General features: G+C 69.0%; 91 protein-coding genes (1 of these 91 running past the window's edge). 43 read left to right on the top strand and 48 right to left on the bottom strand.

Annotation, left to right across the window (positions count from 1 at the left end):
• The 8 genes from QHF85_RS22500 to QHF85_RS22535 form a co-directional block, all read right to left on the bottom strand.
• Nucleotides 1-1,406: DUF2169 domain-containing protein (locus QHF85_RS22500; RefSeq protein ID WP_281329326.1), on the bottom strand; the 1,406-nt coding region annotated here is incomplete at its 3' end.
• 59 nt (nucleotides 1,407-1,465) lie between these two features.
• Nucleotides 1,466-2,113, bottom strand: coding sequence for a TetR/AcrR family transcriptional regulator (locus QHF85_RS22505; RefSeq protein ID WP_281329327.1), 648 nt, complete (start codon nucleotides 2,111-2,113; stop codon nucleotides 1,466-1,468).
• Nucleotides 2,113-2,946, bottom strand: a complete 834-nt coding sequence (locus QHF85_RS22510; protein WP_281329328.1) for an SDR family NAD(P)-dependent oxidoreductase — start codon at nucleotides 2,944-2,946, stop codon at nucleotides 2,113-2,115. Before QHF85_RS22510 ends, QHF85_RS22505 begins: the two co-directional genes overlap by 1 nt.
• A gap of 418 nt (nucleotides 2,947-3,364) precedes the next feature.
• Nucleotides 3,365-4,012 (bottom strand): hypothetical protein, encoded by a 648-nt coding sequence (locus QHF85_RS22515; RefSeq protein ID WP_281329329.1) that lies wholly within the window; start codon nucleotides 4,010-4,012, stop codon nucleotides 3,365-3,367.
• On the bottom strand, nucleotides 4,009-5,412 hold the full coding sequence (locus tag QHF85_RS22520) for a selenium-binding protein SBP56-related protein (protein ID WP_281329330.1): 1,404 nt from the start codon (nucleotides 5,410-5,412) through the stop codon (nucleotides 4,009-4,011). Before QHF85_RS22520 ends, QHF85_RS22515 begins: the two co-directional genes overlap by 4 nt.
• A 133-nt stretch (nucleotides 5,413-5,545) precedes the next feature.
• Nucleotides 5,546-6,649: a hypothetical protein gene (locus QHF85_RS22525; protein WP_281329331.1), complete on the bottom strand. Its 1,104-nt coding sequence runs from the start codon at nucleotides 6,647-6,649 to the stop codon at nucleotides 5,546-5,548.
• A gap of 12 nt (nucleotides 6,650-6,661) precedes the next feature.
• The gene (locus QHF85_RS22530; protein ID WP_281329332.1) at nucleotides 6,662-11,053 is read right to left on the bottom strand and encodes a sigma 54-interacting transcriptional regulator; all 4,392 of its coding nucleotides are present in this window, start codon (nucleotides 11,051-11,053) and stop codon (nucleotides 6,662-6,664) included.
• 19 nt (nucleotides 11,054-11,072) lie between these two features.
• A complete protein-coding gene (locus QHF85_RS22535) occupies nucleotides 11,073-12,470 on the bottom strand; it encodes a hypothetical protein (RefSeq protein WP_281329333.1) in 1,398 nt (465 codons plus the stop codon).
• Between the two features lie 253 nt (nucleotides 12,471-12,723).
• Here QHF85_RS22535 and QHF85_RS22540 point away from each other — a divergent pair, with 253 nt between their 5' ends.
• Nucleotides 12,724-15,891 (top strand): GAF domain-containing protein, encoded by a 3,168-nt coding sequence (locus QHF85_RS22540; RefSeq protein ID WP_281329334.1) that lies wholly within the window; start codon nucleotides 12,724-12,726, stop codon nucleotides 15,889-15,891.
• Between the two features lie 33 nt (nucleotides 15,892-15,924).
• On the opposite strand, the gene QHF85_RS22545 is transcribed toward QHF85_RS22540, so the two are convergent.
• Nucleotides 15,925-16,380 carry a hypothetical protein gene (locus tag QHF85_RS22545; RefSeq protein WP_281329335.1) on the bottom strand — a complete coding sequence of 152 codons (456 nt, stop codon included), beginning with the start codon at nucleotides 16,378-16,380 and terminating at the stop codon, nucleotides 15,925-15,927.
• A 137-nt stretch (nucleotides 16,381-16,517) separates the two neighbouring features.
• Here QHF85_RS22545 and QHF85_RS22550 point away from each other — a divergent pair, with 137 nt between their 5' ends.
• Nucleotides 16,518-16,775: a hypothetical protein gene (locus QHF85_RS22550; protein WP_281329336.1), complete on the top strand. Its 258-nt coding sequence runs from the start codon at nucleotides 16,518-16,520 to the stop codon at nucleotides 16,773-16,775.
• 52 nt (nucleotides 16,776-16,827) lie between these two features.
• The gene (locus tag QHF85_RS22555; protein WP_281329337.1) at nucleotides 16,828-17,484 is read left to right on the top strand and encodes a 2-hydroxychromene-2-carboxylate isomerase; all 657 of its coding nucleotides are present in this window, start codon (nucleotides 16,828-16,830) and stop codon (nucleotides 17,482-17,484) included.
• Nucleotides 17,485-17,486: 2 nt separating this feature from the next.
• Here the strand turns inward: QHF85_RS22555 and QHF85_RS22560 are convergent, their stop codons facing one another.
• Nucleotides 17,487-18,416, bottom strand: a complete 930-nt coding sequence (locus tag QHF85_RS22560) for an STAS domain-containing protein (RefSeq protein WP_281329338.1) — start codon at nucleotides 18,414-18,416, stop codon at nucleotides 17,487-17,489.
• Between the two features lie 537 nt (nucleotides 18,417-18,953).
• On the opposite strand from QHF85_RS22560, the gene QHF85_RS22565 reads away from it, so the two are divergent.
• Complete coding sequence (locus tag QHF85_RS22565; protein WP_281329339.1) at nucleotides 18,954-19,730, top strand: VOC family protein; 777 nt, start codon at nucleotides 18,954-18,956, stop codon at nucleotides 19,728-19,730.
• A gap of 359 nt (nucleotides 19,731-20,089) precedes the next feature.
• Here QHF85_RS22565 and QHF85_RS22570 read toward each other — a convergent pair whose 3' ends face one another.
• The 3 genes from QHF85_RS22570 to QHF85_RS22580 all read right to left on the bottom strand — a co-directional run bounded on the left by QHF85_RS22570 (nucleotide 20,090) and on the right by QHF85_RS22580 (nucleotide 24,443).
• Nucleotides 20,090-20,929: an SDR family oxidoreductase gene (locus QHF85_RS22570; protein WP_281329340.1), complete on the bottom strand. Its 840-nt coding sequence runs from the start codon at nucleotides 20,927-20,929 to the stop codon at nucleotides 20,090-20,092.
• Nucleotides 20,930-21,185: 256 nt separating this feature from the next.
• A complete protein-coding gene (locus QHF85_RS22575; protein ID WP_281329341.1) occupies nucleotides 21,186-22,256 on the bottom strand; it encodes an endonuclease/exonuclease/phosphatase family protein in 1,071 nt (356 codons plus the stop codon).
• A gap of 12 nt (nucleotides 22,257-22,268) precedes the next feature.
• On the bottom strand, nucleotides 22,269-24,443 hold the full coding sequence (locus tag QHF85_RS22580) for a hypothetical protein (protein ID WP_281329342.1): 2,175 nt from the start codon (nucleotides 24,441-24,443) through the stop codon (nucleotides 22,269-22,271).
• 454 nt (nucleotides 24,444-24,897) lie between these two features.
• Here QHF85_RS22580 and kdpF point away from each other — a divergent pair, with 454 nt between their 5' ends.
• The 5 genes from kdpF to QHF85_RS22605 all read left to right on the top strand — a co-directional run bounded on the left by kdpF (nucleotide 24,898) and on the right by QHF85_RS22605 (nucleotide 30,749).
• The gene (kdpF, locus tag QHF85_RS22585; protein WP_281329343.1) at nucleotides 24,898-24,987 is read left to right on the top strand and encodes a K(+)-transporting ATPase subunit F; all 90 of its coding nucleotides are present in this window, start codon (nucleotides 24,898-24,900) and stop codon (nucleotides 24,985-24,987) included.
• On the top strand, nucleotides 24,987-26,732 hold the full coding sequence (gene kdpA, locus QHF85_RS22590; RefSeq protein ID WP_281329344.1) for a potassium-transporting ATPase subunit KdpA: 1,746 nt from the start codon (nucleotides 24,987-24,989) through the stop codon (nucleotides 26,730-26,732). Before kdpF ends, kdpA begins: the two co-directional genes overlap by 1 nt.
• A gap of 12 nt (nucleotides 26,733-26,744) precedes the next feature.
• A complete protein-coding gene (kdpB, locus tag QHF85_RS22595) occupies nucleotides 26,745-28,820 on the top strand; it encodes a potassium-transporting ATPase subunit KdpB (RefSeq protein ID WP_281329345.1) in 2,076 nt (691 codons plus the stop codon).
• A 24-nt stretch (nucleotides 28,821-28,844) separates the two neighbouring features.
• Nucleotides 28,845-29,429, top strand: a complete 585-nt coding sequence (gene kdpC / locus QHF85_RS22600) for a potassium-transporting ATPase subunit KdpC (protein ID WP_281329346.1) — start codon at nucleotides 28,845-28,847, stop codon at nucleotides 29,427-29,429.
• Between the two features lie 78 nt (nucleotides 29,430-29,507).
• A complete protein-coding gene (locus tag QHF85_RS22605; protein WP_281329347.1) occupies nucleotides 29,508-30,749 on the top strand; it encodes a cytochrome P450 in 1,242 nt (413 codons plus the stop codon).
• On the opposite strand, the gene QHF85_RS22610 is transcribed toward QHF85_RS22605, so the two are convergent.
• The 4 genes from QHF85_RS22610 to QHF85_RS22625 form a co-directional block, all read right to left on the bottom strand.
• Nucleotides 30,743-31,522, bottom strand: a complete 780-nt coding sequence (locus QHF85_RS22610; protein WP_281329348.1) for a MerR family transcriptional regulator — start codon at nucleotides 31,520-31,522, stop codon at nucleotides 30,743-30,745. The two genes, QHF85_RS22605 and QHF85_RS22610, sit on opposite strands and share 7 nt — an antisense overlap.
• A 114-nt stretch (nucleotides 31,523-31,636) precedes the next feature.
• Nucleotides 31,637-32,914, bottom strand: coding sequence for a zinc metallochaperone GTPase ZigA (gene zigA / locus QHF85_RS22615; protein WP_281329349.1), 1,278 nt, complete (start codon nucleotides 32,912-32,914; stop codon nucleotides 31,637-31,639).
• Complete coding sequence (gene rpmG / locus QHF85_RS22620; protein ID WP_281313294.1) at nucleotides 32,911-33,081, bottom strand: 50S ribosomal protein L33; 171 nt, start codon at nucleotides 33,079-33,081, stop codon at nucleotides 32,911-32,913. Before rpmG ends, zigA begins: the two co-directional genes overlap by 4 nt.
• A 56-nt stretch (nucleotides 33,082-33,137) precedes the next feature.
• Entirely contained in the window at nucleotides 33,138-33,587 is a 450-nt protein-coding gene (locus QHF85_RS22625) for a hypothetical protein (RefSeq protein WP_281329350.1), read from the bottom strand.
• A 51-nt stretch (nucleotides 33,588-33,638) separates the two neighbouring features.
• Between QHF85_RS22625 and QHF85_RS22630 the strand changes: the two genes are divergently transcribed.
• Nucleotides 33,639-34,106 (top strand): hypothetical protein, encoded by a 468-nt coding sequence (locus tag QHF85_RS22630; RefSeq protein WP_281329351.1) that lies wholly within the window; start codon nucleotides 33,639-33,641, stop codon nucleotides 34,104-34,106.
• Between the two features lie 30 nt (nucleotides 34,107-34,136).
• On the opposite strand, the gene QHF85_RS22635 is transcribed toward QHF85_RS22630, so the two are convergent.
• Nucleotides 34,137-34,517, bottom strand: coding sequence for a hypothetical protein (locus QHF85_RS22635; protein WP_281329352.1), 381 nt, complete (start codon nucleotides 34,515-34,517; stop codon nucleotides 34,137-34,139).
• A 234-nt stretch (nucleotides 34,518-34,751) separates the two neighbouring features.
• Between QHF85_RS22635 and QHF85_RS22640 the strand changes: the two genes are divergently transcribed.
• A complete protein-coding gene (locus tag QHF85_RS22640) occupies nucleotides 34,752-35,315 on the top strand; it encodes a hypothetical protein (RefSeq protein WP_281329353.1) in 564 nt (187 codons plus the stop codon).
• Nucleotides 35,316-35,321: 6 nt separating this feature from the next.
• Here QHF85_RS22640 and QHF85_RS22645 read toward each other — a convergent pair whose 3' ends face one another.
• On the bottom strand, nucleotides 35,322-35,708 hold the full coding sequence (locus QHF85_RS22645; protein ID WP_281329354.1) for a hypothetical protein: 387 nt from the start codon (nucleotides 35,706-35,708) through the stop codon (nucleotides 35,322-35,324).
• Between the two features lie 190 nt (nucleotides 35,709-35,898).
• Between QHF85_RS22645 and QHF85_RS22650 the strand changes: the two genes are divergently transcribed.
• The 12 genes from QHF85_RS22650 (at nucleotide 35,899) to QHF85_RS22705 (ending at nucleotide 55,788) form a co-directional block, all read left to right on the top strand.
• Nucleotides 35,899-36,699 (top strand): DUF6585 family protein, encoded by an 801-nt coding sequence (locus tag QHF85_RS22650; RefSeq protein ID WP_348652755.1) that lies wholly within the window; start codon nucleotides 35,899-35,901, stop codon nucleotides 36,697-36,699.
• Nucleotides 36,700-36,754: 55 nt separating this feature from the next.
• Nucleotides 36,755-38,332: a hypothetical protein gene (locus QHF85_RS22655; protein WP_281329356.1), complete on the top strand. Its 1,578-nt coding sequence runs from the start codon at nucleotides 36,755-36,757 to the stop codon at nucleotides 38,330-38,332.
• A 133-nt stretch (nucleotides 38,333-38,465) separates the two neighbouring features.
• Complete coding sequence (locus tag QHF85_RS22660; RefSeq protein ID WP_281329357.1) at nucleotides 38,466-41,093, top strand: hypothetical protein; 2,628 nt, start codon at nucleotides 38,466-38,468, stop codon at nucleotides 41,091-41,093.
• Between the two features lie 60 nt (nucleotides 41,094-41,153).
• The gene (locus QHF85_RS22665; RefSeq protein ID WP_281329358.1) at nucleotides 41,154-42,242 is read left to right on the top strand and encodes a DUF2169 domain-containing protein; all 1,089 of its coding nucleotides are present in this window, start codon (nucleotides 41,154-41,156) and stop codon (nucleotides 42,240-42,242) included.
• A 3-nt stretch (nucleotides 42,243-42,245) separates the two neighbouring features.
• Nucleotides 42,246-44,459, top strand: coding sequence for a type VI secretion system tip protein TssI/VgrG (gene tssI / locus QHF85_RS22670; RefSeq protein WP_281329359.1), 2,214 nt, complete (start codon nucleotides 42,246-42,248; stop codon nucleotides 44,457-44,459).
• A gap of 12 nt (nucleotides 44,460-44,471) precedes the next feature.
• The gene (tssI, locus tag QHF85_RS22675; RefSeq protein ID WP_281329360.1) at nucleotides 44,472-46,652 is read left to right on the top strand and encodes a type VI secretion system tip protein TssI/VgrG; all 2,181 of its coding nucleotides are present in this window, start codon (nucleotides 44,472-44,474) and stop codon (nucleotides 46,650-46,652) included.
• A gap of 11 nt (nucleotides 46,653-46,663) precedes the next feature.
• Nucleotides 46,664-48,874 (top strand): type VI secretion system tip protein TssI/VgrG, encoded by a 2,211-nt coding sequence (gene tssI / locus QHF85_RS22680; RefSeq protein ID WP_281329361.1) that lies wholly within the window; start codon nucleotides 46,664-46,666, stop codon nucleotides 48,872-48,874.
• A gap of 9 nt (nucleotides 48,875-48,883) precedes the next feature.
• The gene (locus tag QHF85_RS22685; RefSeq protein WP_281329362.1) at nucleotides 48,884-49,657 is read left to right on the top strand and encodes a hypothetical protein; all 774 of its coding nucleotides are present in this window, start codon (nucleotides 48,884-48,886) and stop codon (nucleotides 49,655-49,657) included.
• Nucleotides 49,658-49,683: 26 nt separating this feature from the next.
• Entirely contained in the window at nucleotides 49,684-51,468 is a 1,785-nt protein-coding gene (locus tag QHF85_RS22690; RefSeq protein WP_281329363.1) for a PAAR-like domain-containing protein, read from the top strand.
• Nucleotides 51,468-52,988, top strand: a complete 1,521-nt coding sequence (locus QHF85_RS22695; protein ID WP_281329364.1) for a hypothetical protein — start codon at nucleotides 51,468-51,470, stop codon at nucleotides 52,986-52,988. The genes QHF85_RS22690 and QHF85_RS22695 overlap by 1 nt, the downstream gene beginning before the upstream one ends.
• The gene (locus QHF85_RS22700; RefSeq protein ID WP_281329365.1) at nucleotides 52,985-54,016 is read left to right on the top strand and encodes a hypothetical protein; all 1,032 of its coding nucleotides are present in this window, start codon (nucleotides 52,985-52,987) and stop codon (nucleotides 54,014-54,016) included. Before QHF85_RS22695 ends, QHF85_RS22700 begins: the two co-directional genes overlap by 4 nt.
• On the top strand, nucleotides 54,013-55,788 hold the full coding sequence (locus tag QHF85_RS22705; protein ID WP_281329366.1) for a hypothetical protein: 1,776 nt from the start codon (nucleotides 54,013-54,015) through the stop codon (nucleotides 55,786-55,788). Before QHF85_RS22700 ends, QHF85_RS22705 begins: the two co-directional genes overlap by 4 nt.
• 9 nt (nucleotides 55,789-55,797) lie before the next feature.
• On the opposite strand, the gene QHF85_RS22710 is transcribed toward QHF85_RS22705, so the two are convergent.
• A complete protein-coding gene (locus QHF85_RS22710; RefSeq protein ID WP_281329367.1) occupies nucleotides 55,798-56,295 on the bottom strand; it encodes a hypothetical protein in 498 nt (165 codons plus the stop codon).
• 72 nt (nucleotides 56,296-56,367) lie between these two features.
• Nucleotides 56,368-58,713, bottom strand: coding sequence for a DUF2169 domain-containing protein (locus QHF85_RS22715; protein WP_281329368.1), 2,346 nt, complete (start codon nucleotides 58,711-58,713; stop codon nucleotides 56,368-56,370).
• A gap of 121 nt (nucleotides 58,714-58,834) precedes the next feature.
• On the opposite strand from QHF85_RS22715, the gene QHF85_RS22720 reads away from it, so the two are divergent.
• The 3 genes from QHF85_RS22720 (at nucleotide 58,835) to QHF85_RS22730 (ending at nucleotide 62,402) form a co-directional block, all read left to right on the top strand.
• Nucleotides 58,835-60,385, top strand: coding sequence for a lysine 5,6-aminomutase subunit alpha (locus tag QHF85_RS22720; RefSeq protein WP_281329369.1), 1,551 nt, complete (start codon nucleotides 58,835-58,837; stop codon nucleotides 60,383-60,385).
• A gap of 2 nt (nucleotides 60,386-60,387) precedes the next feature.
• Complete coding sequence (locus tag QHF85_RS22725) at nucleotides 60,388-61,143, top strand: OAM dimerization domain-containing protein (RefSeq protein WP_281329370.1); 756 nt, start codon at nucleotides 60,388-60,390, stop codon at nucleotides 61,141-61,143.
• Nucleotides 61,144-61,388: 245 nt separating this feature from the next.
• A complete protein-coding gene (locus QHF85_RS22730) occupies nucleotides 61,389-62,402 on the top strand; it encodes a hypothetical protein (RefSeq protein WP_281329371.1) in 1,014 nt (337 codons plus the stop codon).
• Nucleotides 62,403-62,414: 12 nt separating this feature from the next.
• On the opposite strand, the gene fghA is transcribed toward QHF85_RS22730, so the two are convergent.
• The 3 genes from fghA to QHF85_RS22745 form a co-directional block, all read right to left on the bottom strand.
• Nucleotides 62,415-63,257 carry an S-formylglutathione hydrolase gene (fghA, locus tag QHF85_RS22735; protein WP_281329372.1) on the bottom strand — a complete coding sequence of 281 codons (843 nt, stop codon included), beginning with the start codon at nucleotides 63,255-63,257 and terminating at the stop codon, nucleotides 62,415-62,417.
• Nucleotides 63,258-63,298: 41 nt separating this feature from the next.
• Entirely contained in the window at nucleotides 63,299-64,390 is a 1,092-nt protein-coding gene (locus QHF85_RS22740; protein WP_281329373.1) for an aldo/keto reductase, read from the bottom strand.
• 80 nt (nucleotides 64,391-64,470) lie between these two features.
• Nucleotides 64,471-65,109 (bottom strand): class I SAM-dependent methyltransferase, encoded by a 639-nt coding sequence (locus QHF85_RS22745; RefSeq protein WP_281329374.1) that lies wholly within the window; start codon nucleotides 65,107-65,109, stop codon nucleotides 64,471-64,473.
• Nucleotides 65,110-65,288: 179 nt separating this feature from the next.
• Between QHF85_RS22745 and QHF85_RS22750 the strand changes: the two genes are divergently transcribed.
• The 7 genes from QHF85_RS22750 to QHF85_RS22780 all read left to right on the top strand — a co-directional run bounded on the left by QHF85_RS22750 (nucleotide 65,289) and on the right by QHF85_RS22780 (nucleotide 75,815).
• Entirely contained in the window at nucleotides 65,289-66,218 is a 930-nt protein-coding gene (locus tag QHF85_RS22750; protein WP_281329375.1) for a hypothetical protein, read from the top strand.
• 92 nt (nucleotides 66,219-66,310) lie between these two features.
• Nucleotides 66,311-67,588 carry a DUF1552 domain-containing protein gene (locus QHF85_RS22755; RefSeq protein WP_281329376.1) on the top strand — a complete coding sequence of 426 codons (1,278 nt, stop codon included), beginning with the start codon at nucleotides 66,311-66,313 and terminating at the stop codon, nucleotides 67,586-67,588.
• Between the two features lie 26 nt (nucleotides 67,589-67,614).
• On the top strand, nucleotides 67,615-69,990 hold the full coding sequence (locus tag QHF85_RS22760) for a DUF1592 domain-containing protein (protein WP_281329377.1): 2,376 nt from the start codon (nucleotides 67,615-67,617) through the stop codon (nucleotides 69,988-69,990).
• Between the two features lie 56 nt (nucleotides 69,991-70,046).
• Nucleotides 70,047-71,600, top strand: coding sequence for a hypothetical protein (locus tag QHF85_RS22765; RefSeq protein ID WP_281329378.1), 1,554 nt, complete (start codon nucleotides 70,047-70,049; stop codon nucleotides 71,598-71,600).
• Nucleotides 71,601-71,622: 22 nt separating this feature from the next.
• On the top strand, nucleotides 71,623-72,417 hold the full coding sequence (locus tag QHF85_RS22770; RefSeq protein WP_281329379.1) for a PhzF family phenazine biosynthesis protein: 795 nt from the start codon (nucleotides 71,623-71,625) through the stop codon (nucleotides 72,415-72,417).
• A gap of 46 nt (nucleotides 72,418-72,463) precedes the next feature.
• Nucleotides 72,464-74,590, top strand: a complete 2,127-nt coding sequence (locus tag QHF85_RS22775) for a protein kinase (protein WP_281329380.1) — start codon at nucleotides 72,464-72,466, stop codon at nucleotides 74,588-74,590.
• Nucleotides 74,591-74,870: 280 nt separating this feature from the next.
• Nucleotides 74,871-75,815 (top strand): PAS domain S-box protein, encoded by a 945-nt coding sequence (locus tag QHF85_RS22780; RefSeq protein ID WP_281329381.1) that lies wholly within the window; start codon nucleotides 74,871-74,873, stop codon nucleotides 75,813-75,815.
• A 98-nt stretch (nucleotides 75,816-75,913) separates the two neighbouring features.
• On the opposite strand, the gene QHF85_RS22785 is transcribed toward QHF85_RS22780, so the two are convergent.
• Together QHF85_RS22785 and QHF85_RS22790 are read right to left on the bottom strand one after the other, a co-directional pair.
• Nucleotides 75,914-76,822 carry a GNAT family N-acetyltransferase gene (locus tag QHF85_RS22785; RefSeq protein ID WP_281329382.1) on the bottom strand — a complete coding sequence of 303 codons (909 nt, stop codon included), beginning with the start codon at nucleotides 76,820-76,822 and terminating at the stop codon, nucleotides 75,914-75,916.
• A gap of 79 nt (nucleotides 76,823-76,901) precedes the next feature.
• Complete coding sequence (locus QHF85_RS22790; RefSeq protein ID WP_281329383.1) at nucleotides 76,902-78,491, bottom strand: delta-60 repeat domain-containing protein; 1,590 nt, start codon at nucleotides 78,489-78,491, stop codon at nucleotides 76,902-76,904.
• Between the two features lie 427 nt (nucleotides 78,492-78,918).
• Here QHF85_RS22790 and QHF85_RS22795 point away from each other — a divergent pair, with 427 nt between their 5' ends.
• The 4 genes from QHF85_RS22795 to QHF85_RS22810 all read left to right on the top strand — a co-directional run bounded on the left by QHF85_RS22795 (nucleotide 78,919) and on the right by QHF85_RS22810 (nucleotide 85,030).
• Nucleotides 78,919-80,226 (top strand): imelysin family protein, encoded by a 1,308-nt coding sequence (locus QHF85_RS22795; protein ID WP_281329384.1) that lies wholly within the window; start codon nucleotides 78,919-78,921, stop codon nucleotides 80,224-80,226.
• On the top strand, nucleotides 80,219-81,643 hold the full coding sequence (locus QHF85_RS22800) for an HTTM domain-containing protein (protein WP_281329385.1): 1,425 nt from the start codon (nucleotides 80,219-80,221) through the stop codon (nucleotides 81,641-81,643). The genes QHF85_RS22795 and QHF85_RS22800 overlap by 8 nt, the downstream gene beginning before the upstream one ends.
• On the top strand, nucleotides 81,628-83,892 hold the full coding sequence (locus QHF85_RS22805) for a TonB-dependent receptor (protein WP_281329386.1): 2,265 nt from the start codon (nucleotides 81,628-81,630) through the stop codon (nucleotides 83,890-83,892). The genes QHF85_RS22800 and QHF85_RS22805 overlap by 16 nt, the downstream gene beginning before the upstream one ends.
• A 61-nt stretch (nucleotides 83,893-83,953) precedes the next feature.
• Nucleotides 83,954-85,030 carry a site-specific DNA-methyltransferase gene (locus tag QHF85_RS22810; protein WP_281329387.1) on the top strand — a complete coding sequence of 359 codons (1,077 nt, stop codon included), beginning with the start codon at nucleotides 83,954-83,956 and terminating at the stop codon, nucleotides 85,028-85,030.
• 26 nt (nucleotides 85,031-85,056) lie between these two features.
• On the opposite strand, the gene QHF85_RS22815 is transcribed toward QHF85_RS22810, so the two are convergent.
• Nucleotides 85,057-85,662 carry a hypothetical protein gene (locus QHF85_RS22815; RefSeq protein ID WP_281329388.1) on the bottom strand — a complete coding sequence of 202 codons (606 nt, stop codon included), beginning with the start codon at nucleotides 85,660-85,662 and terminating at the stop codon, nucleotides 85,057-85,059.
• Between the two features lie 110 nt (nucleotides 85,663-85,772).
• On the opposite strand from QHF85_RS22815, the gene QHF85_RS22820 reads away from it, so the two are divergent.
• On the top strand, nucleotides 85,773-87,563 hold the full coding sequence (locus QHF85_RS22820; RefSeq protein ID WP_281329389.1) for a hypothetical protein: 1,791 nt from the start codon (nucleotides 85,773-85,775) through the stop codon (nucleotides 87,561-87,563).
• Between the two features lie 83 nt (nucleotides 87,564-87,646).
• On the top strand, nucleotides 87,647-88,387 hold the full coding sequence (locus tag QHF85_RS22825; protein ID WP_281329390.1) for an arginyltransferase: 741 nt from the start codon (nucleotides 87,647-87,649) through the stop codon (nucleotides 88,385-88,387).
• 10 nt (nucleotides 88,388-88,397) lie between these two features.
• Here the strand turns inward: QHF85_RS22825 and QHF85_RS22830 are convergent, their stop codons facing one another.
• The 14 genes from QHF85_RS22830 to QHF85_RS22895 all read right to left on the bottom strand — a co-directional run bounded on the left by QHF85_RS22830 (nucleotide 88,398) and on the right by QHF85_RS22895 (nucleotide 103,371).
• On the bottom strand, nucleotides 88,398-88,718 hold the full coding sequence (locus QHF85_RS22830) for a cytochrome C oxidase subunit IV family protein (protein WP_281329391.1): 321 nt from the start codon (nucleotides 88,716-88,718) through the stop codon (nucleotides 88,398-88,400).
• 6 nt (nucleotides 88,719-88,724) lie between these two features.
• Complete coding sequence (locus QHF85_RS22835; protein WP_281329392.1) at nucleotides 88,725-89,357, bottom strand: cytochrome c oxidase subunit 3 family protein; 633 nt, start codon at nucleotides 89,355-89,357, stop codon at nucleotides 88,725-88,727.
• Nucleotides 89,335-91,002: a cbb3-type cytochrome c oxidase subunit I gene (locus QHF85_RS22840; protein WP_281329393.1), complete on the bottom strand. Its 1,668-nt coding sequence runs from the start codon at nucleotides 91,000-91,002 to the stop codon at nucleotides 89,335-89,337. The genes QHF85_RS22835 and QHF85_RS22840 overlap by 23 nt, the downstream gene beginning before the upstream one ends.
• Nucleotides 90,999-92,090 (bottom strand): cytochrome c oxidase subunit II, encoded by a 1,092-nt coding sequence (coxB, locus tag QHF85_RS22845; RefSeq protein WP_281329394.1) that lies wholly within the window; start codon nucleotides 92,088-92,090, stop codon nucleotides 90,999-91,001. Before coxB ends, QHF85_RS22840 begins: the two co-directional genes overlap by 4 nt.
• Nucleotides 92,087-92,905, bottom strand: a complete 819-nt coding sequence (locus QHF85_RS22850; RefSeq protein ID WP_281329395.1) for an SCO family protein — start codon at nucleotides 92,903-92,905, stop codon at nucleotides 92,087-92,089. The genes coxB and QHF85_RS22850 overlap by 4 nt, the downstream gene beginning before the upstream one ends.
• Nucleotides 92,906-92,958: 53 nt before the next feature.
• Entirely contained in the window at nucleotides 92,959-93,339 is a 381-nt protein-coding gene (locus QHF85_RS22855; RefSeq protein ID WP_281329396.1) for a hypothetical protein, read from the bottom strand.
• Nucleotide 93,340: 1 nt separating this feature from the next.
• Nucleotides 93,341-94,522 (bottom strand): hypothetical protein, encoded by a 1,182-nt coding sequence (locus tag QHF85_RS22860; protein WP_281329397.1) that lies wholly within the window; start codon nucleotides 94,520-94,522, stop codon nucleotides 93,341-93,343.
• Nucleotides 94,519-95,133: a cytochrome c gene (locus tag QHF85_RS22865; RefSeq protein ID WP_281329398.1), complete on the bottom strand. Its 615-nt coding sequence runs from the start codon at nucleotides 95,131-95,133 to the stop codon at nucleotides 94,519-94,521. Before QHF85_RS22865 ends, QHF85_RS22860 begins: the two co-directional genes overlap by 4 nt.
• Nucleotides 95,130-95,726, bottom strand: coding sequence for a DUF3341 domain-containing protein (locus QHF85_RS22870; protein WP_281329399.1), 597 nt, complete (start codon nucleotides 95,724-95,726; stop codon nucleotides 95,130-95,132). Before QHF85_RS22870 ends, QHF85_RS22865 begins: the two co-directional genes overlap by 4 nt.
• 1 nt (nucleotide 95,727) lies before the next feature.
• Nucleotides 95,728-97,077: an NrfD/PsrC family molybdoenzyme membrane anchor subunit gene (gene nrfD, locus QHF85_RS22875; RefSeq protein ID WP_281329400.1), complete on the bottom strand. Its 1,350-nt coding sequence runs from the start codon at nucleotides 97,075-97,077 to the stop codon at nucleotides 95,728-95,730.
• A gap of 1 nt (nucleotide 97,078) precedes the next feature.
• Nucleotides 97,079-100,126 carry a TAT-variant-translocated molybdopterin oxidoreductase gene (locus QHF85_RS22880; protein ID WP_281329401.1) on the bottom strand — a complete coding sequence of 1,016 codons (3,048 nt, stop codon included), beginning with the start codon at nucleotides 100,124-100,126 and terminating at the stop codon, nucleotides 97,079-97,081.
• Between the two features lie 9 nt (nucleotides 100,127-100,135).
• A complete protein-coding gene (locus QHF85_RS22885) occupies nucleotides 100,136-100,783 on the bottom strand; it encodes a cytochrome c3 family protein (protein WP_281329402.1) in 648 nt (215 codons plus the stop codon).
• 207 nt (nucleotides 100,784-100,990) lie between these two features.
• Nucleotides 100,991-102,424, bottom strand: a complete 1,434-nt coding sequence (gndA, locus tag QHF85_RS22890) for an NADP-dependent phosphogluconate dehydrogenase (RefSeq protein ID WP_281329403.1) — start codon at nucleotides 102,422-102,424, stop codon at nucleotides 100,991-100,993.
• A gap of 101 nt (nucleotides 102,425-102,525) precedes the next feature.
• Nucleotides 102,526-103,371, bottom strand: coding sequence for a hypothetical protein (locus QHF85_RS22895; protein WP_281329404.1), 846 nt, complete (start codon nucleotides 103,369-103,371; stop codon nucleotides 102,526-102,528).
• Between the two features lie 118 nt (nucleotides 103,372-103,489).
• On the opposite strand from QHF85_RS22895, the gene QHF85_RS22900 reads away from it, so the two are divergent.
• Nucleotides 103,490-104,197 (top strand): hypothetical protein, encoded by a 708-nt coding sequence (locus tag QHF85_RS22900; RefSeq protein WP_281329405.1) that lies wholly within the window; start codon nucleotides 103,490-103,492, stop codon nucleotides 104,195-104,197.
• A gap of 12 nt (nucleotides 104,198-104,209) precedes the next feature.
• Here the strand turns inward: QHF85_RS22900 and QHF85_RS22905 are convergent, their stop codons facing one another.
• From QHF85_RS22905 to QHF85_RS22915, 3 genes are all read right to left on the bottom strand, one after another.
• Nucleotides 104,210-104,860 (bottom strand): hypothetical protein, encoded by a 651-nt coding sequence (locus QHF85_RS22905; protein WP_281329406.1) that lies wholly within the window; start codon nucleotides 104,858-104,860, stop codon nucleotides 104,210-104,212.
• Nucleotides 104,857-106,119: a hypothetical protein gene (locus QHF85_RS22910; protein ID WP_281329407.1), complete on the bottom strand. Its 1,263-nt coding sequence runs from the start codon at nucleotides 106,117-106,119 to the stop codon at nucleotides 104,857-104,859. The genes QHF85_RS22905 and QHF85_RS22910 overlap by 4 nt, the downstream gene beginning before the upstream one ends.
• Before the next feature lie 152 nt (nucleotides 106,120-106,271).
• Nucleotides 106,272-106,694, bottom strand: coding sequence for an STAS/SEC14 domain-containing protein (locus QHF85_RS22915; protein ID WP_281329408.1), 423 nt, complete (start codon nucleotides 106,692-106,694; stop codon nucleotides 106,272-106,274).
• 283 nt (nucleotides 106,695-106,977) lie between these two features.
• Here QHF85_RS22915 and QHF85_RS22920 point away from each other — a divergent pair, with 283 nt between their 5' ends.
• The 3 genes from QHF85_RS22920 (at nucleotide 106,978) to QHF85_RS22930 (ending at nucleotide 108,886) form a co-directional block, all read left to right on the top strand.
• A complete protein-coding gene (locus QHF85_RS22920; protein WP_281329409.1) occupies nucleotides 106,978-107,322 on the top strand; it encodes a helix-turn-helix transcriptional regulator in 345 nt (114 codons plus the stop codon).
• Nucleotides 107,323-107,560: 238 nt separating this feature from the next.
• The gene (locus QHF85_RS22925) at nucleotides 107,561-107,902 is read left to right on the top strand and encodes a helix-turn-helix domain-containing protein (protein ID WP_281329410.1); all 342 of its coding nucleotides are present in this window, start codon (nucleotides 107,561-107,563) and stop codon (nucleotides 107,900-107,902) included.
• 69 nt (nucleotides 107,903-107,971) lie between these two features.
• Nucleotides 107,972-108,886 (top strand): hypothetical protein, encoded by a 915-nt coding sequence (locus tag QHF85_RS22930; protein ID WP_281329411.1) that lies wholly within the window; start codon nucleotides 107,972-107,974, stop codon nucleotides 108,884-108,886.
• A gap of 40 nt (nucleotides 108,887-108,926) precedes the next feature.
• Here QHF85_RS22930 and QHF85_RS22935 read toward each other — a convergent pair whose 3' ends face one another.
• The 4 genes from QHF85_RS22935 to QHF85_RS22950 all read right to left on the bottom strand — a co-directional run.
• Complete coding sequence (locus QHF85_RS22935; RefSeq protein WP_281329412.1) at nucleotides 108,927-110,186, bottom strand: MFS transporter; 1,260 nt, start codon at nucleotides 110,184-110,186, stop codon at nucleotides 108,927-108,929.
• Between the two features lie 80 nt (nucleotides 110,187-110,266).
• Entirely contained in the window at nucleotides 110,267-112,843 is a 2,577-nt protein-coding gene (gene glgP, locus QHF85_RS22940) for an alpha-glucan family phosphorylase (RefSeq protein ID WP_281329413.1), read from the bottom strand.
• Nucleotides 112,844-112,885: 42 nt separating this feature from the next.
• Entirely contained in the window at nucleotides 112,886-113,515 is a 630-nt protein-coding gene (locus tag QHF85_RS22945; protein ID WP_281329414.1) for a DsbA family protein, read from the bottom strand.
• Nucleotides 113,508-115,343, bottom strand: partial view of a L,D-transpeptidase gene (locus QHF85_RS22950; protein WP_281329415.1) — the 3' portion only. The gene runs 126 nt beyond the window's last position; 1,836 of the gene's 1,962 nt are visible here — the last part of the coding sequence; the start codon falls outside the window, past its right edge; the stop codon is at nucleotides 113,508-113,510. The genes QHF85_RS22945 and QHF85_RS22950 overlap by 8 nt, the downstream gene beginning before the upstream one ends.

Raw genomic sequence — 115,343 nt, forward strand, 5'->3', positions numbered from 1 at the left:
GGCGCGGCAGCGGGCGCAGGCGCGGCAGCGGGCGCAGGCGCGGCAGCGGGCACAGCAACGGGCGCGGCGACCTTTCCCGGACGCGGCGGCGAAGGCCGCGGGGCCGCGAGCGGGCTCCCCGCGCTCGCTCCCGCCGGTTTGGCGAGGCGCGGCGCGAGGGGCGCGGGCGGCTTGATCGGCGGCTTGCTCGCCGGCGTGGCGGGCTTGCCGGTCGAAGGCGGAGGCGGCGGCGCGGGCGCGTTCGGGAGCGGATCGACCCGGCGTCCGATCTCGCGCGAAGGCGGCGGCGCTGCGGCCTTCGGCATGTCGAGCGTCGTGTCCTCGGTGAGCGGCTCCGCGATGGGCTTCGGCGACGGCGCCATGGGCGGCGGCGGGAGCGGCGGCGCCGCGATCGCATCCTCGGGAGCGCGGAACGGCAACGCAGGCGTGGCGCTCGGCAGGCCGAGCTCGCTCCGGTCCGTGGGCATCGGCAACGTGCGCGAGCGCTGCCGCTTCGAGGACTCGGGCGGCGAGGGATCCACGAACGTGATCGCCGGCGCCTCCGCCTGCTCCGGCAGCACCATCGTGTCGCCGCTCTTCGGGGCGATGAGCACCGCGTCGTGCCGCATCTCCAGCAAGCTCAGGCCCGCCTCGACGTCCTCCTCCAGCGACTCGCCGAGGCGCAGGAACCGATCGATCCGCTCTGCGCGGATGCGCTTGCCCTCCGGATGCGCGGCGACGACGATCTTGCCCAGGTCGGCCTCCGCGCCGCTCTTCAGATCGGCCACGCCGCGGAACGTGAGGACCATCGACTTCTCTGCGGCGTCGATGCAGAGCGTGTCGCAACGGAGCACGATCTCGGTCACGCGCCCGCCCTTCGGATCGACGCGGAAGGCGTGGGGACGGCGCTGCGGCAGGCGCGTCTCGATCCGGCCGGACGTGGGCAGGACGCGGTCCATGCCGATGGAGGCGGCGCTGCGGAGCAGGTCGATCCGCTGGTCGCGCGGCGCGCTCTGGAAGAACGAGAAGTCGAAGCCCTCGGGCGGCGGGCCCGCAGTCCGCGCCTCTCCGGCGAGCACCGCCTGCGCCCAGGCATACGCCTCGTCGCCGAGGAGCAGCCGGCGCGAGGGGGCCTGCGGGAGCATCGGGCCACCGGCGGGCAGGACGGCGCCTTCGACGGTGACGCGCGCCTCGGGATCGGTCGCGCCGAGGACGAGGACGTCCACGCGGGGCTTGAGTGGCGAGAGATCCTCGGCGCCGCCCTCGGCGAGCGTCGTCACGGGCACCTGCGTCTCGGCGACGGTCGCCTCGCCGCCGGGCACGAGGGTGAACGTCGCCTTGACGATCACCGTGAGCGAATAGGCGCCAGGCGCAGCCTGCCAGATCAAGGCCCCGGCGCGAAAGGGGCAGAGCGAAAGGACCTCCACGCGGCGCGCAGTGTACGAAGAGCGAGCGGAGTCTGCGAGAGCTTCTTCGTGGATCCCCGTCAACGATCCTTCCGCCGAGCCCGTCGCCGGAGGCCCGGGGGCCGCCGCCGGGGCGCGCGGCGGAGCGCTTGCCAGATGCGTTCGGGCAGCTCCCGCGCCGCCTCGTCGAGGTCGATCTCGGGGGCGCCGGCGAGCCAGCGCCGGGCCGTCTCCGCGACCGGGCCGATGACGAGCATCTCGATCAAGGGCTCGGGCAGGGCCACGATGCGGCCGGCCTTCACGTGGGGCCGGAGCCACGCGGAGATGGCGGCGATGCGGCCCTGCTTGGAGGCGGCGATCGTGGCTGCATGGGCGGGCAGGAAGCTCGCATACGCCGAGGCATGCACGAAGCGCGCGGACGCCGGCTGCGCGGCGGTGTGTCGCAAGTAGGCCTGCACCAGGGCTGCGACACCGGCCCGGGCGCCGCGTACGCCTTCGAGCGAGGCCACGAGGTCATCGAGCAGCGCGCCCATGCAGCGGGCATACAGCGCGGCGGCGAGGCCGTCCGCATTGCCGAAATGATGATACAGGCTGCCGAGGCTCACCCCGCTCGCAGCCACGACGGCGTGCACGGTGAATGCCTCGTGCCCGCCTTTCGCGAAGACGTCGAGCGCCGCGTCCAGCAAGCGCTTCGTCGTATCCTCGCCGCGCTTCTGCTTCGGCGCCATCAGCCCGCCTCGAGGACTTCGGAGAGTTTTTCCGCCTGCGACCAGAGCTTTGCAGCGAGCGCCTCGTCTCGCGCGATGGGGAGAAGCTCCGTCTCCACGTCGAGGTGGTAATACCTGCCCGTCACGCCGTCGAGCGCCGGATCGAGCGCGAGCCTCACGACGGGCCGCGCGCCCTCCTCGGGGGATTTCCACAGCCGCTTCACCACGCGCAGCAATCGTCCGAGCATCCCTTTCCGATCCCCGAGCCCCGTGCGAATGACGCCGGGGTGCAGCGCGAGGATCGTCGGCCCGCGCTCCTTCCACCGCGCCGCGAACCGCGGCACGAGGAGCAAATTGCAGAGCTTCGTCGTGGGATAGGTCCCGAGCGGCTGGAAGTCTTCCCCCGTGGGCGTCTTTTCGAGGTCGGGGCGGCCCTTCACGTAAAGGCCCGCGCTCACCTGCACGACGCGGCTCCGGCTCTCGACGAGCCGCGCTTCGAGCAGATGATTGAGCATGAAGGGCGCGAGGTGATTCACCACGAACGCCATCTCGAGCCCGTCCTCGTTCAGGATCCGCTCGCTCGGCCAGAGCCCCGCATTGTGGATCAACACGTCGATCCGCGGGCAGGCCGCGAGGATCGCGTCCGCCGTTTCTCGAATGCCGCGTTTCGTGGAGAGATCCCCCGTCACGAGCGTGACCTCCCCGGGACCCGCGCCGCGCAGCTCTTCGAGCGCTCGCTCCCCGCGCGCGCGGTCCCTCGCATGCAGCACCACGCGGCACCCGCGCGTGATGAGCTCCCGCGCCACGGCCCGCCCGATGCCCCGGTTTCCCCCCGTGACGACGACGGTCTTCATGCGCCAAGCGTACCCCGGGACTGGAACAACGTTCTAGAACATTGTTCCAGTTCCGGGACGCCTGGGCGGAGCATTGGTCTCATCGAGGAGCCGCCGCGCCGGGGCGCTGCCCCGGGCCCCGCGAGGGCTATCCGCCCCTCGACCCGGACCAGGGCCAGCCCTGGACCTTTTTGGGAAGAACTGCGCGATGCGCAGTTCTTCCCACAGGCCGGTGGTACCGCCTTGCCAGCGAAACCGTCAGCGCTGCTGTCTTGGTTGGCAGGGTCGCCCGCTGGTCTTGACCCGGCTGTTCGATGAACTGCGCATCGCGCAGTTCATCGACCCCGAGTCCAGCGCTTGCGCTGGTCCAGGTCCAGGAGCGGACAGCTCCTGGTGGGGCCTGGGGCAAAGCCCCAGCGAAGCGCCAGGGTGAGCCCGTTCAAAGCAAGAGCCCGAGCACCCCCGCGAGGATCAAGGCTCCCGCCCAGACGCGATCGAGGTCGAACCACGCGCGCCGGAGCATCGCGAGCCCGACCTTGTAGTAGACGACGAGCGCCACGATCGCCGAGACCGCCAGCATCGCCAGCGTGTGCAGCGCGATCGCGGCCAGGTATCCGCCGGGGCTCGACAGCGAGATCCCCGCGGCGTCGTGGCAAGACGGCCCGTGGCAAGGCGCGGGGTTGTCCTCGCCGAGCACGAAGACCGGCAGGAGCATGAGCCCCGCGCCGTGCGCCGTGGCCATCAGGAACGACCACACCACGAGGTCACGCGCATTGACGCGCATGCCCACCCAGCGCGGGTGCCGCGGGCGCACGAGCTTGAAGATGCCGAACGTCACGAGCACGCCGCCGGTGATCCACGGCAGGATGCCCGTCGGAATGCTCGCCTTGCCCGCCGCGAGCAGCCCCACCGCGAGCCCGACGCTCGCGGCGTGACCGATCGCGATGGGCAAGAGCGCGCGCAGCACCGCTTTGCCGCTCTTCTCTTGCAGACCGAGCGCCACCGCGAAGAGCCAGCCCATGCCGGGGCTCAAGCCGTGGTAGGCGCCGAGGGCCGCGAGCGTGATCCAGGGCCAGATGCTCGTCACGGGTAACAGAATGAATCCGAGGAAGCGTCGCCGCCTTCGAGCCGGACCTGGTGGGCGCGGCGCGGCCCGAAGTCCACGAAGAAGTCAGGATCCAGCGAGATCCCGCCGCCTTCCTTGACGTCGACCTTGACCATCCAGCCCTTGAGCCCGTCCGGATAGAACTGCTCGTCCCAGGTCGTGTAGAGGCCGCTCGTGAAATAGATGCGCTTGCCGTCGCGGCTCACCTCGACCATCTGCGGCGCGCCCGTGAGCGGACCGCCCGAACGCGGGTGCGGCGTGCGCCGCGCGATGCCGCCGATGTGCACCGAACCCACGTGCTTCGGCTCGTGCGGGTTCGACACGTCGTATTGCCTGAGCTCGCCCGTGCCCCAGCAGGACACATAAAGATACTTGTCGTCGAGCGAGAGGTTGATGTCCGTCACGAGCGGCGGCACCGCGCCGAAGCCCTTGAGCAGCGGCGGCAAGAGGTCCGCCGAGGCGGGCTCGGCCGGGATCGTGATCACCTTCTTGATCGCCCAGCGCTCCCCGTCGCGGTACCAGAGCCAGACCGAGGCCGAGAGGTCCGCGACGCTGATGACGACGCCCATGAAGCCCCAGGCCTTCGTGGGATCGTGCGCGGGGCGCAGCTCCAGGGCCATCTGGTTTTCGTCGCCAATGTCGAGCGCCTGGACGTGCTTGCGGCGCCGGAGATCCCAGACGTGCAGCCGGTGGCCGTACTTCTTGCCGAGGAGCAGCTCGGGCACCACGCCGTCCTCGATCATCTTCGGCGTGCCCCACTCGCTCGAAATCAACGTGTCGTGGCCGAGGTGCCACCAGAAATCGTAGTGCAGGTGCTGCGGGCCGCGGTCGATCTCCCAGCGGCCGAGCACGTCGAAGCTCTCGCAGTCGAGGAGGAAGATGCCGCCGGGGCCCTCGCCCTCGGGGTTGCCGAGCGCCGAGACGTAAATCCCGTCGGGCCCGCAGTGCAGCGTGTGCGGGCGCGAGTAGCCGGTGCGCGAGGCGATCTCCTCGGCCTCGATCGTGCGCACGAGCTTCGGCTTGCGCGGATCGAGCTTCGTGTCGAAGACGTAGATGCGCGACGAACGCAGGGCCGGCAGCATCAGGTAGCGGCGCTCGACGTGGGGGTGCGGCGCGTACGGGCAGAGCGCGGCGCTGCACGCGTTCCAGCCGGAATGGTGCAGCTCGTCGCCGAAGTTCGGCACCTCGGCGAGCGCGATGATCTGGCCGTACGTCGGCGACCGGGGATCGAGGTCGACCGTGGCGAGGCCGTCACGGAGCGGGTTCGGTCGTCCGAGCACGGCGTTCGCGTCCGGGGCGGCGACGTAAGCGAGGCGCTCGCGCGGCGCGTCCATGGCCATACGCGGCGACGGATAAAACGTGGGATCGGGTCGGAAGGGCATGGCTTCTCCGGGGAGACGGCCGGAGGATAAGGCCATGTCGCGCTTGCTTGAAAGACAAATGATGCGCGAAATTCTGCTTACGATAGCGCTGTTTGCCGCGACGGGCTGCGGTCCGAGCGTCCACGTCGATTCATCACCGCTCCGCCGCGCGAATCACCATGGCGCCGTCCGCCGCGCGCGCCGCCACCAGGGTCATCCCCTCCCCCGCCACCGGCGCGTGAAGCTCATTGCCTTCCATGCCCGTCACCACCGTCGCGCCCGCGCCGAGATCGGCCGGCTGTCGATAGAGCGCGGCGGGCATGCCGCTGCGCCATTGCACCCATTCGATCCACGCCCCCCGCGCCGTCGGCCGCACGTAAGGGCTCGCCGTCTCGATGTCCACGACCGCCACGTCCGCCTCCCCAGCGTCGCTCACGCCCCCCACGAGGAGCGTGTACGCGCTGAACTTCGGCTCCGGGTGCAGCGGCCCCCATTCGAGGTAGACCACGCGCCCCTCCGCGCCGAGGAGCGGAAAGGCCTGTTTTCCCGGCCGCGCGCGGCGCGTCGTTCGCCCCGTCGCGCGCTCCATCACCACCACGTCCGCCGCGTCGGTCGCGTCCTCGTCGAACCGACCATCCACGTCCTCCGCGAAATCGGCGAACGCCACGTGCGCGGCCGATACATCGGGGAACCGCTGCTGTCCGGGCCCACTCGCCACGACCACGGCGGAGGGTTGTCCCGGCTCGTAAAGGAAGACATCCGTATCCCCCGCTTCGTCCGCCGAGAGCCACCCCGTGAACGCCACCGCGTCGCCCGCCGCGCGTGGCTCGGCCGCGTGATCAAAAGCGCCCGTCACCGTCCTCGTCGCGCCCTCCGCGCGCACCCGCACCACGCGCCGCCCCGCCTCCACGGCTTCCCACGCCACGACGCCTCCGAATGCGGTGGGCCTGCGCGGCGCCTCCGCCGCCGCCGCGACGGTCTCCTCCTTGCCGCCGCGCGCGAGGTCCCGCGCCCGCAGCGATCCGTCCGGATGCACGTACACGAGCAGGCAACCGGTCACCGCGTGCGGCGCATATCCCAGCGAATACCCGCTCTGCCCCGCGCCGTCCGTCGCCGCGACCTCGAGCCCCTCGGCCGCGGTCGCGGCGCAGCCGAGAGGCTCGGTTCCATCGGACGAACTCGAAGCTTCCCCCGCACAACCCGCGAGGAGAACCGCACCCAAGAGGCCGAGCCCTGTCCGCATTGCATCCCTGGCCATCACGCCCACCATCTACTTGACCTTTTTCCGTGAAGGGGCCGGCTCGCGCATCCCGAGCCGCACCATTCGTTTCTTGAGCCCCTGCCTCGACAAACCCAGCCGCAAAGCCGCCTGGCTGATGTTCCCTCCCGTCTCGGCGAGGGCACGCCGGATCGGCGCGCGCTCGTCCGCCGCGGGGCTCGGCGCGCCCCTCCCCCGCATCGCCCGCGGCAGGTGCGCGCGCTCGATCCGCGACGCGCCGAGCGCGCCGAGCCGCTCCATCACGTTGCGCAGCTCGCGCACGTTGCCGGGCCATGGATGCGCCGATAACGCGGCGAGCGCGTCCTCGGCGAACGTCGCGCCCGGGAAGAACGCGCGGCAAAGGAGCGGCACGTCCTCGGCGCGCTCGCGCAAGGGCGGGACGCGGATCGTGATCGCGTTCAAACGATAAAAGAGATCCTGCCGGAAGCTGCCGCCAGAGGCCGCCTCTTCGAGGTCGCGGTTCGTCGCGGCCACGATCCGCACGTCGAATGCGCGCTCCTCGTCGCTGCCGATCGGCCGGAACCGCCGCGCTTCGAGCGCCCGGAGCAGCGAGGCCTGCCGGAGGAGCGAAAGCTCGCCTATCTCGTCGAGCAAGAGCGTCCCCCCATTCGCCTGCGCGAGCAGCCCCGTGCGCGCCCGCTCCGCGCCCGTGAAGGCGCCCCGCGCGTGCCCGAAGAGCTCCGCCTCGAAGAGCGTGTCCGGGATCCCGCCGCAGTTCATCGCGACGAACGGGCCCCGCGCCCGCGGGCCGAGGTCGTGGAGCGCCCGCGCGAAGAGCTCCTTTCCCACGCCGGTCTCGCCCACGACGAGGACCGGCAGATCACTCGGCAACGCCGCCTCGAGCCGGCCGAGCGCGCGCGTGAGCGCGGGGGAATCGCCCACGATCCCCGGGAAGCTGCGGCGCGGCCCGGAGACCGGAATCAGCGTCGTCGCGCCGGACGGATCCACCGATGGTTTTCCGGCCAAACCTGGATCCTTCCGCGCCGCCGGGCGCGGGGCCTGCGCCTCCGCCTCCGGCTCCGCAGCCTCCGACAGGCGGAAGACGAGCGCCGCGAGGATGCCCCATCGACGCGCCTCCGCGGCCGTGACGCGATCGAACGCGCCGGGCCGGAATCGATGCTCGACGACGACCACGGGGCTGCCGTGGGGTCCCTCGGGCCCCACGACGACGAGGCGCGCGCCCCGTCCTCCCGCCGTGGGTATGTCGCGCTGATACAATGGCTCCGCGCTGCCGAAAGCCTCCCGCAAAAGGCCCGCGTCGAGCCGTTGCCCCGCCTCCGCGAGGGCGAGCCCGTCGAGATCCGCGCCGTACACCGGGCCGATCCGCGCCGCCCCCGAGGCAAGCGCCACGAACGCCCGCTCGGCGCCCGCGCGCGAGACGATGCGCCGCGCGAGATCGAAGCCGAGCTCATCGGGATGCGTGCGCGTCGCGGCCGCCAGAAAATCCCAGAGCGCCTCGTCCCCCGCGTCGTCCGCCGCCATGCCCCGAGCATATCCATCGCCCTCGGGCCCGCCAAAAGGAACCGGGCGCCGCGCCGCGAGCGCATGCCAAAGGGCCTCCCGCGCTTCGGACGCGCCCTCCACGAGCTCGGCCGTCCGCGCGCGCCGGAGCGCGCCGATCGCGATCCGCGCCGCGCGCCGCGGCTCCGCAGGCAATGTCGCGAGCCGCGCCTCCACCTCCGCAACGCAGGCCCGCACATCGACGAGCGCGTCGCGCGCCCGCGCCTCGGCCGAGAGCTCACCGAGCGCCACGAGCGCGCCCGCGCCGTCGCCCGCGCGGGCCCGGATCCGCGCGCGCAGAATCGAGAGATCGGCCCGCACCACGGCGGGGAGCGATTCCCCGAGCGCCCACGCCTCCGCGACGAACGGCGCCGCCGCGGGGAACTGGCCCCGACGAACCTCGAGCTCGGCCCGCGCGAAGAGGCACCAGCCGAGCCCTGCTTCCTGCCCGAGGGATCGCGAGAGCAACGTCGCCTCGCCGAGCGCGGCTTCCGCCTCCGCGTGCCGCCCCGCGCGCCCGAGCGCCATGCCGAGGTTCATCAGGCACGAGCGCATGCCGGCCCTATCCCCGAGGCGCCGCTTCTCCCCGAGCGCACGCGAAAACGTGGCGATCGCCTGTTCGGCGCGATTGCGATACAGCGCGACGACACCCGCGTTGTGGTGGATCCGCGCGAGCTCTTCGGGATCGTCGGAGCCCCGCTCGCCGAGAATCTCCTGCGCGCGGGCGAGGTGCTCGGCCGCGTCGGTGTAATGGGCGGAAAACAGGGCCACGAGGCCCAGCGTGCCGTGGGCGAACGCCTCGTCTTGCCGCTCGTTCGTGCGCCGCGCCGCCGCGAGCGCCTCCTCGGCGAGCGTGCGCGCTTCGGACGCCTCCCCGGCGCGGGCCTTTTGCTCGGCGCGCCGCCGCAAGGAGAGCGAGCGCAAGCGCGCGTCCTCGGACGCCGCCTCGTCGAGCCAGCGCAAGACCTCGGGGTGGGCCCCCGGCAAACCCGCGTCGCGCACCAGCCGCTCCAGCCGGCAAAGCGAGGCCGGCGTGCGCCACGCGGGGTTCTGCAGGAGCGATAGCAGCGCTTCGATTTCGAGGGAAAGGAGCCCACTCTCCCGCGCTGCTCGCGCAGCCCGCGCGTACATCTCCTCGCGCCGCGCCGGCAGGGCCGCCGCGGGCGCCGCCTTCGCCACGGAGAGCAGCGCCGCGGCGCCGGCGTCCGGTTCGCCCAGCCAAACCTCGGCCGTGAGGTCCACGAGCGCCGGCGTGGCGAGGGCCGCCGCGAGGTCGGGCCCGAGCTCGGGCGAGGCGAGCACGTACCGCACGTCTCCCGACGCCTGCCGACCGATCAAGGACGCCGAGAGCAGCTCGACGAGGAGCGACGCCCCCTCGCCTCCCAGGCGTCGCGTGATCGCATGGCAGACGCTCTCGGGCATGGCCCCGCCCGACAGCGCGATCGCCGCGAGAATGCCCCTCGCCCCTTCCGACAACCCCGACGCCCGCCCGAGCGCCGTGTCCCGTTCGAGCGGCACCCGCCCGAGCGACGCGAGGAGCCATCCGGGCAAACCCTCCGAAGCCGCCCGCGCTCGTTCCATCGCCGCCGCATCGGACAAACCGAGCGAATGACAAAGCGTGACGAACGCCTCCCCCGCGAGCGGCTCGATGCGCAGCACGTCCGCGCCCCGAGGCGCGGCGCGCGCCGTCACCACCACGTCGAGCCCCGGCGCGCCCGCTCCCCGGCAACGATACACGTCGAGGGCCGCCGCGAGCTCGGGCGGACCCGATTCGAGCCCGTCGATCAAGAGCAGCGCCGCCCCGCCGTCCGCCGCGGCCGCGAGCGGCGGCGTCGGGTCCATTCCACGGAAAAACCCGATGAGGCGCGGCACGAGCGAGCCGGCCTCCGCGGGCAAACCGACGAGCCGCGCCGTACGCCCCGCGCAAAGCGTACGCGTCAAGAGCTCACGCGCGAGGTGGCTCTTGCCCGCCCCGCTCGGCCCCACGACGTACCGCACCGGCGACGTGGACGGCGCGGAGAGCGCGGCGATCTCGGCCTCGCGGCCAACGGGCGTCGGCGGCGCCCCGAGCCGCTCACCCGCGCGCATCGCCGAGGCCCCGAGGGACGACAAGACACGGCGCGCGTCCTCCGGCCGATCGAGCGGGTGCTGCTCCACGAGCGCCTCGACGATCTCGACGAGCGCCGGCCGGAGCCACGAGCACGACACCGAGAGCCTCTTTTTCGTGGTTCCGAGCGGCGGGGGCGCTCCCGTCGCCGCCGCCCAGGCGAGCGCGCCGAGGCCATACAGATCCGAACGAATCGTCGGCGCGCCGCCCGCCAGCACCTCGGGCGCCGCATACCCGGGCGACGCCGCGATCGTTTGTCCCGGCGCGCGGGCCCGGAACGAAACCGCCGCGCCGAGATCGAGCAGGACGGGCCGCGCCCCGCGCGCCTCGGGCCGCATCCGCACGTGCGCCGGCTTGAGATCCCCATGCAAAAAACCCGCGTCGTGCAAGGCCGCGAGCGAGGCCGCGACGCCCGCGCAGAGGTCCGCGAGCCGCCGATTGCGATCCGCGTCGCCCTCTGCGCCTCGCACCCAGCTCGCCGCGTCGAGCCCCGGAACGAAATCCTCCACCAGAAAGGGCGCGCCCGTCCGTTCGTCGTGGCCGAGGTCGTGCGCTCGCACGATCCCCGGCAGCCGCAGCCGCGAGAGGAGCGCAAACTCGCCCAGCAAGGCCGAGGGCTCGAACGCGCCGGGCCGGAACACCTTCGCCGTGAGCGCGCGGCCCGGCTCCTCCCGATCGATCACGCGCAGCACGATCCCCTGCGCGCCACGCCCGAGCACCTCGCCGGCCGCATAACGGGCATGCACGAACCGCGCATCTCGGTCACGGCGTCCCATGGCGTCCGAGTCTATCCGCTCATTCGCCCACCGTGGCGCGCGTCTCGGCCGAGGTCACGGACGCGAGGAACGGCTCGCCCCAGGAGGGCTCGGCGAGCAGGCCGAGGGCGCGGCGCAGGCGCGGCTCGGCGAAGCGGCCGAGGCCGAGGAAATGGGCCTTCGCCGCGGCCTCGGTCGCCGGATCCGAGAGGCCCTTCGCCGCGGCGACGTCGCCCTCTTCGAGGTCGGGCGTGATCACCTCGACGCGGATCATCATGACGCGAATCACGCTGTCCGGCGCGGGGTCGACGGAGAGGGGCAAGGTCGCGTCGGTCCACGCCTGGGGCGCGAGGTAAAACACCCGCAGGCCCGGGGTGCGAAACCATTGCCGTTTCCAGGTGGCCACCATGGCGAGGGATTCGTCGTGGTAGAGCCCCGCGCCGTCGAGCGCGCCCGTCACGGCGTCGCCGAGGGCCTCGGCGAAGGCGTCGAGCGGCTCGGCCGCGGCGAGCGCGGGGGCTTCGAGGTCCACGGTTTGGCCGGGCAAGACGCCCGCGGGGACGACGGAGAACGCGCCGCCCGCGGGCCCGACGTTCACGACGAAGAGCGCTCCGAGCGCGTCGGGCAAGGTGTTCTCGACGCGGACCGTGCTCGCGGCCGCGGTCACGCGCGCAGGCGGCGTGAGGTTGCCGAGGCCGCGATAAAAGAGGAAACGCTCGGCCTCGGGTGCCCCGCTCGCCGTCGGCGCGGCCGTCACGCGCACCGCGTTCGCGTCGACGGCGCGCGCGTGGCTCCACGTGAATGCGTCGAGCGAGGCCTCGGGCATCGCCACGTCCTCGCCCCGCGGCAGGATCTCCACGTCGCCCCAGTCGAGCAGCCCCTGCCCGACGGCGCCGTGTTTCTCCTGGCAGGTGGGACCCTTCCAGGGAAACGCCGGATCGAGCACCGGATCGGCGTCCACGAGGAGACCCGGCACCGCGTTCGCCTGCGCCACCCACGGATAGAAGCTCGCCACCGCGGGGTACCATTGCGTGAGCACGCCGCTCGGGAACGCCACCTGCACGCGCGCCTTCATCGGTTTGTCCGAGTAAAAGTACGTGACCGGCGTCTCCATTTTCAGGTGAACCGAGGTCGAGCCCGGCAGGGTGCCGGCGCGGACGCGGTCGTAGACGAAGCTCGGGAGGTCCTCCTCCTCGTGGTGCAATCCGCGCTGCAGCGAGCCGTCCGAGCCCACGACCACAGTATCGGTGCCCCACTCGTGCACGACGAACCCCTTGCCCGCATACGCCGCGGGATCGGCCGAAGGATCGGGCGGGCCTTGCAGGCTCCCCTCCCCGGGCAGAGCGCCTCCGCCGGAGACGACCTCCCCCGCGCAGGCGGAGACGAGGGCGAAGAGGGGGAGCAAAGCAATGCGGGAAACGAACGACGAAGCGGTCATGGCAAGCCTCCGCCCCCTGCCCGAGCAGGGGACGTGCCACCCGGAAAACCTTGCATTTTCGCGCCATCACCCGCCGGGAGATGGCAACCGGTTGCCAGCGCCGGTGGAAACCACGCCAGCGGGTTACCGTCGGTCGGGACGAGCGAGCGCCCTCCGGCTCGGCCTGATCTCCTCGTTCCTTCCCTACGCATTGCCCGGAGCCGTTGGGTCAGTTACTCTGGCCCCCGATACAGGTTTCCACGGACCAGGGGTCATGCGTGTACAGCCGGTCCCCCCGAATGCAGGGGACGTTTTGCAAAAAGGTGAGGAGGAGCTCGCACGCCGACCGTCCAGGCAGCCTGATCACGCGGCCGAGAACCGCGCCCTCGTCGAGCTCGCCGAGGCGCTGAGCGAACGCCCCGAGGCCATTCTGCCGAAGCTCGTCGAGCTCGCCCTCTCGCTCTGTCACGCGGATACGGCCGGGGTCAGCGTCATCGAGACCCAGGGCGACGAAGAGGTCTTCCGCTGGCGCGCCATCGCGGGCGCGGACGCGGACCTCCTGGGCGGGACGATGCACCGGTACGAGAGCCCCTGCGGCGTCGTCGTCGCCCGCAACGCCACGCTGCTCTTCCTCGACCCCGCCCGCCATTTCACGCGCGAAGGCGTGCCCGACATCGGAGTCGTCGAGGCGTTGACCGTCCCGTTTCACGACGGCGACAAACCCATCGGGACGGTCTGGGTCCTCAGCCGGAGCGAGCATCGCAAGTTCGACCGGGAAGACGCCCGGATCCTCACGAGCCTGTCGCGCTTCGCCAGCAGCGCCGTGAAGGCCCTCGCCCTCTCCGAGGCGCGAAGGCAGGCAAACGAGGTGCTCCGCGCGAGCGAAGCGCGGCATCGCTTCCTCGCGGACCTCGCCGCCGCCACGCAGCCGCTCACGGACCCCGACGAGATCATGGCCACCACGGCCCGTCTCCTCGCCGAGCACCTCGACGCCGACCGCTGCGTCTATGCCGAGGTCGAAAACGAGCATACGTTCGTGGTCACGGGCGATTACGCGCGGGACGTCCCGAGCCTGGTCGGTCGGTGGCCGGTCGCCGGCTTCGGGCTGGAATTCGACCGGGCCATGCGGGCGAACCAGCCGTACGTGATGGACGACGTGGATCAGGATCCCCGTGCCGGGAGCGACCTATCGGCCTATCGGGCGGCGAAGATCCAGGCCGGCATCTGCGTCCCGCTGCACAAGGCCGACAAGTTCATCGCATTGATGGCCGTCGACCAGACGACGCCGCGGCACTGGACCCCCGAGGAAGTGGACCTCGTGCGGCTCGTCGTGGGCCTGTGCTGGGAGGCTCTCGAGCGGGCCCGGACGGTGCGGAGCCTGCGCGAGCGGGACGATCGGCTCTCTTTCGCGGTCGAGCTCTCCGGGATTGGCTTCTGGCATTGCAGCTTGCCGTTCGACGAGCTCACCTGGGACGACCGGGTGAAGGAACATTTCTGGCTCCCCCCCGACGCGCACGTGACGATTCAGATGTTCTACGAGCGCATGCACCCGGACGACAGGGAACCGACGCGGCAGGCGATCGAGGCGTCGATCCAGAAGGGAACGCTGTACGATATCGATTACCGGACCGTGAATCCGGACACCGGGTCGATCAAATGGATCCGCGCGCTCGGCGGGACGGCCTATGGGCCGGACGGGGCGCCCAGGCGCTTCGACGGGGTGACGGTCGACGCCACGGTCCGCAAGCTCCACGAGGGGCAGCTCGCGCGGCTGCTCGAACGCGAGCGCGAGCAGGCCCGGCTCCTCGAACAGGTGGCCGACGCGGCCCTCACGATTCACGCGTCCGGGTCGCTCGACAGCGTGCTGCGTGTCATCACCGAGGAGGCCCGGCGGATCATCGGGGCGCACCAGTCGGTCACCAGCATGACGACGGGCAACGACTGGTCCCAGGCGATCAGCACCGCGTCCCTGTCGTCGAAGTACGAAGGATTCCGCACCTACGAAGCGACGCCAGTCGGCAAGGGCATTTACACGCTCGTCTGCCAGACGAACCGCTCGATGCGGCTCACGCAGGCCGAGCTCGTGTCGCACCCGGCGTGGCGGAACTTCGGCGACCAGGTGGCCCGGCACCCGCCGATGCGCGGCTGGCTGGCGGCGCCGTTCATCGGGCGGAGCGGGAAAAACCTCGGCCTCATCCAGCTCTCCGACAAATTCGAGGGCGAGTTCACGGAGCAGGACGAGGCGATTCTGGTGCAGCTCGCGCACATCGCGTCCGTGGCGATCGAGAACGCGCGGCTCTACGACGAGCTGCGGGATCAGGACCGTCGCAAAGACGAGTTTCTGGCGACGCTGGCGCACGAGCTCCGGAACCCGCTCGCCCCGATTCGCACAGGTCTATCGCTGCTGGAAATGACCCGCGACGAGGCGCAGGCGCGGCGCGTCCGGGCGATGATGGAGCGGCAGGTCGGGCACATGGTGCGCATGGTGGACGACCTGCTCGACGTCTCGCGCATCACGCGGGGAAAGGTGGAGCTGCGCAAGGAGCGGGTGGAGCTCGGGGCGGTGCTGGAGAGCGCGCTGGAGACAAGCCGCCCGCTGATCGAGGCGGCCGGGCATATGTTCTCGGTCTCGCTGCCGACCGACCCCGTATGGCTCTCGGCGGACCCGACGCGCCTGGCGCAGGTCCTGGCGAACCTGCTCAACAACGCGGCGAAGTACACGCCTGCCGGGGGCCGCATCCGGCTCGTCGCGGAGAGGGAGGACGGGGACGTCGTCGTGCGGGTGGAGGACACGGGCGTGGGCATCCCGCCGGAGATGCGGACGAAGGTGTTCGACATGTTCACGCAAGTGGGCCGCTCGATCGAGCGAGCGCAGGGGGGCCTCGGAATCGGTTTGACGCTGGTGCGGCGGCTCGTGGAGCTCCATGGGGGGACGGTGGAAGCCACGAGTGAAGGAGCGTCCCGGGGTTCGGTCTTCACCGTCCGCCTGCCCCTCGGAGACCCGGAAGAAGCAGAAGCAAGCGGTTCGAGCGGAGATCTGCCGGGCAAAGGAGCGGCAGGTGGCCTGAAGGTGCTGGTGGTCGACGACAACGTCGACGGCGCCGAGAGCCTTGCGGAGCTTTTGCAATTGTCGGGGCACACGACCGAAGTGGCGCACACGGGCCCCTCGGCGCTGGTCGCCGCGCGCGCATTCGAGCCGGACGTGGTCTTCCTGGACATCGGTTTGCCGGGAATGACGGGATACGAGGTGGCGCAGCGGCTCCGGGCCGAGGACGGCGCGGGCCGGCTGGTGCTGGTGGCGCTGACGGGCTGGGGGACGGAGGAAGACCGGCGGCAAGCGCGCGAAGCGGGATTCGATTACCACCTGACGAAGCCGGTGGACCTCCGGGAAGTGCAGCGAATCGTGGACGCGGCGGCGGCGAAGATGAAGCGGGTGGCTTGAGCGGCCCTGGCGGGCGTCCTCCGCCGTGCTTCGTCACGGCTCGTCGCGTATCTCGAGCTCGCGCCTGCGCTTGTCGATCCAGGCGCGCGCCTCCGCCTCCGAGCTGAAGAAGACGAGCGGAGGGGAATGGGGCTGGAGCAGCGACGTGGCCTTGTCGACGAGCGCCACGACCACGCGTTGCCGGAAGCTACCATTGAAGAGCACCATGCCCTTGTTTTCGCGTCGCACGGGTGTCGTCGCGGCGCGCGTTCGCGCGCCGGGCAAGACGGCGCCGAGCCGACCGATGTCGATGAGCCAGAACACGTGCGCGAGCCCGCGCGTATCACAAAGCCGCCCAAATTCATCGAAAAAAGCAGCGACGTCGTCCTCGGTGAGGTCTCCCCCGAGACGGATGAAGACGATGCCCACGCTTTCACACCGATACGCGTGCTCCCCGACGTGGTGCCAGCCGTCTCCACCGGAGTCATTCGTCGAGGGGTCCGGGCGCATGAAGGTAGGGAAATAGCACGCTCTTCCCTCGCCAGGAAAGAGCGCGTTTCCACGATCCCGACGGTCCCCTCTTGACCCGCCCGCCCCCCTGCCCGAAGGAGTCGGCAGGGGTCATCCACATCGGGAAAGGGGGATTCATGAAAAAGGCCATCGCCACGCTGGCGCTCCTGTCTCTGTCGGTCGTGGGGTCCGCAATGGTGCCGGCGCGGGTCGCGGAGGCGAGGACGCACTCGTTCGAGCGCACGTGCTGGGACTGGACATGGAAGCGGAACGGCGATCTGTGCTCGCAGTGCCGGACGCGAAATGGTCGCGCGCACCATAGCTGTCTGCCGAACGCGCGCGCATGCCGCGGCGACATCTCGAATCAAAATGGCTGGCTCGTTTGCGGTGGCTGAATCGTCCGTGACCGGATGACAGTCGCCGAGGTACGTACTATCGTTTTTCGGCATGCGTACCGTCCGATTCTACTTCGACGTCATCAGCCCCTACGTCTGGCTCGCGTGGACGCAGGTCCCCGAGGTCGAGAGGCGCACGGGCGCGCGCTTCGAGCTCACGCCCGTGCTGTTCGCAGGGCTCCTCCAGGCGAACGAGAACAAGGGGCCCGCGGAGATCGCGTCGAAGCGGGTCCACATGCTGCAAGACGTGGCGCGCTGGGCGATGACGTTGCAGCGGCCCTACGCCGGTCCGCCGGCGCACCCCTTCAATCCGCTGAAGGCGCAGCGCATGTGCGCGGCGCTCGCCGATCCCGACGAGCGGCGTCGCCTCGCCGGCGCGTTGATCGTCGCGACGTGGGAAAACGGTCGCGATTTGATGAACGACGCCGAGCTCCGCGCCATCGCCGATGACGCGGGCCTCGACGGCTCGGCGCTGCTCGCCGCGACCGAGGATCCAGCCGTGAAGGCGCGCCTGCGCAAGAACACGGAGGACGCCATCGCCGAGGGCGTCTTCGGCGTCCCGACGTTCCTCGTCGACGACCAGATCTTCTGGGGCAATGACCGGCTCGGTTTTCTGGAGACGTACCTCGCCGGGGGGCTTCGCATCGACAAAGCCGAACTCGCGGAGCGGCTCGCGCGGCCGCGCGCCGCGGACCGCAAGAACGTGTAGCGCTACGCGTCCCGCCGTTTTTCCGCGGTGCGAACCAGGGAGCGACGCAATCCTTCCTGCAGGGTCGCGAACGTGGGGACATGCTCGAAGCCGAGGTCGCCTTGCACCAGCGTGCGCGCCGTCTCCGTGGAGATGCCGACCACCATGCATTCTGCGCCGAGCAATGCGGCGGCGCGCACCGCGTCGCGCAGATGGCGCGCGGCGTCCGCGTCGAGGACCGGCACGCCGGTGACGTCGAGGATGACCTTCTCCGCGCTCGCCTCCACGATCGACTGGAGCAGGACCTCGAGGATACGCGCGCCGCGCGCCGCGTCGATGTTGCCAATCAGCGGCAGGGCGAGGATGCCCTTCCAGATCTTGAGCACGGGCGTGGACAGCGCGGCGATCGCCCGCTTTTGCTCCTCGCTCACGCGGAGCTGCTCTTCGAGCTCCGCGGTCCGCACGGCCACGGCGGCCTCGAGCTGCTCCTTCTGCTGTCGCAGCTCCTCCTCCGAATGCTTGAGCTCGCCGACGTCGAAATGGAGCTGCACGACCTCGTTGACCTCGCCATTCGCGCCCTTGACCGGATGGAGCGCCGAGGCGACCCAGCGAGCGCTCCCCTCGTCCACGGTGTCATTCTGGCGTGGATCGTACCGGATGGTAGGCAACCGCGCGGCCTTTCCCTCCAGAAATGCCTGCTCGATGAGATGCATGAACCCCTGGGCGACGACCTGGGGGTCCTTCAGGATCCTGTATCCGGCCGTTTGCTCGATATTTGTTTGCCATAGCCGCTCCCAGCCAGGATTTACCTCCTTGGTGCGGCTCTCCGGATCGTAGACCTGGACGCTGACGATGCCTCCGTCGAACAGGGCTTGGAAGCGCCGCGCCGGGACTTCCAGCTCGGCGACGCGCTGTCGCAGCGACGCGTTCTCGCGCTTGAGGTCTTCAATCACCTTTTCAACGTCAATGGCTTGGCGGTGGTTCATTGTCGGGGATGGAAAGCGCCGCGCGAATTTTATGTGCAGCACCCGGTACAGTGCAAGCGGAAAGAGCCTCGGCCATAGATCATTGGCACCCCAACTTCCAGCCGATGCCGAGAAAGTCCGGCGCCGCAGAACCGTCCGGCTCGAATGCACGGGTGCCGTCCACAGCTCGGCGAAATCGTCGAAGGCGTTCCCCATGCTGGACAGCGCAATCTTTTTGGCGCGACGCGTCCCGCGCATCGAGGATCTCTGCGACGCGTCTTCCTTCACGTTTCACGGCGAAGAGCGCGGGACGTACTACGCCGCGGCGAGGTACCTCGCTTCATTACTTGCAGGAAAAAGGGCTGCTCGTCCGTTATTACCTCGCCGAGCCGGAGTGAAGGCGGCGGCGCCGTCGCATGGTTGGCGTCCGCACGGCCCGCCTGCGCCGGCCGCCCGAAATTTTTTTCCGGACCGACCGATGATTTCTCGGCGCGGCCCCGGTCTACTGGGCGGAGGAACCCCCCCATGACGACCGGTACGCGCAAGGTGCACGATTTCTGCTGGATCAACCTGATGACCCCGGAGGCCGAGCGCGCACGCGCGTTCTTCGGGGCGCTCTTCGGCTGGACGTACGGCGAGATGCCGGGCGTCCCCGGCGGTCAACTCATCCTGGTCGGAGGGCGCACGGCCGGCGCGCTCATGGACCTCGGGGCGGTGAACCTGCCGAAAGGCACGCCGGCGGTCATCGGCGTCATGATGAAGGTCGAGGACGCCGACGCCGCCGTCGCGAAGGTCGCCTCGCTCGGCGGGCGCGCCGAGCCGGTGTTCGACGTGCTCGAAAACGGCCGGATGGCCATGTGCACCGATCCGAACGGCGCCATCTTCGCCGTGTGGCAGCCGAAGAAGCAGGCCGGCATGGACGTCGACAGCCACGCGCACGGCGCGCCGAGCTGGTTCGAGACGATCACGGGCGACCTCGGCCGCGCGACGGCGTTTTACGCGGCGCTCTTCGGCTGGACGCCCGAGGAGCAGTGTCCGGTGCCCGGCATGACGTACACGCTCTTCAAACTCGACGGCGTGCCCGTCGGCGGCGCGATGCCGGCCCTGCCGCACATGGGGGATGTCCCGCCGCACTGGGGCACGTCCTTCGCCGTCACGAATGCCGACGAGACGGCGCGTCGCGGCGTGGAGCTCGGCGCGTCGCTCTGCATCCCCGTGGCGGAGATCGCCGGGGTCGGGCGCTTTGCGATGCTCAAGTCACCACAAGGCGTCCCGTTTCATCTCATCGAGTGGGCGCGCTAGAAAGCCCGAGGCGCCTCGCTGGGGCTTTGCCCCAGGCCCCACCAGGGGCTATCCGCCCCTGGACCCGGACCAGCGCAAGCGCTGGACTCGTGGTCGATGAACTGCGCGATGCGCAGTTCATCGAACGGGCCGGGTCAAGATCACGAGCGACCTTGCCAGCCGAGACGGCAGCGCTGACGGGAAAACGGGCAACGCGATACCAACGGCCTGTTGGAAGAACTGCGCATCGCGCAGTTCTTCCACAAAAGGTCCAGGGCTGGCCCTGGTTCGGGTCGAGGGGCGAAGAGCCCCCGCGGGGCCCGGGGCAGCGCCCCGGCGCGGCGGCTCCTCGATGAGACCCATGCTCACGCGCTGTGGATCTACTGGAAAGCTTTCACGTGGCGCATCAGCCACGCGTCGAAGGTCCGTGCCTTGCGCCCGAGGAGCTCTTCGACCGTGGTCGTGATGGCCCCGCCGTGGCCGGCCCGGACCATTGCGTGCGCTTCGAGGATCGCGCGGATGAACACCTCGGGGAGACCTGCCCTCACCATTCCCTCGCGGGCCGCGTCCTCGGTCACGTCGACGAACTTGATGGGCCTCCCGATGGCCGCGCTGATTTTCGCCACCTGCTCTGCCGCGCTCAGCGCCTCCGGCCCGGTGAGCACGTACGACTTCCCTTCGTGCCCCGGGGAGATCAAGACCTTCACGGCAACCGCGGCGATGTCGTACGGGTCGATCGGCGCCACCTTGTTTTCGCCCGTCGGCTGAAAGACCGCGCCCTGGCTCTTGATCGAGCCGGCCCACGAGAGGGTGTTCGACGCGAAGGCTCCGGGCTGGATCATCGTCCAGGCGAGCCCTGACGCCTTGATCTTCGCCTCGGCCTCGATGTGCCAGCGGCCGATCTGCGTCTCGTACGCTTCCGCGGCCGTCGACGACGAGAGAAACACGATGTGCTTGGCGCCCGCTTTCTTCGCCGCGTCCACCGCGTTGCCCACGAGCGTCGGCAGATCGGCTCCCGTGCTGAGCACGAACGCCTTGTCGACGCCCGCGAACGCGGCGTCGAGCGTCTCGGGTTTGGCGAGATCGCCCTTCACGACCTCGACCTTGCCGCCGATCTCTCCCAGCTTGGCCGGGTCGCGTACGAGCGCGCGGACCCGCTGGCCCGCCTCGACGAGCTGCGCGAGCACCGCGCCGCCTACCTTCCCTGTCGCTCCGGTCACGAGAATCATCTACCGCTCCCCTTCCTGGATCGTGTCGCGCACGTACCGCATGGGCGAAAGGACATGGATGGCTTTTGGGTTAGCACTGCATTTTCCATCCCACCGGCACCCGCTCCAAGGAACTGGAATCTTTCCATCCGCCTGCCAGGCGACCCGGCCGAGCGCCATCGGGAAGAGCTCCGTCCATCAATTCTCGAGGGATCGAGCGGAACCGCCACGGATGCACCGTTCACCGAGAAGGGCCGGCGTGCCCGGCTCATTCTCCGCTGCGCGTGCGGCGAAGGGAAAGCGTCGCGACGACCGGGCGATGATCGCTGCCGCCATCGCTCGGGCCGACGCGGGCATCGATCGTTCGGAATGCCTTCGAGTGAAAGATGTAATCGATCCGCACGAGCCACGTCGGCACGGGTACGCCGAGCACAACGGGGCGAGAGCCGCCGCTCTCGGCCGTCGGTTCGCCCGGGAACGTGTGCCCGAAGCCCCACCCTGCCTCGCGCCAGGCGTCGCGCATCGTGCGGGTGATGATCGCGTACGCCGCATTCTGATCCGTCGCGTTCAGGTCGCCGGCGAAGATCAATGGCTCGACATGCGCACGCTCGAAATCGGAGAGCGCCCGTGCCTGCTCGTCGCGTGCGCGCGCGTTCGCGGGCCCGGCGACGGTGTGGAAGTTGACGAAGATCACACGCTCTGTCCCGACCTCGACCTCCACGGCCATCGGTGAACCTATCCACGCGATACGATCGAGGGGGCTCGCGTCGATTTTACGGAGCGGATGGCGGCTGAGAATGCCGCTGCCCGTCACGCCCGGCCTCGGATCGAGCAGGCGGTAGGGATAGGTTTCGGAGAGCGCTCGTTCGAGCGCACCTGCATGCTCGGGGGATACCTCCTGCAGCGCCACGATGTCGGCATCCACCTCGCGGATCACGCGTATCGTCGCGGCCGTGTTCGGATTGAAGCCGAGCGTGTTGTAGCTCATGACGCGAAGCGGGATCTCGGTCGCCTGGGGCGTTTCTCCGCGCGGCACGAACAGACCACCCCAGTGCCACGCGAAGAAAAGCGCCGACAGGCCGACGACGACGTACCCCTCACGCCGGCGACGAAAGGCAACCGCCAGGAGAACGAGCGGCGCCGGTAAAAAAGCATAAAGAAGCAGCGCGTTTGCCGCGAAGGACCACCATGTCCGATCTCCGAGCACGTAACGCGTGATCAGCAGCGCGACGAGGAGCAGGCCGTAGGACGCGACGAGGCCATCGACGAGCTGGTCGCGCCGAGACCGACGTTCGTTCGAACGAGGAGCATTCCGGGGAGGAGCATCGGCGGGGGTCATGCCGAGGGCTTCTTACGGGTTCGCAACGGTGAATGCCAACGTGTTGGAGTACGCGACGCCCACGTTCGGGTCGGGGTGCACGACGCGCGCATAGTAAGTCGTGCCAGGTTGCAGCCCCCCGCGCGTACTCGTGTGATACCCGTCGACGCGCTCGTTGTGCACGTCGATGGGTGAGAACGACGGGCTCGTGGCGATGTTGAAGTACACGGCCGTGCCGGCCGGGAGCGTGGGGTCGAGCTCCCAGGCCACGGTCACGCTGCCGCTCGACTGCGAGCGCGCGTAGACCCGAGGGTAGCCCGAAACGTAGGATTTCGCGGAGCTCGGCACCGCGCTGTCGACGGTATACACAGGCGAGTACACCCGGCGGGCGTTGCCATCGACGCCGGCGCAACCGTCGGTCACCACCTGGAGGAAAGAGGGCGCCGCTTGCGCGGCAACGAGCTGCGACGTCTTGCCGGTGACCGCGGTATTCACGAGGTTGATGGGTCCGAGCAAGCCGTCGTCGTTGATCCCGCTTCCCGTCGATCCGACCAGGTACGACGCGGTCCCCGGCGCACCGGCCGACAGGCGCAAAGCGACACCGTCGCTGAGCTTCGCCATCCCGAGCACGACACGGGGCGTCACCACGCAGCTCGACGCGGCGCCCGCGTTCACGTCCCCGAGCACGGTGCGCAGCGCATTCCGCGCATTCGCGTCGTTGGAAATGCTCTCCCAGTTCCCCACGCTGACGAGCCGATTGTTATGATAATTCGCCGTGGCGCGGAAGGCATTGCGCCAGCTCGTCTCGCTCGCCCCGGCGCCGAACGGAAGCCATTCCGGCGTCGCCCAGGGGAGCGCCACGTGCACCGGCGTCGCCACCTCGGGGTCGAGGAGCGCCGCCGGGTTGCTTGCCTGGCTGCCGTAGAGGCTCCACCCAGGGATCATGCTCCCGAAGCGCGCCACGCCGAGCGAGTGAGGCCCTTGCGCGCCGCCCCAGGTTCCGCCCGCGTGGGAGAAGATCTTGTGCGTGGGCATGTCGTTCACGACGCGCACTTGATGATTGAGGAAGGAGAGGTAATCGGTGACGATCGCGTCGAGCGCCTGGCGCGTCATCGTCCCATTCGGTCCGAGCGGCAGACCCATCTCGCTCGCCGCGCGGAAGCCGAGCTGCCACATGTGGCCCGAGAGGCCGCCCGACGCGAAATCGGGCGGGCACTGCCAGCGGTTGTAGCTATTCGTCTGGCCGTTCGGGCACGTCACCGGACCGCCCGGGCAGCCGGCGGCGAGCGGCAGCCCCGGATCACACGTGCTCGGCTGGTTGATGTAGGCGTTGCCGTTCGGATAGATGTAATGGTTGACCCCGACGCTGATCTCCGTTCCCAGGACGATCCCGGCGAACAGATGCTGCGCGTCGGGCGGCAGTGACCGCGCGTAATTGCGGAGGACGGGCAGGAGCAGGGCGAGCACGGCCGCGTTGGCCTGCCGGAAGGCCGCGCTGTGGAGGTTCGGCGGCGGCGTGCCCACGCGAATCTGCGAGCCCCAGTTGCGCCACGCGATGCGCGCCGGCTCGACGTGCGCCGCGTCCGGTCCGCCGAGCTCGAAGTTGGTCTCGTCGAGCCAGAGGTCCTGGCGCGCGCTCGCCCAGTCGACGGTGTCGAAAGCCACGAGGAGCGGCATCGACTCTGCGCGGGCCGCGGCGACGACGTCCTCGAGATACGTCTTCAGTTTGGCCGGCTCGGCCCCGAGCGTGTCGATGATGACCTCGGTCGCGAGCTGACGCCCGCCGCCCGCGTTGAAGCCCACGCGGCTGCGGACCTCGCGGAATCCGGCGCGCAAGACCTCGACGCGCTGACCCCGGTCGGGCACGGCATCGACGATGGAGCTGTTCATGATCACGCACGTCTGCGAATTGCCGTAGAAGGGCGCAGCCGTGGGGTATTGAATGCCCGCGTCGGTGACGCATGCCGTCCGCGCCCCCTGGTTGACGAGCGCGGTATTCGTCTTGCGCACGGCGAGGTATTGGGGCGCTTCGAGCACGGTATCGATGCCGAGCCCGGTCGCGGTGACGGCAGCTTGCGACTCGCCTACGATCTCGTCCTCGTCAGGCGTCTCTGCGACGTCCGCGCTGCACGCAGCCAGAACAAACGGTAGCGCCGTAGCAAACGGCCTCGCACAGACATACCACCTCGGCAAAGTCTTCTTTTCCACGGTTCAACGGCTCCTGGTTACGAGGGGCAGGCACCGCTCGCCGCGGATGTGAACCTCGCGCCGGAAAAAATTCCGAAGCACGCCTCGGACGAGGGCGCTCAGGTCCGCGCGCTGGCTCGGCACGGAGCCGAAACGGGCCGTGCAGGGGGAGGTTTACATTTTCTTGATGGATCCCCCCCGACCCTTGACGACTTCCTGACACGGAAGCTCCTAGAAGGACACACAAGGAAGCCGTGCACTCCCGGCGTCCCAGCTCGACAGGTACGCAGAGGCACTCGGCGACCCTGCTCGTACGCCATCACAACGAGCGGAGCCGCCAGCGATCTGCTCGGTCCCGCGCGCCGACGCAGCGCGGGGGAGGTTTGATCATGGATGCCATCTTCCTCGTCCTCATCGGAGGTTTTTTCCTCCTGTCGTGGGGTTTCGTGCGCCTCTGCGAGAAAGTCTGAACGCCATGCAGATGCTCATGATCGTCGGCGGCGTGCTTGCCGCGCTCCTCCTCGCCTATCTCGTATTCGCGCTCCTCCATCCGGAGAAACTGTGATGCTCGAGAGCAACCTTCTCCGCGGTGTCGTGTATCTCCTGGTCCTCGTCGGCCTGGCCCTTCCGCTCGGCTCCTACATGGCCCGGGTGTACAACGGTGAGGCGAAACTCGCGGGGCGCTTGCTCGGCCCGATCGAGCGGCTCTTCTACCGCGCCGCCGGGGTCCGCGCCGACGAGGAGATGACCTGGAAGCAGTATGCCGGGGCGGTCCTCGTCTTCAACTTGCTCGGCGCGCTCGTCCTGTATGTGCTCCAGCGGCTTCAGGCGAGCTTGCCGCTGAATCCGGCCGGGTTCGGCGCCGTTTCCCCGGAAATATCGTTCAATACGGCGACGAGCTTCGCAACGAACACGAATTGGCAGGCCTACGGCGGCGAAACGACGATGAGCCACCTCACGCAAATGCTTGGGCTCACCGTGCAGAACTTCGTCTCGGCGGCGACGGGCATGGCCGTCCTCGTCGCGCTCGTCCGGGGTTTTGCAAGACGAACGACGGAGGGCCTCGGAAATTTCTGGGTCGACCTCACGAGGAGCACCCTGTACGTCCTCCTGCCGCTCTCCATCGTGGTCGCCCTGGTGCTCGTCTCGCAGGGGGTCGTGCAGACATTCGCTGCAAAGGAGACCGCGAATCTCCTGGTTCCGACGACCGCGAGCGACGGCGCACGTGTGACGCAACAAATCCTTGCGGTGGGCCCTGCGGCGTCGCAGATCGCCATCAAGCAGCTCGGCACGAACGGCGGCGGGTTCTTCAACGTCAATTCGGCGCACCCCTTCGAGAACCCGAACGCCATCGCGAATTTCGTCGAGATGCTGTCGATCCTCCTCATCCCCGCGGCGCTCTGCTTCACGTTCGGCGCCATGGTGAAGGACAAACGGCAAGGCGCGGCCGTATTCGCCGCCATGCTCGCCATCTTCGTCCCGCTCCTCGTCGTCGCCGTCGTGGCCGAGCAAAAAGGAAACCCCATGCTCACCGGCCTCGGCGTCGACCAGGTCGCGAGCAGCCTCATGCCGGGCGGGAACATGGAGGGCAAGGAAGCTCGTTTCGGCGTCGTCGACAGCGCATTGTGGGCGACCGTGACGACCGCCGCCTCGAACGGATCCGTGAACGCCATGCACGACAGCTTCACGCCGCTCGGCGGCCTCGTGCCGATGTGGCTCATGCAGCTCGGAGAGATCGTGTTCGGGGGCGTGGGTTCGGGGCTCTACGGGATGCTGATGTACGCGATCATCGCCGTCTTCATCGCGGGCCTCATGGTCGGCCGCACGCCGGAGTACCTCGGCAAAAAGATCGAGTCTTTCGAGATGAAAATGGCTTCGCTCGTCATTTTGCTCCCGGCAGCCGCCGTCCTCATCGGGACGGCCATTGCGTGCATCGTACCCGCGGGCACGGCGACCCTCGGAAACCCCGGCGCCCACGGCTTCAGTGAGATCCTCTACGCGTTCTCCTCGGGTGCGAACAACAACGGGTCGGCGTTCGGCGGCATCACCGTGAGCGGCGTGTTTTATGCGACGGCCATCGGCCTTTGCATGCTCATCGGCCGCTACTGGGTCATCGTCCCGGTCCTCGCCATTGCGGGCTCGCTCGCCCGCAAGAAGTTCGTGCCGCCGAGCGCGGGGACGCTGCCGACGCACACGCCCCTTTTCGTGGCGCTCCTCGTCGGCACGGTGCTCCTCGTCGGAGCGCTCACGTTCATCCCGGCGCTCGCGCTCGGCCCCGTGGTCGAGCACATCTCTCTCCACGCGAAGTAATGGAGCAAGGCCATGACGACCAAAACACAGGCTCGTCCGCTCTTCGAGGGCGCCATCGTCCGCCGCGCTGCCGTCGACGCTTTCAAGAAGCTCGATCCGCGCCGCATGGTGAAAAACCCCGTCATGTTCGTCGTGGAAATCGGCAGCGCGTTCACCACGATGCTGTTCGTCCACGCGGCCGTCACGGGCAAGGGCGAGGCCCCCGCCGGCTTCATCCTCGCGGTGTCGCTATGGCTCTGGTTCACGGTGCTGTTCGCCAATTTCGCCGAGGCGATGGCCGAGGGCCGCGGAAAGGCGCAAGCGGATACGCTCCGTCAAGCGCGCAAAGGCGTGACGGCGAAGCGCCTCGAGCTGCCGCGTCGCGACGCCCCTCATGAATCGGTCCTGTCGCCGCGCCTGCGCAAAGACGATTACGTGCTCGTCGAGGCAGGCGAGCTCATCCCGAGCGACGGCGAGATCATCGAGGGCGTCGCGTCGGTCGACGAGAGCGCCATCACGGGCGAGAGCGCGCCCGTCATCCGTGAGAGCGGCGGTGATCGCAGCGCGGTCACCGGAGGGACGCGCGTGCTCTCCGATTGGCTCGTCATTCGAATCACGGAGAACGCCGGTGAGACGTTCCTCGACCGAATGATCGCCATGGTCGAGGGCGCCAAACGGCAGAAGACGCCGAACGAGATTGCGCTCGACATCCTCCTCGCTGCGCTCACCATCGTCTTCCTGCTGGCGACGGTCACGCTCCTCCCCTATTCGATGTATGCCGTGAAGAGCGCCGGTGCCGGCGCTCCCGTGCCCCTCACGGTGCTCGTCGCGCTGCTCGTTTGCCTCATCCCGACGACGATTGGTGGACTGCTCTCGGCCATCGGAATCGCGGGCATGGACCGGATGATCCAGGCGAACGTCCTTGCGACCTCGGGGCGCGCGGTCGAAGCCGCGGGCGACGTCGACGTCCTCTTGCTCGACAAGACCGGGACGATCACGCTGGGCAATCGGCAGGCGACCGCGTTCCTGCCGGCCCCTTCGGTCACGGAGGCCGAGCTCGCGGACGCGGCGCAGCTCTCGTCGCTCGCCGACGAGACGCCGGAAGGCCGCAGCATCGTCGTGCTCGCAAAGGAGAAGTTCGGGCTCCGAGGGCGGGACGTGCACGCGCTCGGCGCGACGTTCGTACCATTCACTGCGCAAACCCGGATGAGCGGCATCGATCTCGACGGCCGGCGTGTGCGAAAAGGCGCCACCGACGCGGTCGCGCGGTTCGTCGAGGAGCAAGGCGGCACGCTGGCCGCCGAGGTCCGCGGCGCCGTCGAGGACATCGCCAAGCAAGGAGCCACGCCGCTCGTCGTCGCGGAGGGCCATCGTGTGCTCGGCGTCGTGCAGCTCAAGGACATCGTCAAGGGCGGCATCCGCGAACGATTCTCGGAGATGCGCCGGATCGGCATTCGAACGGTGATGATCACCGGCGACAACCCGGTCACGGCGGCCGCGATCGCCGCGGAGGCGGGCGTCGACGATTTCCTCGCCGAGGCCACGCCCGAGCAAAAGCTCGCCATGATCCGCACGTATCAGCGAGACGGTCACCTCGTCGCGATGACCGGGGACGGCACGAACGACGCGCCCGCCCTGGCACAGGCCGACGTCGCGGTGGCCATGCACACGGGCACGCAGGCGGCGAAGGAGGCGGGGAACATGGTCGATCTCGACTCCAATCCCACGAAGCTCCTCTCCATCGTCGAGATCGGCAAGCAAATGCTGATGACCCGCGGCGCGCTCACGACGTTCAGCATCGCGAACGACGTCGCCAAGTATTTCGCGATCATCCCGGCCGCGTTCGCCGCGACCTACCCGGCGCTCGGCGCGCTGAACCTGATGCGCCTCCACTCGCCGACCACGGCCGTCCTCTCGGCCGTCATCTTCAATGCGCTCATCATCATCGCGCTCATCCCGATCGCCCTCCGGGGCATTCGTTATCGCCCGGCTCCCGCGCCCGTGCTTCTGCGGCGCAACCTGCTCGTGTACGGGCTCGGAGGCGTGCTCATGCCGTTCCCTTGCATCAAGCTCATCGACCTCGTGCTCACGGCGATCGGCGTCGGCTGAAATGGAATGGGAAAGGATTCGCCCATGAAATCGCTCCTCCGCCCCGCTCTCGTGCTCCTCGCGTCGTTCACGATCCTGACGGGCGTGGTGTATCCCGTCCTCGTCACCGCCGTGGCGCAGGCGGCGTTCCCCGCGCGCGCCCATGGCAGCCTCGTTCGGGATGGCGAACGTGTCGTCGGCTCCGAGCTCATCGGGCAGCCCTTCGACGATCCGCGGTTTTTTTGGGGGCGTCCCTCGGCGACGGCGCCGTATCCATACAATGCGGCCGCGTCGAGCGGGTCGAATCTCGGACCGACGAACCCCGCCCTGCGCGACGCCGTGTCCGCCCGAATTGCCGCGCTTCGGGCCGCAGACCCTGGAAATGGCGCGGCGATCCCGGTCGACCTCGTCACCACCTCCGGCAGCGGCCTCGACCCGCACATCTCGCCGGCCGCCGCATATTTCCAGGTCGCCCGCGTGGCGCGCGCGCGCACGCTCGACGAGGCTCGCGTACGCGCGCTCGTTGATTCGCATGTCGAGGGGCGCATGCTCGGTGTGCTCGGCGAGCGGCGCGTGAACGTGCTCCGGCTGAACCTGGCGCTCGAAGAGCTCGCTCGAAATGGGATCTGACGGGGCGACGCCATGAGGGAAGCGAGCGCCCAAAAAGCGGTTTGACCTTGCCCCAAGGTCAAGGTGCACGCTTTCGTCATGAACGACACCACGACGGTTCCCATCCCGCACGGCCTCCCCATGGAGCGCGACGCAGGCCCCTTCGACCCGCCCCGCCAAATCACCCGGCTGCGCGAGGCTCGCCCTGTCAGTCCCATGGTCTTCCCCGACGGTCACGAGGGCTGGCTCGTCACCGGCTACGACGCGGTCCGAAAGCTCATGGCCGACACCCGGTTCAGCTCCCGCCAGGACATCGGCATTCTCCACGTGCCGTACGAGGTCCCCGGCATGCCCGCCATGACCGAACCGTCCCCGCAGGTTCCGGGCTTGTTCATCGCCATGGACCCACCGGACCACACCCGGCTGCGGAGCAGGCTCACCGGCACCTTCACCGTCAAACGCATGAAAATGCTCGAAGAGCAGATCGTCGACATCGCCGAGCGGCAACTGGACGAGCTCGGGCGCCTTGCCCCGCCGGTCGACCTGGTCAAGCAGTTCGCACTGCCGGTGCCCTCGCTGGTGATCTGCGAAATGCTCGGTGTCCCCTACGCGGACCGGGGAAACTTCCAGGTCAACTCCGCCAAGTTCTTGGAGAAGGACATTTCGCTCGACGAGAAGATGGCCGCGTACGGCGCATTGACCACATACCTTTCCGAATTGGTCACGCGCAAACGCGCCGCCCCGAGCGAAGACATCCTGTCCGACCTGGCCCGCCATGACGACCTCACCGTCGCGGAGCTGACCGGCATTGCCTTCCTGCTGCTGCTCGCGGGCCACGAGACCACTGCCAACATGCTGGCTCTGGGCACCTTCGCACTCCTGGAGCACCCCGAGCAGCTCGCCGAGCTGCGCGCCAATCCAGATCTGCTCCCCGATGCCGTCGAGGAGCTCATGCGTTACCTGTCCGTTGTCGACATCCTTTATCGCTACGCCACGGAGGACATCGAGCTCGGCGGTGAAACCATCCGCAAGGGATCGACCGTCGTCGTCTCCCTGCTGGCCGCCAACCGCGACCCCCAGCGCTTCGACAACCCCGACACCCTGGATTTCCAACGCAATGCCCGCGGTCACCTGTCCTTCGGCCACGGCTTCCACCATTGCCTCGGCAACCAGCTGGCCCGCCTCGAAATGCGTGCGGGTTTCGAGGCGCTGCTACGTCGCTTCCCGACCCTCGAGCTCGCCGTCCCCGCCGGCGAAGTGAAACTCAAGACCAACATGCAGATCTACGGCGTCCACGCATTGCCGGTCACCTGGACGGCGAAGCCCGAGCGCCGTCATTGATTCGGAATGGGCACGCCCGCGGAGTGGAGTTTCTTCTCGATCAGCTTCGTCAGCCTCGCCCAGGCCGGTGACCGGTTTTTCCCGTAGCGGCTGATCATCCCGTACCGGGCGGCGGCGTCCTCGCTGCGGCCTTGGAAGCTGGTCAGAATCGCCAACAGCCCGGGATTTTCCAGGAAGTGATCGACCGTGGCGTTCGCGAGCTCCTCGATGCGCGGGTCGTCCGGCGCCCAGGCCGCGGCCTCCCAGGCGCGCTTGGACAATTCGACGAACTTGGTGTCGCCGAGCGCGCGCTCGACCTCGGTGAGGTAATCGTCGAAGCCTTCCGGGACCAGCGCCCTGGCCAGCACCAGGCCGTCCCGGATCTGCGCAATGTTCTCGGCGCTCAGCCCGAAATCAGGCAGCCGGTCCAGGAACGCACGTGCCCGGTCGGGCAGCAAAACCCCGTCGCCGTCGGCGAGCCGGTGCAGCCTGTCGCGTCGGGCGATCAGGTCCTCGATCCGTTCGGTGAGGCGCCGCTGGACGTCGGCAATGGCGGCGGCGAACTGCTCGGCGTCGGCGCCCAGCATCGGCCCAATCTCGGCCAGCGGCACGCCGGCAGCGGCAAGCGTCCGGACCTGGACCAGCCGGAGCAGCTCGGCCGATCCATATCGTCGGTAGCCAGAGCTGTCACGCCGGGGTTCCTCGACGAGTCCGTGCTTGTGGTAGTGCCGCACGGTCTTCACCGTGACCCCGGCAAACGCCGCCGCCTGGCTGATCGTGACGCCGTGTTTCATCTGCTTGTATCGCGCTCCCCCGAAGGTTCGGGCTCCGAGCGACCCGAGAAGAATGAACCCTGACCCAAGGTCAAGGTCAAGCCCGCGCACGTAGCAACAGCCAGCCCGATCCTCTCAGCGCGCCTCCTGCGCCGGCTCCCGCGTCCACATCGACGCGAATCGCGAATCGCCGGCCGGCGCGCCGTCGGCCTCTTCCTCGGCCAGATCCCACGGCGGGAACGGATCCTCGAATTGCCGGAAGCCCTCGGGTCCGAGCGCCATTTCCTCGTCCGAGAGCAGGCAAGCCTCGAGCCGCGCCCGCATCCCCTCGCGCTCCGCGGTCCCGATGATCACGATCTCCTGCCGCCTGTCGCCGAGCTCCGGATCCCAGTCGGACTCGATCCTCTGTCGCGCGTCTTCGTCCTCGGGCCAATCCTCCTTCGATTGCGCGGCCCACCATTTCCCCACGACGCCGAACCGGCACGCGCCGCCCGCCTGGGACCATTCCGCGACCCATTCGGGGCGCGTCGCCAGCCAGAAGAAGCCCTTCGACCGGATCACGCCCGGCCACTCCTCGTGCATGAGCGCATAAAGGCGCGCCGGATGAAAGGGGCGATGGTCACGCAAGACAAAACTCCCGAGCCCGTACGCCTCGGTCTCCGGCACGTGCTCGCCGCGCATCTCGGCCATCCAGCCCGGCGCCGCCTTCGCCTTCTCCATATCGAAGAGCCCCGTGCCCATGATCGTTTCGATCGGCACCTTGCCAAAGCTGGCGGGCACGATCCGCGCCCGCGGATTGAGCCTGTGCAGCGTGGCCTCGAGCAACCCGAGCTCCTTTTGCGAGACGAGGTCCACCTTGTTCAGGACGATGACGTCGCAAAACTCCACCTGATCGACGAGCAGATCGACGACGCTCCGATCATCCTCCTCCGAGGCCGCGACGCCCCGCTCCGCGAGGTCCTCGGCCGCGGCGAAGTCCTTCGAGAAATTGTATGCGTCGACGACCGTCACCATCGTGTCGAGACGCGCCACGTCCGAGAGCCGCGCGCCCGTGTCGTCGCCGAAGCCGAACGTCTCGGCCACCGGGAGAGGCTCGCTGATCCCCGTCGACTCGATGAGCAAGTAATCGAAACGCCCCTCGCGCGCGAGCTTTTGCACTTCGAGCAGGAGGTCCTCGCGGAGCGTGCAGCAGATGCAGCCGTTCGTCATCTCGACGAGCCGTTCCTCGGTGCGGCTCAGCGCGGCGCCGCCGCCGCGGACGAGCTCGGCGTCGATGTTCACCTCGCTCATGTCGTTCACGATCACCGCGACGCGCTTGCCCTCGCGGTTTCCGAGCACGTGATTGAGCAGCGTCGTCTTTCCGGCGCCGAGGAAACCGGAGAGCACGGTGACGGGCAGCCTGCGCTCCCTCATTTCGCGCCGCCCTTCGAGATCTTCCCCTCGGTGAAGACGACGTGCTTGCGGGCGATCGGATCGTACTTCTTGATCTGGAGCTTCTCGGCCATCGTCCGCTTGTTTTTCGTCGTGTAGTAGCAGTACCCGGTGCCCGCCGACGAGACGAGCTTGATCGTGTCGCGCATGGCCTCCGTACTACATCACTGAAGATGTAGTTGCAACATTGTTACAGAAGCACCTATCACTGGAGCGTCACGTGGGCCTCTTGGGGCATGACGAGCGCGAGGACCTCCTCGCCGCTCCTCACGGCGAGCACCACGTACGTCGCCGGGCAGAGGGACACGATCTGCTCGAGCCACGCGTCAGCCTCGAAGGCCGAGAGATCTTCGTGCGACGAGGTGATCCAGCAGAGCAGACCGAGGAGGGAGGAGGAGGAGGCGAAGATCCGAAGCTCGGCGCGTCCACCCCGGAAGATCCCGCGCACCGCCGAGCCGCGGACGAACGACACCGAGAGCCGAAGGAGGCCCGCGGCGGGGTCGTACCCGAGGGTGAGGGTCGAGTCCACGGCGCGGCGCCGCATGGCGAGCCCTCCCGACGGTGCGCCGCCGATCGGCGAGAAGCCGGCCTCGTGGAGGTGGCGCGTCACGCGCTGGCAGATGTCGTCGCGTTCAGGGTCCGTGTTGCAGTCCATGTCGAACTATAGTTGCAACTTTGATGCGTATGCAATATAGAAGCGTTCGTCATGATCAAGCTGCCCGAGCCCGGCCTCTACCGGACCACGAAACCCTACCCAGGCCAGGAGGAGGCGATCCCTGCCGGCGTCCTCGTGTACGTCGGCGTCGAGGACGGCGTCGCCTTCGTGGTTCGCCCCGGCCAGAACCGTCGGAACCGCTGGTTCTGGGGCAAACCCACCTACGTGCTACGCTCCGCGAGCTGGGCCGAGTCGCTGAAACGCCTGCCTTCGGAGGGCTTCTACACGCTCCCCCACGACCTCACGCTCGACGGCGGCGGGCGCTGGTTGAAAAACGCGATCGTGCAGCTCGGATACAACGGAGAGGGACGCGGCATTCTGTTCGTCGCCGAGGACCACGAAGGGGAGCCGCGCAATGCGCTCGTCTTCTCGGACCGCGGGGTGCTCGCGAGCGACGAGCTGCTCGCCAAACTCGCCTGGGCGCCGATCCTGCCGGTGCGCGCGGGAGCGGCCTCGTGATTTACGACATGACCCACGAAACCCAAGGTTTCAGGGCACATAACCAGCGTACGACAAGCCGAGCCCAACGAGGAGCTGGACAATCCCCGCTCCCGTCATGAGCCCAGGCCTCTTGTCGAGCATCGTCGTCCCCATCTGCACGATGCGCTCCGGGGAGAGGATGCGGAGCGCCCCGCCGACCACGAAAAGCCACCCGAGGATGGTCAGCCCGATCGGCCAGCCCGATCTCCAGGCGTTGACGATGCCGAGCCCAATGAGCAGCGTCATGAATCCCGACAGGTAAATGAGCGCACGGCTGCCCAGGAATTCCTTGGCCATGGCGCGGTAGCTCTTGCCACCGAACAACACACTGGCACCGGTCACCAGGAGCAGCGGCCCGATCAGCCTGGCAATGTAAATCGACGTATCCATGTGGCTTCCCCCTCCTCGCGTCTCACCCGGTCCACAGGAATCGTGTGCCCCGAACGGTCGAGCGCAAGCCCCGAGAGCGCGCATGGGGCCATTCACCTTCTCTTTCTATCCAAGGTGCGTGCGACCAGAACCGGTACAGCTTTCGCAAGGCGCTCGAACACCCGGCGTGTGTGGGAATCGGGTTCCGCCTACGCTCTCTTGGTGTTCGAGGCGTTCGGGTAGAGGGGGGCAACCATGGCAACCGCGCAGCAGGCAGCCAATCAGCAAAGCCTGTTCACCGATGATTTGTTCTACTTCATCCTGAGGCTCCGAAAGTCCCGTATCCGGTCCGTCGCGGAGCGCGTGCGGCGCATGTATCCGGACGAGTCACCCGAGCAGCTGGCGCGTCGTCTCCTTGCATCGACCTCGGCGATTTCGTTCGCCGCGGGTGGCCTCGTTCACGCGCCCGCCGCCATCCCTGGGTTCGGCATCGTGTACGAAGGCCTGGGATTCGTCGCCGGCGCATCGATCCTCACCAGGATGCACCTTTACCTCGTCCTCGAGATAGCGCTGCTCTTCGGGAAGGACATCGACCAATCCGAGCGCGTGAAGGAGCTCGTTGCCGTGGTGGCGGCTTGCGCCGCCGGCGCCGCCGCTCCCGTGGCTATCGCGGTGACCTTGAACCCGGTATTCGCCGTGCCTGCGGGGGCGCTCGCTGCAGCGGCCGTCACCCAGGCGATCGGGGAATCGGCGATTCGACGTTACAAGCGCGGGGCAGCGCCCGAGGCGGCCGCCGCCTCCCCGCCGGCGAGGGGATGAGCCTCCTCAGTTCAGATCGAAATACACGTCGAACGTGCGTGGGTCGCGCTGGGTTCGCACATAAAGCTCCTCGAACATCACGTGCCCGGCAAGGCTCACGTAGGCGCGTGGAGCGGGCGGCGCCGCTACGACCTCGGCAGGAAGCAGGGGGGCGTCACATTGAAGCCATCCCTCGAAGTTGCTTTTCCATCCGATGGATTTCTTGAGGAGGATGCAAGTGCGCCCATCGGCGAGCCGCGCCACGTGCACCCGGGCATCCGCGCTCGCCCCGGCAAGATCGCCCGGGAGGGAAATCTCCTGCGTGGATTTGGGCGCGACGCTCTGCGTATGCACCCATTCGAGGACCCGCGCGTCCTGTGCGCTCCCCCCGCATCCCACACCAAAGAGGCTCATCAGCACCCCCAGGGAGTGCCCCCATGGGCGTTGCTTTCGCTGGTGCGTGAACACGTGAGGCCTCCTCCTGCTCTCGTTGCGCCAAGCGTACCACTTCTTGACGGGTACGTGCGATCCGCACGGTCGACCGGCGCACGGGATGCGTGCTAGGCGTCGGGGAGATGCGCTCGACCCCAGGAGACCTGCGCTGATGGCGCACCCGTATCGCCGCGACAGCACGCCCCCCGAGGCACCGACGCGACGCCCGGCGGAGGACCGGCTCGGCAACCTTCGCGCGGTCCACCGCGCCACCCGGCGAAGCGTCGTTGTGCCTATCGTGTTCGCCACGGGCCTGCTCGTTTTGGCCAGCTCCTTGGGCGCCAGGGCGTACGGCCTGCGCGGGCTCCTCCTCCCGCTGCCTTTCAGCCTCGCTTGCTTCGCCTTGCTGGCCATCCCTGCCCTACGCCGCCGGAAGCTCCGCATCGAGGTCCACGACGGCGGCCTCGTCGTTCATCAGGGGCGTGCTCGCGCCGTCGTCGTCTTCGAGGACGTCGACGAGCTCTGGCTCGAGCTCGACCGGCGCTCGTCGTGGGCCGGGGACGTGGCGCTCATCTGCGCGGTGCGGCTCGTCGAGCACGGCGGCGCCGAGCACACGGTTCCGCTCGGCGTCGAGCTTGGGCACGAGATCACACGGCACATCATCCGTCACTGCTCCCTGCCGCTCGTGGCCGACGCAGAGCAGGCGCTGCGCGCGGGAGAGACGCTCACCTTTGGAAAGGTGCGTATCGACGCCGAGGCCATCCTCGTGGGAGAGAGCCGCGCTGCGTGGAAAGACCTGAGCCTCGTCCGGATGCAGCCCGGCAGGATTGCGTTCTTCCGAGGACAGACCGTGATTCCATGGCGCACGGTTGCCCTCGACGAGGTCCCGCATCCCACCGTGTTCATGAACCTCGTGCGCGCCTGCGCGCCCCGAATCGAGGTCGACGATCGCCTCGGCTCGCAGATGGGATGACTCCATTACCCAATTTTGCTTTCCCCGCCCACCGCGGCTCTGTACCATGAGCGCCATGCGGGCGTTTTCCTTGGCTTGCTTCGCGGCGCTCACCGTCTCCGCCCTCGCGGCCTGCAAGGCCGTGGTCACCTCCGGCTCCGGCTCCCCGGAGGGCGACGCCGGATCGTCCGGCGGTTCCGGCCCGGCGCCGTGCGCCGCCGAAGGGTGCGATCCGCCCGTTCCGACGGTGTGCACGCCCGGCGAGAGCATCGCTTGTTACGACGGGCCCGCGGGCACGCTCGGTGTCGGCCGCTGTCGCAGCGGGCTCGCCACCTGCGCCGCCGACGGCTCGGGATACGGCATCTGCGTGGGGCAGGTGCAGCCGCGCGCGGAGATCTGCGGCACCACGAGCGACGACGATTGCGACGGCGTCACGCTCCCGTGCACCGAGGTGCCCGCGTGGTTCCTCGCGTTCGAGGGGAGCACGCAGACGTCCCAGCCGCTTCACGTCACCTTCGATCGCGATGGCGACCTCCTCGTCGCCGCCTTCTTCCTCGATCCGGCGATCCACGATTTTTTGCTGATCAAAGTCGACCCCTGGGGCACCGAGCTCGGGCGGCTCTCCCTCGGCAGTTTCGACCTGCGGTTCGCCGCCGCGCCCGACGGTGGGCTCGTGGTCGTGAGCAGCGACAACAACGGCTTTTCTGGCGAGGTCCGCATCCGTCGCTACGACGCCGCCTTTCAGCCCGTGTTCGATCGGACCTTCTCGGGCGGGCCGGCGTGGCCTTCGGCGATCGACGTCGACGCGGAGGGCAACATCGTCGTCGCCGGCGCGTTCATCAACTCCGTCGAATTCGGCGAAATCTCGATCGGCCCCGCGTACGGAGATACCCCGGACACGTTCGTCGCCTCGTTCGATCCCGCCGGCAACGTGCGCTGGGCCAAGCGCGTCATCGAGGGCGCGCTCGGCGAGCCGCAGGGGATTCATGCCATATCGATGGATGCGCTCGGGAATGCGGTGCTCGTGGGCGCCGGCTCGCCGCACGCCGTCGTCGATTTTGGGGCCGGCCCCGTGAGCGTCGCCGCGGGAGGGTACGCCGACGTCCTTTTGGCCAAGCTCGATCCCGCCGGAGCCCCGCTCTGGGTCAAACGCTTCAACGGCGCCCCGACGACGGACAACCTCTGGGGACGGCTCGACGCGCAGGGCAATGTCTTCCTCGTCGGAAACACGGGGTCTGTCCTCGATTTCGGCGGCGGCCCCGTCGGCATCCAGTGCGGGTTCGCGGCGGTCTTCGACCCGGCGGGGAACTACGTCCGCAGCTTCGACGTGGAGTCGAGCGGCGGATTGATCAACGATTTCGCCATCGATGCAGCAGGGAACATCGTCCTCGCGGCCGCCATGCACGGTGGCATGGGGCAGTACGACTTCCAAGCTCACCTGTCGCGCTGGAGCCCCGACGGCGAGCTGCTCGCGTCTCAAAATTTCGGCGACGCGGATGTGCAGGAGGCCGGCAGCGTCGTGCTGGACGCCGCCGGCAACCCCTATTTCGTGGGCTACTCCTGCGGGACCATCGATGTCGGGACAGGGCCCCAGCCCAACACGAGCACGGGTTCGTCCTGCAACGTCTTCCTGGCGCGGACCCTGATGCCCTGATCCCGAACGGGATCGCCAGCATCCCGTTCCTTCTCACACCCGCGCCCGCGCCTCCGCCTCCGCTCGCCCGCTTCCTGCCCGCCTCCACCACTTCCTACCGCTCCCGCGCCTGCTTCCGGTACACTCCGCCTCCATGGTGGCCCCCTCCCCGCAACCTGCCGTCGAAGCCGCGATTTGGCTCGCCTTCGCTCCTGGCGGCGGTCACTTCACGGCCGTCGCGGTCGGCCCCCACCACCTCCTCACGGTCGCCCGCGTCTGCGAGAACGCCCCTCACGTAAAACTCCTCCGCGCCGGCGAGCAGGTCCGCACCGCGGAGGTCGTGCAGGTCCTCTCGTCCGAGGAGGGCGACATCGCCGTCCTTCGTTGCGCCGAGGAGCTGCCGCACGTCCTGCGGCTCATGCCGGCCGACGAGCTCAAGGACTTCGACCTCGACACACCCGTCACCCTCGTCGGCTTCCGCGACAGCGTCGAGAATGCCCTCGCCAAACGCGCCGTCGTCCTGCACTGGAGCAGCGTCTCCCTCATCGCCGGCGAGCCCGACGAGCCTCCGCCTCGCAAGTCCCAGCCCGACACCCTCCCGCCGCTGCCGCGCCTCCTCCAGGTCGTCCACGAGAACGAAGCCGGCGCGCCCATCCTCGACAGCCGCCAGCGGCTCGTCGGCATCGCGGGCCGGCATGAGGGCGAGGGCGGCATCGAGGGCATCGTCACCACGATCGACCGCTTCTACGAGCGCAACCGCAAGTGGAAGATCCCGCTCGGCCCGCCGGCTGCCTCGCGCGTCGCCAAGGCGCCCACCATGGCGCAGTCGTTCGTCCTCATGCACCTCGTCGCCGCGCAGCACGTGGAGCACGAGGGAGGGAATCCCGCCGCGCTCGTCGAACACTACCGCCACGCCCTCCGCCTCGACGCCTCCTCCGGCGCTGCGCACCTCGGCCTCGCTTGCGCCAAGAGCCTCGCCGGCGAGCTCGACGAGGACGTCTTCCGCAGCATCGGCCGCGCGTGTGAGCTCCTCCCGGCCCCCGAGTGGTCGGCCGAGTGCGCCGACGCGCGCCTCGCGAACCTCCTCCGCTCCTCCAAGCACCTCCACGGCGTCGTCACCGCGCTGCGCGCCGACCTCAAGAAAGGCCGGCCCCTCGCCGAATGGGCCGCGCTCGGCCGCGCCGTCGCCGACCTCGTCCACTCCCCCGACGCCGAGGAGACGGGCCGCCCGCGCCCGCCCGAGAAGGCCGCTGGCCGCCTCCTCCTCTGGGCTGGACAGCCTCGCAGCGTCATCGCCATCCATTCGCGCGAGCAGCCGGACATCCTCCGCGCGGCCGCCTTCCTCCTCGTCGACCACGCCGAACAGGCCCTCTTCTGGCTCGACGATCCCCAGGAGGACGAGGAGGTCGAGTCGAGCCGCATGGAGACCACCCAGCAGCTCGTCCTCGCGCTCCGGTGGATCGCCCGCTGCCGCGAGGGCACGTACGACGGCCTCCTCTCGCGCGAGGTCGCCGAGAAACACGGCGCCATCCTCGGCAAGCTCATGCCCGGCGGCGACGTCTTTTCGTGGCACGCGCATGCCCTCGCCAAGGCGCATTACGGCGAGATCGAGAGCGGCATGGAGGACCTCGACCGCGCCATGCGCCTCCTCTCGCCCATGGCCTTGCCGGGCCGCTGGTCGCGCGAGTTCCCCGGCCTCCTCCCCACGCCCGCGCAGCTCGCCGCCGCGTTCGGCCGCGTCGTGCTCGATCAAGGCAAGAGCGAGCTCGCGCGCAAGGTGCTCGAGAAGCTGCCGATGCCGGCCTCGGACGACGCGCACGGCTCCGAGCTCACGAGCGTCGAGAAGAAGCTCCGCTCGCTCGCGGGCATCGGCGCCGACGTCGAGGTCTCGCCCGACCGCGCCCTCCTCAAGGCGAGCCGCGAGGACCCACGCGCCGTCCGCCTCGCCCGCGTCCTCGCCTTCTTCGCCGAGGTCGACGTGCCGCGCGAGCGCCTCGGCGATCTCGGCGAAGCGCTGCCCGTCCTGCTGAAGCTCGGCTTCTTGCGCGACGAGGCCGACGTCGTTTCGTACGTGCCCACGTTCCGGTCGCGCGTGCGCGAGATCCTCACGCCCGATCAGCGCACGGCGGCCCTGCACGAGGCGCTCGACCTCCTGCTCATGGCCTACCTCGACGCGAGCGCGCGCGAGCGCACCGAGCTCTGGCCGCACATCCAGGAGACCACGAAGACCGCCATGGAGCACGAGGTCGAGCACGTGCCCGCGGCGGAGCTGCTCGCCCGGGTCGGCAACCAGCGCGCGCGTGAGCTCTCGTATGCCGAGGCGCGCGATCTGCTCGAAAAAGCGCACGACCTCGGCAGCCGCGGCGCGGCGCCGGCCGATCTCTGCGCCGAGATCGACATGGATCTCGGCTGGGTCGAGGTCCTCTCCGGCTCGACGCAGCGCTCCCAGGAGCGCCTCGAGCGGGCATTGAACTTTTACAACGAAATGGCCATGACCTCGACGGGCGCGACGCCGCACCGCCGAATGGCGCGCATTCATTACAGCCTCGCGCGACTCGCCGTGACCAAGAGTGATCGCGACGCCGCATACATGAACGCGTGCCGCGCGCTGGAGGAGGCCGATCGGGGCTTCGAGCCGGGCACGCGCAAGGCCGTGCAGATCTACACGAGCCTCGCGCACCTCTTCCTCGACCTCGGGGATCACCTGCGCGCGCGCAAAGCCACGGCGCGCATCGCCCCGCGCGAGCGCGAGACCCGGACCGATCTCGTCTTCGATTCCTGATTCGTTCACGCCCGGAAGGCTTGTGGCGGGGCGGCGGGTGCGCGTACCATCCGTCCCGCAATGAATTTCGAGGCGCTCGTCGAGAACATCAGCTGGGCGAGCGCCTCTGGCGAGACGATGATGGATCGGCACGGTCGTGACGTCGCCGTCGTCGTCGCGAAAGTCGCCTACAAAGTGAGCCGCGAGGGCATGGCGAGGCTCGCGCTCGCGCCGGTGCGACGCGTGGACGAGGGGGACGGCGGCGGGGGCGTGCGTTTTCCCGCGGATCTCGTGGCCGACGAGAAGCCCGGCACCGACGTCGGCCTCGTGGGCATGGCGTATCCGCCGCCGCGCGCGGCCGGGATCAAGGGGCGCGTTTATGCGTGGCTCCAGGTCGGCAGCCTGCGCAAGGTCATCGTCGTGCACGGGCCCCGCGCGTACGTGAAGAACTGGCGCGGCGCCGTCGCGCCCTCGGATCCCGCGCCGTTCGTCGAGCCCGTGCCGCTCCGCTACGACAAGTGTTACGGCGGCATGGACCACATCTCGGGCGCGATGGAGCCCGCGAACCCGATCGGGATGGGTTTTTCCAGCCAGCCCACGCGCTTGCTCGGCGAGCCCGCGCCGCCGCTCGAGCCGGCCTCCATCGAGGAGGGCGGCGCCCCGTCGCACCCCTCGTACGGCGCCTTCTCGCCGATCCCCGCGCACTGGGAGCCGCGGCGCTCGCGCATCGGCACGCACGACGCGGCGTGGGCGAAGGGCCGCGCGCCCGTGCGGCCGCGCGATTTCGATCCGATGCACCACGCCTGGTCGGCCCCGGGCCTGCACAGCGGAACGCCGCTCCTCGGCGACGAGCAGGTCGAGGTGGGCGGCGTCTTGCCGGACGGCGCCTGGCGCTTCCGTTTGCCCCGGTACGCCGTGCAGTTCGGCAGCCAGATCGACGGAAAAAAGGTGGCGTACGAGACGCACCTCGACGGGTTTCTCATCGATACCGAGACCCGCGCCGTGGAGCTCACGTGGCGGGCGTCGATCGTGCTGCCGCGAAAATGGGAGCGGCTCGAACGAATCTATGTCCTCGGGGTGGGCACGCTCCCGGAGGACGTGATCCGCGACCCGAGCCGGAGCGTAGGGGCGGGACGGGCCGCGGATCCGGCGCGCGCGAGGAGTGTGTAGGCCATGAGCAAGAAAGCGATGCGGATCGAAGTCTTCTTGAGCATCGGCGACGCCTCGTGGACGGCCTTGCGGGTGCGCATCGAGGAGGGCATGAGCGAGCTCGGCGGGGCCTGGGTCGAGGTCGCCGTGGGCTCGGATCTCGACGTCGAGGGGCTGCTCGAAGAGCCGGCGACGGTCGTGATCCTCTGGGACGGCCAGGAGAAGCGGCGGTTCACGATGCAGCTCGCGCGGGGACGCTTCCTCGACGAGAAGGACGGCCACCTGCACTACGAGCTCGAGCTCCGGCCCTCGCTCTGGTTCCTCGGCCTCGACCAGAACACGCGCAAGTGGCGCGACCAGCCCGCCGAGCCGATCGTCGCGAAGGTCCTCGGCGAGGGCGCGGTGAAGCACGCGTTTCGCACCACGCGGCAATCGGCGTCGCAGCCTTACTGCGTGCAGTATCGCGAGACGAACCTCGCTTTCGTGTCGCGCATGCTGGAGTTCGAGGGTTTTTATTACAGCTTCGATCCCGACGGCACGATGATCATCGGCGACACGTCCTCGGCCTCGCCGGAGGTCCTTGGCGGCGCGGAGTTCGAGCTCATCGACGCGGCGGGCGCGCTCTCGCACGGCGACTTCGGCGTCACCTCGTTCGAGCGCGGCGCGGTCGTGGGCTCGGGCAAGGCCACGGTCAACGACCACAACTGGAAGACGCCGGCCTTGCCGCTCCTCGCCTCAGCGACGGGCGCGAAGGACACGCACCTCGAAATTTACGATTACCCCGTCGGTTATCGGGATCCGGGCACGGGCGAGATTCTGGCGAAGCTCCGGGTCGAGGCGCTCTGCGCGGAAAAGCGCTTCGTGGAGGGCACGAGCACGGTCTTCTCGTTCGCGCCGGCGCGCATCTTCTCGTTCACGCACGAGGAGGGCGCGAGCTTCAGCGGCCGCTACCTGCTCGTGCACGTGGAGCACGAGTATCGCGAGGAGGGCGGCGTCGCGCACTACGAGAACCGCTTCCGCGCGATCCCCGTGGACGTCCCGTTCCGGCCGGCGGTGAAGACGGAGCGGCCCGAGATCCAGGGCAACCACACCGTGATGGTGCGTGGCCCCGTGGGCGAGGAGATCCACACGGACGCGTACGGCCGCGCAAAGGTGCAGTTCCACTGGGATCGCGAGGCCAAGGGCACGGACGAGGACTCGCGCTGGATCCGCATGCTGCAGGAGATCTCGACCTCGATCGCGCTCGCCCGTGTCGGCTGGGAGATCAGCGTCGGCTACATCGACGGCGACCCGACGCGCCCCATGGGCCTCGCGCGGCAGATCAACGGGCAGATGGTCCCGATGTACAACCAGCCCTCGTTCCGCAACCGGATGACGATCCGCTCGGAGACGTACCCGGGCAAGCAGGGCTTCAACGAGCTCCGCATGGAGGACTCGTCGGGCTCCATGCACATGGACTGGCACGCCCAGAAGGACTGGAAGAACGTCATCCGCCACGATCGCAACGAGACGATCGGGAACAACCACACGGTCTACATCGAGACCGAGTCGAGCCGTACCGTCGAGAAAAACCAAACCGTCGATATTGGCGCCGACCAGACGCGCACCATCGGCGGCGACGTCGTGGGCAAGGTGGAGCTCGACCGGACGCACGCGATCGGCGGCAACGAGACCATCGACGTCACCTCGGGCGGCGATCTCTCGGTGACCGGCAACAACGTGGAGAACGTGGGCGGCTCGCGCATCACGCGCGCGGGCAACGACGAGAACGGCGCCATCGATCGGGCCGTCCAGCTCTCGTTCACGCGCATCGTGGGCGGCGCGCACATCGCCATGGCGGGCGCCTCGATCGCCCACGAGGGCGGCGAGCTGCTCGTCGAGGCGGCGAGCGGATCGAAGCTCACGATCGCCACGGAGCAGAGCATCAAGCAGGCCGTCACGGGGCGGCTCGGCACCTTCGTGAGCGGGTTCGTCCTGCGCAAGTCGCTGAACGACATGAGCGTCTCGGCGAAAAAGACCACGGTGGACGTGGGCGCCTCCGCGACCTTCCGCTCCGCCGAGCGCATGGAGCTCCGGAGCCGCCACATCGAGCTCGTCTCGTCGGCATCGATCACGCTCCGGGCCGGCGCGCTCTCCATCGAGATGACCCCGAGCAGCGTGACGATCCACGGGCCGGTCAAGCAGGAGAGCGGCACGAAGATCACGGTGCGCGGCAACCCCGAGAAGCTCACGCCGTAAGGAGATCGGGCCATGGAACTAGCATTCGCCGAGCTCGTCGTTCCGGGGATCGAGGTGCGCCGCGTGCTCACGATGCGCGGGGAAGAAGCGCTTTCGACGCTGTTCCGCTACGACGTCGAGGCCGAGATCGAGCTGCCGCTGCCCGACGTCGACGTGGTGATCGGCGCCGAGGCGGTCCTCACGATGCGGGATCAGGCGCACAAGGAGCGCGTCGTCACGGGCGTCGTGGCCGAGGCGAGCGCGCGGGCGTTCGACAACGAGCGCGGGCGCATCTCGCTCGTCCTCCGGCCCACGATGTGGCGGCAATCGCTCGGACGTGATTGTTATGCGCTCCAGGACGTCGACGCGAAGAAGATCGTCGACGACGTCCTCGCCGATTACACGGGCAAGTATCGCTGGGCCCTCACGCGCACCTACCCCGAGTATCCGTACCGCGCGCAGTACCGCGAGGACGACTGGACCTACGTGAGCCGCGTCCTCGAAGAAGAGGGCATTCACTACTGGTTCGATCACGAGGCCGGATCCATCGCCGTGTTCGCGGACGACTCGACGGTCGCGCCCGACATGCCCGGCGGCGCGCTCCTGCCCTGGGTGCGCGAGAGCGCGCTCCAGCCGAAGCAGGACGCGGTGACGGAGCTCGGCTCGACGAGCGCAGCTTCCACGGGGCGCTTCGCGGCGAAGTCCTATGATCTCAAACGACCGCTCGTGCCGATCCAGGCGAAGGCGGGCGCGGGCAAGCACGAGGTGTACGACGCGCCGGGCGGCGGCCCCGGCATGGAGGCCATTCTCGAGGCGCGCGTGAAGGATCAGCGGGACGCGAACGTCGCAGCGCGCGCGGGCGTGGCGGGGCTCTCGACGAGCGTCCGTCCCTTCCCGGGCGTCGTGCTGGAGATCGATGGGCATCCGCTCGGCAAGATGAACGCGCGGTACCTCATCACGCGCGTGGAGGTTCGGGGCGACGAACACCACCCGTGCTCCACGCGGTTCGAGGCGATCCACGTGGAGGTCCCGTTCCGGCCGCTCCGTCGCACCCCGGAGGCGAAGCAGGCGGGGCTCCAGCTCGGCCAGATCATCGGGCCCGAGGGGCAGGAGGTGCATCCGGACGAGCTCGCGCGGGTGCGGACGATCCTGCACTGGGACAGGCTCGGCCCACGCAACGAAAAGGGCGGCACGTGGATGCGCGTCGCCCAGCGCGCCGCGCCTGGATCGATGCTGTTTCCGCGCATGGGCTGGAACGTCGCGACCTTCAACGAGGAGGGCGGCGTCGACGCGCCGAGCGTCATCTGGCGCATCCACGACGGTGAGCGCCTGCCCGAGTACAAGCTGCCGATGAACATGACGCGCGTCGTGTGGAAGACGGCCACGGTGCCGGCGAACGGCACGGCGAACGAGATCCACTTCGAGGACCGATCGGGGCAGGAGGACATGTTCATGAACGCCTCGCGCGACATGAACATCCGCATCCTCGACGGAAAGTTCGAGACCACGCAGAACGACTCGACGCGCACCGTGGGCGTGAACCACGACCTCACGATCAACGACTCGCTCGACGAGCGCGTGGTGCTCGATCAGCGCATCACGATCGGCGGCAACGAGACGCTGACGGCCCAGGGCATCCGGGTGAACACGGTGACGGGCAACCACACCGAGACCGTCGGCGGCTCGCGCAACATCAAGGTCGGCGGCTCGCACCGCACGACCGTGAACGGCGACCGCACGCTCACCGTGGGCGGCTCGCTCATCGAGATCACGCCGAACAACATCCTCGCGCGGGCCAAGGACATGCTCGAGGTCGTGGGCGGCAGCGTGATCAAGGTCGCGGGCGAGGACATCTCGGAGGCCGCGCGCAAGGACTCGGTGCAGATCATCGGGGGATCGAAGATCGAGGTGGCGAAGAAGGATCGCGCGCTCGACGTCGACACCGAGTGGAAGGAAACCGTGGGCGGCTCGATCGTCTGCGTCTCGAACGAGAAGTACCTCGACAACGCCGACACCACGTCGACGTGGACCGTCGCGGCCTCGGTCCTCGGCAGCGCGCCGGTCGTGCACGTCGAGGCGGTCGAGTCGATCCGCCTCCTGTGCGGCGACAGCGTGCTCACGTTGACGACCGAGTCGATCACCTTGACCGGCGCGGCCCTCGATCTCTCGGGCGCGCACCTCGACGCCGACAGCAGGCGCATCGAGCACAACTGAAGGAGGACGCCGTGGCAACCGAGGATCCGGTCCTTTATTTCATCGAGCTCGGCGGGACGACCTATCGGGTGACGACGGTCTCGGGCGAAGAGGCGCTCTCGCAGACGTATCGCTTCGAGATCACGCTGCACGTCGACCCTACCGATTCGCTCGATCCCGACGCGCTCGTCTTCTCCGAGGCCGCGCTCGTCCTCGCACGCGAGGCGGACATCCGGCGCATCCAGGGCGTCGTGACCCGGATCAAGCGCGCCGCGACGCGCAAGGGCAATGCGGGCACGGGCAAGGTCACGCTCCTCCTCGAGCCGCGCCTCGCGACGGCCCGCCACCGCGTGGACATCCGCATCTTCCGCGACAAATCCGCGCCCGAGATCGTGGCCGAGGTCATCGGCGCGCACGGCGTCGCGGTCGAACAGCGCCTCGTCGGCTCGTACGTCAAGCGCCCGTACTGCGTGCAGATGCGCGAGTCGGACCTCGATTTCGCGGCGCGCCTGCTCGAAGACGAGGGAATCTTCTACGTCGTCGACGACGCGGGCCGCATGGTGCTCGGCGATTTCACGAGCGCCTACGTGGACGGCCCGGGCGCGCTCACGTTCCACCACGGCACGGGGCTCCACGATCAGCGCGACGCCATTTACGAGGTCGGCTGGGCGGGGCGCGCGACGGCGGGCAAGGTCTCGCTGCGCGATTTCAATCCCGAGCGCCCGCGCCTCGACATGGACGTCTCCGCGAAGGGCCCGACGCCGTGGGGCCCCGAATGGTACGACTATCCGGGCGAATACGAGCTGCCCGCGCAGGGCCAGGCCAAGGCGAACCTGCGCGCCCAGGCGCTCACCTGCATCAAGAAACGTTTGGCCGGGCGAACCACGGCGGCGGCCACGGTGACGGGCGGCCTCTTCACGCTCGTCGACGCGCCGTCGGGCGTGGAGGACGGCGAATACGTCGTGACGAAGATCGAGCACGCCTGGGATCGCACCGCGAGCGCGTTCTCGCTCGGCTTCGAGGCGCTCCCGGGCAGCACGGTGTACCGCCCGCCGGTCGAGACGTACGTCCCGACCTTGCCGAACCCGCTCACGGGCTTCGTCACGGGCCCCGCGGGCGCGGACATCCACACGGATCCGTGGGGCCGCGTGAAGGTGCATTTCCCCTGGGATCGATTGCAGCCGAAGGACGACACCTGCTCGCACTGGATCCCGGTTTTGCAGGACAATACCGGCCGCTCCTCGGCAATGCCGCGCATCGGCTGGGAGGTGCTCTGCCAGTTCCTCGAAGGCGATCCGGATCGGCCGGTGGTCCTCGGGCGCGTCTTCAACGCGGGCGATCCGTTCCTCGAAGAGCTGCCGCGCCGCAAGATGCGCACGTCGCTCCAGTCGCTGAGCTCGCCCCGCGAGCCGGACGGCCGCACGGGCTACAACATGATTCGCTTCGACGACATGGCCGGCGCGGAGGAGATTCACATCCACGCGCAGAAGGATCAGAACATCACCGTCGCGAACGATCAGGACGAGAAGGTCGGCGCCGCCGAGGCGCGGCTCGTGAAGGGGAACGAGGCGATCCGGGTCGGATCGAACGAGACCATCACGGTCACGAACGACAGCGTCGCGAAGGTCGACGGCAACCAGAACGTGTCGATCGGCGGCAACCGGACCGCGACCGTGACCGGCAAGTACACCGACACGGTGGAGAAGGATCACGCGATGACGATCGGCGGCACGCACATGCGTGACGCACACGAGGACGAGAACCTCGCGGTCGAGAAGAACCTCACGGAGATCATCTCGGGCCTCGTCTTCGAGCACACGGGCAAGACGAACTCGGTCACGGGCGGCAAGACCTCGGTGCTCGTCGCGGGCGGCTCGATCATCGAGATCGCCAAGATGGGCAAGAGCGAGGGCACGGAGGTCGCGCGCGACGAGGCGGTGAGCGGGCTCGTGTTCAGCAAGGCCGACGAGAAGCACGGAGCGCGCATCGAGGAGCTGCGCGAGACGAAGGTGACGGGCGGCTACATGGTCACGTCGTTGAAGGAGCTCTTGCTCGCGGGGCTCGAAAAGCTCCGCGTCGAATCGACGGACACGACGCTCCTCGGGGACGAGATCACGCTCAAGGTCGGCGACACCGAGATCCACCTGAAGAACGGTCGGATCGACCTCAAGGCGCCGAAAGAGATCAAGGTCGACACGCAGCAGGCGAACAACCTCGGATCGACGACGTCGTCGCAGAACTGAGCGGGGACCATGGCCCACCCGAATTACGTTTATCGGATCCTCCACCGGCCGGGCTCCCGCGCCCGCGCGCTGCTCAACGGAATCCCGCTCTACGATCGGGTCGTCACGCAGAACGTCGCGCCGTCGCAGCCCGTCACGCATTGGCTCGTGAACGGCGAGAACACGATCACGGTCGAGCTCTCCCCGGCCCCGCGCTCGCCGAACACGCCGTCCATGGGCGCGCATTTCGCGCTCCTCATTCTCAACGCCGAGGACCTCGAAAAAAAGGTCGAGAACCCGGTCTTCACGTGGGAATACCCGACGAGCCTGCAAGGGCTCGGTTTGCCGCTGGAGCTGCCGCTCGTGGGCGGCGGCGTCCTCCACATCCCGCACGACGTGCCGGAGCCGGCGTATCGCAGGGCTTTGCCCGAGGCGTTCCCCGAGGAGGGCACGCCCGAGCAACGCGCGACCGTGCTCGAGCTCTACGACGCGTTCGCCTCGCGCGACGCGGCGCGGTTCGAATCGGCGATGCAGCTCAAGGTGAGCGAATTCGAAAGGTTCTACGGCCCGCAGCCGCTCTCGCGGGTGCAGGCGCTCCAGCGATTGAACTCGCCCTGGGTGATGGAGCCCTTCGACGCGCACGATCTGCGCTTCGATCGGTACGCCGACGGTCGCGTGGCGTACGCGCGCCGCGCCTCGGGCAAACCCGCCGTCCGCGCGGTGAACCGCGACGAGCCTTATCTCGGCTGGGGCTCGAATTTCTTCATGACCCGGCTCGACGGCCGCTGGCGCATTTTCTGGTGACGACTTCGGGGTGAGGAGGACTTGCGATGGGCGCGACCGTAACGAACGAGGACCTCGGGGTTACCACGAAGACGAGCGATCACACGGCCGCGACCGTGGGGCCGACGGACGTCTGCTTCAATCCGCCGAAGACCGTCGCCGTCCCGCACCCGAATTACGTCACGACGGACAAGGCCGTCGAGCACACGAGCGGAAAGACGCTCTTTCAAAATGGCAACGTCGTGCGCGTCGGCGAGGCGATCACGCCGAGCGACCCGGCGCACGGCGATTCCGGCGGCGGCGTGGCGAGCGGGACGTACCGCGAGGAGGCGCGCGCGACACGCGGCTCGCCGAACGTGCGCGCCGAGGGCAAAGCGCCGGCCCGCACAGACGATCCCACGACGCAAAACCACGCGAACACGACGGGGAAGATCTTCCAGAACGTGCCGCCGGGGCTGCTCGAGGACAACCCCGAGGAGTTCTTCAAGCGCTGCTCCTACGACACCTCGAAGATCAAGTGCGAGCATCAAGAGTTCGTGGAGATGCCGCAGATCGACGTGAAGCGCGGCGACACGATCACGATCGAGGCGAAACGCAAGAACGCCAAGGTGCCGGACGCGCCGCCCGACTGCGCCCAGCCGCCGCACATGAAATGGCGCGTCACGCGCTCCGGCGGACAAACCGCCCTGGGCGCGGCGATCCCTCCGAAAGAGGAGGAGTTCACGGGCGACACGCTCACCGTGGCGGATTGGCTGCCCGAGCTCGCGACGCTCCCCGACACCGAGGTGACCGTCGACGAGTCGGACGCCGCGAAGCGGAGGGCGATCGCCGATAAAAACCGATACGCTCAGCAAAACGCCGCGGCGCGCGGCTCGTCCCGCGTCGAGAACCAGGACGGCCGGGCGGCGTATCGGCAGGTCGCGGCGGACCGCGAGCGCCGGGCGGCCGCGCTCGACGCCGCGCAGAAGCTCGCCGATTTCGCGCAGTTCCTCATCGCGTGGCGCGCGGCGCAGAACCCGATCCGCCTCACGATCACGGGCAGCGCGTGCAGCGGCACCGTGAGCTACGAGGTGCACGCGTATCCCGAGCACGAATACGAGTACGAGATCCCGCTCGAAGGCCTCGTCCAGGCCGGGCGCTGGATCAGCCGCGCGATGACCGTCGTCCGCAGCGTCGGTCAGCTCGCCAATATCCAGGTCGAGAACTCGCTCACGTGCCCCAAGGACGACGTCAAGATCACCCTCAAGTTCGAGTGGAAAGAGGGTGAGGACGAAGACGTCTATCGCATGGTCCGCGAGGCGTCGGTCAACGTCACGGGGACCTTGCTCGAATGGAAGTTCGAGGTCTCGGTCCCGCTCACGAACTTCCTCGCGATCATCCCGGTCCTCGGGGGCCTCGCCGCGCGCGCCATCGGCTGGATCATCCAGCGAACCGGCTCCGAGGCGACCATCGGCATCGCCGTCGAGGTGACGCTCACGGCCGAGGCCACGCTGATGTTCAAGTGGACGAAGGCGCGGGGCTGGGAATGGGGGGAGGCGTCCATTCGGCTCCCCATCGATTTCAAGTTCTACCTGTTCGTCCGCATCCGGATCCGCGACTGGATGCACATGGAGGGGCGAGCCATCGTGCAGGCGGATCCCGCGCTCAAGCTCGAAGGCAGCCCGGCCGGCCTCGTGCTCAAGTCCGACAAGTTCGAGATCAAGGTAGGCTTCACCGGCATGATCCACATCGACGTCTGGTTCTATTCGTTCGAGCAAGAGGGCGAGTGGTTCCCCGAGAGCTGGACATGCAAGGTCGAAGAGGTCGACCTCTGGACCATCATCGGGAACTGATGCAGCGCCCCCGGCCGTTTCGCCGCATCCTCGTCGCCGAGTCCCCCGTGCGGAGGCCCGGCGAGCGTCGCGCCAAACCTTTGCCTTGCCGCGTCGGCGTCCTGCCCTGGGTCGTCGATCGAAATTGGCTCACGATCCTCGTCGGGGCCACGTTCCGCTTCGATCCGAGCGCGGCGCTTCGGCCCGTCCCGCTCGAACCCGCGCCGCCGCGTCCCTTCTTCGCAGGCCCGCCCGCGCCGACCGAGGCGCCGCGCGTCGACGACTTCGTCCCGATGCGCCTGCTCGTCGATCTCACGCTGACGGGCCACGTCGAGGTGCTGCCGATGCCTTCGGGGACGTTCACGAAGGTCGCCCCGAGGAACGCCGCCATCGGCCTCGGCGAAAGGCGCGTGGGCTTCACGGTTCGCGCGGACGAACCCGGCCGGATCCCCCTCTGCCCGCCCTTCACGCAGCGCATGCAAGGGGGCACGATCGACCTCGGGCCCCAGCCTTGCCACGATGGATCGACGCACCATTTCCACCACCCGGAGAAGTTCGATCTGAGCGTGTATCAAGCCGCGATCCCCGAGCTTCGTTACGAGGTCGACGACGTGACGTCGATCCGGCTCGCGGGGATCTTTCCGGATCCCGAGGCCGCGCTCGATCTGGAGCTCCCGCGGCTCGTCCCGCGCGCGCTCGTGAATTACTCGCAGGCCCGGGTGCAGCGCGGCGACGTGCGGCTGTTCGTCGACGGGATCACGATCGATCTCGACGGGAGCACGGTGGATGTGACGTGGCGCGGGCTCGTGGAGACGACCGCGAACCCGCACGTCGACGTGGATCGGATCGCAATCGGCTGGGCGCCGCCCGCGCGCTGGCACGAGGATCCGTGGGGCGCCTGGGACGATAACCTCCGCGAGCTGCCGCGCGGCCGGTTCCGGTTCGCCGTGGAGCGCGACGACGTCGTGCGGGGCGAGGAGCCGCCGAAGCTCAGCGAGGAAGAGCTCTTGATGGCGCGTTACGAGACCTGGGGGCACCCGAACGCCGCGGAGCCGGAGATGCTCCCGCACGAGGCCGCCACGATCGCGGCCGAGCTCGCCGAGCAACGCTGGCCCCGCGAGGAGGTCCTCCGGCGGCACGGGATCGACGATGACGCGTGGGGGATCGAGGAGCGGGCCTGGGCGCAGCGGCTCGCGAGCGTGCGCGAGGAGCCCGATGGAGGGCCGAGCGCCGAGTACGCCCTCGCATACCAGCGCGCCTCGGACGCGCTCGCGACGCCACGCGAGGCGGAGATCACGGCCGCGGAGTACGTGGCGATCGCCGCGAAGATGAAGCGCGGCGATCCCACGAAGGTCCTCGCCGAGGCGAGGATCGGAATCGCGGGGTTTGGCCGGATCGACCGGCGCTTCCGGGCGAAGGCAAAGGCGGACAAGGCGTTCGCCGCGGAGCTCGCGCGGCTCCGCGCCGACGAAGAGGCGCGGCACGGCGGGCCGCGTGATCCCTCGAAGGTGGAGGAGAAGAGCTTGGAGGGCGGCACGTGAACCGCACGGGCGCCATCGTGGGCGTGGGCATGGCGACGCCGCTCGGGCTCGACGCGAGGCAATCGTCCCTCGTGCTCCGCGCGCGCAAGCTCTCGCCGGGAAAAACGCCGTTCCGGGACCGGCGCGGGTTTTCCCTCGGGGACGTGCGCGCCAAGCGCATCGACGACGCGTGCGTCGGGCGCGCGCGCATGCTCGAGCTCGCGGCGCCGGCGCTCGCCGAGTGCGTGCGCGGGCTCGTGGGCTCGAAGGGCCCCTTCCCGCTGTTCCTGTCGCTGCCGCCGCGCCGCGCCGAGGCCGAAGAGCCGCTCGGGCCCGATTTCTTCGAGGCGCTCGGCAAACGCGCGGGCGTGCCGCTCGCGCCCGAGGCCTGCGAGCCTTTCGTGCTGGGACACGCAGGCTTCTCCGCGGCGCTCGCGCGGGCCCTCGCGTTCGTCGCGCAGGCCCCGAAGGACACGCGCGGCGGCCGGCCCTGCGCGATCGTGGGCGGCATCGACAGCCACCACGATCCCGTGGTGCTCGCGGCGCTCGACAAGGAGCGGCGGGTCCACGGCGAGGGCGTGTGGGACGGGTTCCTCCCCTCCGAGGCCGCGGCGTTCGTCGTGGTCGCGCCGGCGGGCTCTACGCCGGCACTCGCGCGCGTCCTCGCCGTGAGCACGGGCATGGAGCGCGAGGACGACGGCGGCCCGAACCCGCCGATCGGCGAGGCAGCGACCGAGGTCGTCCGCGCCGTCGCGGGCGCCGTCCGCGCGCCCGTCCCCTGGGTTTTGCCCGACGTGAACGGCGAGCGTCATCGCGTGAAGGAGTGGAGCTTCGTGCGCATCCGCAACCGCGAGCAGTTCGACGACGACAAGACGATCGAGACGCGCCTCTGCGACGAGCTCGGCGACGTGGGCGCGGCGAGCGGCGCGGTGCACGCGGCATACGCCTGCATGGCCTTCCGCCTCGGCTTCGCGCCCGCGCCCGAGGTGCTCGTCGCGCTCGCCTCGGAGGGCCCCGCGCGCGGCGCCTTCGCCCTGGGGGCGCCATGATGCTGCAAAGCTCGCCCGGGACGACGTCGACGCGGCCGCTGCTCGAAGGCGTCAGGTCCGCGCTCGAAGACAGCCTGCTCGCCGTCGCCGATCGCTCGGACGCGGCCGAGCTCGCCGAGGCGCTCCGCGAAGGGATCGCGCTCCTCAGCCGCCTCGTCGAAGGCGAGCCGCGCGACGCCGACGCGCTCGAAGCCCTCCTGCGCACGTCGACCGCGCTGAAGGCAGCACGCGAGCGGATCCCGCTCGACGAGGCGGTGGGAAGCCGCATCGAGAGCGCGGCGCGCTGGCTCGTGGATGCGAGCGAGCGGCTGCGCGGGCGGCTGCCGGCGCGTCCCTTGGGGGCGGGCGCCGAGGCCACGCAGACCGAGGAGTTCGTCGCGAGCGTCGGTGTCCCGCGGGCGCACCCGGTTTTCGTGCCGCCGCCGCGCGTGCTCTCGCGCGAGGAGGCGGCGGCCGCGGAAGGGGCGCGCGGAAAGGCCCTGCTCGAAGCGTCGCGAACCGCCGCAGGCGACCTCGCGCAGATCCGCGCGATCGCGCGGGAGTGCTTCGAGGACATCGCGAGCCTCGGCAGCCTGCGGAGGCTCTACGATCACGAGCCGTGGGTCGACGCCGGGCCCTTCGAGCAGCGCTTGCTCGACAACCTCGACGCGCTCGTCGCGCTCGAACGACCGCTCGATCCGGCCGCGCCCTCGCTCGGGCTCGTGGAGTCGCTCTTCGCGTACGCGATCGAGTGGGTCGTGCCCGATTTCGGCCGGACCTTCACGCTCGCCTTCACGCTCTCGTGCCTCGACACGGAGACGGCGATGCGCTGGGTCGTGCTGGCGCTGCGCCGCTCGCACCCGCGGACGTACCCGGCGTTCGTCGACGCATTCACGCTCGGCTCGAACGAGGCGATCGATCGCACGCTCGTCGAGCTCTGCCGCGAGGACGATCCCGCGCTGGTGGAGGTCGCGCTCGAAGCGATGGCGCGGCGCGGCCGCGTGGACATGGCGAGCGCGGTGCTCCTGCTCATGCGGCCCTCGTCCTCGCCGACCCTGCTCGACAAGGCGATCGACCTCGCAGCGCGTTTGCCCGCGCAGGCGGCCACGCCGCTCCTCGCGCGTCTGCTCGACAGCGCCGAGCCCGACACCGCAGCAAGCGCGGCCGCAGCCCTCACCACGCTCGGCGACGCCCGCGGCCCGAAGCACCTGCGCGCGCTGCTACAGCGGCCCCGCACGGAGGAGCCCGCAGCCCTGCGCGCGCGCCGCATCGCGCTCGAATCGCTCTGTCTGCTCGGCAGCCCCTTCGATCGGAACCTGCTCGGCACCGAGGCGAGCCTCGATCGCGAGGGTTTGCCCTGGCTCGGCTGGCACGGGCACCCGGATCACGTGCCCGTGCTGATCGAAGGCATCCGCCGCGCAGCCGCAAACGGGGCATTCGACGAGGCCGATCGGATCGGGCACGCCCTCGAGCGGATCGGCGGCGGTTCGGCGCCGCGCCCAGGCGCGCTCGCAGGCGGCGACTTCGAGGAACGCCTCGCAGCGTGGCTGCGCGCATTCGAGGAACGAAGGCCGCTCGACAACCCCCGCATGCGCTTCGGCCAGCCGTGGACGCCGTCCGCGATCGTCACCGAGCTCTCGGCGCGCGGCACACGCCAGGGCGAACGGCCGATCCTCGCGCGCGAGCTCGCACTCGTGACCCGCAGGGCCGTACACCTCGACGTCGCGGGCTGGGTCGTCGTGCAGGAGCGCGCGCTCGCGGCCGCGCGCGACGCTCTGCCCCGACCAACTTGATGCAACGAGCTAGTTGAGGCGCAACATGCGCCCGACGATCTTGTGCACGCCCTCGGCGCGCGACAGGATCCGCTCGGCGTACGTCTCGACCTCGCCGATCGCGCGCAGCACGACGGCCGCGGTCTGCGCCGACAGCGAGAGCTCCTCGCCAGCTTCGAGCGAGATCCGCTTCGCCTTGATGGAGTAGCTCTCGGCCGCATCCACGCCGGGCGTGGGCTGCGTCCGCAGCGCGCCGATCACGACGAGCACGCCATCCTCGCCTTCCTCGACGAGCACGCGCTCGCGCCGCGCACGCGCGCCTTCGACCACCGTCGGATGCACCGACGGATCGAGCTTCGCGGGCGCCGTCGAGTTGCCGATCCCGAGCACGACGCCGTCCGCGTCGATCTCGTGGACCTCGGCCGTGAACAACGCGGGTCGCGGGGCCGGCCCCGGCACGGGCTGGAGCCGCGGCCCTCGTTTCGCCGCCGCTGCTTCGATCCCGCGCACGTTCGTGGCACGCTTCATGGCTCCTCCAGAGACCTCGGATTCTATACGAATCGGCGGCGCATTCGGATCGCTTCCTCGCGCCTGCCGACGTCAGGCGATCCCGCCGAGGGGCGGCGGCGCGACGCCCGGCGCCTTCGCGGCCTCGAACGCGGCGCAGAGCGCGAGCGCGAGATCACATCGGCCTTCCCGCGCCTCCCCCGCGAGCGCCTCCGCTTGCTGCCGCTCGTGCACGCGCCACGCGACCTCGTCGATCCCGTACCGCGAAAGCACCTCGTGGAGGGCCACCTGCGCCCCCCACAGGTCGACCTTGATGCGCGCGTACCGCTCGACCGAGAGCTCGCTGCGCGCGGCGCCGACGCTTCCCGCCGAAGGCACGACGCCTCCCGCCGAAGGCACGACGCTTCCCACCGAAGGCACGACGCTTCCCGCCGAAGGCATGACGCTTCCCGCCGAAGGCATGACGCTTCCCGCCGAAGGCATGACGCTTCCCGCCGAAGGCATGACGCCTCCCCCCAAATGCATGCCACCGCCCCCCAAATGCATGCCGCCGCCCGCCAAATGCGTGCTCCCGCCCGCCAAATGCATGCTCCCGCCCGCCAAATGCATGCTCCCGCCCGTCAAATGCGTGCTCCGGCCTTCCGAAGGCACGACGCCTCCGCCGGAAGGCACGAGCAGCGGGGAGGCCGCAGGGGTTGGGTTGCCGAACGGCAGCGCAGCATCGGGCGGAAGCTTCGGCTTGCGCTCGGTCGCCGGCTCGGGCTCCTCCGCCGCGGCGGCCGGCGCCGCGGCACGGAAAGGCAACGCCGACAGCGCGCCCTGCGAATCGGGGACGATCGTCCCGGTCCCATCGTCATCCGGCGCGATCGGCGCGTGCTGGAACGGAAGCGGCGCCGCCGCGACGGCGCTCGCCAGCGGGACGAGCGTGTGCTTCCCGTCGCCACTCGGACCGATCCCGCTGCCCGCGACGAACGGCAGCGGCGCGGGCGCCGTGGTGATCGGCGCGGGGACCCGCGTCTCGGTCCCGTCGTCGTCCGGATCGATCGGCGGCGGCGCCTTGGCCGGCGCGGGCGCGGGCTTCAGGCTGCTCGCCGGGATCTGGCGCAGCGGGGAGCGCTGAAACGGCAGGGTCTGGATCTCCTCGGGTTTGCCCACGTTCCCGGGGAGCGTCGCCTCGTCGTCGTCCCGCGCGAACGAAAGCGGCGGACGCTCCCGGCGCGGCTCGGACGGCGGAACGGCAGGTGCGCTCGATCGCGCGAACGGAAGCGTGGCCGCGGGCTTCGGAGGCCCATCGCCCAGCATCACCATCGTGCGCGCGGCGGGCGGCCGTTCGGGCATCGCCAGGGTCTTCGCGACGCTCGGAGCTGCGCTCGGCGGAGCACTCGGCGGCGCGCTCGGCGGAGCACTCACCGGAGCACTCGGCGGCGCGCTCGGCGCGACCCCCGGACCCACGCGCGGCGCGACGCTCGGCGCCCCTGTCCCCCGCGTCGGCGCGACGACCACGACCCCATCTTCCTTCGCGTGCCGCAGCGGCACCGCCGCGCGCCACGTCACGCTGCAGACCCCTCGATCCGTATCGATGAGCAGCGTATCCGCGCGCAGCCACACTTCCTGCGGGCTGCCCCCGCTCCGGGTCACCATCGCCCGCGGCCGCACGTCCTCGACGACCGCGATCACCCGCGGCTGCTCGGGATGCAGGTGTTCGAGGAGGATCTGCGCCTGCGCGGGCAGCTCGGTGATCTGCTGATCCTGCGGCGCCGCGTTCCAGTACGACGCATCCACGCCCGTGGGCAGCGCCTGCTCGTGCCACCCCTCGTGCGACCACGCGTTCCGGTGCGCGCGCAGATGCTCGACGCGCGTCGGCCACCGCGCCGCGATCGGCCCGAAGCCGACGGGCGGGATCTCCTGCGTCGGGCTCCGCAACACGAACCCCACCGGCTCGAAATTCGGCGGATGTCCCGGCGCGCTCGCGTCGACGCTCACCGGGATCCCCACGGGGTTCCACGACCTCGGCCCGCCCGCCGCCCGCATCCAGCGCAACGGCATCCGCGTGAACGGCACGGCGTCCGAGAGCCTGCCTTCCGGCAGCCAGTACCGGTCGCCGTACACCGCGATCGCCTTGTTCACGGGCCCCACCGCGAGGCGCGCGACGAGCGACGGCACGGCCTTTCCATGGGGCGCCCACGCGTGCCCCACGACGATCACGTCCACGTGCCGCTTGAACGGCGCGAGATCGTTCGGCAAGCGGACGCTGCGTGGCGACCCGTCCTGCCAGTACATGTCCACCAACTGCGGCGCGTCGGGCGCACCGAGGAGCTCGCACGGCCCGTTCCGCAGCGCGTACGTCGCCCTGCAAACGACCGTCATCACGAACGCATCGGGCCGAGGCTGCCAGACGAGCTTCGCCACGGCGAGCGGGGGGTTCGCAGAGACGTGCACGGTGCGAGCTTACCATCACGCCGCTCGCTCGATGAGCGCTCGGATCACGCGCTCGGGCGCGGCTCTCGGGCCGAACCCTCGTCGTTGACAATCGGGCCCATCCGCGCCATTTCCGAGCGCCATGGCCAAGGTCCCCCTCGATCACGCGACCGTCGACGCGTGCCGCGCTGCGGCGGCCGCGATCGCCGACGACGTCCAGCGCTTCATCGACCGCCACACGACCGTGGGCATCGAGCGCACCGTCGCGCGCTCCTACGGCGTCACGGGCGCGGATCCCGAGGGCACGCCGCTCGCCAACGCGCTCGTCGACCGCATCCACAAGGCGGGACACGCGGGCCGCGGCGTCGCGTACTTCCTCGGACGCGCGCTCCTCGAAGGCGCGAGCTCCGCGCAGGAGGCGGCCGAGCAGCTCGCGTACGGCGGCGCCTCGCTCGACGTGGAGGGCGGCCCCACGACGAACGAATGCCGCGGCGCCCTCGAGCTCGAGACCCAGCGGGCGATCGGACGCATCGACGAGGCGCGCCGCGCGCGCGAGCGGTTCAAGAGCCGCTTCCCCGAGGCCGAGCTCCCGCTCAAATACGTCATCGTCGCGACCGGCAACATCTACGACGACGCGGTCCAGGCCAAGGCCGCGCGCTTCGCCGGGGCGGACATCGTCGCGGTCATCCGCGCGACGGCGCAATCGCTCCTCGATTACGTGCCCGAGGGCCCGACGACCGAGGGCTATGGCGGGACGTACGCCACGCAGGAGAACTTCCGCATCATCCGCAAAGCCGCGGACGAGGCGAGCGAGGAGACCGGAAAATACCTCGCCCAGACGAACTACTCCTCGGGCCTTTGCATGAGCGAGATCGCGTGGATGGCGGCGGTCGAGCGGCTCGACATGCTCCTCAACGACGCGATGTACGGCATCCTCTTCCGCGACATCAACATGGAGCGGACGTTCGTCGATCAATACTTCTCGCGCCGCATCGTCGCCCGCAGCGGAATCGTCATCAACACGGGCGAGGACAACTACCTGACGACGGCCGACGCGGTGGAGAAAGCGCACACCGTGCTCGCCTCGCAGTTCATCAACGAGGCGTTCGCGCGGCGCGCGGGGCTCTCGGACGAGCAGATGGGCCTCGGGCACGCGTTCGAGATCGACCCCTGGCTCGAGGACAGCTTCCTCTTCGAGGTCGCGCAGGCGCAGCTCATCCGGCAGATCTTCGACAAGCACCCCATCAAATGGATGCCGCCCACGAAATTCAAGACGGGCGACGTCTTCCACAGCCACGTGCACGACGCGATGTTCAACCTCGCGGGCGTCATGACGCACCAATCGATCGAGCTGCTCGGCATGTTCAGCGAGGCGATCCACACGCCCTTGCTCATGGACCGGTACCTCGCGCTGAAGAGCGCGAAATACGTCTTCGGCACGGCGAGGCACCTCGGCGACGAGATCCAGTGGAAGCCCGGCGGCATCGTGGAGCGGCGCGCGAAAGAGGTGCTGCACAAGGCGCACGAGCTGCTCGATCAGGTGAAGGGCGACGGCATCTGGGACGCGATCGGCGGGGGCGCATTCGGCGACGTGAAGCGCAAGCGCACGGGCGGCAAGGGCCACGCCGGCGTGGCGGCGCGTGATCCCGAGTATTTGAACCCGATCCTCGACGAGCTCGAAGGAGGCCGCTGACCATGGCGAAATGGCTACGCGCGTACGGGGACCGTGAAGGCGACGGGATGGTGCAGATGACCTTCACGCTCGCGATCCTGCCCGGGGACCGCGCGAAGGAGGCGGCGAAGCGCTTCGCCGAGGCCCACGGCCTCAAGGACCCGCTCGTCACCACGATGGAGCAATGCTCCCAGCAGCACACGTATTTCGTGGCCTACGGGCACTCGGCGCACCAGATCGACATCGACACCATCGACGTCGCCGAGCTCGCCGCGAAGCCGCTCGACCGCGAGCAGATCGAGGCCATGGGCAAGAACCTCGGCCGCAAGATCGTCGTGGTCGGCGCCTGCACGGGCTCGGACGCGCATACCGTCGGGATCGACGCGATCCTCAATTACAAGGGATTCGCCGGGGAAAAGGGCCTCGAGAGCTACAAGTGCTTCGACGCGCACAACCTCGGCGCGCAGGTCGAAAACGTCGAGCTCGCCGAGCGCGCCAAGGCGCTCGGGGCCGACGCGATCCTCGTCTCGCAGGTCATCACGCAGCGCAACTGCCACAAGGAGAACGCGGCCGCGCTCGTCGATCTCCTGAAGAAACAAGGCGTGCGCGACAAGTTCCTCCTCCTCCTCGGCGGCCCGCGCATCGACAACAAGCTCGCGCTCGAGCTCGGTTACGAGGGCGGCTTTGGCCCCGGCACGAAGCCCTCCACGGTCGCCGCGTTCGTGGCCGAGGAGATCCTCCGCCGCGCCCGCGGCACCCAGGTCGATCCGCGGCGATAGACGCTGCGCCTCCCTCGTTCGACAATCACGCGCCCCATCTTCCATCGACCGTGTCGCGCGGCCGTGACATCGGTACGCCGCCGTGACGCCCGCTGTCACGCGGCCGTGACAGCGCTCCCCTGCCGGTGCGTGCGCGCTTCGGAAATCCGCGTTTTCGCGGGGCCGCGCGCTCCGGCACGCTCATTGCGATGCTCTCGTTCATACCGGCCACGAAGCAAATGGCCACGACCAGGAGCACGATTCCCATGAGCAAGACGACCCTCGCCAAGGCCCGCACCCTCGCGCTGACCTTCCCCCTGCTTCTTGCAGCCACCACGATGGCGTGTGTCGGCGCGGACGCCCCCGAGGATGCGGAGCTCGCTCCGACGCCGGCCGATACCGCGTCCGCTCGCCTCGACGGCGACGGCGAATCCCTCGCGCCGACGGCGGCCGCCTCCGCCATGACCCGCGACAACAGCGCCCCGTGCGGCGATCGGACCCTCGCCGTGGTGCATGCCCGCTCCGGCGCCACGTACGTGTTCTGCGGCATGGGCAATGGGAAAACGGGCGTCCTGGAGGAGCTCCCCGCCGACGGGAGCGCGGAGAGCGTGCTCGACACGTACACGACGCCCGTCGAGCTCCTGCGCGCCGTCGCGCCCGAAAACACGCTGCTCCCCGACAGCCTCGTCATCGACGTCGAGCGGGGCGCCCACACGAGGGCGGAGCTCGAGCACCAGCCGATGAAGCCGGTCACGCTCGGACTCCCGAAGGCGCCGAACCCCGCGACGCTGGTCGAGAGCTATTACTGCGCGAACCCGGCCGAGTTCGGTTATGCGTACGGCTGGAACGCCTCCTTCGTCCCGTTCGTCGAGGAGTTCGTCGAGGACTATTCCGATTGCTCGCTGCACCTCTGGTACACGGGCGCCTCCGGCCCCTGGGCGACCCACCAGCGCACGGCGAGCACCTACCAGGTCCAGGACGACTACGGTCCGCCGTACGCCACCGCGTGCGCGGGCAAGGAGCACGTCCTCTCGTGCAATGGCAGCACGCTGTTCGAGGCATTCCGGAAGGAGACGCCGTCGTCCGACTGGACGACCTCGCTCAGCTACTGGGTTTCGGACGGCGGCATCGCGACGTGGAAGATGTACGCGTCCGATTGCCAGGGGACGAGCGACCGTGACGACATGCGCTACACGGGCAGCAGCGAGCCCGGCGCCAGCCACTACTACTCCACGATCTTCATCAAGTGGCTCGGCGGCGGCTTCTGCGACTTCAAGTGAGCCGCAGCGGGCTCATCGCAGGGCCGCCGCGTGGTGCTCCACGTGGTCCCGCATGAACGTCGCGATGAAATAGTAGCTGTGGTCGTACCCCGCCTGCATCCGCAGCGTCAGCGGATGCCCCGCGGCCTCGCACGCCGCGCGGAAGAGCTCCGGCTGCAATTCCCGCGCGAGGAATGGATCCGCGTCCCCCTGGTCGATCAGGATCGGCAGCCGCTCCTTCGCCTCGCGCACGAGCGCCGTCGCGTCCCACGCCTTCCACGCCTCCCGGTCCGCGCCGAGATACGCAGAGAGCGCCTTTTCACCCCAGGGCACCTGGCTCGGCGCCACGATCGGCGAGAACGCCGACACCGATCGATATCGCCCCGGGTGCTTCAGGGCGAGCACGAGCGCGCCATGCCCGCCCATCGAATGCCCGAAGATCCCCCGACGGTCCGGGAGCGCCGGCAGGTGCGCCTCCACGAGCGCCGGGAGCTCCTCCGCCACGTATTCGTGCATTCGATAATGCCGCGCCCAGGGCGCCTCGGTCGCGTCCACGTAAAACCCGGCGCCTTGCCCGAGATCGTAGGCCGGATCGTCCGCCACCCCCTCGCCGCGCGGGCTCGTGTCCGGCGCGACCACGATGATCCCGTGCCGCGCCGCGTGCTCCTGCACGCCCGCCTTCGTCACGAAGTTCTGCTCCGTGCACGTGAGCCCGGAGAGCCAGTAGAGCACGGGGCAGCGCCCGGACTCGGCCTGCGGGGGCAGGTAGACGCCCACGTTCATGCTACAGCCGAGCGCGCGCGATTCGTGCCGCAGCACCTTCTGGTGGCCGCCGAAGGAGCGGTTCGTCGAGACCTGGGTGAAGGGGTTCGTCATGGGGGCCGCGAGACTAGCCGAACAAGCGCCCGCGGCGCAATTCAGAGCTCCGCGCTCGTCATCCACTTCGGGTTCCTCTCGGTCCCGTCGAATTGCTTCGTGTTCTTGAACGGCTCGTACTGACCGCTCCGGCCCGCCGGCGCCGTCCGCGCGAGCAGCGCCTCCTTCTCCTCGCGCCGCATCGGCTCGAACGTATAGGCCGCATGGAGCGCCTGCTCCAGCACGCCCACCGTGTCGCAGCCCGTGATCACGACCGACGTCGGCAGCGACATCGCGTAGCGCAGGCATTCCGGCGCGCTCACCGCGCCGCTCTCCAGCAAGATCCCCGACGCCAGCGGCTTCATCCCGAGCACGCCGATGTCGTGCGCCGCGAGCACCGGCAAGACCTCCTTCTCGAAGCTCTTGTAATGCGGATCCATCGGGTTCAGCGGCATCTGCACCGTGTCGAACGTGAACCCGTTGTCGAACCCCGCCTTCAGCATGGCCAGGTGGTACGCCGGATCCTTGTGCCCGGTAAAACCGATATATCTGATCTTTCCAGCCTGCCGCGCCGAGAGCAGCGCCTCCATCGTCCCGTCGGGCCCGAAGACCCGCGCCGGATCACTCCCGCGGATCACCTCGTGGATCTGCACGAGATCGATCACGTCCGTCCGCAGGCGCTTCAGCGATTGATCGAGCTGCTCGGCCGCCGATTGCCGCGTGCGGCCGTCGAGCTTCGTCATCAAGAACGCCTTTTGCCGGTATCCATCCTGGAGCGCCAGGCCCATGCGGCGCTCGCTCTCGCCGTCGTTGTAATCCCAGCAGTTGTCCAGGAAATTGACCCCGTGGTCCAGCGCCGCGCGGATGATGCGGAGGCTCTCCTGGGGGTCGTCCTGCATCCCGATGTGGTATCCGCCGAGCCCCACCACGCTGACGCGCTCGCCCGTCCGGCCGAGGATGCGAATCGGCATGACCGCGCCGGCCGGGAGCTCGATGTCCCCCTCGCGCGGCGCGCCGGGCTCGGGGCCTTGCGGCGGCGCGTCGGACGAACCCGACGGCGCGCCGCCATTGTCTCGGGTGGATGCACATGCGGCGAGCGCAAGGCCCGCGCCGACCGAACCGATGAACGTGCGCCGCGTGAATCGTGCCACCATGCGAACCCCCGAGGAGGCCCGTCATGCAGGCGACGTGCCGCGGCCCGCGCCCGGGCGAACCCAGGCCCGCGGAGAATCGATCATTCTGTCCGCTCGATCGACACGAGCCACGCCTCCGCGTATCCCTTGCCGCCGAGCAGGTGCTCGAACCGCGCCGGCCGGAGCTCGCGCACCTTCCATCCGGACGCGAACGCCGCCCGGAGATCCGCCTCCGAGAGCCGCCGCGGCCCTCCCTCGCCCGGCTCCCGATCGCTCCACACGAGCGCATGATACATGCTGCCCGGACGAACCACGCGCGCGAGGCTCGCCACGTATTGCGCCCGCATTCCGCTCCCGAACACGTGGAGCAGCCCCGAATCCAGCACCGTATCGAACGTCCGCCCGAGCAACTCGAGCTCCAGCGCATTGCCCTGCACGAATTGCACGGGCACGTTTTTCTGCTGGGCGCGCGCCCGGGCCTTCACGAGCGCGTTCTCCACCAGGTCGAGCCCCGTCACCGCGTGCCCCCGCGCCGCCAGGAAAATCGCGTTGTCGCCGGGCCCGCAGCCCACGTCGAGCACGTCGCCGCGGAAGCCCCCCGCCTCCGCCAGCGCCACGAGCTCCGCTTGCGGCCGGCCGATGTCCCAGGGCGCGTGGACGCCCTCCGCGTACGCATGATGGAATGCGGACGGCTCCGGTGGGGCCGACCTGTCTTGCGTGTCTTCGCCTTCGCTTGCCATCCCCTCTCCTCGGGTCTCGGGTTGGTCCCTCTCCATGCGGCGCCGCCTCCTCCACGGCAAGGTTTTGCGTGCGCCGTTTCGTGCGCTGCACCTTCCGCGAGGCGCGCCTCCCGGAAGGCTCGACGTGGGCGAGCACGAGCGGTAGGAAAGAAGGCTCCCGAGGCCCTCGCCCCCGAGCCATGCGTCTCCCTCAAGCGCACCTTTGCTACTTCGCCTTCGCCCTCGCGGGCGCGGCCGGGGCCTTCCCGCGCGCCGCGGCGGCCGCGCCGCCGGAGGACCCCGCCACGCAGAAACAGGCCTGCGCCGACGCCTCGGAGCAAGGCCAGGAGCTGCGCGACCAGGGCAAGCTCCTCGCTGCGCGCGAGCGCTTCCTCGCTTGCGCCGCCGAGGCGTGTCCCGCCATCGTCCGCAAGGACTGCACCGACTGGCTCGCCGACCTCGACGAGCGCACCCCTTCGATCGTCCTCGATGCGCGCGGCGGCGCCGGCCAGGACCTCGTCGACGTCCGCGTCCTCGAAGGCGAGCGCGTCCTCGCCTCGTCCCTCGACGGCAAGGCGATCCCCCTCGATCCGGGCGAGCACAACCTCCGCTACGAGTGGCCCGGCGCCCCGGCGATCGAGGAGCGCATCGTCCTCCGCGAAGGCGAACAACGCCGGCGCCTCTCCGTCCGGTTCGCCGCCGCCGCGCCCCCTCCGCCGAAAAAACCTGCGCCCGCCGTGCCTCCGCCGCGCCCCCTTCCCCTCGCGCCCCTCGTCCTCGGCGGCGTGGCCCTCGCGGGTGGCGCCGCGTTCGCGGGCCTCGCCGTGAGCGCGAAGAACGATTACGACCACCTCGACGCCACCTGCGCGCCGCGCTGTACCGCGGACCTCGTCGATCCCGTCCGCACCAAGCTCATTGTCGCGAACGTCTCGCTCGGCGTCTCCGTCGTCTCCCTGGGCGTCGCCACGGTCCTGTGGTTCACCCGCCCCAAGAATCCGCGCGAAAAGCCCCCGGCGACCGCCTTTGCCGTCGCGCCCCTGCCCGGCGGCGCCGCGGCCTTCTTCGGCGGCGCCCTCCCGTTCGAGGGATCGCCCCGCTCCAGGGTGATGGCTCCGATCACCCCTCCATGAACGCGCCGATCACCCTCTCTCGCCGCGCCCTTCCGTTCCGGCCTCTTTCCTGATCCTCTGCCCAGGCACGCCGGTTGCGATACGGCCGGGGCATGAAGCACTGGAACCGTCGACGCTTCCTCTCGGGCATGGGTGCGGCCCTCGTCGCGGCCCCCGTCCTCGGCCTCCTCGAGCGCGAGATTCGCGCCGAGAACGCGACCCCGGCCCGCCGCCTCGTCGTGTTCTTCTCGCCAAACGGCACCATTCACAAGCACTGGCGCCCGAGCGGCAGCGGGTCGAGCTTCTCCTTCCCCGCGGGCAGCATCCTCGAGCCGCTCGCCGCGCACAAGAACCGCATCATCGTATGCGATGGCATCGATTTCCACGGCGTCGACAACCATGAGGCCGGCATGGGCGCCATGCTCACCGGCGGCGGCACCGTCGGCACGGAGACCGCGGGCAAGAGCCTCGATCAATTCGTCGCCTCCCGCATCGGCCAGAACGATCGATTCCCCTCCCTGGAGCTCGGCGTGCAGACGAGCGCCTGGGGCGGCGGCATCCAGACCCGCATCTCCTATGCGGGCCCCGGCCAGTTTGTCCCGCCCGACGACAGCCCCAAGAGCGTCTTCACCCGCATGTTCGGCGACGCCGTCGGCGGCCCGGCCGAGCTCGACGCGGCCCTCGCCCGCAAAAAGAGCATCCTCGACCTGCTCCGCGGCGAGCTCGGCACCTTGCGCGGCCGTGTCGGCTCGCAGGAGCGCGAGAAGCTCGACGAGCACCTCGAATCCCTCAAGAAACTCGAATCCGGCCTCGAAGGCCCGCTCTGCGCCCCGCCCGCGGCCCCGCCCGCAGTCGGCACGTACGACAACGACGCGTTCCCGACGATCGGCAAATCCCAGATGGATCTGCTCGTCCTCGCGCTCGCCTGCGACATGACGCGCGTCGCCTCCGTGCAATGGAACCACACCGTCGGCCCCGTCGTCATGAGCTGGCTCGGCGTCGCCGAGGGCCACCACGGCCTCTCCCACAGCGACGACGGCAATGCCAAGGGCGTCGCCGAGTTCGTCGCCACCGAGCGCTGGTATGCCGAGCAGTTCGCCTACCTCCTCGAGCGCCTCGCCACCACGGCCGATCCGCAGGGCGGCATGCTCCTCGACTCCACCGTCGTCCTCTGGTGCAAGGAGCTCGGCGACAGCCGCCTCCACGATTGCAAGTCCGTGCCGATGATCCTCGCAGGCGGCGGCGGCCTCAACACGGGCCGGTATCTGAGCTTCGGCGGCGCGCCGCACAACCGCCTCCTCGTCTCCGTCTGCCACGCCCTCGGCCTTGACAACCAGACCTTCGGCGACCCGCAAAAAGGCTCGGGTCCCCTGCCGGAGCTCTTCGCGTGAAAACCCCTGGAACCAACGTGGGAGCCATGGCCATGCTGCGTACTGTCCTTCGCTCGACTTCGATCCGGATCACGGGCGCCCTCGCCCTCACGGCCGCCTTCGCCGGCTGCCTCGGCGGGGAAGACGAAAACGAGGGGATCAAGGGCGTCGTCGGTTGTCCGGACGACCTCGCGTTCTTCGAGAACAACGTCTACACGCCCCTGCTCGAAAAGAAGTGCTTCGTCTGCCACAGCGCCACGGGCATGGCCGGCAAGAGCCGCCTCGTCCTCACGCCGCGGAGCGAGCCCGACGCCCTCGAAAAGAACCTCGAAGTGGCCCGCGCGCTCGCCGTCGATCAGGCCGGGGGCCTCTCCGCCCTCCTCTCGCGCCCCTCGGGCCAGCACCCGAGTGGCCACCCCGGCGGCACCATCGTCGAGCCGGGCACCCCCGATTACGCGACCCTCTCGCTCTTCGTCACGCGCACGACCCGCGGCGAGGGCTGCGCCGCGCCCTCCGCCGCGTGCACCACCGTGCAGCCCGGCCCGCGTGTCCTCCGCCGCCTCACGCGCCACGAGTACGACGCCACGATCCACGAGCTCTTCGGCATCGACTCGCAATGGGGCGCCTCGTTCGTGCCCGACATCGTCATCGGCGGCTTCGACAACAACGAGGACGCGCTCCGCGTGAGCCCGCTCTTCGCCGACCAGGTCCGCCGCGCCGCCGAGGAGATCGCGACGCTCGCCCTGACGAACCCTTCGAGCATCCTGCCCTGCGACCCCGTCGCCGCGGGCCCCGAGGCCTGCGCGAAGACGTTCGTCGAGACGTTCGGCAAGCGCGCCTTCCGCCGCCCGCTCAGCGCCGACGACGCCCAGCGGTACGTCGCCCTCTACCAGACCATCGCTTCCAAGGAAGGCTTCAACGAGGGGATCGAGGCCGTGATCACGGCCATGCTCCAGTCGCCGCATTTCCTCTATCGCACCGAGCTCGGCGACGAATCCCTCGCCAGCGAGGGCGGCCGCGTCCGTTTGACCCCGCACGAAATCGCGACCGAGCTCTCCTACATGCTCTGGGGCACCATGCCCGACGCCGAGCTCTTCGCCGCGGCTGACGCGAATGCGCTCGGCACGCCGGAGCAGATCGAGGCCCAGGCCAAGCGCCTGCTCGAGGATCCCAGGAGCGACGAGATCCTGGAGCGGTTCGCCATTGCCTGGCTCGAGCTCGACCGTCTCGACGCTGCGCCCAAGGACTCCGCCACCTATCCCGAATGGAACGCCGACGTCCGCGCCGCCATGATCGAGGAGACGCGCCTCTTCATCCGGCACGTGATCCGCAATGGCGAAGGCACGATCGCGGAGCTGCTCGACGCGCCGTACACCTTCGTGAGCCCGAAGCTCGCGGCCTATTACGGTTTGCCCGCGCCCGCGGGCGCCGCCGATGAAAACGATTTCGGCATGGTCGAGCTCGGCGGCTCCGGACGCGCTGGCATCCTCACGCACGGCAGCGTCCTCGCCACGCACGGAAAGCCGGCCGGCTCCTCCCCCGTGCATCGCGGCAAGCTCGTCCGCGAGCGCCTGTTTTGCCAGCCCTTGCCGCCGCCGCCGCCCGGCGTCGTCGCCGAGCCGCCGCCCATCGACCCGACGAAGAGCACCCGCGAGCGATACGCGGCGCACACCACCGTCGCGCTCTGCAAGAGCTGCCACGACCTCGTCGACCCCATCGGCTTCGCCTTCGAGCATTTCGACGGCATCGGCCGGTATCGCGCCGACGAGAATGGCCTGCCGATCGACGCCTCCGGCGAGATCCTCTCGGCCCCGGCCACCACGGGCAAGTTCGTGGGCGTCCCCGAGCTCGCGTCCGTCCTCGCCGACAGCCCCGACGCGCAGGGTTGTTATGCGCGCTCGTGGCTCCGGTATGCGTACGGCCAGCTCGACGAGGGCCGCCTCGCTTGCCTTTCGAGCCAGGTCGCGGGCGAGTTCCAGAAGGGAAACCTCCGTGTCCTCGACCTGCTCGTCGCGCTCACCCGCACCTCGCATTTCACCGAGCGTGTCGCCGATCCCCCGGAGCCCGGCGGCAATCCCCCGGGCACGGGCGGCGCCGGCGGCGCCGGCGGCGATCCGACGGGCGTCGGCGGCGCGGGCGGCGGAATGGGCGGCGGCGACCCCGGCCCCACGCTCCCGTACGCCGTCTCGACCACGGTCGACAGCGATTGGGGCACCGGGTATCAGCTCACGATCCAGGTCACGAACATCGGGAAAGAATCGCTCACCTGGTCGATCCCGATGCAGGTGGACGGCACGATCGACAATATCTGGAATGCGAGCTACACGGTCACGGACGGCACCACGCATTTCGTGGGCGCCGCTCACAACGCCAGTCTCGCGCCTGGCCAGGCCACGAGCTTCGGCTTCGTCGCGACGCGCTGAACGCCGAGAAGCCGACTTTCGATCCGGGCGGGCGGGCCCCACGGTTCGCGGAGACCATGGTCGCCGCGCCGCCCGCCCTCGCCGCCCCCGCCGTAGGCCCCCCCGCGACCTGGTACGGCCCCGCCGTCGCGCGCTTCGAGGCCGAATTCCCCGGCAACCCCTACGACCCTGAAGAAAACGACGTCCGCGTCGTCTTCGTCGGAGCGAACGGCGAGCGGCTCGAGCGCATCGCCTATCACGACGGCACCGCCTACGAGGCCGTCCTCGTCGCCCGCGCGCCCGGACCGTATCGACCCCTCCTCTATCGGAATGGCGTCCTCCAGCCCACGCGTCCCCGGAGCGACACCGTTCGTCTCGACGTACGCATGCCGCGCGGCTTCCTCCGGGTCGACCCGCGCAGGCCGAACCGCTTCGCGTGGGACGACGGCACGCCGTATTATCCGCTCGGCTTCAACCTGGGCTGGCAGATGCCGGACATGCCGCCCATGGCCGAGCAGATCGCCCGGATGGGGGCTGCCGGGATCGAGTGGACGCGCATCTGGGCGAGCTCCTGGGACGGGAAAAACCCTTTTTGGCCCGTGGACGACGCGTCTGTGCCGCGTGATCGGCTCTGGCAGCCCGCGCTCGCGAAATGGGATGCGCTCTTCGACGCCTGCGAGGCGGCCGGCATCTCGATGCAGATGGTCCTCTTCAACCACGGATCCTTCAGCACGCTCGTCAACCCGAACTGGCCCGATCATCCCTGGAACGTGGCCCGCGGCGGGTTTCTCGACGACGCGGCCGACGTCTTTTCGGACCGCGAGGCGCGGCGTCGCATGAAAATGTGGCTCCGCCACGCCGTCGCCCGCTACGCGCATTCCCCGTCCCTTTTCGCGTGGGAGCTCTGGAACGAGGTCGAGTGGACCGACGCCTCGTTCGCCGGCCGATTCTCCGACATCACGGCCTGGCACGAGGAGATGGCGCGATACATCCGCGCCCTCGATCCTTATGGCCACCCGGTGACCACGAGCGCGCTCCTCGCGCCGGCGTCGACGTGGCGCGCGATGGACTTCCTCCAGCCTCACCTCTACACGGACGCCGTCACGCTCTTCGCCCGCCTCGGCTGGCTTCAGGCCCGCGCGCCGGCCTTCTTCGGCGAAATCGGCCCCTCGCGCCCCGCGAGCGTGAACCTGCGGGCCTTCGTCCGCGACGCCCTCTACGCCGGCATGCTCCGCAATCAAGCCGGCGCGCCCATGTTCTGGTACTGGGACCTCGTCGAAAAGCACGATCTTTATGGCGAGTTTCGCGTTGCGGCGAAGGTGCTCGCCCAGAGCCGCCTCGCGTATCATTCGCGCGCCGAGGCGCGGCCCGTCGTCGTGCTCCCGCCTTCGCCCGCCCTCGCGCTCGGCGAGCCGAATTGGCTGACGATCCGGATCACGGCCACGTCCCCCCGCACGGTCCGCATCCTCGGCGCGCGGCTCGACCAGGGCGACTACGATGGCACCACCATCGACCTCGAAACCGGGCAATCGTTCGAGAGCGTGGTGCATGCCGGACAAACCGGCCTGGAGCTCGCCCTCCCCGCGGCCGACGTGGTCCTGGTGCTGAACAGGCGCCGCAGAGCATGGTAAACGTCTCCATCGGAGGAGACACGTGACCGAGATTCCGCTCTACCAGATCGACGCCTTCACGCGCCGCGCCTTCGCCGGCAACCCCGCCGCCGTATGTCCCCTGCCCGCGTGGCTCCCGGACGCGACGCTCCAGGCGATCGCCGCGGAGAACAACCTCTCGGAGACCGCATTTTTCGTGGCGCGTGGCGATCGCCACGAGCTGCGCTGGTTCACGCCCTCGGTCGAGGTCGACCTCTGCGGCCACGCCACGCTCGCCGCGGGATACGTCGTGCTCGAGCTCCTCTCGCCGAGCCTCCCTTTCGTCTCGTTCCACACGCGGAGCGGCGAGCTCGTCGTGCGGCGCGAAGGCGACCTGCTCTCGATCGACCTGCCCGCGCGCCCACCCGCGCGGGCCGACGTGTCCGACGCGCTCGCCGACGCGCTCGGCAAGCGACCGAGCGCGGCCTTTGCGGCGCGCGACCTCGTGGCCGTGTACGACAGCGCCGAGGACGTGCGCGCGCTCCGGCCCGACATGGCGAAGGTCGCGGCGCTCCACACGTTCGCGGTCGGCGTCACCGCGCGGGGGACGGGGATCGACGCGGACGTCGATTTCGTTTCGCGCTTCTTCGCGCCGGCGAAGGGCGTCCCCGAGGATCCCGTGACCGGATCCCTGCATTGCACGCTCGTGCCCCTCTGGGCCTCCGAGCTCGGCCGCGCGCGGCTCCGGGCGCGGCAGGTGAGCGCGCGTGGGGGCGAGCTCGACTGCACGCTCTCCGGAGATCGCGTCCTGCTCGCGGGCAGCGCCGTGCTCGTGATCGAAGGCCGGATGCGCTTCTGAACCGGCTTCCCTGACGCCGCGCGGCAAGGTATCGTGCCGGCGGCCCATGATTCCCGTCCTGCGGTGCACCGACCTCGAGCTCACCGATCTCGCCGACGACAAACCCGAGCTCGTCGACCCCGAGACCGGCGAGCCCGCGGGCCTCTCCCTCGTGCAGTGGCTCGGCTCCGGCGGGATGTCCGCCGTCTTCCTCGCCGAGCGTGACGGGGACACGGAAGCGCCCGGGCTCTCGGAGCTCGCGCCCGCGCGGGTCGCGGTGAAGCTCGTCAAGCCCGGGACCGAGCAGGGCCTCGCGCAGATGGGCATGACGAGCCGGGATCTCGCGCAGCGCGAGATCGAGGCGCTCGATCGGGTGAAGAACCTCGTCCCGCCCAGCGAATTCGTGATCGGGTATTACGGCCACGGCAGCGCCCTCGTCGCGCTCGAAGAGGAGCCGCCCCTCGTCCTGCCCTGGATCGCGCTCGAATACGTCGAGGCCTCGAGCGAGGGCGCGACGCTCACGGACCGCGTCGACAAAGCGCGGGAGACGGGCATCGATCCGGTCCGCGCTCACCGGCTCGCGCGGGGCATGCTCGAGGGCGTCCGCGTCCTGCACGGCCTCGGCATCCTCCACCGCGACCTCAAGCCCGACAATGTATTCGTCGCCGGCCCGCTGGACGATGAAACCCCGAAGATCGCCGATTGCGGCATCGCGCGGGTCGACGGGCTCGCGCTCGCCACGGTGCAGGGGATCACGCTCGGATATGGCGGCCCCGAGCAGGCGCTCTCGTCGGTCGCGCCCTCGCGGCGCAACCCGCTCGTCGGGCCCTGGACGGACGTCCACGCGCTCGCCGCCACCATCTGGTTCATGTTGACGGGCGAGGAATGGTGCCGCTCGATGCCCTCGTGGTACGTGGGCGAGCGGCGCAGCCTGCGCACGGCGAAAAAGCTGCATCGCGGCTTCCTCGCGGCCGAGGAGCTGCTCGGCGCCGTCGACCTCGCGCTCCGGCAAGGCGCCTCGCCGGTGCTGCCCGAGGGGACGTGGGACCTCGACGGCGCAAAGTTTTACGAGACACACGCCCGGAAATTGCTCGGCGGCTCGATGTTCGAGGGCTCTCCGCCGCGGTTCCCCTCCGTCGAGGCCTTCGCCGAGGCGCTCCTGCCGCCCCTGGAAGCGGCCGCGGCGCGCTGGATCGAAATCGCGGCGCGCGAGCACCAGCCGATGACCTCGTTCCGCAAGACGCGCATCTTGCCGTCCGAGGAGGAGGTCTTCGCCGCGATGGATGCCCTCGCGCCGCCGCGCACCACCACCGAAAAACCCCTCCTCCTTTCGCCGGGCGGCGTGGTGTTCCTCCCGGGCCCCTGGGGATTCGCGCGCTCGGGCAGCGAGCTGCATGGTTTGTCCAAGCGGGAGCCGCGCACGTTCTCGGTCGACGTCCCGCGGCCTTATCGCGCGCAGATCGCCGCCTCGCGGTGGCTCGTGCGTGGTCCGGGCGGCGGCATTGCGCTCGTGGGCCCCGCGCACGTCCTCTTGCAGCGGGGCGACGCATTCGTGCAGGGCATGCTGCCGCGGCGCGCGGACGAGGGGCCCGTCGGCGAAATCGTCGCGGCGCTCGGCGACGGCCGCGCCTTCGGCGTCGTGACGGCCGACGCGGGCGAGGGCGGACCGGAGCTTTGGCTCTCGAACGACGGCGTCCGCTGGGCCGATCCGCTCCTCTTGCCGCTCGGCGGCGAGGTCTCCGCGATTGCCTCGGGCCCGCTCGGGTTCTTCGTCGCGGGCAGCTTGCGCGGCAAAAAGGCGCGCGCCTTGTGGATTGGATACGACCAGGAGGTCCGCTCCTCCGCGGCGAGCTTGAACGACAAACCCGCGTTGCTCCTCTGCGTGGCGGGCGCCGAGGGCGAGGCGTGGGCCGCGGGCGTGGGCATTGTGATGCGCTTCGATCGCGGCGGATCCGCGGTCGAGGCCTCCGATGCGGAGGGCATTCCCGTCGCCATGGGCCTCGATGACGAGGGCGTGCCTTGGCTCGTCACCGAGCGGGAGGTCTTCCGGCGTCACGGCGGCGGCGTCGCGCCCGTGTGGAAGCGTTATCATACGCAGCCGAAGGGCGCGCCGCGGCTCGTGGCGATTGGTTTTCCGCCGGGCGGGGTGCGGGTCGTCGACGCGGTCGGAGGCGGGGCCGTGCTCCGGACGTGAGCGCGCTCGAGCGAGCGGCGTGAGGATCTCGATGCGCCACCGCGCCGGCTCCGGCTCGGCGCCGCTGCGCTGGACCCTGCCAAATCCCTGACGCCGGCGGCGAACCGCACGCTCTCCCATCCGGAATCACGAACAAGGACGAACCGGTCCTTTGACGGGGGTGGGCACACCCCACGAAAAGTGCACGACCCCGTCCTGTCCACCCCTACAAATTCAGGCATTTCCTGAAGCCGCTGGTGGGTGTATTCTGGCGGGGAGGTCGATATCCGTACCGGGGGTCATGAGTACGTACATTCCGGAACAACCTGCGGCGAGCACCGTCGAGATCGAGCGCCGTAATGCCGCGCTGATTGCCGAAAACCACGCCCTCCGCGCCCAGGTGGAGGAGGCACGCCGGCTCCTCGAGGACCACGCGCTCCTCGAACGCGAGCGGCACCTCAATGAGGAGCGATTCCGGCAAACGTTCGACTGTGCGCCGGTCGGGCTCACCATCGTCAGCCTCGAGGGCCGCTTCGTCAGCGCGAACCGCGCGCTCGCCGAGATGCTCGGATACACGCCCGAGGAGCTCATCCGGCTGCGCTTCCAGGACATCACGCACGCCGACGACCTCGAGATCGACCTCGACCTCGTCGGCAAGGTGCTCCGCGGCGAGATTCCACGCTACAAGCTCAAGAAGCGGTACATCCACCGGGACGGCTCGATCGTCCATGCTCTCCTCCACGTGGCCCTCGTGCGCGACGAGAGCGGAGCGCCTGCGCATTTCATCTCGCAGATCCTCGACATGACCGAGCAGAAGCGGGCCTTCGAGGCGCTGCAGCAGAGCCAGGAGCGCCTGCGCCAGGTCTCCACGCCCCTCGTCCCGATCCGCGACGACATCGTGGCCATGCCGCTCGTCGGCGCCATCGATCCCGACCGCGCCGATCGGGTGCTCGAGGTGCTCCTCACAGGCATCAGCGGCGGGCGCGTGCGCGTGGCGATCCTCGACGTCACCGGCGTGGTCGACCTCGATACGCAGGTCGCGGGCGCGCTCGTCCGGACCGCGCACGCCGTGCGCCTGCTCGGCGCGCAAATGGTGCTGAGCGGCATTCGCGCCGAGGTCGCGCGCACCCTCGTGGAAATCGGCGCCGACTTCTCGGGCATCGTCACCTGCGCGAACCTGCAGGCCTCGATCACGTATGCGCTGAAGATGTCGCGCGGACGCGCCTCCCAGGACGCCATCGCATAAAGCCCGCGCATTCGCCACGACGGCGAAGGCGGCGCCGAGAGAACTTCCGCGCGCGAGACCGAGCTCGCGACGCGGCGCGCTTCGAGCGTGGGCGCGCCCTACCGCGCGGCGTCGAGGAGCGGCCCGCGAAAGAGAATCATGCTCGCCAGGGGCCGGTACCCCATCGACGCATTGAGGTGCCGGATGGGAGCGTTCTCGACGATGTTCTCCGTCACGAGGCGGCGAAAGCCGGCCTGCTTCGCGCCGGCCACCTGCGCCCGTTTGAGCGCGCTCGCGATGCCACGCCCGCGCCATCCCCGCCGCACCCCCGTGAGGCTGTGAAACGCGACGCCGCCGCGGCCACGCTGGAGCACCGCATACCCGACGACCTCGGCGCCCTGCATCGCGATGAACGTGAGATCGTGGGTATGGATGGGCCGGTCCATGTCCGCGGCGATCCATTCTTCGAAGGACCCCACCTCGTCCTCCGCCTCCCCGGGGATGTCGGGAATGGCCTCCCGCGCGACCTGGTACATGCCGGGCAAGAGATCGGGCCGCTCGGCGCGTGTCACGACCGTGATGCCGTCCGGCGGCTTCACCTCGGGCATGGGCACGGAATCGAGGTCCAGCGCGAGCTCGATCTGGCGCCCCACCTCCTCGTAGCCGCGCCGTTCGAGATACACGCGGGCGTCCCTCTCGCTCTCGTGCACCTCGATTTCGAGCGCGTGGAGCCCGAGCCGCCGCGCGTGCTGCGAAAGCGCGCCGTGCAGGGTCGACCCCACGCCCTGGCGGCGATTCTCGGGCCGTACCCACAGGCCCGCCACGCCGTTGCCGCCGGAAGGTCGGACAAAGGCGGCACCCACGGCGTTCCCGTCCCTGCGAAACACCCAATCGAGGCGGTCCGGGTGAAGGCCGCGCAGATGGCGAGCATCCTCGAACGAGGGGATCCCCCAGACATCCGCCGTATTCACGACGTCGACCCAATCCCGGAGGTCCTCGTCCTCGGAGACGATCTCGAGGGTCTGCATGGGGAGGTTCGTGCCCCGGCGCGGGCGGCCCGTCAAGGCAGCCCGCGCCGGGGCAGACGACCGGGGGGGAAGGAATCGATCAATTCCCGACGGGCAGGAGGAGCAGCACGCCGTCGTCGTTGCCGGGGCCCATGCCCACGGACTTCGTCCCGACGATCGCGGCGTGCTTCTGGTCGGGCGAGAGCGCCGCGCCCCAGAACATGTCGGCGACCCCGCCGAGATCGTATTGCTTCCACCCGTTCGGCGCGAACGTCGTGTCGACCGCCCCATTCTCGGTCAGCACGGCGACCATCGCGTCGACGTTGTCGGCCGTCGGCCTCCCGCCGCCCACGAGCAGCGAGCGTTTGTCGGGGAGCGCGATCATCGTGCGGGCATTGTCGTTTTGACCGGCCATGTCGACCCGGACGTAGCCATTCTGGCCGTACGTCGCATCGAGCTTGCCGTCGCCCGTGATGCGGAGCGACAGCCAGTCGAGGTTGTCGCTGCCGCCATTCGAGCCGTAACCCACGGTGACGAAACTCGACCCTTGCGGCACGAGGTCGTACACCTCGGCCACCGAGGCGAGCACGATCTGGTTGAACACGCCGCCCACGCCGAACGTCGCGTCGAGCTTGCCCGTGCTGTCGAGCTTGTAGACGACGGGGCTCACGATGTTGTCCGCGTCGCGGTTGTACCCGGAGAGAATGGCGCTTCCATCGGCGAGGATCCGGCCCCCACGCGCGCTCGCGTTCTGCTGGGCGATGTCGAGCAAGGCGACGCCGTTCGTCCCGAAGGCATTGTCGCTCGTCCCGTCGGCGCTCAGGCGCACCGCGGCGAAATCGGTGTCCGTGCGGCCGGGCGCCTTCTGCGCGCCCACCACGAGCAGCTTGTCGTCCGCGTAGACGTTCAAGCCCCAATGCGCATCGGCGACGTACGTATTGCCCACGAGCTCGCCCTCGCTCAGGTCGAGCAGGGCCACGCCGTTCGTCCCGAAGCTCGTATCGAGCGTCCCGTCGGCGTTGAACCGCGTCACGGCGATGTCGCGATCCCGCGCGTCTGCCGCGCCCGCGTGCTCGATCGTGCCGGCGACGACGATCTTCCCCGTCGATTGCACCACGATCCCGCGCGTCACCTCGCCGTTCGTCCCCACCGCGACGTTGTGCTTGGCGATGCCCTTGTCGCCAAACGTCGCATCGAGCTCGCCGCTCGGCAGCCATTTCACGACGATCGTCGAAAAATCAGCGTCCGCGGCCGTGCCCTCTGCCGAATTGCCGGTCGCGTAGATGTTGCCCTGCGCGTCGAACGTCACGCCGTACAGCCGATCGTGCCCCATCTCCGAAATGGGCACGGTCACGGGCTTCGCCTCCGCGGACCCGCCTCCGCCGCCGGCGCCGCCCATTCCGCCGGCGCCGCCCATTCCGCCGGCGCCGCCATTTCCGCCCGCGCCGCCGTCTCCGCCCGTCCCGCCGGCGCCGCCCATCCCCGTGCCGCCGGTGCCGCCGCCTGCCCCGCCCATACCGCCGGTGCCGCCCGTCCCGCCGGAGGCGCCCGTGCCCGAGCCGCTCGGATTGTTCGGGGCATCGTCCCCGCAGCCGACGACGAGCGCGCCGAGCAGCAGGCTGGCCGAAAGGGAAACGAGGTACGTCTTGCGCGCCAATGCGCGGCGAATGGCTCCCGTATTCGCGTTCATTGCTAGGTTCTCCTTACGTTATTTTTCGGGCGAGTCGGATGGCACCCAGCGACTCGCGTCGTCACTTGAAAAAGAAAATGAAAAACATTTTCAACAGCAACGATGGGTAGATCACGGACCGCATCGTGTCAACCCGAAACCGCACCCCGATCGCCGCACTTTCCGCGGGAAGCGAGCAGATTCACAGCCGCCTGCGCATCCTTGGTGCCCCAACGAACACCACCTCCGAACATTTTGTACTCCAACCAACACGCAGCATATCCGGATGATTTGTACACCAACCAACACACTCATCCAGCGCACCGTACGTACGTCCACAAAACATCTTTCGTGTCGGTCGTACTTGAAAGTAGTTTTCAACTTCGACAAGCGTGCTACCATCCGCCCCCCTGCCCGTGACCTGGCTTCGGAAGGGAAGAGGATGTCCATGCAGAACCATTCGCAGGTGAGCGCTCCGCCTCCCAGGAGGTGGCTGCAAAGCAGGAGCGTCGCGCGCGCGCTCCTCGGTGGCATTTTCGCCGTCGGCCTCGTCGCGGGCTGCGAGCGAATCGCGTTTTACTCGACCGGCCGCCCCCCGCCGGATTCGAATGCAGGCTCCACGACCGCCTCGTCCTCGACCGGCGGCAGCAGCGGCGATCCGACGGGCGGGACCGGTACCGTGACGCGCGCGACGCTGCTCGACGCCATTGCCACGTGCAACCTGGAGCTGCTCGACGCATTCCAGAAAGCCGCGCAGGAGCTCGCCGCGACCGAAGCGAAGACCGACCCCGAAGGCCGCGCCGAGGCGCAGGCCGCGTGGTCGAAGGCCATCGACCTCTGGCAAAGAGCCGAGCCGTTCCAGTTCGGCCCCGGTGGCCCCACGAACACGCCCGGCGGAAAGGGCCTTCGCGACACCATTTATTCCTGGCCCCTCGTGAGCCGCTGCCTCGTCGAGCAAAACATCGTTTCGAAAGCGTACGAGGCCCCGAATTTCGGCACGACCGCGCTCATCAACATGCGGGGCCTCGCCGCGGCCGAATACCTCCTCTTCTACACGGGCACGGACAACGCCTGCAGCCCCGCGTCGGGCATCAACGCCTCCGGCTCGTGGGCCGCGCTCGGCGCGGACGAGCTCGCCTCACGAAAGGCCGCGTATGCGTCGGCCGTCTCCTCGGGCGTCGCCGCGATGGCCGGACAGCTCCTCGGCGCGTGGCGCCCGGGCGAAGGTGATTTCGCCGCGCAATTCAGAAACCCCGGCAAGAACGGCTCGGTGTACACGACGGAGCAGATGGCCCTCAATGCGGTGAGCGACGCGATGTTCCACATCGAGACGCACGTGAAGGACCAGAAGCTCGCGCGCCCGCTCGGCATCATGGATTGCAGCGACACGACGTGCCCGGATGCCGTGGAGTCGCGCTTCGCCCGCCGATCGAGGCCGCACGTGCGGAACAACCTGATCGGCTTCCGCATGCTGATGAGCGGCTGCAAGGACGGCGAGGGCGTGGGCTTCGACGACGTGCTCGTCGCGCTCGGCGCGACCGCGCTCGCCGAGAAAATGAACGCGGACGTGAATGCGGCCATCGCCGCGTCCGACGCCGTCCCTACCGACGATCTCGCCCAGGCGATCGCGGAAAACCCCGAGACCGTGAAGCAGCTCCACGACGCCGTCAAGCGAATCACCGACAGCCTCAAGACCGAATTCGTCACGGTCCTCGATCTCGAGCTCCCGCAGCTCCTGGAAGGCGACAATGACTGAACGCGCCGACGCGGTCCCCCCGGGCCGCCTCGCGCGGCTCGCGTCCTTCCTCCTCCGGCCGGAGGACGCGGCGGCGCTCGCCGCGTTCCGCTTTTGCTTCGGCCTCCTCGGCTGCGTGAGCGCGATCCGCTTCCTCGCGTATGGCTGGGTGGACGAATTCTTCGTCAAACCCCGGTTTTTCCTGTCGTATTGGGGTTTCGACTGGCTCGCGCCGCTCTCGGCCCGGGGAATGCACGCGCTCTTCGTGGCGCTCGCCGTGGTGAGCGCGTGCGTCGCGGTCGGCTTCCTTTATCGCGCCGCGATCGTCCTCTTCCTCGTCGGCTTCACCTACGTCCAGCTGCTCGACGTCACGAACTACCTCAACCATTACTACCTCGTCAGCCTGCTCGCGCTCCTCCTCGCCTTCATGCCCCTCCACCGCGCGTATTCGGTGGACGCGTGGCTCTTCCCGAAGCAACGGAGCGCGACCTTGCCCGCGTGGTGCACGTACCTGCTCCGCTTTCAGGTCGGCGCCGTTTATTTCTTTGCGGGCCTCGCGAAGGTGAACAGCGATTGGCTCCTCCACGCGCAGCCGCTCAACATCTGGCTCTCGTCGCGCACCTATCTGCCGATCATCGGCCCGCTGCTCGGCGAACGCTGGGTCGCCTTCCTCATGAGCTGGGCGGGGTGCCTCTTCGACCTCACGGTCGTGGCCTTTTTGCTGATGCCGAGGACCCGCGTCGCCGCGTATGCCGTCGTCCTCTTCTTTCACGGAGTTACAAAGCTCCTCTTTCCGATCGGCATGTTCCCGGCGATCATGGTCGTCGCGGCGCTCGTGTTCTTCTCGCCGAGCTGGCCACGAAACCTCGCCCGTTTCTTCCGGCGCCGCGCCCCCGCGCCCGCCCCTCCCCTGCCCGCCCCTGCCGCCGCGCCCCTCCCCCGCTTCTTCGGCGCGCGAATCGCCCTTGCTGCGTGTTATTGCGCCTTCCACCTCCTCTGGCCCCTGCGGACGCACCTCTACGGAGGAAACGTTCTCTGGCACGAGCAAGGGATCCGTTTTTCCTGGCGCGTCATGCTCCGTGAAAAGAACGGCAGCGTCACGTACCTCGTGACGGACCCGAGGACGGGACGCACGCAGGAGGTCCCCCCGCGCAAGTACCTGAATGGCCGCCAGGAGCGTGATTTCTCCACGCAGCCGGACCTCATCCTGCGGCTCGCGCACCAGATCGCTCGCGATTTCGAGGCCCGCGAGGGCGTACGCCCCGTCGTGCGCGCGCACGCGCCCGTCTCGCTCAATGGCCGTCCGGCCGAGCTGCTCCTCGATCCGACGGTCGATCTCGCATCCCTTTCCGACGGGCTCGCCAAGGCCCCCTGGATCCGGCCCGTCCCCCAAGCACCTCCCATTCACCTCGAGTCCCTGGCATGGCATCGCCCCTGATTCGACGCGCGACGCTCCCCGCGCTCCTCTTGCTCTCGCTCTCGCCCGCGGCCCTCGCCCAGACCGGAGGCGAGCCGCCCGAAGCTACGCCTCCGCCCGAGCCCGCGCCGCAAACCGATGCAACGGCGGAGACGAACGCGAAAAGCGCCGAGCCTCCTCCTCCGATTGAAATCTCGGTCGTCGGCACGCGCCTCCAGCAGACGAGCGGCTCGGCGCACGTGGTCACGACGAAGCAGCTCCAGCGCTTCAAGTACGACGATCCCCACAAGATCTTGCTCGGCGTCCCCGGCGTCTACGTCCGCGAGGAGGACGGCTTCGGCTTGCGCCCGAACATCGGCATTCGTGGCGCCGTCTCCGATCGAAGCAAGAAGATCACGCTGATGGAGGACGGCGTCCTGCTCGGCCCGGCGCCCTACTCCGCGCCCGCCGCCTATTATTTCCCGCTCATCGGCCGCATGGATTCGGTGCGCGTGGTGAAGGGCCCCTCGGCGATCAGTTATGGCCCGCATACCGTCGGCGGCGCCATCGACATGACCACGGCGGCCATTCCCTCCGAGCGCCGCGGCATGCTCGACGTCTCGTTCGGGCAATACATGCTCCGCAAGGTGCACCTGCGGCAAGGGCTCGCCGACGACAAATACGGCGTCCTCCTCGAGGCCGTGCACCTCGCGAACGACGGGTTCAAAGAGCTCGACGGCGGCGGCGACACCGGGTTTGCCCGGACCGACGTCATGATGAAGGGTCGATACACCTTCGATCCCGTCGGCTCCGTGGTGAACGAGCTCGAGCTCAAGGTGGGCTACCAGAACGAAGGCTCGAACGAGACGTACCTCGGCCTCAGCGACGCGGATTTCCGCGAGACGCCCTATCGTCGTTACGGAGCGAGCCGCCTCGATCGCATGGACTGGAACCGCACGCAATTCCAGCTCACGCACCGCGCGCGTCTCCGCCCGAACCTGGAGGTCACGACGATCCTCTATCGCCACGACATGCACCGGATCTGGCGCAAGGTGAACGCCTTCCGCGGCATCTCGGTCGCCGACGTCCTCGCGAACCCGACCGACCCGCGCAACGCCCTTTATTATGGCGTGCTCACGGGGGCCGTCGCCCCGAGCACGGACGACGAGACGCTCATGATCGGGCCGAATGACCGGACCTTCGTCTCGCAAGGCCTCCAGTCCACCGTGTCATGGCGCCCGAAGACGGGCCCGATCTCCCACCGGATCGAATATGGCGTCCGGCTCCATTACGACTCAATCCGACGCAGCCATACGCAGGACGGCTTCCTGATCGAAGGCGGCGTGCCAGTCCCCGAGGGGCGCCCCACGCAGACGACCGCCGAAAACGACGCCTACACGCACGCACTCTCGATGTACGCGACCGACGCCGCGACGTGGGGACCACTCACGCTCACGGCCGGCGCCCGCCTCGAATCGATCCGCAGCGTGCTCTCCGATCACCTCACGGGCGAGGAAAACCTGACCATCCAGCAGGTCGTCCTGCCAGGCGCGGGCGTCTTCCTCGCATTGCCACGCGATTTCGGCCTCCTCTTCGGCGTGCACCAGGGCTTCTCCCCCATCCCGCCGGGGCAAAACAACCTCGTGCGGCCCGAGAAGACCTGGAATTACGAGGCGGGCGTGCGCTGGTCACCGAAGCGCGTGCGCGCCGAGATCATCGGCTTCTACAGCGACTACAAGAACCTCACGAACCTGTGCTCGTTCTCCACGGGCTGCGTCGAGGAGAACCTCGACCGGCAAACCGACGGCGGACAGGCGCGCGTGCTCGGCTTCGAGGCGTATGCCGAGAGCGAGATCAAGCTGCGGGAAAACCTCGCGCTCCCCGGGCGATTGAGCTGGACGTTCACGGACGCGCAATTCACGAACAGCTTCCAGTCGTCCGATCCCATCTTCGGCGACGTCGAGGCGGGCGACGTGCTGCCGTACGTCCCGCGGCACCAATTCGCGGCCTCGATCGGCGTCGAGACGCCGCGCTGGGGCGCAAACGTGGGCTGCACGTACACGAGCCGCATGCGTGAGCTCGCCTCGCAGGGCGAGCCCGCGCCGGGGACGGCGACGGACGATTATTTCCTCCTCGACGCCTCCGTGAACGTCCGTCCGTTGAAATGGCTGACGATTTACGCGCTCGGACGAAACTTGACGGGCACCGCCTACATCGCCTCCCGCCGTCCTTATGGTGCCCGCCCCGGCGCGCCGCGGTGGCTTCAGGCCGGCGCGCGCGTCGACTTCTGAACGTCCCCGCCGACATCTTGGCCCGCGCCTCGGCTCCCTGCTAGGAGCCGAACGCCCCTTCATGTCGAGCCAACCTTCGCCCCTTTCGCCCGCGCGCCGCGGCACCTATTTCGTCGGCGACAACCTCGACGTTCTGCGGGAGCGCGTCCCCTCCGCCTCGGTCGATCTGGTCTACCTGGATCCACCGTTTCAAAGCGGAAGGACGTACCACCTCTACACGGGCGTCACGGCGGACGAGCCCGGCGCGGTCGCGTTCGACGACACGTGGGCCTGGGGCGACGCTGCCGCGCGCTCGCTCGCAGCCCTCGCCGCCCGGGACGAGCCCGTCGGGCGCGCGCTCGCAGGGCTCCACGGCTTCCTCGGGCCTTGCGACACGATGGCCTACCTCGCCATGATGGCGCCCCGCCTCGTCGAGATCCGCCGCGTCCTCCGCGCCACGGGCAGCGTCTTCTTGCATTGTGATCCCACCGCGAGCCATTACCTCAAGGTCCTGATGGACGCGGCCTTCGGCCCCGATTGCTTCCGCAACGAGATCGTCTGGCGCTACCGCCGCTGGCCCGCCCGCGCGCGCCGCTTCCAGCGCATGCACGACGTGCTCTTCTTCTACACGCGCGAGGCCTCGAACGAGCACACGTTCCACACGCTCTACGGGTACGAGGAGCTCGCAGAGTCCACGAAAAAGACGTTTGGCACGAAAAAGCAGCGCGCCGATTTCTCCGCGGGGCACCGGAAGCCCGGCGTCTCGGACGAGGAGACGGTGGGGCCCCCGCTCTCGGACGTCTGGGAGATCGGCGTGATCGCGGCGAAAGGCAAAGAGCGGCTCGGCTATCCGACGCAAAAGCCCGAGGCGCTGCTCGAGCGCGTCATCCTCTCCGCGAGCAACGAGGGCGACGTCGTGCTCGATCCCTTCTGCGGCTCGGGAACGACGCTCAGCGTGGCCACGCGCCTCGGGCGCCGCTTCGTCGGGATCGACCGGAGCCCCGAATCGAGGCGCGTCGTCGAGGAGCGCCTCGGGCGCGCGTTTGGCGAGGCGATGGATTGGGAGATCGTCGATTGCACGGAGAGCCGACCGAAGCCGCTCGCGCGCACGGACGCGGCGCGCACGGAGACGCGGGAGGATCGGAGCCGGGTGGCCTGAGAGGCGGGCAACGCGCCCCCCGCATTTCACCGCAGGATCCCCTCCACCTTCGATAACGAAAACATCCCCTGGGCCACCGGCTGCCCGCGCACCTCGACCTCCGCCTCGAAATGCTGCACGTCCGCGCCCTCGCGGATGAGCCGGACCTCGTAGGTCAGCACGTCGCCCGGAAAGACGTTGCGCAGGAAGCGGAGCTGGCTCGCGCCGATCGCGCCCGTGCGCGCGGGCCCCGCCATCGTGATCGCGGCCAGAATGTCCTCGCCGAGGCCCGGCGTGAAGCCGGGTTCGAGGCGGTATCCGACGTCCGCGTTGCGCAGCGCCGACACGAGCTCGGTCGCGCTTCTGCCGATTGCTTCGAGCTCGCGCTGCACGGCCACGAAGATTTGCAGGAGGTTCGCCGCTTGCACGATGCCTTCGAGCGCGAGCGATCGCGGCAGCACGGGCGGCGTCGGCAGCTCCGCCGAGAAAAACGGCTCGTTCACGCTCACCGCGCGCGCCGCGTGCAGCGTCGGGCGGGGCGCGCGCGAATACCCCTCGATCCGATCCACGAGCAAGAGCGGCGGCCGCTGCGGCAGGAGGAGCATCACGACCGCCGCGCCGAGGGAGAGTGCGTCCGTTTTCGTCTGGCTCATGCGATAAGGCGACTATCGCACAGCTCGTCACCCGGAAAAAGCCCAGCCCGCGCCCCGAACGGGCCGGCCCTCGCCAACCCCGGGGAAAACCCGTATTCTCGCGTTCCCCTATGCCCTCCCGCTCGGTCGTCCTCGCGCTCGCCGTCGCCTCCGCCGCTTGCACGACGCCTCCCCCGAACGCGAAGGCACGCTGCCCCGAGCCCACGACCGCGCGCAGAGAGACCTCGGACGCCAAGCTCATCCCCGCGCCACCGGCGGCCTCGGAGGCCCACGAAGGGCCGGGCCTCGACGTCCTGATCCGCCCCGTCCTCGCGGCGGCGTCGCTCGACGTCGCGCTCACGTTCCGCGGCGGCGGCGCGTTCCCCGGCCGCGCGTTCACGATCCGCACGCCCGATCCGAAGGCCTTTCGAATGAAGGAGGCGCGTGACGCGCGAGGGACGATCGACGCGCGACAGGATCCGCACCCCGATCACGTATCGGTCGAGCTCGCGCGCGCCCCCGAGGGCGAGCTTCGCCTCACGTACACTGTCGAGTCGCGCGTCACGCCGGGCAAACTCCCTTTCTTGCTCTCGGATCCCGATCGGCTCGAGGTCACGGGCGACGCGCTCCTCCTGCCGGATGCCGCGCGCGCGTTGCGCCTCGCCGCGAAGCTCGAAATCGATTTGAGCCCCTACGGAACGCTGGAGAGCGGCGCCTCCGTGAGCGGCGCGGCGACGAGCTTCGGCATCGGCGCGTCGCGCGAGGTCGACGTCACCACGGACGAGCTGCGCTCCGCGGTGATGCTCGCGGGCCGCATGGGCACGGCCGTCTTCGACACGCTCGAAGGGCACGACGAGGCCGCGTGGTTCGGCTACACGGCCTTCGATCCGCGCCCCGTCTCCGCGGACACGGCCGCGTTCCGCACCGCCGCGGGCGAGCTCTTCGGCGAGCGCAGCCCCATCCCGCAGACGTTCCTCATCGTGCCCGAGCCCGGCCCCACCGGCCGCTTCCTCGCGGCGCGGCGCACGCGCAGCGTGCTCCTGCACGTCGCCGTGGGCGAACCCTGGTCCGGTCCGCTGCGCATCGCGACCTCGGTGGAGATGCTACGCGCGTGGGTCGGCGAGCGGCTCTGGATCGGGCCCGAGGACCCTTCGCGACAAGCCGAGGGCGCGTGGTTCGCCGAGGGCGTCGTGCGTCACCTCGCGCGCGACATGCTCTTTCGTTTTGGCCTCGTGACGCCGCTCGAAGTGGCCGACGAGGTGAACGGGCTCGAGTCGGTGATCGCGACGTCGCCGCGCGGCAAAGAGGGCAACGCGGCGCTCGCGAAGAGCTTCCGCGAGCCCGGCGTCGTGCCGCTCCTCGTCGCGCGCGGGGCGCTCTACGCGCTGCACGTGGACGCGGCGATCCGCGCGAAGAGCGGCGGCCAGAAGAGCCTCCAGGAGGTCCTGCGCGCGCTCTACGCGAAGGCCAAGGAGCGGCGCGGGCCGCTGCCCGTCGCGGCGTGGATCGACGCGATGAAGGCCGAGATCGGCCCGGCCGAGGCCGAGGTCTTCGCCGAGGCGATCGAGCGCGGGGGACGGCTCGATCTGCCCGAGAGCGCGCTGGGGCCGTGTTTTCGCCGGGAGACGCGGCGTTACGAGCGGTACGACCTCGGCTTCGACGAGGTCGCGACGCGCGCGAAGATCCCGTCGGTGCTCCTAGGGGTTCGTCCGGACGGACCCGCGGCGAAGGCAGGGCTGCGCGAGGGAGACGAGCTCGTCGAGGCCGTCACCGCGGCCGGTCGGAGCGACGTTCCCGTCACGATCGTCGTGCAGCGGGGCGACGATCGGATCACGGCGAAATACCGGCCTGCGGGGCCCTCCGCGAGCGGCCGCGGCTGGTCGCGGCGCAAGGACGTGCCCGACGAGAAGTGCACGAAATGAGGCAACCGGACAGCCTCTGGTGACCGGGCTCTGGTGATGCGCTATCCGTCCGTGCGACACTGCCGCCAAGCCCAACCGCGTCCATGGCCCGCCTGATCCAGCACATCGTCGAACCCCCGCGCGCCTGCTCGTACATCCCGCCGGAGCGCGCGTCGCTCGAACACCACATCCTTCTCGACGTCGATCCCGAAGAGCTCGACACCCTGCTCGAGCGTGGCGTCCGCCGCTTCGGCCCCGATTACTTCCGCCCCGTGTGCCCTTCCTGCGTGGCGTGTGTCTCGACGCGTATCCTCGTGAGCGAGTTCAAGCCGAGCCGCAGCCAGCGCCGCGCGCGCAACCGCGGCGCGGAGTTTCGCGTCGTCGTCGGGCCGCCGCGCGTCGACGCGGAGCGGCTCGCCCTGTATCACACCTGGCACGGCGACCGGGAGCAGGCGCGCGAATGGACGCCAGGCAAGCTGACCTCGCGCGATTATTTCTATCAATTCGCGTTCCCCCACCCGTCCGCGCGGGAGGTCGCCTATTACGACGACGAGGCCGGCGGGCGCCTCGTGGCGATCGGGATCTGCGACGAGACGCCGCGCGCCTGGAGCGCCGTGTATTGTTTTTACGATCCCACCTATGCGTGGCGCTCGCCCGGCGTGGGCAACGTGCTCACGCTCGTGGAGATCGCCCGCGCCCAGGGCAAACCCTACGTCTATCTGGGGTATCGCGTCTCGGATTGCCCGTCCTTGCGCTACAAGTCGGCGTTCCATCCGCAGGAGATCCTGCCGCGTTTGCCCGCGGATGGAGAGCCGCCGCGCTGGACGCGGGCGGCCGAGGAGTGAATCCCGCGAATCAGGGATAGGGGCTTGCGGCGGGATCGGGCCGCGGCGGGAACGTCTTGCGGGTGAGCGGATCGGCGACCGTGAGCGTGACGAGCAGCACGATGAACAGGAACGTCAGAATGACGATGAGCCTGTTCGCGAAGCGCTGCTCGACGAGGTGCATGAAGATGAACAGCACGACGAACGTCTTCACGACCGAGATCCCGAGCGCGATGAAGAGCTCCGCTTCGCCGAGGCCCAAGAGCGAGCTGCCGAACGAGAGGAACGTCAGCACGAGCAGGGCAATCCACGAAACGACGAGCTTGGGAGTGGTGACGTGCGCGCTGATCATGTCGCCTCAATCCGTGAGGTAGAAGAGGGGCCAGAGGAAGATCCAGACGACGTCGACGAGATGCCAGTAGAGACCGACGTTCTCGACGGCGACGTTGCGGTGGACGCCGTATCTGCCCTTCCAGCAGAGCAGGCCCACCACGGCGAGCATGATCATGCCGGCAATCACGTGCAGGCCGTGCAGGGCCGTCATGAACCAGTAGAGCGTGAACCCGAGGACCACGCCGGCCGGCGGCCGCTCCGCGAACGCATACATCCCCGCGGGGAGCGCATTCTCGTGGATGTGGTGGCTGTATTCGATGCCCTTCACCACGAGGAAGACGGCGCCGAACAAGGTCGACAGCGCGAAGAGCCCTGCCGTGAGGCGCGCCCGCCCCTCGCGGACGAAATGAACCCCGAGCGCCACCGTGAAGCTCGACGTGATGAGCACGACCGTGTTCGTCGTGCCGAGCGCCACGCTGTTGTGGTGGAGCGCCTGGACGAACTCGGACGGGTACATCCCGCGGTAATACGCGTAGGCGGCGAAGAGGGCCCCGAAGAGCAGCGTCTCGCTGCCCAGGAACATCCACATCGCGAGCCGCGCGGCGTGGTCCTGCTTCTCGAGGGACTCGAATTGCTCAACGAGCCTTTGCGCGCTCACGGGCCACCTCCTCGGAGAGCGTGTATTCATAGGCCGAACGCTCGATCTCGGGCGTCTCCTCGAAGTTGTGCTTCGACGGCGGGGACGCGGTGATCCACTCGAAGCTGCGTGATCCCCACGGGTTCGGCCCGGCGCGCTTGCCCCATTTCAGCGCGATGACGAGGTTGCCGAGCGCGAGGATGAGCCCCGCCCCGAGCAGCCAGGCGCCGCCCGTCGAGAGCACGTTGAGCCACTGGTATCGCGCAGGATACGTGAAATACCGCCGCGGCATGCCCCCGTTCCCGAGGAGGAACTGCGGCAGGAACGTGAACACGAACCCGATGAACACGGCGACCGAGGTCAAGAGGCCGACGCGCTCGTCGTAGAGCCTGCCGAACATCTTGGGGAACCAGTAATGCGCGGCGGCGAGGAACGCCGTCAGCGTCCCGCCGACCATGATGAAGTGGAAGTGGGCGACGACGAAATACGTATCGTGCCAGTGCACGTCGAGCGATTGCGTCGCCACGGCCACGCCCGTCATCCCGCCGAACACGAACAGGAAGAGGAACCAAAGGAAATACAGCATCGGCGTGGCGAAGCTGATCGATCCGCCGCGCAGCGTCGCGACCCAGGTGAAGACCTTGATCGCCGAGAAGATCGCGACGAACATCGAGAGCGCGCCGAAGACGCCCGCGTCGAACTCGCTGAGCCCGGCCACGAACATGTGGTGGCCCCAGGTGAAAAACCCGATGAACGCGATGCCGAGCGACGAGTACGCAATGGCCCGGTAGCTCGCCGGCTGGTTGTGCGAGAACGAGCAGACGACCTCGCTGATCACCCCGAACGACGGGAGGATCATGATGTACACGGCCGGGTGCGAGTAGAACCAGAAGAGGTGCTGGAAGAGCACCGGATCGCCGCCGTACCGAGGGTTGAACAGGCTGAGACCGAACGCGTGATCGAGCGCGAGCAGGACGAGCGACATCCCGAGCACGGGCGTCGCGAACAGGATGATGATGCTCGTCGCGTACGAGGCCCACACGAAGAGCGGCATGCGGTGCCAGCTCAGGCCCTTCGCGCGCATCGTGTGCGTCGTGACGATGAAATTGACCGACGTCATGATCGACGAGATGCCGTTCACGAAAATGCCGATCCCCATCCAGGTGACGGCCGTCGGCGACGTCGTGCTGTAGGGCACGTAAAACGTCCAGCCCGTGTCCGCGCCGCCCGCGACCATGGCCCCGAGCAGGATGATCGCGCTGAGGACATAGACGTAGAAGCTCGCGAGGTTGATGCGCGGGAACGCGAGATCCTTGGCCCCGAGCATGATCGGCAGGACGAAGTTGCCGAAGACCGTCGGAATGGCCGGGATCATGAACAACCAGACCATGGTGATTCCATGGAGCGTGAACATCTGGTTGTAGGTATTCGCGTCGATGAACGTCTGCTCGGGCGTGAGCAGCTCCGTGCGGAGCACGAGGGCGAAGATGCCGCCGAGCCCGAGGAAGAGGATCACGCCCACGTAGAACATGATGGCGATGCGCTTGTGGTCCTTCGTGAGGAGCCACGAACGCAGGCCGCTGTCCGCGCGCAAATAGTCCGGATGGTCCGCGCCGACGCCGAGCGGATCCGGCCTGGTTTCGGCGTCGATGGTCGCTTGGCTCATTGCCCCCCCTCCCGCGTCTCCGGAACCGTGACCGTGCCCCAGGGCGCCGACGCGCCTGGCTTCGGGCGCACGTCACGCAGGCTCTTCATGAGCTCGATGATGGCGCTCGTCTCGGCCGGACGAATCTGGCCGAGGTAGCTCGGCATGATGCGCTGATACCCCACGTGAATGCGCACGAGCGGATCCATCATCGATTCGGTGATGTACGCCTCGTCGACCTTCACGCTGCCGCCGTTCTCGAGCGGGACCGTGGTGCCGTAGAGCCCCGCCCACGTGGGGCCGAGGTGCGGCGTGCCGTCGAGGGTATGGCAGCGCAAACAGCCGTGCTCGGCCGCGGCGCGTTCGCCCTGACGAACCATGTTCACGAGCTCCGCCGGCGCGTACTCCGTGACGGGCGAGGGGCGCAGGTCGACCGGCCCCGCGATGGCCGGCGCCGGCGATTTCCCTTGCAGCCAGCGCTCGTATTCGTCGGGCGCGAGCGCGATGACCTCGCCGCGCATGGTCGAGTGGCTGACGCCGCAATACTCGGTGCACAGGATGTCATGCCGGCCCGGCTCCTTGGCCTCGAACCAGAGCGTCGTCAGGCGCCCCGGGACCACGTCCTCCTTCAGCCGGAAATCCGGGACGAAGAAGCTGTGAATGACGTCGCGCGACGTGAGGATCAATTTCACGGGGCGCCCCGCGGGGACGTAGAGCGTCGCGATGGAGTTCGCGCCCTCCGGGTACGCGAATTTCCACATCCATTGCTTGCCCGTGACGTAGATCTCGAGCGCGTTCTCCGGCGGGACGCGGATGTCCATGAATTGACGGAATCCGATCACCCACCAGACGAGGAACATGCCGAAGAGGCCGATCACGACCACGACCTCGAGCCAGATGGCCGGCGTCGTCCCGGGCATGCGCCGCGAAGGGTCCTTCTGGACGGCCGTGCGGCGGTAGCGGAACAGGAAATACCCGCCGATGAGGGTCACGAGCAGGGCGCCCCCCATCGTCATGATGATGACGAAATAATGGAGCTTGTCGATCTCCTCGGCAATGGTGGAGGCCTGCCGCGGCAGAAACAGGATCGTACGGAGCAGCTCGTTCATCGGAGTTCACCCCCTCGTCCCCGGCGCCGATCCCGGCGCCACAACATGCCCAGGGTCGTTCCGATCGTGCAGAGAATCAGGAGCGATCCGATCCGGAGAAAGCCCATGATGTACGGCCCATATCGCCGGGTCGCCGGATCGTAGCGATAACAGGTGACGAGCACGCGATCGACGATCGTGCCGACCTTGCCCGCCGCAGCCTCGACGAGCGCGAGCCGGAGATCCCACGCCGCAGGCTCGAGCCCGTAGAGGTATCGCGAGATGCGCCCGCCCGGCGCGAGCACCGTGACGACCGCCGGGTGCGCATATTGACCGGTCGCGGCGTCGTAGCCATAACGGAAGCCGACGGCGTCCGCCACGGCGCGCGTCGCCTCGGCCGTCCCCACGAGGAACCGCAAATTCGCAGGCTTCGCGCCGAGTTTGTCGGCGAGCGCGTCCCTGCGCTTCGCGGCGTCGGTCGGTGTGTCCTCCGGATCGATGCTGACGGTGACGAGCCGGTAATCCTCGCCGGGCTTGTATCCCGCCTCCGCGAGGCCCTTCGAGACGCCCGTGAGCAGGAGCGGGCAGAGCATCGGGCAGCGGTAATAGGCGAGCACGAGCACCACGGGGACGTCACCCGCGAGGAGCTCGTCCGTCTTCACCTCCTCGCCGCCCTCGCCGCGCAGGACGATATCGCGCGGGACGAACCCGCCGAGGCGCTCGTCGACGTCCGCCTGCTGCGCCGCCATCGGGAGCGCGCGCGTCTCCTCCGCGGCGGCGACCGGCGCGCCCGCGAGCATCATGGAGAGGGCCATGGCCCAGCCGAATCGTCTCACCAAGAGCTCCCCCTACCGCCGCCCCCGGAGGGCGCGGCGCTCCTTCGATGCCGCTACTTCCCCGCGCCGCTCACGACGAGGTCCATGGCCACGTCCACCGGGACCCGCACCCTCCGTCGGTCCTCGCCCACCCATTCGAATTGCTGGAGCGATTGACGTTTCGTGTCGTTGAGGATCTGCCCTTTTCCGAAGTTCGAGAAAAGCTCCTCGGGGACGTTCGAGCGCTCCTCGATCGGGCCGAGCTTCTCCTCGGGATAGATTCCCGAGGGCCGGAGCACCGCCTCGCGGGAGCGTTGAATGACGTAGGACACCTCCGAGAGCACGAAGGCAAACGCAATGGATCCGAGGATGGCGTACATGATCAGGCGCGGCGGGAGGACGTCTTCCTCCTGCTTCACGAATCCGTGGCGATGCGGATGTTCGGGGTGGCTCATGTCAAACACTCCCGTACCGGAATGCGGCCTCGAGCGAGGGATCGTTTTTCGGGACGATCGGGCGGCCACGCAGGCGGAACGTGCCGAACGCGAGCGCGGCCCCGCCGACGCAGACGAGCGCGGCCACGTCGACCCAGTGCACGATGGGCCCCTCGGCGCGCACGGACGGCATGACGAGCCATTCCATGTCGACCCAGTGCATGACGAGGATCCAGAGCGCGATCGGCGCGAGCGTCGCCGGCTGCTGCTTGACCCGATAGGGCAAGAGCGCGAAGAACGGGACGACGAAGCGGCCGGCCGCGACGAGGATGCTCAAGGAGGCGAACTCCTTCATGCGGGGCGCGTAAAACGACGCCTCGTGGGGCTTGTTCGTGATCCAGATCAAGAAGAACTGGAAGAACGCGATGTACGCCCAGAAGATCGTGAACGCGAGCAGGAGCCGGCCGAGCGCGTAATAATGGGAGCTGCCGATTCGCGTGAGCATGCCCGAGCGCTGCACGCCATAGGTGGCGAGCACGAGCAGCGCGAGCGCGCCGAGGAAGCCGCCGGCGAACCAGTAGACCCCGAACATCGTCGAATACCAGGCGGGGGTCAGCGACATGAGCCAGTCGACGCCCGCGAACGTGAACGCGAGCGCGACCGGAGGCAGGCCGAGCGCCGAGAGCACGCGGAACCGCGGTTTGTCCGTGACCGCCGGGTCCCAATCGCCGCGGAGCGACCAGCGCCGGAGGAAATACGAGATCCCGAGCCAGACGCCGAAGTACAGGAATGCCCGCACGAAGAACGACGGCGTGTTCAGGTACGGGAGCTTGTGCTCGACGAGCCGCTGGACCTCGTGCTCGTGAATCGTCGACGGAGACGTCCAGGGATAGATCGTGGAGACGCCGATGGCGATGGGGATGAACCCGATCACCGCGAGCGGCAGGACGCCCGTGACGCCTTCGACGACGCGGCGGAGGGCGACGGGCCATTTCGCGTCCATCGCGTGGACGATCATCAGGAAGATGAGCCCGCCGATGAGCAGGGAGACGAGCCACGCATACGCCGAGAGGTATGCATAGAATGCGTCCCGCCCGTGGGCGACGCCTCCGACGACGAGCGCGATCCCGCCGACGAGGAACGCGAGGACGCCTCCCAGGATGAGCCGACCGCCTCCGGTGAATACGCTGGGTTCGGGGTTCATCGCAGCTCCTTTTGCATCCGCACGCGGACGGGCTCGGGCAAGGTGTCGACGGCGACGCCGTTCGTGCGCAGCTGGAGCGCGCGCACGTAGGCGACGACGGACCAGCGCTCCTCGACGCCGAGCGTGCTTCCATAGGTCGGCATGAGCCCGTAGCCCTGGGCAATGGCCTGGTAGATGCGCCCGACGGGGTAATCGAGGACGGGCGCCGCCACGAGGCTCGGGGGCTTGCGCAGCTCCATGTTGTTCGCGACGACGCTCACGCCGTCGCCGGCCGCGCCATGGCAGGGCGCGCAGAAGACCTGGAAGCGCCCCTGGCCCTCGTCCAGCATGGGCCGCGAGAGCGGGATCGGAATGGCCTCGACAAACTTGCCGTCCGCCGTTCCATTCATGACATCGGGCGGGCCGAGGAGCCGGTCACGCGGGACGGTGCCCGGGGGAGGCTCGCGCATGACGCGGCGATCCTCGAAGAACGGGGTCTCCTCGTAATACTCGAAATGCGCCTGGTTCACCATGCGCTCGAAATCCATCTCGGGGCCCGAGTTCTTGCAGCTCGCGAGGAGCGGGCCCGCAGCGAGCACGAGGAGAGGCAGAAGGGCGGCGATGGGCTTCACGACTCCTCTCCCTCCGCTCGTTCGAGCCTTTCGTCGAGCTCGGCGTCGGTCGCCGGGTGCACCCCGAACGGCTCGACGCGGCTCGCGCCGAGCTCTTTGAGCGTGCGCGCGATCGCCTCGCGGTCGAAGGCGGGGTCACGGTCGGATATGGCCAGGAAAAACTTGTCGATGCTGGCGCGGTCGAAGCCGGGCACCTCGAAGATCGGCTGCCACAAGGCCGGCAGGCCCGACCAGATGGCGAGGATGATACAGGCCGAGAGCGACGCGAAGAGCACGCCCATCTCGAACGTGGCCGGGACGAACGCAGGCGGCGCATGCGCGGGCCTCCCGCCGGAGTCGAGAGGGTAATTGACGGCGTTCGTCCACCATTGCACGAGGTAGGCGATGGCGGCCGCCGCGATGGCGAACGGGAACACGACGAACCCGATGCGCGAGCGCCCGCGGCCGATGGCCCGTTCGAGGTCGAGGAGGGGATAGGGCGTGTACCCTTCGAGCCTGCGGTACCCCGATTTGCGAAGCTCGTGGGCCGCCCGGATGACCTCCTCGGGCGTGTCGAAGGCGCCCACGATCCCGCTCTGTTGCGACCTCCGCATTTCAGTGTCCCTCCTCGTGCGAGAGCTCGTGCTTGAGCTCCTTCACCTCGGCGAGCGGAACGAACGGGACGAACCGCAAGAAGAGCAGGAAGAGCAGCAGGAAGAAGCCCATCGTGCCGAGGTAGATCATCCAGTCGACGTACGTCGGGACGAACACGTCCCAGGCCGAGGGCAGGTAATCGCGCTGCAGGCCCATGACGATGATCACGAAGCGCTCCGCCCACATGCCGACGTTGACGAGGAGCGAGACGGTCCAGAGAATGGCGAGGTTCGTCCGCGCCTTCTTGAACCAGAAGACCTGGGGGATGACCGCATTGCAGATCATCATCATCCAGAAGATCCAGGCCCAGGGCCCGAAGGGGCGCGCCTCGAAGAACTGGTAGATCTCGTATTCGTCGCCGCTGTACCACGCCATGAAGAATTCGAGGATGTACGAATACGTGACGACCCAGCACGTCACGAGGACCATCTTGGCGAGGCTGTCGAGGTGCCTCTTCGTGATGACGTTCTCCAGCCGGAACAGGCTGCGCACCGGGATCACCAGGGTGAGCACCATGGCGAACCCCGAGAAAATGGCGCCGGCGACGAAGAACGGCGGGAAGATGGTGGAGTGCCAGCCGGGCACGAGCGTGATCGCGAAGTCCGAGCTCACGATCGAGTGCACGGAGAGCACGAGCGGCGTGGAGAGGCCCGCGAGCAGGCCGTACACGACGCGGTAATGGCGGTACGAGCTCGACGCGCCGGTGAACCCGAGCGCGAAGATGCCGTAGATGATGCGCTTCGCCCGCGTGGGCGCGCGATCGCGCATGGCCGCGAGGTCCGGGATGAGGCCCGTGTACCAGAAGATGAGCGAGACCGTGAAATAGGTCGAGATGGCCGCCGCGTCCCAGGGGAGCGCGCTCTTGAATTGCGGCCAGACGCCCATCGTGGCGGGGTACGGGAAGATCCAGTAGGCGAACCACGGCCGCCCGAGGTGGAGGACCGGGAACATCGCCGCCTGAAGGACGGCGAAGAGCGTCATCGCCTCGGCGAAGCGGTTGATGCTCGTGCGCCATTTCTGCTCGAAGAGCAGGAGCACGGCCGAGATGAACGTGCCGGCGTGGCCGATACCGACCCACCAGACGAAATTGATGATGCCGAATCCCCAGGCGACCGGGATGTTGTTCCCCCACATCCCGATGCCGTACATCACGGTGAGCGTGATCCCTGCGAACAGGGACAACGTGCCGAGGATGGCGACGACGAAGCCGATCATCCCGAGCCTTCTCCACGGCCGCCACGCGGTCGAGAGGAGCTGGTCGGAGAGCTCGGCGTCCGTGGGGCGCCCGATGAAGACCGGCTCCGTGGCCATATCAATCCATCTCCGGGTTCGGGTTCTTGATCATGGCGAGGTATCGAACGCGTGGATTCGTGCCGAGCTCGTGCAAGACGCCGAAGCTGCGCGGCTCGTCGCGCCAGCGGACCATCTCCGTCTCCTTGTGCGCGAGCGAGCCGAACCGAATGGCGCGCGTCGGGCACGCAGCTTCGCAAGCCGTCGTGACCTCGCCCGGCCGGATGTCGCGCCGCTCGATGCTGGCGTCGATCTCGGCGCGCCGGATGCGCTGCACGCAGAACGTACACTTCTCCATCACGCCGCGCTCGCGGACGGTGACGTCGGGGTTTTTCTGGAGCGTACGAATCTCGCCGTTGTAGCCCGGCTTCTCCTCGATCCAGTCGAACCAGTTGAACCGCCGCACCTTGTAGGGGCAGTTGTTCGAGCAGAATCGGGTGCCGATGCAGCGGTTGTAGACCATCTCGTTGAGCCCGTCGGGGCTGTGGACGGTCGCGTTCACCGGGCAGACATATTCGCAGGGCGCCTTTTCGCAGTGCTGGCACAGCATGGGCTGGTGCACGACCTCCGGCGCGTCGACCTCGCCCGTGTGGTAGGTGTCGATGCGGAGCCAGTGCATTTCACGGCTGCGGAGGACGCCCGCCCTGCCCACGACAGGAATGTTGTTCTCGGCCTGGCAGGCGACGACGCACGCGCTGCAGCCCGTGCAGATCGACGTGTCGATGCTCATCGCCCACTGCTCGCCCTTGAAGTCGTCCGGGGGCAGGATCGAGAGCACGGGGCCCTTCTGCCCACGGGTGAACCCAGGTTTGTCGCGGTATGCCTCGAGCGTCGCGGACAGGGCGATCGGCCGGTCGTGGAGCTCCCAGTGTTTCTGGGTCTGCGCGAGCGCGTGCTTTTCGCCCGTGGGCCGGAGGGACGCGCCGTCGACGAACGAGCGGCCCTGGCGATGGAGGGGCTGGACGTTCGTCCCGACCCCCTCGGCGACGGGCAATGCTGCGCCGCGGCCATACCCGAGGCGCAAGGAAATCGCCCGGTCGGCGTGACCGGCCATGACGAAGACCGGCAAGACGATGGTCGTGGCCGGCGGCGGCATCGTCGTGACCGCGGGGACCGTCGGATCGAATCCGGGCAGCGTGATTTCGACGAGATCGTCATTCGCGACGCCGAGCTCGCTCGCCGTGCGGACGCTCATGAGCGCCGCGTTGTCCCAGGTGATCTTCGTCGTGGGATCGGGCAGCTCCTGGAGCCACGGGTTGTTCGCGAACCGTCCGTCGTGGACCTTCGCGTCGCGATAAAACCCGAGCTCGTACCGATCGGGCGCGGGCGCGGGCACGGAGGCGAGCGTCGTGAGGGCTGCGACGATTCCGGGCGGCGTGAGATCGGCCCGGACCACCGGGGATTCGGAGCCGGGCAAGAAGCCGCGGCGCAAGGTCGCCTCCCACTGCGCCTCGAAATCGGCGTCGCCGAGCATCTTCCGCCATTGCTCACGCACGAGGGCGTGCGCGCTCGGGTACGTGTCGCCGAGCATGGCCGCGAGGATTTCCGGCTCGGCGCGCCCCCCGAAGAGCGGGCGGATGAGCGGCTGCACGACGGAGGCCGTTCCGTCCCCCGCGCGGCCGTCGCCCCACGCTTCGAGGTAATGTGCCTGCGGGACGAACCAGGTCGTCCGCGCGCCGGTCTCGTCGGTGTAGAGGCCGAGGTAGAAGCTCTGCCGGACGCTCCCGAGCGCGCCTGCGAAATCGAGGTCGCCCGGCGAGGTGTACACGGGGTTTCCGCCCAGGATGACGAGCGTATCGACGGCGCCGGCGCGCATCTCCGCGATGAGCGCGGCGAGGCCCTGCCCGGCCGCGCCAGGATTCCAGAGAATGGGATCGGTATTCGAGACCGTGGAGCCAAACACGCCGAGGGCGGAGTTCAGGAGCGCGCCGAGGGCGTGGACGTGCGCGGGTTGCCGGTCGCCGACGACGACGAGGGCGCCGTTCCCTGCGCGGACGAGGTCCCTCGCCATTGCGCCCGTGAGGGCGCGCTCTTCACGGCCGAGGAAGGGGCGGAGCGCCGTGGCGACCTCGGGCGAGACGGCCGAGGGCGGCTTGCCGCCGAGCAGGATCTCGGCCGCGAGCGCCGCGGCGAACGTGCCGATTTCGCTCGATCGCCGGCGCAACTTGTGATCGGCCACGGTGCCCGTCGAGCTCGGCATGCTCTCGACGACGTAAAGCCGGTTCATCGTGGGACTGGGCCATCCCGGGCGGCGGCGATCGGCGAAATGGCGCGAATGCCGCAATGACATGCCCTGTCCGTCGAGGAAATCGGCGTCGAGCGAGACGATGACCGAGGCGTTCCGGAGGTCGAGCTGCGGCACGAGCGGCCTTCCGAAGGCGAGCATGGCCCCCTGCGCGGCGGCGCCCGTGTCGATCGACGAATGCACGGTGACGCGCGCCGCCGGATACGCTTCGAGGAGCCGGCCGAGCAGGCTCGCGAGGAGCGGCGAGGCCGTGGGCTCGATCAAAATGCGGAGACCGGCGCCCCGATCCGTGCGCGGACGGGAGAGCTCCGTCGCGAGCGCATCCCACGGCTCGAGCGCACCGCGCCGCGTAATGGCCCGCGCGCGGGCCGGATCGTAGAGCCCGAGGAGGGACGCCTGCTCGAGGACGCCCGCCGCGCCGAGGCTGGCCGGATGCTCGGGGTTGCCCTCGATCTTGATGGGCCGCCCTTCGCGGCTCGCGACGAGCAGGCCCGTCGCGAGTCCGTCGAGGGTCATGCTCGTCGCGTAATACCGGGACAGACCCGGCGTGACCTCGGGCGGACGAACGGTGTACGGCAGGATCTTCTCGACGGGATCCTTGACGCAGCCCGTGACGCCCGCGAGCGCCATGCTGGCGCCGAGGAGCTTCAGGAAGCTCCTGCGCGCAGGTTCGTCCGGACGCTCGTCTGCGCCCTCGGGAAACTCCCTTTGCCTGTCCTCCGGAGGCGTCCCCTCGGAGACGAGCTCGGCGAGGCTGCGCCAGGAATCGCGGCCTGTCTTGCCTGCGAGGATCTTCTCCCAGAGCGCGCGTACGTCGTTGCCCAAGGTGCTCTCCTATCGATGGCAGGCGGTGCAGGTGGTGATGCTTCGAACGCCGTATTCGCGAACCAGGTACGGCCCGAGCGAGCTTTGATCCGCCGCCACCCACGTCATGTCGGTGATGTGAGCGAGCGGCCGGACGAACTTCTCGGGCTGCCTGTGGCAATTCAGGCACCAGTTCATGCTCAGGTCGGCGAACTGATAGACACGGCCCATCTCGTCGACGCGTCCGTGGCAAGTGACGCACCCGACGCCCTTGTTCACGTGGATCGCGTGATTGAAGTAGACGAAATCAGGGACGTCGTGGACGCGATTCCACGGGATGGGCAAACCCGAGAAATAGCTCCGCCGGACGGGCTCGAGCATGGGGCTCTGGTTCCAGACCTGGTTGTGGCAGCCCATGCAGAGGTCGGTCGACGGGATGCCGGCCGTGGCGGATTCGGTCGCCTCCTTGTGACAGTAGAGGCAATCGATGCCGTCGTCCTGTACGTGGTGCCGGTGATCGAACTCGACCGGTTGCTCGACCGGATCGAGCTGTTTCCGCCAGATCGGCGTGCGCACCCAGATCATGGGCACGGCGACGAGCGCGCCCACGCCTCCCACGATGCCGATGAGCGCGATCCGGAAGGCCGTATTGGTCCAGGGACGAAAGAGTGCCGCCATCCTCGTGCCTTCTCGGACGTCCGCACGGCGCGCGCGCCGCGGGCGCATCCAGCAGCATTCGATGGGAATCGAGGGTGTGGCGTTGCTGCTTTCCGGGGCGAACGACCGGTCGATAGGGAGAGCGAGCAGGCAAGCAGGCGAGCGGAGGGAGCGTCGGAGCGGCGGGACGAGCAGACGGGCGCGGGGAATGCCCCTCGCCGGGCTCGCTCAGCCGACGAGGGAGGGCCAGTCGGTATGCACGGCGCCGACCTCCGGTTTGTCGACGCGCTCGTAGGTATGGGCGCCGAAATAATCGCGCTGGGCCTGGGTCAGGTTCTGCGGGAGGCTCGACGAGCGATAGCTGTCGTAATAGGCGAGGCTCGACGAGAACGCGAGGCAAGGGATCCCGGCGTTCTGCGCGAACGCGAGGGCCTTGCGGAAGCCGGGCTGCGATTTCGCCATCGCCTCGCGGAACCGATCGTCGAGGAGCAGGTTCGGCAGGTCGGGGCGCTTCGCATAGGCCTCGCGAATGCCGTCGAGGAACTGGGCGCGGATGATGCAACCGCCCTTCCAGATGCGCGCGGTCTCGCCGAGCGGCAGGTTCCAGTGGAACGTGTTCGAGGCGGCCCGGAGGAGGGCCATTCCCTGGGCGTAGGAGCAGATCTTCGCGGCGTAGAGGGCGTCGTGCACGGCCGAAACGATCTCGTCCTCGCTGCCCTGGAGCGCCCCGGGGCGCGGGCCTTCGAGGACCTTCGCGGCCTCGATTCGCTCGTTTTTCAGGCCCGAGAGGAGGCGCGCCATGATGGCGGCGTCGATCGTCGGAATGGCGACGCCGAGGTCGAGCGCGACCTTGGAGGTCCAGAGGCCCGTGCCCTTCTGGCCCGCCTTGTCGAGGATGAGGTCGACGAGCGGCGCGCCGGTCTCGGCGTCCTTGGCGCGGAAGATCTTCGCCGTGATCTCGATGAGGAACGAGGAGAGGACGCCCTCGTTCCAGCGCGCGAAGACCTCGGCGAGGCGATCGGCGGAGAAGCCGAGGCCGCGGTGGAGGATGTCGTACGCCTCGGCGATGAGCTGCATGTCGCCGTATTCGATGCCGTTGTGGACCATCTTGACGAAATGGCCCGACCCGCCGGGGCCGATGTACGTGACGCAGGGGCCGTCGTCGACCTTCGCCGCAATGGCCTCCCAGATCGGCCGGATCGCCTCGTAGGCCGCGCGCTCGCCGCCAGGCATGAGCGAGGGGCCCCAGAGCGCGCCCTCTTCGCCGCCGGAGACGCCGGAGCCGAGGAAATGGATGCCCGACGCGCCGAGCTCGCGCTGGCGGCGTTCGGTGTCCTCGTACCAGGAATTGCCGCCGTCGACGATGATGTCGCCGGGCTCGAGGTACGGACGGATCTGCTCGACGGTCCAATCGACGGGCGAACCCGCTTTCACGAGGAGGATGATCTTGCGCGGACGTTCGAGGTGGCGCGCGAGCTCGGCCGGCGTGTGCGCCCCGAAGAAACGGAGCCCTTTCGCGCGCGTCGCGAGCAGATGGTCCACCTTGTGGGGTTCGCGGTTGTAGACGGCGATGGGAAAACCATGCCGCTCGATGTTGAGGGCGAGGTTCTCTCCCATCACCCCGAGGCCGACGAGGCCGATCTTCGCTTGCGCCGCTTCCATGTCCTCCTCCGATTCCCGGTCCCTCCCGGGCGGCCTACTCTAGCAGGTCGCCCGGGAGGTGTCTCCGCGGGAGGACGGCGCGGCGCCGATTCGAGAGGAGGCTACATGCCGTCGCAGATCGGAGCCGGCGGGGCGACGCAGGTGTTCGTCATGGTGTCGCACTCGCCACTCACGCACTCGTCGAACGACGTGCACGCCGCGCCGTCGGCCTTCTTGGCCGTGCATACGCTGGTCATGCCTTCGCAATACGAGTCCTTGCAATCGAACCCGATGCACGCATCGCCGAGGGCCTTCAGCTCCGCGCACATGTTCGACGGGAAGTCGCAGTACCCGGTGGTGCAATCGCCATCGAAGTCGCAAGCGGCTCCGGCTCCGCCGCGCGGCTGGCACTTGCCGAAAGCCATACCGTCGTTACCGATGCACACGGAGTCGGCGCCCGCGCACTCGTCGTCGTCGGCGCAATCCCCGCCGCCTTCGACCTTGCCCACGAAGATCTTCCCGCATTCGGCGTCCTTCTCGAAGGGATCGCCGGCGATCGCCGTGCAGTCATTGGCGACCTTGACCGTACAGCTCGCCAGGAGCTCGCCGTCGTACTCCAGCCGGCCCGCCTCGACGGCCGCCTTCAGGTCCGGGAGCACCATGTTGTCATAAAAGCCCTTGAAGGCCTGCGCGCACTCGGCCTCGTTCGTGGGCTTGGGGTCCAGGCTGCCGAACGCCTCGGCCTGCTCGGCCATGGTGCAGCAGGAGTAAACCAGCCCGCAGTACAATTCGGCCGTCTTGGTGCCGAGGTCGTCGAGGGGGATCACGCCGCCGCCGCCGTTGCCGCCGCCGCCGCCGCCGCCGTTGCCGCCGCCGCCGGTCGTGTTGTTCGAATCGTCGCTGCAGCCGATGAGGGAACCCGCGCCGACGAGGGCCAGCGCGATCAAGGAAGTCACAAAATGTTTCATGATTCGTCTCCTGCCCGAGGCCGAGGCCGGAGGGCCGGTCCGCGGGCGACCCGGGGCTAGCACGCATGAGGCGCGATGGAAAGCCCGAGCAAGAACGAGGGCGTGCTAGGCTTCGATCGTGAACTTTCTCCTGCACAGGCACCTCGCGGAGGCGCACACGGGCTCGCGCGCGGCCGGCGCAGGCGCGATGCTGCCGGACCTCTGGCGAATGGCGGACAGGCGCGTGCGACCGCGCGGCCCCGAAGGCGCTGGAGGGCCGCTCGGAGGGCGGCTCGCGGAGGTGCTCGTGGGGATCCAGCACCACGTGGCGAGCGACCATTGGTTTCACGGCCACCGGGTATTCCTCGAAGGAGAAAAGCTCGTCGCGGCGCGCATTCGAGAGGCGGGCCTCGCGGCGAAGCGAATGGGCCTGCTCGCGCACGTCACCTGGGAGATGTGCCTGGACGGCGCGCTCCTGCGGCGCGCGGGCTTCGAGGCGACGCGCGCGGCCCTCACCGAGGGGTTTTCGGCGATCGAGGGTGATTTCGATCCCGCAGCGACGATGCACCATTTCGGCGCGCTCGGGCGGACGGCGGAGGAGCGCGCCGCGTTCGACGCGCGGATGAAGCGGCTCCGCGCGGAGATCGAGCGGGGGCCGTGGATCGAGGGGTACCAATACGGCGAGGGGATCGCGCTGCGCGTCTCCGGGGTGCGGGCGCGGCTCGGGCTCGCGCCGCTCGACGCGTCCGATCACGCGCGGCTCGGGCATGCGCTCGACGACGTGGCGCGCGAGGCCGACGCGATCCTGGAGGAGATCCTGCGCGCGCCCTCGCCGCTCCCCGATTGACGTTCTGCGCGATCAGCGGGGCTTGCGCTTCGGGCCCGACCTGCGGAAGGGGAAACGAAAGCGCGGCTTTCGATCGATTCGCTCGCCCTCGCGCAGCCACGCGAATGGATCGGCGAAGCCGGCCATCCAGGGCAAACGCTTGTAGGCGAGGAAGACGAGCTCGCCGTCGCGAATCCCGGCGTCGAGGCGATCTTGCCAGGCGCCGAGGAGCCGCGGGTCGAGGTCGGGGTTCGTGGAGAAAAACGTCCCCTCCTCGATTCGCTCGGGGAAGCGGAAGCAGACGCCGCCGGCGACGCAGACAGGGTGGAAGAGGGCCTTTGCGACCCGTGAAATGGCCGGGGCGCGCTCGTCCTCGGGGAGCGCGAGGACGTCGAGGCTCTCGCGCGAGACGGCGACGAGCGCGAACGAGCGGCCCTCGACGATCGAGAGGCGGAGGTCGTCGACGTCGTATTCGTGGCGGAGGAGATCGGGCGCGGCCTTCGTGGCGTGGTGGACCTTTCGCCGGACGGGGCGGGCGGCGTCGTAGGGGCCCTTTCCCTGGGCAAACAGGGTGCGGGCCCAGTGCCTCGATTCGGCGAGGGCCTGACCAGGCAAGCCCTCGCGCCCTTCGAGATCGTCGAAGCCCTCGGATTGCGCGGTTTCGATGTCGTCGAGCCATTTCATGGGAGTCCCCTCGCAAAACGACGTAGAAACGAGCGGATGGGATGACGCTGGGGCCGATCCTCCGGCGGCGCCTCGCCCCGATAACGCCGCACGACCTTCTCGACGCGGAACCCCTCGTCCGGGAGGAACTCGACCCAGACGAGGCCCCAGAAGACCTTGAGGATGTCGTGCCGGGAGGAGAGGACGCCGACGCCGCCGCAATAATAGCGCGTCATGCCGCCGTGCGAGAATTCGAGGCACGCCTCGTACCGGTTGAGGCCGGGGCTCACCTTGCCGTCGGGCAGGCGGGTGTGCGAGGGCGGATAGGTCTTTCCTTCCACGACGGGGCCGTCCACGAGCGCGGCGGCAAAGCGCTTTTCGCCGACCTGCATCGTCTTCGACAAACCCGCGCGGGGGTCCTTCTCCCAGTCGGCGACGAGGGGCTTTTCGCCGCCGCCCTGGTCCGGATCGGCCCAGACGACGAGCATGCGCGCCTCGCCCGGCGCGCCGATCTGCGCGAGCATGCCGCGCACGAGGCGCACGATGGCCTGGCACTCGCCGGAGGCGGCGACGTAATCGACCATCGGCCACGCGCCGCCGACGTCGTTGAAATAACGCGGGTGGTCGTACTCCGCGGGCACGTCGGGGCTCGGGAGGAGCGCATAATACGGGAATCGACGCAAGAAGCACTCGACGATGGCGTGCGGATCCAGGCTGTTCGCGCGCTTCGCCCATTCCACGGCCTTCGCCACGCGCCGCGGCGTCGCCCCGTCCTCCTTGTAGGGCGCGATGGGCGTGGATCGCGGCGGCCCCAGCGTGACCAGCATGGGAAGGGAGGTGACGGCGGGCGCGATGGACACGGATTCGGACGCCGACCAGCGCACGTCGAACGAGAGATCGTCGATCTTGCGCGCGAGCGGATTCTCGGAGACGAGGGTGATCGAGGAGGTCCCGGGAGAGATCGGAATGGTTTGTCGGAACTGGATCCCTCCCGGGCCTTCGCCCGTCAGGGTGACGGGGCCGGGCGCCGCGGCGGCGTCGAGGGTGAGCTCGAGGCGGACCTTTTCGCCGAGGGTATGGCTCACGGGGACGCGGGACGCGGGCGTCCACTCGGGCTCGGGGCAGGCGCGATCGGAGAAGCGCCAGCCGCTCGGTTCGTCGCAGCCGCGGAGCGTGCCGTGATCGGAATCGACGCGGATCGATTCGATTCGAATGGTGCTCTCCGGCGTCGGCGCGGACGTATCCTCTCCGCGCGGCGGCGCGCCGCTCGGCTCCCCCACGATGGCCTCCCGGGGCGCGAGGCCGGACCGGGAGAGTAATGCGCCCCCGGGCCGCTACGCCGCCCTCACGGGAAACCTCCGGTCGAGCCCCCCCGATCGTCAACTGCCGGGGAGGCGGGCCGAGCTGCGAAGGAATGCGGGAGAAATCGAAATCAGCGGACGTCCGCGTGGCGTTTCCGCTCTGCTTCGAGGTAGGCGCGGCCTTGCTCCGCGGTATCGAAGAACGCGATCGGCACGCCATGCCGCAAGATCGCGTTCGTCGCGCGGTTCAGCATCGTCCCGAGGATGCGTATGGAGAAAGAGGCGCCGATGACGGCGATGCCGCGGACCGCCTTGGCGCCCTTGGCCTCGCGGACGGCCCAGACCCGCGCGTCGCGGGTGACCGAGAGGGAGTGCGCGCTGTCGAAGAGGCAATAGACGCTCCGCTCGTCGCGGCCTATCTCGTCGATGCGCTCGTAGAGCGCCTTCATGTCGTCGCGCGTGACCTCGCCGCTCCAGCGAACGATGAGGATCGCCCCTTCACGCTTGGACCAGTGCGCCCCCATCCTCACGAAGTCGGGATCGATGTTCGCCACGGTGGAACGAAGATACACGCCGGCGCGTGGTGATGGAAGGAGGGGCGAACCACTGACGAACAATGTCCTACCGCCGACAATTCGCGCGTGACGAGTTCGTCCAATGGGTGCAAGATGGACGCGTTCGATGGGTTCGGCGCGACGCGGGGAAGTCGCCGGCGCGCCCGATCTCGCGATCGCGTCTCACGCATCGAGGACGGACGTCCTCGTGAACCTGAAGAGATCCCGGCACAGGAGGGCCGGTCGGGGATCCTTTTTCGGATCGCCCGAGAACCACATCATCATGCCGCGACGAACCGTTCCCGAGCCGTTTGCACTCAAGGTGGGCACCCGTATCCGCGAGCTGCGCAAGGAGCGCGGATTGTCGCTCGGAAAGCTCGCCGACGCCTGTTATCTGTCGAAGGGCCACCTCTCGAGCGTCGAGCACGGGCTCGCCGCGATCACGATCCAGACGATCGAGCGGCTCGCGTACGGCTTCGGCGTGCCCCCGCTCTACCTGCTCACGTTCGCCGCGGACGACGAGCGCGCGAAGACGGCGGAGCTGCTCCGCGGGATGTCGAACGCCGACGTGCGCAGGATCCGCCGCCGGATCCAGGAGGAGACCGGCGTCCGCGTCAAGCGCAGCTAGGACGATATTCGTCCTACCGCGCCCCGCGCGCCGCGTCACGACGCGCAGGGCGCGGTGGGACGAGTTATGTCCTATCGCGGACCATTTTTCGGTTCTCCGTGCGTCCGAGGACGTGCATAGTAGCTGGCCCGTGTGATCCGGCCGATTCGCGCGGGTGGACCATTTCGACGAACTTTGCGACTTGCCGGCGTGTTTCGCCGGTCGGGCCGCCTTTCGTGGCCCGAGAAAGACGAGGACCATGCCCCGACGATCCGTTCCCGATCCGTTTGCGATGCAGGTGGGCGCCCGTATCCGTGAGCTGCGCCTCGAGCGAAACATGTCCCTGGCCGCCCTCGCCGACGCGAGCGCGCTGTCGAAAGGCCACCTCTCGAGCGTGGAGCACGGGCTCGCCGCCATCACGATCCAGACGATCGAGCGCCTGGCGACCGGCTTCGACGTCCCGCCGCTCTACATCCTGACGTTCCCGGCCGAGGACGAGCGCGCCCACGTGGCGGAGCTCCTGCGGCAGCTCTCGAACGCCGACGTCAAAAAGATCCGCCGGCAGCTCCAGGTGGATCTCGGCATCAAGAAGGCGCGTTGAGGGGGTTTGGGGGCATAGCTCGGCTCTGCCGAGCGGAGCCCCCAAACGAACATCGAGCGCTTCTCGCACGTGACGATCCCGTGTACGCTGAGCGGCGTGCACGGGACGCGCTTTTCGCTTCACGCTTTGCTTTGGACCGCTTCCTTTGGGCTTCTCGCCTGCGGCTCCGGGGATCCGGCGAATCCGGACCCGGGGCCCGAAAAGCCCCCGCCGCCCACCGAATGCAACGGCCGCAAAGAGCTCTGCGACAGGCCCTTCGACACGGTGGCGTTCCCCGCGACGCACAATGCCATGTCGTCGTTCGAGCTCGGCTGGGCCGCGCCGAACCAGAACTTCGGCATGAAACGCCAGCTCGAAGACGGCATCCGCGCGATGCTGATCGATACGCATCGCTGGAACGACGATCTCTATCTGTGCCACTCGATCTGCGAGCTCGGGCATACGCTCCTCGTGGACGCGCTCGTCGAGATGCGTGTCTTCCTCGACGCACACCCACACGAGGTGGTGACGCTCATCATCGAGGACGGCATCACGCCCGACGAGACGGCCGGCGTGTTCGAGAAAGCCGGGCTCCTCGGGCGCACATATGCGCACGAGGCCGGCGCCCCCTGGCCGACGCTGCGTGAGCTGCTCCTCGATGGAAAGCAGCTCGTCGTGGGCGCCGAGGGCGAGGGGCCGCCGCCCGCGTGGTATCATCACTTCTGGGACATCGCCTGGGACACGCCGTATTCGTTCGACAGCGTGGATGACTTCAACTGCGCGCCGAACCGGGGGACACAAGGGAATGATCTGTTCCTCTTGAACCACTGGATCGGACCGATCCCGACGCCCGAACGGGGCGAGACGGCGAACGCGTACGAGGTGCTGTCGGCGCGGGCGAAGAAATGCCAGACGGAGGGCGGGCAGATCCCGAACTTCGTGGCCGTCGATTTTTACGACCTCGGCGCGCTGTTCCAGGTGGTGGACGAGCTGAACGGGTTTTAATGCCGGTACGCCGCGGCGTGGCGGTCGCAGAGCCGAGACCCTACCCCCGCTCCGACGCCAGCGTGTCCTGCTTGTGCAACATCAACGCGACGCCGAGCAGCATCGCGGCCCCGGCGGCAGCGCCGAGGAACGGGGAGACCGGCGAAACGCGGTTGTACATGAAGCCCCACGTGACGGGCCAGATCGTCCGCGCCCAGCTCCCCGTCGATTGCGCATACCCGAGCACCGTGCCGCGCTGGTCCTCCCGCGCGAACTTCGACGCCAGCGACGAAATGGAGGGGTTATTGATGGCCACGCCCACGCCGATGAGGACGTTCGCGAGGACCATCATCCACGAATGCATCGAGAACGCCGCGAAGAGCATGCCCGCGAGCATGAGCGCGGCCGCGCACTCGACCAGCGTGAGCTCGCTGTAGCGCGCCGAGAGGCGCTTGATCAAGAAGCCCTGGATGATGACCCCGGACACGCCGAAGATCGCGAACATGTAGCCGACCTGCTTCCCCGTCCACCCAAAACGATCGTACGAGAGGAGCGGGAAGCCGACGTTCAGGACCGTCATGGCCATGAACGTCAAGAAATACATTTGCAAGACCGCCGCGACGCGTTTGTCGGAGACGATCTCCGTGAACGTCGCCTCCTTCCGGGGCTCGTCCCGCGTGGGGCCTCGATAGGCGTCGTGCCCGCCGCGCACGGGCTCGCGCACGGGCCGCGTCTCCGGCATGAGCGCCGCGGCGAGAATGAGGTCGGCGAAGGCCATCACGGCCGCCGCGATCGGCGGCGCCCAGGGCGCGATCTCACCCGTCATGCTGCCGATCACCGGCCCCATGATCATCCCGAGCCCGATGCCCGCCCCGAGCCGCCCCATGGCCGCCGGCCGCTCGCTCTTTTCGGTCACGTCCGCAATCGCCGCCTGACACGCGGCCAGGTTGCCCGCCGTCGCCCCCGCGAGCAGGCGCGAGGCGAAGAGACACCAGAGCACCTGGAAGTGCACCGCCGCCGCGAAGAGGACCATGCTCGCCGCATTGCCGAGCAAGCTCAGCACGATGACGAGCCGCCGACCATACCGGTCGGACAATCGCCCGAGGTACGGCGTGGCCAGCGCTTGCGCCAGCGAATAACTGCTGATCAGCATTCCCGTGACGGTGCCCGACCACTGCTCGGACACCATCGGCTTCACGTAAAACGGGAGGAGCGGAATCGTGATCCCGAACCCGACGAGGTCGAGGAACACGGTGACGACGACGACGAACAGGACACGGTCGCGCACCTTGCCGCGCGCAGCCGCTTCAGCGGTGGACATGGATGTCTCGAGCATCGGGAGGGACGTGGGCGAGCGTCCTACCCATGCCAGAAAGACAGGCTCCTGTCACGCGAAAATGTCTAATGCCAGCGGACGAGGCGCGCCGCGAAGCGATCCGGCAAGGACTCGTGCGCCGGGATGACGCGGACGCCGAAACCGTGCTCCCCGCTCTCGTCCGTCGGGATTTCGCCCTCGAACCGGTGGCGGCCGCCGCCGAGCTCCGCGACGTGGCGCATCGAAGCAGCCTCCGCGCCGCGGAGCGAGCCGATCGGGCCCGGGCGACCATAATAAAGCTCGACGACGACGTCGCCCGGCGCGAGCGGGCCGAGGTCGATCTCCGCCGCGACGCGCAAAGGCTCGCCGCTCGGGAGGCGCGAGGGGCCGAGCTGCGCCACGGAATCGACATGTACGGAGCCCCAGGCCGCGCGCACGCGGGCCTTCCATTCGCAGACGGCCCGCGCCGCGAGGAGGCCGTCGTCCGTCATGCGGCGATGGCGCGCGAGGGCCGGCTCGTAATACCTCTCGGCATACTCTCGCACCATGCGGGTCGTGTTGAAGGCGGGGCCGATCGTGGCGATGCTGCGCTTCATCCGGGCCATCCAGGCGCGCGGGAGGCCCGCGGCGTCTCGCTCGTAATAAAGCGGGACGATGTCCTCTTCGAGCAATCGATAGAGGGCCTGGGCTTCGAGGTGGTCGCCGTAGCCGGTGTCCGCGTACTCCTCGCCGCGGCCAATGGAAAAACCATTGTCGCCCGCGTATCCCTCGGGCCACCAGCCGTCGAGGATGCTCGCATTGAGCACGCCGTTGAGGCCCGCCTTCATGCCGCTCGTGCCGCTCGCTTCGAGGGGACGACGCGGAGTGTTGAGCCAGACGTCGACGCCCGCGACGAGGGCGCGCGCGACGCCCATGTCGTAATCCTCGACGAAGACGATGCGGCCGCGGAAAGGCTCGGCCATGCCCGCGCGCACGATGTCGCGAATGAGCTCCTTGCCGCCCCAATCCTGCGGATGCGCCTTGCCCGAAAAGACGAGCTGCACGGGGCGATGCGGCTCGGAGAGGATGCGCGCGAGGCGCGCCGCGTCGCGCAGGAGCAGCGTGCCGCGCTTGTACGTGGCGAAGCGGCGGGCAAACCCGATCGTGAGCGCCTTCGGATCGAGGAGCCGCTCGATCCGCGCCGGATCCTCGGCGCGCCCCTTCTGCGCCGCGAGGGCCGAGAGGCGCGCGCGAATCTGCTTCACGAGGCGCTCCTTGCGGCGGCCATGCGCGGCCCAGAGGACCTCGTCGGGGATTTCGTGGATCTTCGCCCAGACCGAAGGTTCGGCGACCCGTTCGAGGAAATCGGAGCCGAGGTAACTCGCATACAGCGAGGCGAGCTCGCCGTCGAGCCACGTGGGGACGTGGACGCCGTTCGTGACCGAGCCAATGGGGACCTCGGAGGTCGGGAGCCCCGGCCAGAGGACGCTCCACATCGCGCGCGCCTCGCGGCCGTGGAGCACGCTGACGCCATTGTAACGGTCTGCCATTCGAATGGCGAGCACCGGCATGGAGAACTCGCAGCCGGCTCGGTCGGGCTCGACGCGGCCGAGCCGCATCACCTCCTCGGCCCCGAGCCCGAGGCCTTCGCCGAGGATCTGGAGATAGGGCAGCGCGAGGTCGTGCGCGAATGCATCATTTCCAGCCGGCACGGGGGTGTGCGTGGTGAAGACGTGGCCCGCCGCGGCCGCCTCGGCCGCCGCCGCGAAGGGCACGCCGGTGCGCGCCATGAGCTGACGGACACGTTCGAACGCGAGGAACGCGGAATGGCCCTCGTTCATGTGGCAGACGCGCGGGTCCTTCCCGAGCGCCGAGAGGAGCCGGACGCCGCCCACGCCGAGCAGAACCTCCTGGCAAAGGCGGTGCGCGCGGTCGCCGCCGTACAGGGTATTCGTGAGCGCCCGATCCTCGGGCGGGTTCTCGGGCATGTCGGCGTCGAGCAAATAAAGCGGGACGCGGCCGACCTGCGCGAGCCAGGCCTGCAATCGGACCTCGCGCCGGCCCGCCCCCGTGCGTGCAGGCAGCTCGACGGTCGTGATGACGCGCCGGCCCTGGTCGTCGAGCACGGGCGAGACGGGCAAATCGTGCCAGTCGTTCGGCGGATATCGCTCGTTCTGCCAGCCCTCGATGTCGAGGCTCTGGCGGAAATACCCCTGCGAGAATGCGATCCCGACGCCGACGAGCGGCAATCCGAGGTCACTCGCGCTCTTCAGGTGGTCGCCGGCGAGGACGCCGAGGCCCCCCGAATACACGGGCAAACATTCGTGGACGCCGAATTCCATTGAAAAGTAGGCGACGGAGCCGCGCGCCGCAGCATCCTTGCCGTATTTCCGCTCGAACCAGGTGGGGCGGTCGAGGTCATCCCGCAGGGAACGCTCGACCGAGGAGAGGGCCCGGAGATACCCGTCATCCCGCGCGAGCTCGTCGAGGCGGCGCTGCGAGGCGAGCTTGAGCAGGAGGATCGGATTGTGCGCGACGCGCTCGTAGAGCTCGGCGTCCACGCGCCCGTAGAGCGCCCGCGCGGCCGGTGTCCACGTCCACCACAGATTTTGCGCAATCGTGACGAGCGGCGCGAGCTCCGCCGGGATCGTCGGAAAGATCTGGTACCGGTGGACCGTGAACATGGGCGCAACCTAACCGGAGACGCTCCGGATGGCGAGCCCGACTCAATCGCAGTGGCCGGCTCCGTCCGCGTTGAGAAGGCCGGATCGCAGGAACACTTCGACGCGGCCGCGCTCGCCCATCCCGAGGAGGCGCGCCCCGCGCGGCGAGACGATCACCGGGATTCGCCGGTCGAACGGGCCCTGCTCCCATTCTTTTTGCCAGCTCTCCAGGGTCCGCTTGTCGCTCTCCCCCACGATGAGCTCGGGCAATCCGGCGACGCGGCGAAGCTCGTCGAGCACGGCCGAATCGGAGATGTCCCGGGCGTGCACCCACAGGGCCCGATAAAGAAGCGTCTTCAAGCCTTCCGCGCGGGCCGGATCGTGCCGGCGAGCCGCCGCGACGAGCAGCGTCGCCCGCTCGGTATTGGGCCGCGCCGGCGGGGTGCTGATGCTGACGACGGGCTCGCGTTGCCGCACGGAATGGACCTCGCGCTGGAGCTCCTCGCGCTCGGGGGTCGTGTTTCTCGCGGGGACGGGCAGGTGCGGCATGTGGCAGACACCGCGCCATTCGACCTTGCGCTCCGCGCCGAGCTCGAGGAGCCGCTCGTTCTGCGCGTGGCAAAACGGACAATTGAGGTCGCCGTAAAAAAGATAAAGCCCACCCGAGGCAGCGCCCTGGACCGGCTCACTCATGAATGATCACCGTGGTCCCCTCCCCGAAATCCTCGCCCGCGTTCACCGCATGCCACCCCTCCGGGACGGGCGGGTCGGTCCAGAGGAAGACGCGATGCGCGTCCACGGGGGAGAGATTGACGCAGCCGTGGCTGCGCGGCGTGCCGAAGACGTCATGCCAGTACGCGGTATGCAATGCGTACCCGCTCTCGAAATACTGGATGTACGGGACGTCGCGGAGCTGGAACGTGCCCTCGCCGCGGCGCCGCGTGACGCCATATTCGCCGTCGCCCCTCGTCGGGATCTTCTCCGCGCCCCCAGCCGCGGGGGCGGGTTTGGCCTTCGCCGCGCCGGGCTTCGGGGCGGCCGGCTTCGCCGCGGGTTTGCCGCCCTTCGCGGCCGCCTTGGGATCGGGCTTGCCGCCGGGCTTCGCGCCCTTGTCGCCCGCCTTCGGCGACGCGGGTTTGCCGCCGCCGTCGGGCGAATGCGAGGCGGCGACGGTCGAGACCTTCGCGCCGCCCACGCTCGATCCCTCGTTCGAGTCCATCGTGGCCGTGATGTGCTTGTTGCGAATCTTGAAGACGCCGCGCACGGTAGCCGTGGTCTTCTTGGGATCGTCGAGCCCGGCTTTCCCCGTGGAGACGAGCGTCGCGTAAATGGGGCGCTTGCCCTCCCACATCACGAAGGTCTGGTTCGTGATGGAGATCTCGATCCATTTCTTGCCCTTCTCGGCGTCCTCCGGGAACGAGGCGGGCGGGACGGCGAGGCCGACGTCGAGCTGGCTGAGCCAGCGTTTGTCCTTCGTGCGGTAATATTTGACGCCCTCGACGGTCTTCATCGTGCCGGCGAGCGCGTGGACGCTGCGCCACGCGAGATCGTCGCCCTCGGCGGTGGCCTTGCCCTTCGTGATCCGGTACGCCTTGGCGCCCTGCGTGCGGACGAACGCGAGCGGGAGCGAGAATTCGTCGGTGAGCTCGAGCCCGTGCCACGGCGAGCCGAGGTCGGGCTTGATCTTCGTATTCGGCGCGAGGCGCAGATCCGTGGTGATCGCGAAGCGGCGATTGAGGTTGTCCTCGCCCGTGGGAAAGGAGCCGATGAGCGAGAGGCCCGTGTGCCGGCGCGCGCGGTCGGCGAAGACCGCGAAATCCGGGACCTTGAAATCGCTGATGTTCGGGACGAGGCGTTTGCCGCCTTCGAGCCAGAAAGGAATGGGATCCGTGTCGGTCTCGCCGCCGAGGAGCTGGCCGAGCGCGATCTCCTGCGAGTTCTTGCCGAGGCCCATCTCGCCGATGTGCTTGCCCGGAATGGGAACGCCGCGATCGTCGATCGGCACGTCGGGCGCGCCGAGGACGACCTGGTTCACCGTGGCCTCGTTCTGCTTGTACCAGTCGAGGTGCTCCTGGAGCTTGAACTCGGAGTCGTACTGCTGCTTGGCCGTGGGGACCTTGACGTACATCGGGAGGACGGCCCGCACGAACGCATATCGATACGGCAGCGCAGCCTTGAGGTCCGGGCGCTTGGCGGCGGCCTTGAGAAGGGGGTTTTCGAGGTCGGTCGTGGCGTCGTCCCCGGCGCACACGAAGCCCTTCGGATAGATCTCGTACCAGCCGCCCGGACAACCGGCCTTGCCGACGGGCTCTTCCGAGCGGGCGACCTTGGCGCCGACGCGCAGGTAACCGAGCTTCTTCGCGGTGTCGCGTGGCTCGGCGTAGACGGTGGTGACGAACGCCGTGATGCCGAGGAGCGGTTTGTCCGGCGGCGGCGGGGGCTCGGGGACGGAGTTCTGGCCCTGCGCGGCGGGCGGCGGCGCGGCCGCGTCGTCAGGGACGCCGCCGTCGGTCTGCCCGGT

Source organism: Polyangium sp. 6x1 (assembly GCF_029946515.1).
GTDB lineage: Bacteria > Myxococcota_A > Polyangia > Polyangiales > Polyangiaceae > Polyangium.

Bases quoted from the DNA above. Each gene is read 5' to 3' on its own strand.
- QHF85_RS22840 (WP_281329393.1), bottom strand. From the start codon at position 91,002: ATGAGCCAAGCGACCATCGACGCCGAAACCAGGCCGGATCCGCTCGGC.
- QHF85_RS22765 (WP_281329378.1), top strand. From the start codon at position 70,047: ATGGTCGCCGCGCCGCCCGCCCTCGCCGCCCCCGCCGTAGGCCCCCCC.
- QHF85_RS22785 (WP_281329382.1), bottom strand. From the start codon at position 76,822: ATGCAGACCCTCGAGATCGTCTCCGAGGACGAGGACCTCCGGGATTGG.
- QHF85_RS22740 (WP_281329373.1), bottom strand. From the start codon at position 64,390: ATGGTGGCACGATTCACGCGGCGCACGTTCATCGGTTCGGTCGGCGCG.
- kdpB (WP_281329345.1), top strand. From the start codon at position 26,745: ATGACGACCAAAACACAGGCTCGTCCGCTCTTCGAGGGCGCCATCGTC.
- QHF85_RS22815 (WP_281329388.1), bottom strand. From the start codon at position 85,662: ATGAGCCAGACGAAAACGGACGCACTCTCCCTCGGCGCGGCGGTCGTG.
- QHF85_RS22800 (WP_281329385.1), top strand. From the start codon at position 80,219: ATGACTGAACGCGCCGACGCGGTCCCCCCGGGCCGCCTCGCGCGGCTC.
- QHF85_RS22610 (WP_281329348.1), bottom strand. From the start codon at position 31,522: ATGAAACACGGCGTCACGATCAGCCAGGCGGCGGCGTTTGCCGGGGTC.
- QHF85_RS22645 (WP_281329354.1), bottom strand. From the start codon at position 35,708: ATGAGCCTCTTTGGTGTGGGATGCGGGGGGAGCGCACAGGACGCGCGG.
- QHF85_RS22525 (WP_281329331.1), bottom strand. From the start codon at position 6,649: ATGGCCAGGGATGCAATGCGGACAGGGCTCGGCCTCTTGGGTGCGGTT.
- QHF85_RS22935 (WP_281329412.1), bottom strand. From the start codon at position 110,186: ATGTCCACCGCTGAAGCGGCTGCGCGCGGCAAGGTGCGCGACCGTGTC.
- QHF85_RS22860 (WP_281329397.1), bottom strand. From the start codon at position 94,522: ATGAACCCCGAACCCAGCGTATTCACCGGAGGCGGTCGGCTCATCCTG.
- rpmG (WP_281313294.1), bottom strand. From the start codon at position 33,081: ATGCGCGACACGATCAAGCTCGTCTCGTCGGCGGGCACCGGGTACTGC.
- kdpF (WP_281329343.1), top strand. From the start codon at position 24,898: ATGCAGATGCTCATGATCGTCGGCGGCGTGCTTGCCGCGCTCCTCCTC.
- QHF85_RS22710 (WP_281329367.1), bottom strand. From the start codon at position 56,295: ATGAAGCGTGCCACGAACGTGCGCGGGATCGAAGCAGCGGCGGCGAAA.
- QHF85_RS22705 (WP_281329366.1), top strand. From the start codon at position 54,013: ATGATGCTGCAAAGCTCGCCCGGGACGACGTCGACGCGGCCGCTGCTC.
- QHF85_RS22750 (WP_281329375.1), top strand. From the start codon at position 65,289: ATGCGTCTCCCTCAAGCGCACCTTTGCTACTTCGCCTTCGCCCTCGCG.
- QHF85_RS22685 (WP_281329362.1), top strand. From the start codon at position 48,884: ATGGCCCACCCGAATTACGTTTATCGGATCCTCCACCGGCCGGGCTCC.
- coxB (WP_281329394.1), bottom strand. From the start codon at position 92,090: ATGAACGAGCTGCTCCGTACGATCCTGTTTCTGCCGCGGCAGGCCTCC.
- kdpA (WP_281329344.1), top strand. From the start codon at position 24,987: ATGCTCGAGAGCAACCTTCTCCGCGGTGTCGTGTATCTCCTGGTCCTC.
- QHF85_RS22780 (WP_281329381.1), top strand. From the start codon at position 74,871: ATGAGTACGTACATTCCGGAACAACCTGCGGCGAGCACCGTCGAGATC.
- kdpC (WP_281329346.1), top strand. From the start codon at position 28,845: ATGAAATCGCTCCTCCGCCCCGCTCTCGTGCTCCTCGCGTCGTTCACG.
- QHF85_RS22655 (WP_281329356.1), top strand. From the start codon at position 36,755: ATGCGGGCGTTTTCCTTGGCTTGCTTCGCGGCGCTCACCGTCTCCGCC.
- QHF85_RS22745 (WP_281329374.1), bottom strand. From the start codon at position 65,109: ATGGCAAGCGAAGGCGAAGACACGCAAGACAGGTCGGCCCCACCGGAG.
- QHF85_RS22690 (WP_281329363.1), top strand. From the start codon at position 49,684: ATGGGCGCGACCGTAACGAACGAGGACCTCGGGGTTACCACGAAGACG.
- QHF85_RS22830 (WP_281329391.1), bottom strand. From the start codon at position 88,718: ATGATCAGCGCGCACGTCACCACTCCCAAGCTCGTCGTTTCGTGGATT.
- QHF85_RS22775 (WP_281329380.1), top strand. From the start codon at position 72,464: ATGATTCCCGTCCTGCGGTGCACCGACCTCGAGCTCACCGATCTCGCC.
- QHF85_RS22555 (WP_281329337.1), top strand. From the start codon at position 16,828: ATGCGTACCGTCCGATTCTACTTCGACGTCATCAGCCCCTACGTCTGG.
- QHF85_RS22535 (WP_281329333.1), bottom strand. From the start codon at position 12,470: ATGACCGCTTCGTCGTTCGTTTCCCGCATTGCTTTGCTCCCCCTCTTC.
- QHF85_RS22695 (WP_281329364.1), top strand. From the start codon at position 51,468: ATGCAGCGCCCCCGGCCGTTTCGCCGCATCCTCGTCGCCGAGTCCCCC.
- QHF85_RS22730 (WP_281329371.1), top strand. From the start codon at position 61,389: ATGAGCAAGACGACCCTCGCCAAGGCCCGCACCCTCGCGCTGACCTTC.
- tssI (WP_281329359.1), top strand. From the start codon at position 42,246: ATGAGCAAGAAAGCGATGCGGATCGAAGTCTTCTTGAGCATCGGCGAC.
- QHF85_RS22665 (WP_281329358.1), top strand. From the start codon at position 41,154: ATGAATTTCGAGGCGCTCGTCGAGAACATCAGCTGGGCGAGCGCCTCT.
- QHF85_RS22660 (WP_281329357.1), top strand. From the start codon at position 38,466: ATGGTGGCCCCCTCCCCGCAACCTGCCGTCGAAGCCGCGATTTGGCTC.
- QHF85_RS22895 (WP_281329404.1), bottom strand. From the start codon at position 103,371: ATGAAACATTTTGTGACTTCCTTGATCGCGCTGGCCCTCGTCGGCGCG.
- QHF85_RS22920 (WP_281329409.1), top strand. From the start codon at position 106,978: ATGCCGCGACGAACCGTTCCCGAGCCGTTTGCACTCAAGGTGGGCACC.
- QHF85_RS22630 (WP_281329351.1), top strand. From the start codon at position 33,639: ATGATCAAGCTGCCCGAGCCCGGCCTCTACCGGACCACGAAACCCTAC.
- QHF85_RS22530 (WP_281329332.1), bottom strand. From the start codon at position 11,053: ATGGGACGCCGTGACCGAGATGCGCGGTTCGTGCATGCCCGTTATGCG.
- QHF85_RS22870 (WP_281329399.1), bottom strand. From the start codon at position 95,726: ATGCGGAGGTCGCAACAGAGCGGGATCGTGGGCGCCTTCGACACGCCC.
- QHF85_RS22640 (WP_281329353.1), top strand. From the start codon at position 34,752: ATGGCAACCGCGCAGCAGGCAGCCAATCAGCAAAGCCTGTTCACCGAT.
- QHF85_RS22545 (WP_281329335.1), bottom strand. From the start codon at position 16,380: ATGCGCCCGGACCCCTCGACGAATGACTCCGGTGGAGACGGCTGGCAC.
- QHF85_RS22720 (WP_281329369.1), top strand. From the start codon at position 58,835: ATGGCCAAGGTCCCCCTCGATCACGCGACCGTCGACGCGTGCCGCGCT.
- QHF85_RS22885 (WP_281329402.1), bottom strand. From the start codon at position 100,783: ATGGCGGCACTCTTTCGTCCCTGGACCAATACGGCCTTCCGGATCGCG.
- QHF85_RS22565 (WP_281329339.1), top strand. From the start codon at position 18,954: ATGACGACCGGTACGCGCAAGGTGCACGATTTCTGCTGGATCAACCTG.
- QHF85_RS22605 (WP_281329347.1), top strand. From the start codon at position 29,508: ATGAACGACACCACGACGGTTCCCATCCCGCACGGCCTCCCCATGGAG.
- nrfD (WP_281329400.1), bottom strand. From the start codon at position 97,077: ATGGCCACGGAGCCGGTCTTCATCGGGCGCCCCACGGACGCCGAGCTC.
- QHF85_RS22510 (WP_281329328.1), bottom strand. From the start codon at position 2,946: ATGAAGACCGTCGTCGTCACGGGGGGAAACCGGGGCATCGGGCGGGCC.
- QHF85_RS22805 (WP_281329386.1), top strand. From the start codon at position 81,628: ATGGCATCGCCCCTGATTCGACGCGCGACGCTCCCCGCGCTCCTCTTG.
- QHF85_RS22635 (WP_281329352.1), bottom strand. From the start codon at position 34,517: ATGGATACGTCGATTTACATTGCCAGGCTGATCGGGCCGCTGCTCCTG.
- QHF85_RS22790 (WP_281329383.1), bottom strand. From the start codon at position 78,491: ATGAACGCGAATACGGGAGCCATTCGCCGCGCATTGGCGCGCAAGACG.
- QHF85_RS22550 (WP_281329336.1), top strand. From the start codon at position 16,518: ATGAAAAAGGCCATCGCCACGCTGGCGCTCCTGTCTCTGTCGGTCGTG.
- QHF85_RS22905 (WP_281329406.1), bottom strand. From the start codon at position 104,860: ATGAAATGGCTCGACGACATCGAAACCGCGCAATCCGAGGGCTTCGAC.
- QHF85_RS22945 (WP_281329414.1), bottom strand. From the start codon at position 113,515: ATGAGTGAGCCGGTCCAGGGCGCTGCCTCGGGTGGGCTTTATCTTTTT.
- glgP (WP_281329413.1), bottom strand. From the start codon at position 112,843: ATGTTCACGGTCCACCGGTACCAGATCTTTCCGACGATCCCGGCGGAG.
- QHF85_RS22820 (WP_281329389.1), top strand. From the start codon at position 85,773: ATGCCCTCCCGCTCGGTCGTCCTCGCGCTCGCCGTCGCCTCCGCCGCT.
- QHF85_RS22725 (WP_281329370.1), top strand. From the start codon at position 60,388: ATGGCGAAATGGCTACGCGCGTACGGGGACCGTGAAGGCGACGGGATG.
- QHF85_RS22520 (WP_281329330.1), bottom strand. From the start codon at position 5,412: ATGCCCTTCCGACCCGATCCCACGTTTTATCCGTCGCCGCGTATGGCC.
- fghA (WP_281329372.1), bottom strand. From the start codon at position 63,257: ATGACGAACCCCTTCACCCAGGTCTCGACGAACCGCTCCTTCGGCGGC.
- QHF85_RS22795 (WP_281329384.1), top strand. From the start codon at position 78,919: ATGCAGAACCATTCGCAGGTGAGCGCTCCGCCTCCCAGGAGGTGGCTG.
- tssI (WP_281329360.1), top strand. From the start codon at position 44,472: ATGGAACTAGCATTCGCCGAGCTCGTCGTTCCGGGGATCGAGGTGCGC.
- QHF85_RS22810 (WP_281329387.1), top strand. From the start codon at position 83,954: ATGTCGAGCCAACCTTCGCCCCTTTCGCCCGCGCGCCGCGGCACCTAT.
- QHF85_RS22575 (WP_281329341.1), bottom strand. From the start codon at position 22,256: ATGACCCCCGCCGATGCTCCTCCCCGGAATGCTCCTCGTTCGAACGAA.
- QHF85_RS22925 (WP_281329410.1), top strand. From the start codon at position 107,561: ATGCCCCGACGATCCGTTCCCGATCCGTTTGCGATGCAGGTGGGCGCC.
- QHF85_RS22755 (WP_281329376.1), top strand. From the start codon at position 66,311: ATGAAGCACTGGAACCGTCGACGCTTCCTCTCGGGCATGGGTGCGGCC.
- QHF85_RS22505 (WP_281329327.1), bottom strand. From the start codon at position 2,113: ATGGCGCCGAAGCAGAAGCGCGGCGAGGATACGACGAAGCGCTTGCTG.
- gndA (WP_281329403.1), bottom strand. From the start codon at position 102,424: ATGGAAGCGGCGCAAGCGAAGATCGGCCTCGTCGGCCTCGGGGTGATG.
- QHF85_RS22760 (WP_281329377.1), top strand. From the start codon at position 67,615: ATGGCCATGCTGCGTACTGTCCTTCGCTCGACTTCGATCCGGATCACG.
- QHF85_RS22855 (WP_281329396.1), bottom strand. From the start codon at position 93,339: ATGAGCCACCCCGAACATCCGCATCGCCACGGATTCGTGAAGCAGGAG.
- QHF85_RS22825 (WP_281329390.1), top strand. From the start codon at position 87,647: ATGGCCCGCCTGATCCAGCACATCGTCGAACCCCCGCGCGCCTGCTCG.
- QHF85_RS22540 (WP_281329334.1), top strand. From the start codon at position 12,724: ATGCGTGTACAGCCGGTCCCCCCGAATGCAGGGGACGTTTTGCAAAAA.
- QHF85_RS22625 (WP_281329350.1), bottom strand. From the start codon at position 33,587: ATGGACTGCAACACGGACCCTGAACGCGACGACATCTGCCAGCGCGTG.
- QHF85_RS22650 (WP_348652755.1), top strand. From the start codon at position 35,899: ATGGCGCACCCGTATCGCCGCGACAGCACGCCCCCCGAGGCACCGACG.
- zigA (WP_281329349.1), bottom strand. From the start codon at position 32,914: ATGAGGGAGCGCAGGCTGCCCGTCACCGTGCTCTCCGGTTTCCTCGGC.